Genomic DNA, 115343 nt, shown 5'->3' with positions numbered 1-115343 from the left:
TGCTCGCCGACCAGATCGCGCTGTCGCCGGCGCTCGCCGCGCGCCTCGCGCTCGGCGCCGGGCGCACGCTCCACCGCTTCAGCCGGGAGGAAGAGGCGGCCGCCGCGCTCGAGCGCGCGGCGGCGGCCGCCGCCACGCTCGGCGACGAGGGCTACGAGACGCTCGTCATCTCGCTGCTCATGCTCGGCTTCGTCCTCCAGGGGCTCGGCCGGCTCGACGACGCCGAGGACGCGCTCGGCCGGGCGATCGTGCTCTGCGAGGCCCACCACGACACGCTCCACCTCTGCTCCGTGACGAACAACCGCGCGCTCCTCTGGGCGTGCCGCGGCGACAAGGCCCGGATGATCGCCGACCTCGAGCGGGTGCTCGCGCTCGCGCGCGACCTCGGCCAGAGCGCGGTGGAGCGGGTCGGCGAGTACAACCTCGGCGAGTACCTCTACCTCATGGACGACCTCGCGGCGGCGAGGCCGCACATCGATCGCGCGCTCGACATCGAGCGGCACCGGCTCTGCGGGACGTGCCGGCCGGTCGCGTTGCTCCTCAAGGCCCGGTTCGTCTTCTTTTGCGGCGAGCAGGCCGAGGCGCGCGCGCTGTTCGAGCAGATGCGCGAGATGCAGGAGCGAGCCCGCGAGGACGGCCAGGCCGACGCGCTGATGGTCCCCTCGGAGGAGGTGCTCTGCGCCATGATCGATCTGGCCACGCAGGACAGGGGCGCCGCGGACGACGCCGCGTGGGACGCCCTCGTGGACCGCTCGGCGCAGAGCTCCGTGGGCCAGGAGCACATCGAGGTCCTCGAGATCCGCGCGGTGACCGCGCTGCGCCGCGGCCGGCTCGCCGCCGCGCGCGGCGCGCTATCGGCCGCGCTCGAGGCGGCGAAGCGCATCCCGAACGTGATGGGCGACCGGCTGCGCCGCCACGCCGCCGCCCTCGCCGAGCGCGAAGCGGCGGAGGACGCCCTGGATCAGCCGACGCAGCCGGCGTAGACGAACCGCCCCGGCGCCGCCGCCCCGTGACGTGTCACCCGGCGGCAGCGAGCGCGAGGGTCCTCGCGTTGTCGGGCACGCACGTCAAGAACCGCTCCCGAAAGGCCGCGTCGCTGATCTTCGCCGCGCGCTCGAGCAGGTGCTGGCGCGCGACGGCGAGCGCCTCGGCTGCCTCGCGCGCGGCGCCCGCCGCCGCGAGCGCCTCGGCGTAGGCGAGCCGCACAAGCGACTCGCCCTCCTCGAGCGAGCCCGCCTCCTCGAGCTGCACGAACGCCTCGCGCGCTGCCGGCAGCGCCTCCTCCGGGCGGCCCTGCGCGAGCAGCGCGCGCGAGAGCACCGCCACGGCGGCGGCGCGGAGCGGGGGCGCCACCGCCAGCGTCTCGACCGCGGCGCGCGCCTCGCGCTCGGCGGCCACGGGATCGCCCGACAGGAGCATGATCTTCGCCATGTACGTCAGCGTCACGCCCTCCATGCGCCGGTCGCCCTGCTGCTGGAACGCCGCGGCGGCGCGCTGCTCGAGGAGCTTCGCCTCCTCGAGCTGCCCCAGGTGGGCGATGACGTAGCCGAGGTTCTGGCTCGCGGCCGTCTCCAGATCGTCGAGGCCCATGCGCTGCGCCGCGGCGAGCGCCGTCCGGAGCGCCGACTCGGCCACCTCGAAGTCGCCGAGCTCGCCGTACAGGAAGCCCAGGTTCGAGCGTATCGTGCAGGCGTTCCGGCGGTCGCCGGCCTGCTCGAACGCCGCGAGCGCCGCCGTGAACCCGCTCAGCGCGGCCCCGATGTCGCCCCTCGTGTTCGCCCGGACCGCGCGCGCCTGCTGGTAGAGCCCCGCCGCCTGCGGCTCGAGCCCGGCGGGCTCGCTCGCGACCACCTCGAGCATCTGGATCAGCGCGTCGGCCGCCGCGTAGCGGCCGCCGAAGCTCAGGAACGTCGCGGCGTCGCACAGGCACATGATCCGCGCGCTGATCGCGCCCGCCGCCTCGGCCGCCCGCGTCGCCCACGCCTCGACGCGATCGAAGTGACCGAGCTTCCCCTCGGCGATGATCACCTGCCCGATGGCGCGGAACCACGGCGAGCTGCCGGTCCGGACGAGGCTCGCCGCCTCGGTGCCGCGCTGCACGGCGAGCACAACCTCTCCCTGCCACAGCCCGATCTCGGCCTCCACGAGCCGCAGCCGCCCGAGCTCCTCGTCGGCCGCCCCGCACTGGACGCCCATCTCGGCGCGCGCCAGCGCGCTCGCCAGATCGTTCGCCTCGAGCGCCTGCTCCGCGGCCCTCCGGTACCACCGCACCGCGCGCCCCGGCTCGCCGCCGCGCCGGAAGTGCTCCGCGAGCGCCATCGCGTCGGTGTGCCCGCTGCGCTCGAGCCACTCGCCGGCCAGCTTGTGGCCGAGGGCGCGGTCCGGCTCCGTGAGCATCGCGTACGCGGCCTCGCGCACGATCGCGTGGCGGAACACGTAGTCCGTCGGGATGAGCCACCCCGGCGTCGAGACCGGGGCGATGAGCTCCCGCGCCGCGAGCGCGTCGAGCCACGTCTCGGTCTCCTTCACCCGCGTCGCGCCGCCGAGCAGCGCCGCCACCGCGAGCTTCGAGAAGCGGTCGCCGAAGATGCTCGCCGCCCGCAGCACGCGCTTCGCCTCGTGGCCCTCGGCGTCGAGCCGCGCCTCGACCGTGCCCAGCACCGAGTCGGGCAGCACGTCCCCCTTGCCCGTCGCGACCGCGCGGATGAGCTCCTCCAGGTAGAACGGGTTGCCGTCGGCCCGGTCCACGACCCGGGCCACCGTCTCGGCGGGCGTCTCCTCGCCGAGCGCGCTCCGCACCATGCGCTCGCTCGCCTTGGCGGGCAGCGGCCCGAGCTTGATCGTCTGCACCTCCCGGTCGGTCCACAGCCCGGGGAACTGCTTGCTCACCTCGGGCCGGGCGAGAGCGAGCAGCATGAGCGGCAGGTCCCGGAGGTTCCGGAGCGTCTGATCGATGAGGCGCACGGTCGCCGGATCGCCGAAGTGCAGATCCTCGAGCACGAGCAGCACCGGCTGCGCCGCGCACTCGGCTGCGAGCCAGTCCTCCCACGCCGCGCGCGTCGCGTCGGCCATGAGCATCGCGTTGTCGCGCGCCGCGCGCAGCCCGCTCGTCTCGCCGTCGGGGAACGGCGTCCGCGAGAGCTCGCCCAGGAAGGCCGAGATCCGGCTCAGCGCCTCGCCGCTCAGGTGGCGCCCCAGCCGGCGCGTCAGCTTGCGCCGCCGGGCCTCCACCGGCTCGCCCTCGCGCATCCCCGCCGCCTTCTGGATCGCGTCGGCGATGAGGCCGAACGGAGACCCCGCGGCCATCGACTCGGCCCGCCCGGAGAGGATCTCCACCGACCCGAACTGGCGCCGCACCCGGGTGAGGAACTCCAGGCGGAGCCGCGACTTCCCGGACCCCGCCGCGCCGATCACGAGCACCGCGCTCGCCAGCGACTCGCTCACGCAGCCGGAGAACACGCCCTCCAGCATGGACAGCTCGCGGATGCGGCCGACCCAGACGCTCGGCTTGCCGAGCAGGACGGGGACGCTCTCGTCGGCCGCCGTCTCGGTCGCGAGGAACGGCCCGTTCTCGTCGCTCTCCACCTTGAGGCGGCCGCCGACGACGCTGGCGGTCACGTCGTCGAGCCGGACCGCCCCGGCGTGCGCGGCCCGCAGGGCGCGCACCCCCCGGTCGATGACGTCGCCCTCGATGAGCTTCGCCGACGACACCCCGCGCCCCGTGGCGACGGCGAGCGGGATGCCAGGGAACCGCGCGCGCAGCGCGAGCGCGCACCGCGCCGCCCGCTCGGCCCGGTCCACGGCGCTCCCGGCGCCGGCGAGGATCGCGATGAGCGAGCCTCGCGAGATCTCCGTGATGTGCGCGCCGTAGGGCTCCACCGCGGCCCGCACCTCCGAGCGCGGCACCGCGGAGCCCGGGCCCTCGCTCGAGAGCTCCTGCAGCACGCTCGAGACGTCCGAGGCGCTCGGCACGCCGCCGGCCGCCGCGACGCTCATCTGCACGTCGTCCGGCTCGCCGGCGAGCACGAGGGACACGAGCCGCTGCTCGCTGCGCGTGAGGAACCCGTCGACCCGCGCCGAGCGCATGGTCGCGTCGCGCGGCGAGGCGAGCGTGGCGGGCCGCGGCGTCGCCCAGGCGTCGAGCGCCTCCGCGATCTGCGCGAGCTCGACCCCGACGTCGCCGCAGTCGCGCGGCCGGTCCTCGGGGTTCTTCGCCATCATCCGGTCCATGAGGCGCTCCAGCGGCTCCGGGACGTCCGCGCGGACGTCGCGCAGCCGGGGCGTCTGCTGGAACAGGAGCTTGGCGAGCGCCGCCATGACGTGCGCCCCCTCGAAGGCCGGGCGTCCCGCGACGCACTCGTAGAAGACGCACGCGAGCGAGAACACGTCCGCCCGCGCGTCGAGGGCGCCCCCGCCCTCGATCTGCTCGGGCGCGATGTACCCCGGGGTTCCGAGGATCCCGCCCGTGTAGGTGAGCCGCCGCGACTCCCCGTCGGGGCGCGCGATCCCGAAGTCGACGAGCCTGAGCTGGCCGACATCGCCGGCGACGAGGAAGATGTTGCTCGGCTTGACGTCGCGGTGGATGATCCCGCGCGAGTGCGCGAAGGCGAGCGCGTCCGCCGTCCTGCGCAGCACCGCGAGGCTCTCTCCGAGCGCGAGCTGCCGGCGCGCGAGGCACGCCGCCAGGTCCTCCCCCTCCAGCCACTCCATGGCGAGGTAGTGGTCCCCGGCGGTGGTCCGCCCGTGCGCGACATACCGCACGATCCCCGGGTGGCTCAGCTCGGCGAGGATCTGCGCCTCGCGCTCGAACCGCTCGACGTCGAACGCCTCGCGGCTGTGGAGGACCTTGAGGGCGACCGGGCGGGCGTCGAGGCGGTCGTGCGCGCGATAGACCGTCCCCATCCCCCCGGCCGCGACCTGCTGCTCGACGACGAAGCGGCTCGCGAGGACTGCGCCGGAATCCACGCGGCTCGATGCTACTCGAGGAAGACGGACACTGAAGCCTTGTAGCGATCGGTGCCGCGCGGAAAGACGTGGTCGCCGCACGGCAGCTTGAGCGGCTCGCGGTCGTGGCAGTCCGAGAAGCTGCCGTCCTGCTTCGGCCCATCGCACACGTCCTCACATTTGCCCACGACATCGATCGGGCAGTTGTCGAGCGAGGGCCCGCAGACGCGCGGGATCGACCTCTTGCCCGGCGCGAGGCAGGCGAAGAGGCTCTGCGGCTTGTGGAAGACGTTGCCGAAGTACGTCGCCTCCGGGGTGTCGTACCTCGCCCGCTCCCACTTCGTGGACGAGAGCGCCGGGTTCTTTCCGCGGAGCGAGATCATGACGTGCTCGCCCCGGTAGTTCACGCGCGCCAGCAGGCACGCGGAGACCCACTCCTGGCAGTTTTCATCACACGAGCCGCGCTTCTTGCCCCACTCGGGCGCGAGCCCGAGATCCCCGTCAAAGCTGTAGGACACCCCATCGACCTTGACCTCGATGCTGTCCTCCTCGGGGAGAGCGCAGCTCACAATGAAGCTGAGGAGCTCCCTCGACACGGGATCACGGAGCGCGCCTCTCGTCAGCGAGTTGGCGGTCAGCGCGTTGGCCGTCAGCGCGTTGGCCGTCAGCGCGTTGGCCGTCAGCGCATTGGCCGTCAGCGCGTTGGCCGTCAACGCGTTGGCCGTCAGCGCGTTGTGAATCGTGACCTCCTGCTCGGCCTCCGCCACCGCCTCGTCATCCCCTTCGAGCTCGGCAGACGCCACGCAGGCAGCCTGCGAGAACGACACAGCCACGCAAGCGAGGAGAGCGAACTGGCGTGCAGATTCCATAGTACCAATCAGATCTACACCACTCCATCTATCAAGTTCAAATATTTTATGGAGATTTTGCTGGACATCTTTCTGCACACCGCCTCCACACCGCCACGACACACGTCACGTAGTCAGGTGCCGGGAGTGGGATAACGCAGAGCGCAGCACTCGGGCGCACCCCGCGTCGGGGAGGAAGGGAAACAGCGCGTGGGTGGGAGATTTACGCCAGCTTCCTGGCCAGCAGCGTATTGACCAGGTCCGGGTTCGCCTTGCCGCCGGAGGCCTTCATGACCTGACCGACGAAGAACCCGATCAGCTTCGAATTCCCCGCGCGGAAGCGGGAAACCTCGCCTGGATGACCGGCGATGATCTGGTCGACGATCCGCTCCAGGGCGCCTTCGTCGGCGACCTGCCGGAGCCCTCTCTGCGCGACGATCGCCTTCGGGCTACCGCCGTGCTGCATTATCTCAGCGAGGACATCTTTTGCGATCTTCCCGGAAATCGTCCCGTCATCGATCAGCGCCAGGAGCTCGCCGAGCTGCGCCCCCGAGACGGGGAGGTCGCCTGTCTTCCTGTCCTTCAGCTCACGGGCCAGCGAGTGGATGACCCAGTTGGCGGCGCCCCGGGGGTTGTCGTGCACGGCGACCGTCTCCTCGAAGAGCCGGAGGAGGCCGTCGTCGTCGGCCAGGACCACCGCGTCGTCGCCCGGTATCCCACGTGTTTCGATGAGGTGTCTGGCCTTCTCGGCCCGCGCCGGGTCGAGCCGCGCGAGGCGCTCCTCGAAGGGCGCGCGCTCGCGCCGAGGCTCCGGCGGCGGCGCCTTGGCGGCGGGGCCCGCGGGCGCGGGCTCGGCGGCCCGAGCGGGCCTCTCGGCCGAGAGCCTCGACCATGAGTCCTTGAGCGCCACCGTGCGGTTGAAGACGGGCGCGCCGGGCCCGGAATCGACGGGATCCACGAAGAAGAACCCCTGGCGCTCGAACTGAACATGGCTCCCCTTCTCGACCGTGGACAGGCTCGGTTCCACCTGACACCCGCTCAGGACAACCAGCGAACCAGGGTTCAAGTTCTCCAGAAAATCCTTTCCCTCCTCGACCGCGTCGGGCCGCTCGACCGCGAAGAGCCGGTCGTAGAGCCGGACCTCGGCGGTGAGCGCGTGGGCGGCCGAGACCCAGTGCAAGGTTCCCTTCGGCTTGCGCCCGTCGGGCGCCTCACCGCTCTTCGTGGGGCGATCGTACGTGCACCGGAGCTCGACGACCTCTCCTGTAGCCTCGTCTCTCACCACCTCGCGGCAGGTGATGAACCCGGCGTAGCGGAGCCGCACCTGCTGCCCGGGCGCGAGCCGGAACCACTTCTTGGGGGGGTCCTCGAGGAAGTCGTCGCGCTCGATGTAGAGCACCCGGGACAGGGGGACCTTGCGGGAGCCTTCCCTCGGCACGTCCTCGGGCCAGTAGGGCGCGTCGATCTCCTCGACCTGCCCCTCGGGGTAGTTCTCGAGGACGACCCGGAGGGGGCGCAGCACCGCCATGACGCGCGGGGCGCGGAGGTTCAGGTCGTCTCGGACGCACGACTCGAACTTGGCGATGTCCACCATGCTGTTCGTCTTGGCGACGCCGATCTCCTCGCAGAACGAGCGGATGGCCTCGGGCGTCACCCCGCGGCGCCGGAGGCCGGCGATGGTGGGCATGCGCGGGTCGTCCCAGCCCTTCACGAGCCCGCCCTTCACGAGCGCGAGCAGCTTTCGCTTGCTCATCACCGTGTAGCTCAGGTTGAGCCGAGCGAACTCGTACTGGCGAGGGCGGGACGGGACGTCGAGGTGCTCGATGATCCAGTCGTACAGCTCCCGGTTGTTCTCGAACTCCAGCGTGCAGATCGAGTGGGTGATCCCCTCGATCGCATCGGAGAGGCTGTGAGCGAAGTCGTAGAGCGGGTAGACGCACCACGCGTCGCCCGTCCGGTAGTGGCGCGCGCGCTTGATGCGGTAAATCGGCGGATCGCGCATCTTCATGTTGGGAGCGGCCATGTCGATCTTGGCCCTGAGCACGTGCGCGCCCTCCGGGAACTCCCCTGCTCTCATCCGGGCGAAGAGATCCAGGCTCTCCGCGGCGGACCTGTTCCTGTAGGGGCTCTCCCGACCGGGCTCCGTGACGGTGCCGCGGAGCTCGCGGGTCTCTGCCTCGCTCAGGCTGCACACGTAGGCTCTGCCCTTCTGGATGAGCTCCACCGCGAAGGCGTAAAGCCGCTCGAAGTAGTCCGACGCGAAGAAGAGCTTGTCGCCCCAGTCGCCGCCGAGCCAGCGCACGTCCCGCAGGATCGACTCCACGTACTCCATGTCCTCGGCGGCCGGGTTCGTGTCGTCGAAGCGCATGTGGCACGCGCCCCCGAAGTCCGCCGCCAGCCCGAAATTCAGCAGGATCGACTTCGCATGTCCGATGTGCAGGTAGCCGTTCGGCTCGGGCGGGAACCGGGTCACGACCCGCGTGTGCCTGCCGGCGGCGAGGTCCTCGGCGATGATGTTGCGGATGAAGTTGGACGCGGCGACGCTGCTGTCAGCGTCGCTCGCTCTGGGGCTCTGCGTTGTCACAGCTCTTTTCACCTCGGCTCGGGCGGCGCCGCCCGCGCCGAGCCTACTCAAACGGCACCCGCCGGGCCACCGCGGAGACGGCGCCCGCCCGGCGCGCCCGGCGCCGCGCTCCCGCGAGGACGGGCGCCTCGCGAAGCGCGGGGGAAGACGCGGCGGAGGGGGGGACGGCGGGGGCCTCCCCTTGAATCTTGCGGAAAATTCACAGGGAGACGGGGAGACACGCCGCGCGGGCGAGGGCGGCGGGGGGCGCCGCGGCGGACAGACGCGGGCGTGCGCGACGGACGGCGCACGCCCGCGCGGGCGCTCAGAACTGGGCGGCCTCGGTGGACTCGTGGAGGGCCAGCGTGGACGCAGCGCCGCCCGAGATCACCTGGGCGACCTCGTCGAAGTAGCCCGTCCCGACCTCGCGCTGGTGGCGGGTCGCGCTGTAGCCGAACTGCTCGCCGGCGAACTCGGCCTGCTGCAGCTCGGAGTACGCCGCCATCCCGCGGCGCTGGTACTGGCGGGCGAGCTCGAACATGCTGTGATTCAGCGAGTGGAACCCGGCGAGGGTCACGAACTGGAACTTGTACCCCATCGCCCCGAGCTCGCGCTGGAACCGCGCGATCGTCGCGTCGTCGAGGTGCTTCTTCCAGTTGAACGAAGGCGAGCAGTTGTAGGCGAGCAGCTTGCCCGGGAACTGCTTGTGGATCCCCTCCGCGAAGCGCTTCGCCTGATCGAGGTCCGGCGTCGAGGTCTCGCACCAGACGAGGTCCGCGTAGGGCGCATACGCGAGCCCGCGCGCGATGGCCGCCTCGAGGCCGCCCTTCAGCACGAAGAAGCCCTCCGGCGTGCGCTCCCCCGTGACGAACGGCTTGTCGCGCGGGTCGACGTCGGACGTGATCAGCTTGGCGCTGTCGGCGTCCGTGCGGGCCACGAGGACGGTCGGCACGCCCATGACGTCGCTGGCGAGCCGGGCCGCGATCAGGGTGCGGATGAACTGGCTGGTCGGGACGAGGACCTTGCCGCCCATGTGCCCGCACTTCTTCTCGGAGGCGAGCTGGTCCTCGAAGTGAACGCCCGAGGCGCCCGCCTCGATCATCGCCTTCATCAGCTCGAACGCGTTGAGCGGCCCGCCGAAGCCCGCCTCCGCGTCGGCCATGATGGGCGCGAGCCAGTAGCGCCCCGCCTTGCCCTCGGCGTTCTCGATCTGGTCGGCGCGGAGGAGCGCCTGGTTGATGCGGCGCACGAGCGTCGGGACGCTGTTCGCCGGGTACAGGCTCTGGTCGGGGTACATCGTCCCGGCCTCGTTGTTGTCGGCCGCCACCTGCCACCCGCTCAGGTAGATGGCCTTGAGCCCGGCCCGGACCTGCTGCATCGCCTGGTTGCCGGTGAGGGCGCCGAGCGCCGCGACGTAGGGCTCGGAGTGCATCAGGTTCCAGAGCCGCTTGGCGCCGAGGGTCGCGAGCGTGTAGTCGATACGGACGGTGCCGCGGAGGCGCGCGACGTCCGCCTCGGAGTACGGGCGGACGATGCCGCTCCACCTGCCAGGGACGGTGTCGCTCGGCGGCGCGTGCAGCGAGTCGGCGGAGATCGGCGTGTTCAGCGGGAAAGCAGCGGACATGACTGGGCTCCTAGTGCGTTGGGGTTGGGGGCGGCAGCGGCCGCTGTGTCGACGTCAAACGAAGCGCGCCGGGCGTCACGAGCGCTGCTCTCCGGCGCTGGAGATCAAGAGCTCGTAAGCAGGCAGCGTCAGGAACTCCTCGAAGGTCTCTCCGATCGACAGCCGCTCGAAGAGCGCGCGCGCCTCGGCGAAGCGGCCGCCGTCGAAGCGCGCCGGGCCGAGCGCGCCGCGGAGGGCGGCCATCTCGCTGTCCACCGCCGCGCGAAAGCGCTCCACGGTGAGCGGCTGGCCATCGTCGAGCGTCGCCCTGTGGCGGATCCATTGCCACACCTGGGTGCGGGAGATCTCCGCGGTGGCCGCGTCCTCCATCAGGTTGTAGAGCGGGACGCAGCCGAGGCCGCTGATCCACGCTTCGAGGTACTGGACGCCGACCCGGATGTTATGGCGCAGGCCCGCCTCGGTGCGCGCGCCCGCCGGGACGCGCAGCAGGTCGGCCGCCGAGACGCGGACGTCCTCGCGCTTCCGCTCGATCTGGTTCGCAGCGGGCATGTGCGCGTCGAACACCTCGCGCGCGAGCGGCACGAGCCCCGGGTGCGCGACCCAGGTGCCGTCGTGTCCGTCCTTCACCTCGCGCAGCTTGTCGGCGCGCACCTTCTCGAGCGCCGCGCGGTTCGCCTCCGGGTCGCTCTTGATCGGGATCTGCGCCGCCATGCCGCCCATCGCGTGCACGCCCCGGCGGTGGCAGGTCTTCACGAGCAGCTGCGTGTACGAGCGCAGGAAGTGCTGCTCCATCGTCACCTGCGAGCGATCCGGCATCACGCAGGCCGGGTCGTTCCGGAGCTTCTTGATGAAGCTGAAGATGTAGTCCCAGCGACCGCAGTTGAGGCCGGCCGAGTGCTGCCGGAGCTCGTGGAGGATCTCGTCCATCTCGAACGCCGCGGGCAGCGTCTCGATGAGGACCGTGGCCTTGATCGTGCCGACGGGCAGGCCCAGCGCCTCTTGCGCGAACACGAAGACGTCGTTCCAGAGGCGCGCCTCCAGGTGACTCTCCATCTTCGGCAGATAGAAGTAAGGCCCGGTCCCGCGGCGGACGAGCTCACGCGCATTGTGGAAGAAATAGAGTCCGAAATCGAAGAGCCCGCCTGGCAGCGGCTTGCCGTCGAGCTCGACGTGCTTCTCGGGGAGGTGCCAGCCGCGCGGGCGCACGAGCAGGGTCGCCAGCCTGTCTCCGAGGGCGTAACGCTTCCCGGTCGCCGGGTCCTCGTGGCGGAGCTCGCGCCGCACCGCGAGCCTCAGCGCCGCTTGCCCCTCGATGAGATTCTTCCACGTGGGCGACGTGGCGTCCTCGAAATCGGCCATGAACACGCTCGCGCCCGAGTTCAGCGCGTTGATGATCATCTTGGGATCAACCGGACCCGTGATCTCCACGCGCCGGTCGAGGAGGTCCTCGGGCAGCGGCGCAACGGTCCAGTCGCCCTCGCGCACATCCCGCGTCTCGGGGAGAAAATCGAACCGCTCGCCCGCGTCCAGCCGCGCTTGCACGGCGCGCCGCCGGGCGAGCAGGGCCGGTACCCGGTCAGCGAACTTGCGCCCAAGACCGGAAAGGAAACGGAGGGCCTCTGGCGTGAGGACGGACTCGTCGCCCCCGACCCGAGGAGCGAGCAAGCGGACGCTTGCGATCTCATGATTCTGGCTCATCCACATCTCCTGCAACGCTGCGCGTCGTTACAAGCAACCTATGTTTGTCGACGAGGTTTCAGCGTCAACTTCGCTCTGAAATGCAGGCGGATAACGATGTAGACGAAAGGGCTTTACAGCGTGTTAACGTGTAAACTATTGTAAATTTCCACCAGGCGAGCTGCGCCTACATCTCATCCAGGTTGTCCCAGTTACGTCGGGAGGGTCCCCATGGCCGATGCACCTCTTCTCGGAGCCAAGGTCCGCGCGCTCCGGCGTCGCGAGCACATGACGCAGGTCGATCTGGCGGAGCGCCTCGGTGTCTCGGCGAGCTATCTGAACTTGATAGAGAACAACCGGCGTCCGCTGACTGCGCCGCTGCTCATCCGGCTCGCCCAGATATTCCAGCTCGACCTCCAGAACTTCGCGTCGGAAGAGGACGTCCGGCTCACGGCCGATCTCCACGAGGTGTTCGGCGATCCCATCTTCGAGAGCCACGGGCTGACGAACGCGGATCTGCGCGAGCTCGTCGCGGCGTCGCCGAACGTCGCGCGCGCGGTGCTCACGCTCTACCGGACCTACGCGACGACGCGTGAATCGCTGGATACGCTGGGAGAGCGGCTGGCGGGGGACGGGTTCGTCGGGGTCGACAACTCGCGGCTACCGTCCGAGGAGGTCAGCGATCTCATCCAGCGCCGGATGAACCATTTCGCGGAGCTCGAGGAGGGCGCCGAGGCGCTCTGGCGCGAGGCGGAGCTCGACGCGGACGACGTCTACCGCGGCCTCGTCCGGTACCTCCGCGCGACGCGCGGCATCGAGGTGCGCATCGTCCGGGTCGCGGACGAGCGCCAGGCGATGCGGCGATACGACCCCGACAGGCGCGTGCTGAGCATCTCCGAGGTGCTGCCGCCCCGCAGCCGCAGGTTCCAGCTCGCGCACCAGCTCGGCCTCTTGACGCAATCGACGGCGATCGACCGCATCCTGCGCGACGAGAACCTCACGACCCCGGAGTCCCGCGCGCTCGCCCGCGTCGCGCTGGCCAACTACTTCGCGGCCGCGATCCTCATGCCGTACCAGCCGTTCCTGGAGGCGGCGCGCGCCGAGCGCTACGACATCGAGCTCCTCGCGCACCGGTTCGGCACGAGCTTCGAGCAGGTGTGCCATCGGCTGACGACGCTCCGCCGCCCGGGCGCCGAGGGGGTGCCGATGCACATGGTCCGCATCGACATCGCGGGCAACATCTCGAAGCGCTTCAGCGGCTCCGGCATCCGGTTCGCGCGGTTCAGCGGCGCGTGTCCCCGCTGGAACGTCCACGCCGCCCTGATGACGCCCGGCATGATCCGGATCCAGCTCTCGCAGATGCCCGACGGCGCCGTCTACTTCTGCATCGCGCGCACCGTGCGCAGCGACCGCGGCGGCTACCACGTCCCCCACACGGTGCAGTCGATCGGCATGGGCTGCGACGTCCGCTACGCCCGCGAGCTCGTCTATGCCGACGGGATCGACCTGGACAACATCGGCGCGGCCGTGCCCGTCGGCGTCACGTGCCGGACCTGCGAGCGCCTCGACTGCGCCCAGCGCGCGCTGCCGGCGCTGCAGCACCCGCTCCGCCTCGACGAGAACCGGCGGGGCGTCTCGTTCTACGCGTCGGTCGACAAGCGAGGCGACACGTGAGGCGAGCCCGCGACCGGCGTGCTCCGCGCGCCTGGGCGGCCAGCGCGCGGCGCGGGCTCGCGGGCGGCCCGCTCAGCTGGGCCGCCCGAGCAGCTCGTTGAGCGTGGCCACGAGCCGGGCCACATTGATGGGCTTGACCATGTGCGCATGAGCGCCGGCCGTCCGGCTCTTCTCGCGATCGTCATCCCCGCCGAACCCGCTCACCACGATCACCGCCCTCGGCCTGGCCGCGAGCGACGCGACCAGCTCGACGCCGCTGCCATCGGGGAGCGACACGTCCGTCACCAGGGCATCGACCGCGCTCGCGGCGAGCAGCGAGCGCCCTTCCTCGCACGAGCGCGCCACGAGCACGCGGAAGCCGCGGCGGCGGAGCGCCATGCCGAGCAGCGCCGCCGTGTCGTCGTCGTCGTCGATCACCAGCACCTGCGGTAGCTCCGCGCTCATCAGGCCCCCGCCTTGCGATCGGCCACGTTCAGCGGCCACTCCAGGGTGATCCGCGTCTCCGAGCCCACGCGGTCGGCCCGCGCCTCGCCGCCGTGCGCCTTGAGCACGCCGTCGATCACCCGGACGGGCAGCGCGCCGTCGGCGAGAGGATCCGCGTCCGGCGAGAGCGCGGCCTCGAAGAGCTTCTCCACCGAGGCCGTGCTCGAGTCGGTCGTCAGCACCACCCGCGCGCGATCGGCATGGGCCGCGAGCGCCACGACGACCCGCGCGCGGGCGACGTTCAGGGCGAGCATGAGCGCGTCCGAGAGCGCCGCGGTCAGCGAGACGGCGTGCGCGAAGCCGCGCACGGGGGCGAGATCGAGCGCCACGGTGACGTCGCGCCGCCCGTAGACGAACGACGCCTCCGCGACGGCCTTCTGGACGAGCGCCTCGAGGTCGAGCGGCTGCGTCGGGGCGTCGAGCTGCCGCGGCAGCTCGGACGCGGCGGTGTAGCGGTCGGCGAGGCGCAGCAGGCGGCGCACGCCCCGCCGCGCCATGGTGAAGTACGCCGCGTTCTGGGCGGTGGCCTCCCCCCCGAGGGCGCTCTCCAGCTCGTTGAGCGCCGTGGCCACGACCCCCGCGGGCCCGCGGACGTCGTGCCCCGCGCGCGCGAACAGCTTGTAGATCGAGTCGGACAGCGCCTTTTCGCTCATGATTCGTTACGCCTCGCCTCGCGCCCCGTCTCAGCTCAACGAGGAGCTTGCCGAGCCCGGCGAAGAGGCCGCCTTGTCCTTGTCTGGGCCCTCGTCCCCGCCCGAGCCGTCCTGCTCCCCGTAGCGCTCCAGCTTGCGGTAGAGCGTCCGCCGGTCGAACCCGAGCATCTGGGCGGCGCGCGACTTGTTGCCGCCGACGAGCGCGAGCACGCGCTTGATGTAGCGCTTCTCGAGCTCGTCCATCGTCATGATCTCCGCCGGCTCGTCGACGGCGACGACGAAGCGGTCGGGCCGGTAGGCCTGGACCTTCTCCGGCAGGTCCTCGACCGTGATCTGCTCGAAGCGAGCCAGCGCCACCGCGCGCTCGATGCTGTTCTCGAGCTCGCGCACGTTGCCCGGCCAGTTGTACGCCGTGAGCTTCTCCGCGGCCGCGGTCGAGAGCGAGAGCACGCCCTTGCTGCTGCGGGACGAGAACTTCTCGAGGAAGTGCATCGCGAGGTGGAGCACGTCGGTGCCGCGCTCGCGCAGGGGCGGCAGGTCGATCTTCACGACGTTGACCCGGTAGTAGAGGTCCTCGCGGAACCGCTTCTCGTACACCTCGGTCTCGAGGTCGCGGTTCGTCGCCGTCACGATGCGCGCGTCGAAGGGGATCTCGGCGTTCGAGCCCACCGGCCGCACCTTGCGCTCCTGCAGCGCGCGGAGCAGCTTCGGCTGGACCTCGAGCGGCATCTCGCCGATCTCGTCGAGGAAGATGGTGCCGCCGCTGGCCTCGAGGAACAGGCCGGTCCGCTGGGTCTTGGCGTCGGTGAAGGCGCCGCGCGCGTGGCCGAAGAGCTCGCTCTCGAGGAGCGCCTGGGGCACCGCGGCGCAGTTGACGGCCACGAAGGGGCCGGACCGGCCGCTGGCCTCGTGGATCGCCCGCGCGATGAGCTCCTTGCCGGTGCCCGTCTCGCCGTGCACGAGGACCGAGGCGTCGCTCCGCGCGACGCGCCCGATCAGATCGTAGACGCGCTTCATCGCAGGGCTGCGCCCGACGAGGCCCTTCGTCTGCTGGACGTCGTGGGCCGCCTCGCGCAGGCGCTTCACCTCCGAGCGGAGGCGCCGATGCTGGACGGCGCGCGAGACCGTCAGGCCGAGGAGGTTCGCGTCGAGCGGCTTCGTGACGAAGTCGAACGCCCCGGCGCGCATGGAGGAGATGGCGGTCTCCATGCTCCCGAGCGCCGTCATGACGATGACGAGCATGTCGGGCCGGGCGCCGAGGATGCGCTCGCAGAGCTCCAGGCCGCTCATCTCGCTCATGCCGACGTCGGTCAACACGACGTCGAAATCGTCCTCGCTCACCAGCTCGAGCGCGCTCTTGGCCGAGGTGCGCGCTGCGACGGAGAACTCCTGCCTCTTAAGGAGGGCTTCGACCAGATCACACGTCGCTTCGTCGTCGTCGACGACGAGTATCCTGCCGCTCATCGCGTGTCCTTCCCCGGCAGCTCTTCTAAAGGTCGACCGCTGCCTGCAGTTGCAGGGAACGTGCCACGGAGAGTCCGCGCCATCAAGCCCAGTCCGCTCCTCGCCGACGTCCTTCCGACGTGACGTTTCGCCACAGGTGCGCGTTCTTGCCTCATCCTGGATGGCGCCGGCCGCGCGCAGGGGCCGAGCGCTCCGCCGCCGACGGGGCCAGCGACCGCCGCTGCGCCCGAGGCGCCGTCGCCGGTAGGGGACTTACTGACCCCGCCGTTCCTCCGCGGATCGGCGGGGGCCGGCAGCGCGCCTCTTCGCGGTGCATGTGGCGCCCCTCCGGCGGACCACACGGGCCAGGCGCCGCCACGGAGGCGCCGTCGCGGTCTCACGCGGGCGCCGTGCGCCTCTCTCGATGAGACGGCTGCGCCTCCCGGGAGCAGCCGAGTCCGCCCGGGCCCCGAGGGCCATGGCAAGAGGCGAAATTCCACATCGATATTCCCTGTCCAGCCTCCAGCGTCTCTTCGCATCCGGAATAAACCTAATCGGCACGGTGATTGCTTGAGTGCGCCTCATGCAGAGGAGGGGGGTGGGGGCTCGCGCGCTCGCGGGCCTTGCCACCGATGCTGCGCGCGCTGCGCGACGGCGCGAATTCGCATCGCTGAAGGCTCGGCGCGCCGCCTCGAGCCCTCGGCCGAGGCCGTTGCGTGAGCTGGTCGCGAGCGAGCGAGGGCGACTAGCGCTCTTTTCACCTCGATTTTCACCTCGATGAACGACGACCCATCCACCTCGATGAACAACGACCTGACGTCCCGTCCTTGAGAGGAGAATGCATGAAGGCGACACAGCTCTTGAAGGGGCAACACCGCGAAGCCGAGAGGCTCTTCGATCTGGCCCTCTCGACCACAGGCGATGTCCGGCGAGCGACGGACGAGCTGACCAAGCACCTCCTCGCCCACATGCTCGCCGAGCAGGTGGTGCTCTTTCCGGAGCTGCTCGCCGTCGAGCCGGACCTCATCAGCGGGGCCTGCGAGGAGCACACGGTCACGCGGTTCGAGATCCGGCGCGTCGTCGGCACGGCGCCGGAGGACCCGAGCTTCAAGGCCAGGCTCGCCACCCTGAGGGACCTCGTCACGCACCACGCCGAGGAGGAGGAGCGGGACCTCTTGCCGAGGATCGAAGCAGAGCTGACCGAGGACACGAACGAGCGCCTCGGCCGGCAGATGCTGGAGCTCTTCGAGGCGCTCATCGCCCACTCCCGCCGCCCCCACGCCTCGAGCCACGCCCCGCTCCGCACAGCGAGGGCGGCCTGACGGCCGGCGCCCTGCCTCCGGCGGGCGGCGCCAACGTTGCCCGGAAACGATCACAGGGAGACGGGGAGACAGGGAGATCACTGAGTTTTTTCTCCCTGCCTCCCCGTCTCTCTGTTCCAATTTGACCAGCACCCTCCGGCGTCCCGTCGTTCGTCCGCGCTCTCCCGCGGCCACCACAGGCGCTCTGCGAGAGCACCCGCGGCGCCCTGCGCGAAGCGCGGGGCGAGCTCGGTGGATCAGGGGCCGGTCGCGGGCGCGTCGCCGGGGCCGGTCGGGCCGCCGTGCGCGGGTCCGTATCCGTGGGACTCGCCGTAGCCGAGATCCTCGGGGACCATGGTGTCCGCCGGGCTCGACGGAGCGGGCGAGGCGGCGCTCCGCGCGTCGTTCGCGACGAGCTCGTAAACGCCGCGCTCGAGCTCCACCTCGTCGAGGGCCGAGCCGCAGGCCCGGCAGGGCGTGGCCGCCGTCGACACGAAGACGTACCGGCGGCCACAGGCTTTGCATCGAAGCTCGCGGATCATGGCTGCTCACCCGGCTCAGCTGGGTTGACCTCGCCGGGCCGCCTCCTCGGCTTCGCGCAGCTCGTCGGCCTCGGGGCCGTCGAGCGCGCGGGCCGCCTCCTCGGCGTGCTCCTTGATCTTGCCGGCCTTCACCGACTTCTCCACCCCTTCTCGGTAACGCCGATCGGCCGTGCGGTTGCCCTCTCCCTCGATGTCCGCCGACGGGGTGTGCTGGGTCGCCTTCTGATTCGCCATCCTATCCTCCTCGTGTCGAGCTTTGCTGGGCCCGGGCCAACGGGCTTGCATCAGACGCGCCGCTTCGCCGCCTGGATCGCGCGATCCAGCTCGTCCACGCGCTGGTAGACGCCTTGTTTCACCTGGTCGAGGGTCTCGCTGGTCGCCGCGTCGAGGTCGCGCAGGCTCCTGCGGACCGCCTCCGACTTGTCCTCCACATCCTTCATCAGCCTGCCGACCTCGTCCTTGGGCAGCTTCTTCTCGGCCTTTTCGCGGAGCTCGACGGCATCCTTCTCGAGGCCCTCGATCCTGCGCGACGTGGACGCGCGCACGTCCTCGCGCGCCTTCGCCAGCTCCGCCTGGGCCTCTGCCGTCTTCTCCTGGGCCTCGACGGCGGCGTTGTTGAGCTTCTCCGCGGCCTCCCGGAGCGCGTCGTCGGTCGCCCGCTCGGCCCGCCGGTCGATCTCGGCGACCTTCTTGTCGAGCTCGGTGGCGACCTCCGCCGCCTTCTGCTGCGCCTCGCGCTGCGCGCGCTCGGCCTTGGTTTGCGCGTCCGCCGTGGGAGACTCGCAGCCCACGACGGCGCTCATGACGATGGCGATAGGCAGGAATGTTCGGACGGTCAGCATGATGATCTCCTCTGGTCTGCGGTCGACGCGCGACCTTGCGTCCGGGCGCGAGCCCAGCGCGACGCGGACGCCCCGTCGACGCCGCCCGGGATGGGCCTCATGGCGCGATAGATGGGTCGACCCGCGGTATTGCGTATTGCGACAGACGTGCCATGCGGAACCATGGATACCGCCCGGCCTGGCGAGGCATGTCGCCCCGATCGTGGCCTCCGGGCACGTGCGGTGCGCATGGCGTCAGGTCGGGGCGCGTCGGCCGAGCGCGAGGGAGACGACCGCCAGGACGAGGAAGATGACGAAGAGCAGCTTCGCCACCGAGGCGGCGCTCGCCGCGAGGCCGCCGAAGCCGAGGATCGCAGCGAGGATCGCCACGATGAAGAACGCGACACTCCAACTGAGCATGATAACCTCCTCATTGGGTGAATGACTGGGTGAATCGATGTTCCAGCGCTTCGATGCTGCGTTGTTGCAGCGATTGCAGCGGTTACGTCGTTACGTCGTTACGTCGTTGCAGCCGACGTGCCGCGACATCGCGAGTTCGCCGGAGCCGCGGAGCGTCCGGGCGCCCCGGCGGCTCGCGGCAGGTGCCGCCGCACGACACGGGCGGGCGGCGTAGCTGCGGCAAATTGCCTCACTCGTGACGTCGCGCACCGAGCATCACGTCGTTCATCGGCTGGCCTGTCTCGGCACAACGCTTGCTCGCGCCTGGGCTTGTGCGGGTGAGGTGGAAATCAGGCGCAGCTCAAGGCCGGTGTCGAGATCGATGTCGACGGAGAGCCGGCCGCGGCTATCTCAAGAGAGCGGCGGTCGGCCGTCCAAGGCCGCGCGGGCCGCGCTGTCAGCGCGCCTTGTGGCGGCCGGTCAGCTCTCCGAAGATACCGTGCTCGCCGATGCCACCCGCGCCGCTGATCGCCCACCGTCGCTCGCCGCTCGCCGCGCAGGCGCCCTGACGGCGACGTCTGCCGAGGTCGGGCTCCCGCCGCGAACGATCCGATCATGACGATCCCGCTCCCCACGCTCATCAGGACCCGCCGCGAGGCCATCATCGAACGGTTCGTGGGCGAGCTGCGCAAGCGAAGCGCGGCGGTGCGCAACATGCCGAAGCCGCTCATCATCAACTCGCTGCCGACCTTCCTCGACGAGGTGGCCGCCAGCCTGGAGCAGCGCGCATCGACGGCCGGCAGCCAGGAAGCCGCGCGCGAGCACGGCGAGATGCGCTGGGAGCACGGGCTCGACCTTCACGTGATGGTCCGCGAGTACGGCGTCCTCCGGCAATCCATCCTCCGCGAGCTGGAGGAGGCCGGGATCACGCCGGATGTGCGGCAGATCGAGGCGCTCTCCGAGCGCGTGGACGCGGGCATCGCCCAGGCGGTAAGCGAGCACACCCGACTCCAGCTGGAGGCGATCGAGACCGAGCGCCGGCGCACCGAGATCGAGCGGAGCAGGAGCGGCTCGCTGCTCGCTCAGGCGCCCGCGCCGATCTGCTTCCTCAAGGGCGCATCGCTCGTGTTCGAGCTCGCGAACCCGCTCTTCTGCCGCATGGTCGGCCGCGACGATCTCCTCGGCAAGCCGCTCGTCGAGGCGGTCCCGGAGCTCCGCGGGCAGCCGCTGCACGCGCAGCTCGAGGCCGTCCTGGCGAGCGGCGAGCCGAGCGTGGCGAGCGAGATCCCGGTGCGGATCACGCGCTGGACCGGCGAGACGGTCGAGCGGCTGTACAACGTCCTGTGCAAGCCGGTGCACGACGTGAGCGGCGCCGTGGAGGGCGTCATGGCGACGGCGTTCGACGTGACCGAGCAGATCGGCGCGCGCCGGAAGGCGGAGCGGCTCGCGCTCGAGCTCCAGCAGAGCGTGGCCCAGCGCCTGCGCGCGGAGCAGGCGCTCCGCGTGAACGAGGAGCGCTTCCGCAAGGCGCTCCGTGGATCGCCGGTCATGGTGTTCACCCAGGACCGGGACCTGCGCTACACGTGGATGCACAACTCGTTCGGCAAGTCCGAGCGCGAGGTGCTCGGGAAGACCGACGGGGAGGTGCTGGAGGACCCGGAGGCCGCGAGGTCGCTCGATAGGACGAAGCGCGACGTGCTCGCCAGCGGCGTCGGCCAGCGGCGCGAGCTCGCGGTGCGCGCCGGCGGCCGCACCCAGCACATCGACGTCTCGATCGAGCCGCTGAGCGATGACACGGGCGAGATCATCGGCATCACCTGCACCGCGACGGACATCACGGAGCGGAAGTCGATCGAGCAGGCGCTGCGGGCGAGCGAGGCGAGGTTCCGCACCGTGCAGGAGGCGTCGCCCGACGGGTTCATGATGCTGCGCAGCGTGCGCGACGCGTCCGGGGCGATCTCCGACTTCGAGTGGGTCTACGTGAACCCGGCCACGGGGCCGATCGTCGGGGGTCGCGGCAAGGATCTGGAGGGCAAGCGGCTCTCGGTCGAGGTCCCTGGCAGCGCGCTCGCGAGCGCGTTCGACGCGTACGCGCGCGTCGTGGAGACCGGGGAGCCCGCGAGGGTCGAGCTCTTCTGCGCGCACGAGGGCGCTCCGCGGACGTTCCGCGCCATCGCCGTGGCGCTGGGCGACGGCGTCGGCATCTCGTTCCACGACATCACGGAGCAGAAGCGCACCGACGCCGAGCGCGCCCAGCTCCTCGAGCAGGAGCAGCGCGCGCGCCAGCACGCCGAGCAGCTGAACCGGCTCAAGGACGAGTTCCTCGCGACGGTGTCGCACGAGCTCAGGACGCCGCTCCAGTCGATCCTGGGCTGGGCGCGGATCCTCCGCACGGGCGAGGTGGACGCCGAGTCGCTCGAGCGGGGGCTCGCCACGATCGAGCGCAACGCGAAGGCGCAGTCGCAGCTCATCGAGGACGTCCTCGACGCCTCGACGATCATCGCGGGGAAGCTGCAGCTCCGGACCGATCCGGTCGACGTGCGGCAGGTGCTCGCCGCGGCGCTCGACCTCGTGCGCCCGGCGGCGCTGGCGAAGGGCGTCGCGGTCGACATCTCCGTCGCCGACGACGTGGGCGTCTTCCTCGGCGACGCGGAGAGGCTCCAGCAGGTCGTGTGGAACCTGCTCACGAACGCGGTGAAGTTCACGCCGTCCGGGGGCCACGTGCGGGCCCTCGCCCGGCGCGTCGAGGCGACGCTCGAGGTCGAGGTGGAGGACAACGGCGAGGGCATCCCGAAGAGCTTCCTCCCGTTCCTTTTCGAGCGGTTCCGGCAGGCGGACGGGGGGATGACCCGGGCCCACGGCGGGCTCGGGCTCGGCCTTGCCATCGTGCGGCACCTGGCGGAGGCGCAGGGCGGCAGCGTGCACGCCGAGAGCGACGGAGAGGGCAAGGGCGCGCGCTTCCAGGTGCGGCTGCCGATCCGCGCGGAGGCGCTCGCGGCGCCGCCGTCCCCGCAGCGCCGGGGAGGCGAGGCGCAGGGGGGCGCGGCGCGGCGCGTCCTCGAGGGCATCCGGGTCCTCGTGGTCGACGACGAGACCGACGCCCGCGAGCTGCTCGGCATCATCTTCGTGCGCGCCGGCGCGACGGTGAGCGAGGCGGCCTCAGCCGGAGCGGCGCTCGAGGCCCTCCACATGGGCGAGTTCGACGTGCTCGTGAGCGACATCGGCATGCCGGGCGAGGACGGTTACGCGATGATGCGGCGGCTGCGCGCGCTGGGGGCCGACGTCCCCGCGAGCGGCATACCGGCGCTGGCGCTCACCGCCTACACGCGCATGGAGGACCGCCGCCAGGCGATCGCCGCCGGCTTCCAGATGCACCTGGCCAAGCCCATCGAGCCGAACAGCCTGGTGACCGCGGTGGCGCACCTCGTGGGCCGCGCGGGCAAGCGTGGTAGCTGGCCGTAGCGCCGTAGCCCCTGCGCGCGGGCTGCGTATGATGCTATCAACGGGCCGGCGCTTGCCCCTCCATGAGGACGAGGATGGACGGTAAAATCCTGAATATTATCCTGGTCGAGGACGACACCGTCGATGTGATGAACGTCCGGAGGGCGTTCGAGAGGGGCAAGATCACGAACCCGCTCTGGGTGGCGGGCGACGGCGTGGAGGGGCTCGATCTGCTGCGCGGCAACCAGGTGCCCAGGGATCGGCGCCTCGTCCTGCTCGACCTGAACATGCCCAGGATGAACGGCATCGAGTTCCTCCGCGAGCTCCGGGCCGACGTCTCGCTGCGGGCGACGCCCGTCGTCGTGCTGACGACCTCGAACGACGATCGGGACAAGGTGGACGCGTACGATCTGAACGTCGCGGGCTACCTGCTCAAGCCGGTGACGTTCCTGAGCTTCGTCGAGCTCATGACGGCGCTGAACCGGTACTGGACGCTCGTGGAGATGCCTTGAGCCCGAGGTCGGTTCGCCTCCTCGTCGTCGACGACGACACGGTCGATCGGATCGCGATCTTGCGCGCGCTGCGGAGCGGCCGCGTCGACGCCGAGATCAGGGAGGCCGATTCCGTCGATTCGGCGCTCGCGGTGCTGTACGAGCAGCAGATCGACTGCGTGCTGCTCGACTATTACCTCCCCGGGGGCGACGGGCTCGCGGTGATCGAGGCGGCGCGCAACGCGAAGCTCACGGCGCCGTTCATCATGCTGACCGGGCAGGGCGACGAGTCGCTCGCGGTCGATCTGATGAAGCGGGGCGCGGCGGACTACGTGCCGAAGAACCTGCTGACGCCCGAGCGGCTGGTGCAGAGCCTGCGCCACGTCCTGCGGCTGAGCGAGGCGGAGCGCCGCGAGGAGGAGGCGCGCAGGGCGCTCGCCCGCCACGCGAACCAGCTCGCGCAGCTCACCGAGGCGACGCTGCGCATCCACCGGTCGCTCTCGCTGAACGAGCTGATCCAGCGCACCACCGACGAGGCGCGCGCGCTGCTCGACGCCGGCGTCGCGGCCTCGCGGCTGGCGGCGCGGGGCGTGGAGCAGCGGCCCTTGACGGGCGTCTCGCTGTCGGAGGAGTACGCCGCGCGGGAGGACCGCGACGGCATCCGCGAGGTCGCGTTCGGCCTGATCGAGCGGAGGAGCACCAGCGTCCGGCTGACGGGCGACGAGATCGCGAGCGATCCGACGTGCGCCGACGTGCTCTCGCGCTCGCCGGCGGAGCTCCACCCGCGCTCGCTCCTCGCGGCGCCGCTGCGCGGCCGGGACGGCCAGTGCATCGGGAGCATCCAGCTGCTCGATCGGCGCGACGGCCCGTTCGTGGAGAGCGACGAGGTGCTGCTCACCCAGCTCGCGCAGTCGGCCTCCGTCGCCCTGGAGAACGCGCGGCTCTACAACGAGGCGCAGGCCGCGACGCGCGCCCGGGACGACCTCCTGGCGATCGTGTCGCACGATCTCCGGAACCCGCTCAACACGATCGCGATCACGGCGTCGCTGCTGCGGAGCGATCTGCTCCTGCGGAAGGACGGCGACGACGACGACGCCGTCCAGCTCGTCGACCGCATGGACCGCGGCATCCAGAGCATGACGCGGCTCATCGAGGATCTGCTCGACGCGTCGCGCATCGAGGCGGGGCGGCTCGTGGTGTCGCCGAGGGTGGAGCGGGGCGGGACGCTCGTCCGCGAGGCGCTCGACGCCGCCGCGTCGCTCGCAGAGGCGAAGGGCTGCCGGGTGATGCAGGGGCCGCTCGACGCGGGCCTGGAGGTCCTCGCCGACCGAGATCGCGTGCTCCAGGTCTTCTCGAACCTGCTCGGCAACGCGCTGAAGTTCACGCCGAGGGGCGGCGTCGTGAGCGTGTCGCTCCGCCGGGTCGCCGACAGCGCGCGCTTCTCGGTGGCCGATACGGGCCCGGGCATCCCGCCCGAGCACCAGCCGCACCTCTTCGATCGCTACTGGAAGGCCTCGCAGGAGTCACGCACGGGGGCGGGGCTCGGCCTCTACATCGCGCGGGGCATCGTCGAGGCGCACCACGGGACCATGGCGGTCGAGAGCGCCCCGGGCCAGGGGACGACGATTCACTTCTCGCTGCCCCTGGCGAGCTGAAGGGCGTCAGGGCGACGGCGGCGAGCCCCCTCGGCCGATCCCGGGCAGGAAGCGGCCGACCTCCGCGCAGTAGGCCGCGTACGCGCCGCCGTGGGTGCGCAGGAGGTACGGCTCCTCGACCAGGCGCACCTGCAGCTCGATCGCGATGACCAGCGCGACGAGCGAGGCGAGCGCGGCCGTGTTCGGGAGGATCAGCAGCAGCCCGAGCGCGGCCAGCATCATGAAGCTGAAGACGGGGTTCCGCACCACCGCGAACGGGCCTCCGGTCACGAGGCCCGTTCGCTCCGCCTCGCTGACGCCGATGCGCCAGGACGCGCCCATCGCGCCCTGTGACCAGAGCGTGCCGAGCGTCCCCGAGATCGTCATGGCCGCGCCGAGGCCGACGAGGGGCAGGCCTGGATCGGCGAGGGGAGCGATCCAGGCCGCGAGCTCCGCGACGGGGGCCAGCGCTCCCAGGACGAGCGCGATCACGAAGAGCACGCCGCCGAGCCACGGCAGCGACCCGGGTGGCCCCGAGATGCCGCGGAAGCCCGCCGATCCTGTCGCGCTGCGCTGCCTGAGCGAGCGCCATCCGAACGCGAGCGCAAGGTAGATCCCGTAGAGAACGAGGGCGAGCCAGGGTCGATTCATGCCGAGCTTTCCTGTCGATGGGTCAGCCGGCAGAGGACCGGCAGGACGGTGCACTCTGGAACATGCGGAGTGGACCCTCCACGAACGGCATGGATCCTCGTTCGAAGCCCCTTGCCGCGGACACCTGGCGCGCACAACCGATGGATCGATTGGCGTCGACTCCAGCGCGATAGGGACATGGCCCATCGTCCGTATCGAGCGAGTCTGCGCGGATTGCCTGGGCCGGACAGCCAGCGAGAAGCCTCGGGGGCAGCCGCCGAAACGACGCGTCGGCCCAACCGATCGGAGGAGCCCTGAGGCCTCTCCAGCGCGCTCTCATGTGCATCCCCCGCGCGAACTCGCGTGACATCCGCCCCGAACAGGCGGTCTGTCGCACGCCTCCCCCGGAGCGCCACGCTCCACGCGGCATGCGCTGCCCGCATGCATCGCCCCGCGTCCAGCTGGCGCAGACGAGCGCTCAGCGGTGCCAGGGCGAGCCGTCGAGGTTCAGACGCGAGCTCCGAAACCGGGCGGCCCCGTCAAGACACAGGGGCGGCGCCACCGGTACCGCACACGCGCTGAGGGAAACCACTCAGCCAGGTGTGCACAAGGATTGGAGAACGATGCGTCGAGAGAGAGACAGGGAGTGCGAAGGGGGGGACTTGAACCCCCACGGTGTTACCCGCTAGCACCTCAAGCTAGTGCGTCTGCCAATTCCGCCACCTTCGCGAGTGCGGTTGCGGGACGGAACCTACCCAGCTGGCCGGGGAAGTCAAGCTAATCCTCACAACGTCGTCACACGGCGCAGCGCCCGCGCTGCTCAGCCGTGGCGGCCTCGCGGCCTTGGCCGATCGCCCGCTGCCCAGGCTGCGGCCGCGCGACCGGGGCGCGCACCAGAAGGGCACGCCCGCACCGCACCGCACCGAGCGCTGCGCGCACCCTCCCGCGGGCCCTTCAGCGGACGAGCGCCTCGACGATCTCGCGGATCTCGAACGGCTTGCGCACCCAGGACACACCGGAGTTCGCGGGGAGAGGATCGGCGCCGGCGCTGCCGGACATGACCACGAGCCGAACGTCCGGGTTGGCCCTGCGCACGGCGGAGACGGTGCCGAGGACGTCCTGCTGGATCGGCGAGATGTCGAGCAGCGCAGCCTGGAACGGCCCGGAGGCGAGGGCCCCCGGGAGCTCGAGCGCGCTCTGCACGCTGACGATGCTCGCGCCACGCGCGGTGAGCGCCGTGTCGAGCAGATCCACCACCGCGTCGTCGTCCTCGACCACCAGGATCCTGACGCCATCCAGGACCGTCCCCGGCTGCGACGGCGACGCCATGCTCCGCGGCACCGGCACGGGCGGCCCTTCCTCGGCGCCTGCTTCGCGGGGCGGGGCGTCGGCAGGCGGAGTGTCCTCGACGGGCCAGCGCAGCTCGAAGCGAGCGCCTTCCTCCGAAGGCACGAGCGCGAGCCCGCCGCCGGCAGCGCTCGCCAGCGCTGCGGAGTGGCGGAGACCGATGCCCGCTCCGCCAGGCCGCGTCGAGACGCCCGAGCTCAGCAGCGTCGCGCGGCGCGACGGCGGGACGCCGGGCCCCTGGTCCGCGACGCCGATGACGACCGCGGCGCCCTCGAGCCTGGCATCGACACGGACGGACGAGCCGCGGGGCGACAGCGCCACCGCGTTGAGCAGCAGGTTCGTCAAGATCTGCACGACCGCAGCGCCGTTGCTCACGCCGGTCCGCGCGATCGCGGGCTCGATCACCGCGCGGAGCGCGATCGCGGAGCGCCGCGCCTCGGGCTCGAGCCCCGTCACGGCGTCGTCGATGACGTCGGCGATCAGGCGCGCCGGCTCGCCCAGCGGCCTCGACGCCACCTCGCCGTCGCCCGCCGGACGCCCCTCGCCCTCGGCGCCGATGGCTCGCCGGATCAGGCGGCGAGCGTCGCGCGCGCGGGAGGCAGCGACGCCGAGCGCACGGCCCAGCTCGGGGCCTTGCTCGCCCTGCGCGCGCTCGATGCAACCCACGATGACGGTGAGCGCGTTGGAGACCTCGTGCAGCGCGATCGCGAGCTCCTGCGCAGACGGAAGCGAGGTCCCGGTCGCGCGCTCCTCGTCGGCGCGCTGGCCCAGGTCGCCGCGTAGAGGAGGCGCGAGGGTCAGGCCATCCTCGGTTGAAGGCTCCGATGTCCCACCGCGCGTCGGCTGCGCCACGGGCGTTAGCCTATCTCGCTCCGCGCTGAGCTGGTACCGCCCTTTTTCGCTCCGACTTCACCGGGACATCGATGGGGGGAGCGGCAGCACATAGGAGCCATCGGCCGCCGACCGGGTCTCGCCGATCTGGATGCCCCTCGCGGCCGTATCCCGCGCGGTCGTGCTCTGGACGGGCAGCCAGGCCACGACCGCGGCGTCGCCGAGACGGGCGCCCGACGCGTCGCGGACGACGCCCTGGAGCACGGCCGGGTACGACATGGCGAGCTCGAGGTCCGTGACCGCGGCATCCATCGCGGAGACCGCAAGACGCGGCCGGACGAGCCAGGGGTAGGCGGAGCCGGGCATCGGGCGGACCGAGAAGTCGAACTCCCCTGGGTCGATGCCGATCGAGAAGGTGCCGTCACGGAGGACCCCGGACGCCTGCCGGGGCAGCAGCGGCTCGGGCGTCAGCACCTGGCCGATGTACGCCGTGACCTGGCCACGGGACGGGACCGCGAACACGCTGGCGCCGTCCATCAGCTCGCCCATGGGCCCCTGGACGCGGCCGGTCAGCGTCCCGGCCTCGGGGATGATGACCGACTGACCGCAGTAGCAGTCGTCGCTGGCGGCGAACTTGAGCGTCTGCTTGGCGGCCGCCTTGGTGGTGTCGTTGATCGGCTGCGCGAAGAGGACGTACTCGCCTGGCGGGAGGTCGGCACGGAAGAGGCCGTTCGCGTCCGTCTCGGTGTCCAGCTTGTAGGCGGCGGTGGGCGCCCTGTCGATGACGGCGCTCTGGATGCGGACGGCGGAGAGCACCGGGTTGCCTGCCGCATCGAGCGTCTGACCTTCCACGCGGCGCGCCGCCGCGTCGAGCTGGAGGAGCGACAGGTCCAGGTTCCCCGTGGAACCCTGGAGCGCGAGCGCAGCGAGATCCCAGTAGACCGTGGGCCTCGGCTCGCCGTCCTTCGGGCGCAGCCGGATGAGCGGGCTCCTGTCCTTGTCCTTGTCGGCCCAGTAGAACTTCAGGCTGAACTTGACCTGCGTCGCGGTCGCCTGCGGGTCGGGCTCGGCCTGTTGGAGGAGGCCTACCTGGGAGAGGACGCTGCCGGTCACCGGGTCGACGAGATCGAGCTTCCACCCGTCGACGCGCACGCCCTCAGGCACCTGCAAGCTCCCCTGGAGCACGGAGGGCGCCTCGGCGTTGATGCCGAGCGTCCACTGCTCGGGGACCACCTGGTTCGGCAGGAAGATCGGCGGAGGGATGTCGTCGCGGCAATCGGCGCGCGCCTGCGGCGTCAGCGAGATGTGGTAGTCGCCTGCAGGGATCTCGATCTGGAACCTCTGGCCGCCTTCGCCGTTCGGCTCCGAGAGCGTCGAGTAGGTCTGGGTGGGCAGGCCCAGGATGGGCGCGATGCGCCGGAACTCGACCTTCAAAGGGAACTGCCCGCCGGTCACGGGGAGCTGCCCGCCGGTGAGGCCTTCGCAGTAGGAGCCGCCGAGGCGCACCGTGGCCTCCACGCGCGCGGGCATGGGGATCGTGAGATCGACGGAATGCACCTGCCCGCCAGGGTCGTGAGGAGGGAAGCCGCTCGCTGCATCGATGGCGAGGAGATGGGAGACCTCCGCGCCCAGCTCGGGCGAGGCGCGCGGCCGGATCTCGAGGATGAGCCCGTCGAGGTTCGCGCTGGTCGAGACGCACGCGCGTTGCCCGCTGACATCGGCGCAGGTCGCCCCAGGGCCGCACTCGACCGACCTGTCGCAGGCGTTCATGGGGGCGGAGTCCGCCATCTCGAGGGGAATGCCGCAGGCCACCGAGGTTAGGCAGGCGAGCAGGGCGGCGCACACGACGGATCGCGAGCTCACCGTGCCCTCCTCGCCGAGGACGCGGCGCGCGCAGCGCGGAGCAGGAGCCGCCCCCGGCGCGATGCGGCGGGACAGCGCCGCGGGTCCGCAGAGACGCTGGCGACCGATGGCCGCCGAGCTGATGAGAGCGACGCGCGGAGCCCGAACGGGTCCGCACCCGAGCAGGCGCAGGGGAAAATCACACCTGCGCGAGAAGGCGATGTTCGTGCCAACCGACAGACGGCGTTCCGGGCAGCGTGGGGCGTGCATCCGCTCGACAGGGCGCCGCGCAACCAGCGGCGGCGCTGTGACAGCGCTGTCGCGTCGAGACGGATGCGCCGATGCGGCCACCCCGCAATCATCGCACCCGGGCGAAGTACGGACATGCACACGGGGAAGCTCGGTTGGGACGGGATACGATCGGGCTCCGGTCGGCTCTGCGGGGGCGCGAGGTCTGCAAGGAACATGACGCCACCGACGTCCGCGCGGTGGGTGCCGCGACGCCTACGTGCCTGCACGGAAGCGCGAGCTTCCCGTGTCGACCCGCCGGAGTGAAGGCACCGTACCTGGCTGCCATCGCGCTTCGGCGTACTCCATCCGCGTCGCGAGGCGTACGAGATCGGCGATCTCGGGGACCGACGCGCAGGCCGCGGCGAGCCCTTCGGGGTCGGAGAGCGGGACCGCCAGCTCCAGGCCGCGCTCCTTGATGGTCGCGCGCACGGCCGTGGCGACGTTGCCCGCGGCGAAGAGGCCAGCGCGGCGCATCGCGGTGCGGGTCGTCTTGACGGCCCCCTCGTAGGTGATCTTGTCGGCGCTGTCGCAGATCTCGCGGAGTCGACGCTCTGCGCGCGGCGGGATGAGCTGCCAGAGGTTCTGCTCGAGCCGCACCACCGCCGGGTTGCCGCGGGCGCTGTGCGCGGTGGCCTCCAGAGGACCGAACGCGGCGACGATGGCAGAGAGCAGCGTGCGGAGCTCATCCTCCGAGCTGGTGTTCACCAGGACATGGTCGGGCATGGCGCCAGCGAGCTGAGCGCCGAGCAGGTAACGCAGCTCGGGGGTGTCCTCGCGGACCTCGCCACGCAGCAGCACGGCCGGCGGGTTGACCCGGATGACCTGCCCCTCCGGCGACGACGGAGCAGGCAAGGGAGCGCGCTGGTGGAAGAGCGCGGTGCGCAAGAGGCCGAGGTGAGCGGCCATGACGCCGTAGATCTCCCCGAGGAGGGTGGGCGATGTCGGCTGGATCCGCTCGGAGGGGACGAGCCCGGACTGGCCTGCGTCGCGGCGATAGAGGCCCGTCTCCCAGACGATCGCGAGCGCTTCGTTGACCGGCGAGTCCAGATCGCGGAAGAGCAGCGCGCTCACGAGCTCCGGCGCGTCGCGCTGCGCGGCGAGGGGCGGCGGCGTGACGACGCCCTCGCCGGGCCGATCGGACGGCTCGTCACCGTCGAAGGCGCGCAGCACGTGCTCGATGGCGCGGGCGTAGGTCATGTTCTTGTCGGCGATCGCGGCCGCCTGGAGGCGCTCCAGGGTGCTCCGGTCGCCGAGGCGCAGGTGGGCCTGCATCCGTCGGACCGCCAGCGCCTCCCGAGAGCGATCGTCGCGCGGAGCGAAGCTCTTGATGAGCCGCTCGCCAGCGTCGAACGAGCCCGCGGCGAGCTCGCGGAAGAGCGCGGCTTCCTCGAAGCTCTCGGCGGCGGACGGCGACCACGCGGCCACGAGCCGCGTCGCGGAGGAGGGCGGCTGGATCGACGCCGGGGCGGAGACCGGGGGCCCGGCGTGCGGCGCGCCGACGCTGGAGCGGCCCGACGCGGCGCCGCCGCGCGCGGCGTTGCTCTCCGCGGGACCTGGCGCAGCGCTCGGTGGCGGCCCCGGCGAGGCCGCGGTGCTCGCCGTCCCATCGAGCAGATCGTCGTCCGAAAGCTCGGCAGAGGTGGATTGAGACGGGTCGTCGGCGATCAACCCCTCGTCGAGCGGGTCGTTGAGCTCGACGAGATCGATGTGCGGGTTACTCGAGGCCGGCGCGCCGCTGGACGGCGCGCGGCTGCTCGCAGGCCCGACGCCGCTCGACGGCGCGCGGCTGCTCGCGGGCCCAGCGCTGCTCGACGGCGCCCGGCTGCTCGCGGGCCCGACGCCGCTCGACGGTGCCCGGCTGCTCGCGGGCCCAGCGCCGCTCGACGGTGCCCGGCTGCTCGCAGGCCCAGCGCCGCTCGACGGTGCCCGGCTGCTCGCGGGCCCGACGCCGCTCGACGGCGCCCGGCTGCTCGCGGGCCCGACGCCGCTCGATGGCGCCCGGCTGCTCGCAGGCCCAGCGCCGCTCGCTGCCGACGCAACGCTGGGCGGCGCTTCTGGTGCCGCCTGGGCCGGCTCCGCGGCGCCTGCGCGGAGGGTCGTGGCCTGGGGCACTTCCTCGGGAGGTAGGGTCGCCCGCTCGCTGGCCAGCTCGGCGTTCAGCTCGGCGATCTTCAGCCCCAGCGAGCGATCCGTGCCCGCGAGCACCGTGGCCTGCAAGAGGATCTTCGCCGCGCGATCCGGGTCGCTCGACGCGTGCAGACGCGCGAGCTGCATCAGCGCGCGCGCGCGATCGATCCCCGAGCTCTGCGCGGCGAGCTCCTCGAGCGCCTTCCGGGCGGCCTCGGGCTCGCCTCGCGCAGCCGTGAGCTCCAGCTGGCGGCGCAGCGCGAGCGTGCGCGTCTCCGGCTCCGCCGCGGCCTCCTCGAGCAGGCGCGCGGCCGCCTCGAGATCGCCGGCGTTCTGAGCGTTCTCGGCGGCGGCTAGCGCGACCCGACCGCGCGCGCGCATGCCCTGGAGATCGCCGCCGAGCGCGCGATCGAACAGCGGGAGGGCGGCAGAGAAGTTCCGCTTCAGGGCCAGGCGCTCCGCCATGCCGAGCGCGACCAGCGTGCTCGGGCCGACCTCGGCGTGGCGCCGGGTCAGCTCCCGCATGCCGGCGCCGTGGCCCTGGATGACGTCGAGCGTCTCGGCGAGCAGGAACGCGTGCAGGTCGACGTGCGCCGGGCGCAGGCGCGGCGCGATGCGGCCGAGCTCCTCCACCGCGGCCTGCGCGTCGCGCGGCGTCCCGGTCCCGCGCAGGCGATACTCGATGCGGCGCGCCTCGAGGACGGCGTCGGGCGACTCCGGGGCGAGCTTCACGGCGCGGCGAGCGCGCTCGAGCGCCGTCGCGTCGTCCCCGAGCGTCGAGGTGGCGCGCGCCGCCTCGACCAGCAGCTGCGCGCGCCGCTCCGGCGCGTCGCGCGACGCGCTGGCGAGCTGATCGAGCGCCGCGGCGAGCGCGTGGCCGTCCCCCTCCCGGCGGGCGATCTCGACGCGGAGCTCGATCACGGCCTCCCGCGGCGCGATGCGAGCGACGCTCTCCAGCGTGTCCTTCGCCGACTCGACATCCCCGCCGCCGAGGTAGCTGCTGCACGCGCGGAGGCTGTACTCGGCCCGCTCGTCGGTGGTCGTCGCGAGATCGCCCAGCCTGCACCAGAGCGGGGCGGCGCGGAGCGGCGTCCCGAGCCGCTCGTGGATGTCCGCGAGGAACCTCAGCGCGCTCACGTCGTCGGGCGACGCCGCGAGCAGGGCCTCCAGCTCGGCGCACGCCTCGTCGAGCAGGCCGAGGCGCTGCTCGAGCAGGGCGGCCCGCCGGAGCCGCAGCGCGCGCCGCGTGTCCGGCAGCGGAGCCACCTCGATGCGCCGCGCGAGGAGGGCGGCGACCGCGGCGTGATCGCCGCGGTCGCTCGCGTCCTGCTCGACGATCTCGACGGCGTGCATGTCGGTGAGATCCAGCCGGGCGATCGCCTCGTAGAGCGCCACCGCGGCGCCGCGATCGCCGAGCTCCTGGGCCAGCGGCGCGAGCTCGCGAAGCACGAGCAGCCGCTCCTCGTCGCCGGTCAGGATGCCCTGGAGGCGCGTGAGCACGTCGAAGAGCCGCTGGCTATCGTCGGTGCTCCGCGCGAGCTGGATGAGCTCGTCGATGTGCGCCTCGTCGAACGGCGTCTTCTGCGCGGCTTCGAGGAGGAGCTCCACCGCGCCATCGAGATCGCCGCCGGCGGCGAGGATGCCGGCGAGCTCGCGCGTCAACCCGAGGCGGACGTCATCCGGCAGGTCGATGCGCGCGAGCTCGGACTGGACGAGCGCCTCGAGATCGGCGCCGCGACGCTCGGCCGCGTACAGCCGGCGCAGCCGGGTGACGACCTCGGTGCGCACCTCGCCCAGGAGCTGGCCGCCGGCGAGCGCCCGCTCCAGGGCGACGGTGGCCTCGGCGCGCTGGCCCTCGCGCTCGTGCTTGTCGGCGAGGTGCAGCAGCGCCTCGAGGCGCCGCGCGACCGGCAAGGCATCGTCCAGCGAGCGCTTCAGCGCCTCGTCCCCGCTGGCCTCGACGGCCGCCTCCGCCTCGTACGCGAGCGCGTCGTCCTCCGGCGCGCGCCGGGCCGCCTCCACGAGCAGCGCCGCCGCGACCGGCGGCACGTTCAAGGCGCCCGCGAGCTTGCTCGCCCACCTGAGCAGGCTGGGACCGACGCTCGAGTGCGGCCTCATCGCTGCGGCGTACACCGCCGCGACGAGGTGCGACGCCGGCTCGGTCTGCTGCGCGAGCTCGCCGACGATGTCGAGGAGCGTCTGGAACTCGTCGACGTCGCCGTCGGCGAGCATCGCGCGCTCGATCGCGGCGAGCGCGAGCGCGGGCGAGTCGAGGACGGCGACGGCGATGCGCGCCATGGCGAGCCCCGCGCGGGCCCCCTCGGGGCCGTCGAGCTTCGCGATGCTCGCCTTGACCGCGCGGTCGAAGCGGATGGTCTCGACCTCCGGCTGCCCCGTGCACGCGACGAGATCGCGGATGGCCGCGCCGACGTCCTCGACGAGCGCCGGATCCGGGCGCACGACCATCGCGCGGAGCAGGATGTCGAGGCGCAGCCGGAGGCCCTCCTCCGTGCGGCCCGTGAGGGCCGCGGCGCGCTTCAACCAGGCATTGCGCGTCGCCGGATCGGCCGTCGCCGCCACCCGCTCGAGCGCGCGCACGGCGTCCGACGGCTCGCCGACGTGCTCGGCGAGCCGAGCGAGCAGCACGTACGAGGTGCCCTCGGTGGGGACCGCCTCGAAGCTGGCCACGGCGTGCGCGAGCGCGAGCTCGAACGCGCCGCGCCGCTCCAGCTGCCGCGCCGCCCGGTAATGGGCGGCGCGGCGCCCGTAGCAGCCGAGGGCCGCGTCGGCGAGCAGCCGGTAGGTCTTGTCGAGGACGACGATGCCGCCGTCGGCGTCCGCCGATTTCTCGACCAGCGCGACGGCGTCGGCGCGGAGGGGATCGAGCTCGATCGCGCTCGCCGCCGCGGAGAGAGCGCGCTCGGGCAGGCCGTGCTCGTGCGCGAGGTTGGCGGCCTCGATCAGCAGGTTGGCGCGCCTGCGTCGCTCGGGCCCGACGTCGCCCGACCAACCGTTCTCGTCCGCGGCGGGCTGCGCTCCCCCCTCGCCCCGGGCCTCCGCGGAGCGCGCGACGAGCGCGTCGATCGCCGCCTCGACACCCGCGAACTCGCACATGTCCCGCGCGTAACGCTCGGTCCCGCCGCTCGGCGCGAGCTCGCTCGCGCGGAAGAACGCCTCCTCGGCGCCCCGGTGATCCTCCGCCAGGTCCCAGCGCAGGCTGCCGAGCTCACGCCACGCTGCCGCGGCCTCTCCCGCCGTGTCGGCGCCCCGCGCGGCGAACGCCCGGGCCTTCGCCTCGGCCAGCGCGATGGCGCCGTCGGAGCTGAGCCCCTTCGCGTCGAGCAGCGACGACTCGAGGCGCTGGACCCGCGTGAGGACCTCGTGAGGATCCGCCTGCACGGCGGCTGCGCGCGCGAGCTCCTGCGCCGCCCCGTCCGGATCGCCGCCGTCGAGCCGGCAATCGGCGAGCATGAACATCAGCTCGGGGGCGTGCGACGCCGTCATCTCGACGGCCAGCCACCGCTCGAGCACGGTCACGGCGAGGTGAGGGTCGCCCGCCCGGCGCGCGAGCTCCAGCAGCCGCTCGCGCAAGAGCGGGTTCTGCGGTCCGAAGACGTCGAGCGAGCGCCTCGCGAGCGCCGTGCCGCGCTCGGGATCGAGGTCGTAGAGGGCGTGCAGCGCGCTCGCCAGCGCGGCCGCCATCTCGCCGAGCGGCTTGGGCTGCGCCAGGATCCACGCGAGCGCGTCCGAGAGCCGGGCCGCGTCGCCGGCGGCCGCGGCGCGGCGGATGAGCTCCGCGGTCGCCTGGGGGCACCCTGGCCGCAGCGCGAGCCAGCGCTGGGTCCACGCGAGCGCGAGCGGCAGCTCGCCCAGCGCCTCCAGCGCCCTCGCGAGGCCGTCGCAGAGCGCGCCGCGCGGGAACACCGTGGTGATGGAGCGCTCGATCGCGGCCGCCACCGCCCTGTCGACCTCGAACGGAGGCGCCTCGCCGGCCTCCGCGGCGGCGGCGAGATCTGCCGTGAGGATGGAGGCGAGCGTGGCCACGGCGCGCGCGGACGACGGATCGGCCTCGCAGGCGAGCAGCGCGACCTCGCGCGAGAGCGCCCGCTGCGTCCGCTGGTAGAGCGCCGCCGCGATCGAGAGCAGCACCGCGCGCAGCGCCGGCCAGACCGGCGCGGCGAGCTGCACGAGCGCATCGGCGCGCTCCCGCAGGCGCCCGGTCCGCGTGGCCAGCACGAGCGCAGCGCTCGCCGCGCCGCGGTGCCCCGGGGCCTCGCCGAGCAGCGGCAACACCTCGTCGAGGGCGCGGGCGTCCTGGCCTTGCCGCCGCGCGATCGCCGACAGGAGGAGCCTGGCGCGCACCAGCTCGACCCGCGTCAGCAAGGACGCGCGGATCGCCTCGGACCTCGCGGAGCGCGCGCCCTCGGCCTCGGAGGGCGCCCGCATCGCCTCGGCCAGCCGCGCGCGGAGCAGGGCGTCGAGCGCGGCGCCGCCCCCGGTTCGCCGGCTCAGCCGATCGAGCGCCAGCAGGCAGCCGCGGTCGGCCGGCAGCGCCCGCGAGAGCCCCACGAGCGCCTCCTCGTAGGCCGCGCGCTCCTTCGGGCGGCCGCGGTAGATCACGACGAGCCGGCGGAGCGCGTCGATCCGCCCCTCGGCGGTGTCCGCGCCGCGGAGCGCGCGCTGCGCCGCCGAGAGCGCCTCGTCCTGCCCCTTGAGCCGATCGGCGATCCGCTGGAGCCCTGCCTCGGCGTGCTTCGGGTCGCCGCCGACGTCTCTCAGCGTCTCGAGCGCCCAGCGCGCGAGGCCGGGGTCGCCGATCTTCTCTTCCGCGAGGCGCGCGAGCTCCGAGAGCGCGTCGATCCGCCCCGCTGCGTCCTCCGTCGCCCTCGCGTCCGAGCCCTCGCCGATGCGGATGAGCGCCTCGACGAGGGGCGCCATGTCGTGCAGGGTCGCCGCGTGGTCGCGCAGCGCGGAGCGCGCGGCGGCGCTGCCGGAGTCGCTCGCCGCGGCCTCGATCCAGGCCTCCACGGCGCGATCGGGGCTCGCGAGCGGGCCAGCATGGAGCCGCGCGAGCGCCACGTACGCCTCGGACCTCGACGCCCCGACCCGCTGCTCCGCCCTGAGCTCGATCCGCGCGGCCACGAGCTCGTAGAGCCCCGCCTGCTCGAGCACCTCGTCGATCGCGCGGGCGGCGTCGCCGTCGATCGCCCCGTCGAGGCCCGCGTCGAGCACGCACCCGACCGCGCGCGCCCAGTCGCCCTCGTTCGTCGCGCCCTGGAGCCGGTGGCCGTGCACCTCCATCGCGCGTCGCAGGGCGGCGGGGCCAGAGGCCTCGCCCTCGCCGCGAGCCGCCCGCGCCGCGAGCGCGTCGGCGTGCGTCCGGAGCACCTCGTCGGCCGCGCCCTGCCGGCTGCGCAAGAACAGCGCGGCCGCCATGGCTTTGGCCGCCATGTCGTCGTGAGGCGCGATCTCGAAGGCGCGCAGGCGATCCTCGAACGCCGCCTCCCGCTCCCGCGCGGCTTCGCGCCGCTTGGCCGCCTCCAGGTACGCCTTCGCCGCGGCCGCGGGGAACACCTCGTCCGACGCCCAGGCCGCGATCGTGCCGAGCAGCTCGCTCGCCATCGCGTCGTCCGGGGCGAGCTCGCTCGCCTCTTCGAGCGCGTCGACAGCGCCCGCGACGTCGCTGGCGCGCGCGAGGAGCACGGCGATCTTCACCAGCATCCGCGCCGTCGCGGCGGGCGGCTGCGCGTCGTCGCGGAGGCCGCGCAGCGCCGCCGCGGCGAGGGCTGGCTCGCCCAGCCCGGCCAGCCAGCCGGCGAGCTCGCTCCTCATCGCCGGATCGTCGCCCAGCGAGAGCGCCCGGCGGGCGAGCACCGCCGCCTGGTCCAGCTCGACGCCGCGCGCGGCGAGGGTCCTCGCGAGGGCGAGGGCTGCCTCGCGCTCCCCTTGCACGTCGCCGGCCGCGCGGCGCTCGTCCACCCGCGCGCGCCAGTAGGCCTCTTCAGCCCGCGGGCCGCGGTGGCGCGACACCGGCGCGATCACGCGGGCCCCTGCGAGGACCAGCTGCCCCGCAGAGGCGGGCCCGGCAGGCTCCATCAGCTCCGGTGAATGCAGCGACCTCCTCGCGCCCGACGCTGATGCTGCCCGATCCGGAGGTGAAGAGCTCATTTCGGCGACCCGCTTCGGGTGTGCTGAACCCGCTCAGCCTACCAGAACGACCGAGGTACAAGGCCAATCTTCAGGTGCAATCTCGCGCTTTACCGGAGCGTCACCGCGAACGGTAACACCGTGAGCGCCCTCTCTCCGGCCAGGAGAGGCGCCATGGAGGCGGCGAATGTCCCCACCTCCGGCGCGACGCCGAGCCACTCCGGCAGGAGGACGGAAGCCATCGCCTCCCGCGCGCGCTCCCTGAGCGCTGCGCGGTCGGGAGCCCGCGCGCTGCCCTCGCTGGCTTCGTCGCCGGTCGCCAGGAGCTCCAGCAGCCCGCCCTCGTCCTGCTCGATCTCGACCGGCGCATCCGCCGGCAGCTCCGCCAGCTCGCGCGCGAGCGCGATCGCGCGCTCCAGGCCGCCGAGCTCATCGACGAGCGAGCGCCCTGCGGCCTCGACCCCGCCGAAGATGCGCCCCTCCGCCGACGGCGCGATCGTCTCCAGCGGGAGGTTCCGTCCGGCCGTGATGCGCTTCAGGAACAGATCGTAAACCGCCTCCATGGAGGCGAGCACGCGGGCGCGTGTGGGCTCGTCCCAGGGTGTGAGCGCCGACATGTACGCGGCGCGCGCTGCCCGCTGAGGATCCGGGTTGGCGGCGACCGTCTCTGCGTTGATCCCGATGTCCGCAAGCGCCTTCCCGACGGCGAACTTGCCGCCCACGACGCCTATCGAGCCGATGATGCTCGTCCGCTCGGCGACGATCTTGGTGCCAGCGCAGGCGAGGTAGTAGCCGCCGCTCGCGGCCATCCCGCCGATCGAGACGACCAGCGGCTTCTTCTGCCGCAGCCGCATCAGCTTCTGCCAGAGCAGATCCGAGGCCAGCGCCGATCCGCCGGGCGAGTCGATCCGGAGCACGACCGCCTTCACGCTCGGATCCTCGGTGAGGCGCGTGATCGTTTGCCCGAGCTCGCGCTCGCCGATCCCGTCCGACGAGCCGATGGGCATCCCCTTTGCGCTCATGGTGATGCCGCCGATCGCCGGGACGACCGTCACGTGCGGCGTCCCCAGCGAGCTCGCCCCGGAGACCGACCGGAACACGTCCACGAGGCTCCTGGAGAGGCTCGTATCGCGCGGGGCGCCGCCGAACCGCGGCACGGAGCGCTCGGTGCCGGCGAGCTTCTTCGCGTCCTCGGTCGCGGACTCGAAATCGCCGATCTCGTCCACGAGCGCCCTCGCCTTCGCCTCCTCAGGAGCGAACGGGCCGTCCTCGAGGGCCTCCCGGAGCTCCTCCTTGCCGCGCCCCTCCACGATGGCCGAGAGCCACGCCTCACGGACCCCGCCGAGCGCGGACTCGAGCGATCGGCGCGCCTCGGGGCTCGCCCCTTCCCGCGTGAACGGCTCGCTCGCGCCCTTGAACTTCCCCACCTGGAGGAAGTCGACGTCCACGTTGAGCTTGTCGAGGAGCCCCTTCGCGAACACCAGCTGCGCCGCGATCCCCACCGTGTCGACCTGCCCCGCAGGGCTGAGCCAGAGCTTGCTGCACGCGATGGACGCCAGCAGCATGGTCGCGTTGTTGTACTCGTCCGCGTGGCACACGACCGGTCGCCCCGACGCGCGGACATCGCCGAGGATCCGGCCGATCTCGTGGGCCCGCGCGAACGCGAGGCGCGCGCTCCCGAGCCGCACGAGGAACCCCTTCGCGCTCGGGGCCCCGGAGAGCGCTCGCAACGACTGCACGAGCTGCACGTGGGTCCTGCCGCTCGGCGGGCCGAACAGCGACGCTGACGCGCTCTCGGGGAGCCCGCGCGAGAGATCGATCTCGATGACCGCCGGCTCGTCGAGGCCCGCCGCGGGCGGCGCCGGCAGCGCCGCTCGCTCTCTCCCGCTGCACCCTGCCATCGATGCCGCCACGGCGAGGGCGCCGACGCCGGTCCATCGCACCCCTCGAGCTCGGCGCTTACTCATGCTTCATTCCAGGCAGATCCGAGGTGTCGACCGGCGGCGTCGTCGCCCCGGGCGTGGCGGTCGGCGGCGGATGCACGCCGGGGAGATCGCTCGTATCGATGGCGCCGCCCGGGGCGACGTAGTCGTCGGGCACGCGGCCATCGTCCGGCTCCGGCTCCGGCCCGCGCCGAACGCGCCCCGGCGGGCTCGGCGGAGGAGCGCTCGCCGCGGTCGATGGGCTCGGCGGAGGAGCGCCCGCGCGCGGGCTCTCCGCGCGCGCGCTCGACGCCGGCTCGGCGACGCTGCCTGGCTCCCCCTGCGCCTTCTCGAGCCGGTCGATGAAGGCCCGGAGCGGGCGCGCGAGCAGGTGCGGCCGGCTCGTCGCCAGCAGGCGCTCGTTCTCGGCGCGCGCGGCCGCGAGATCGCCGGACCTCGCGAGCGCATAGACGAGCAGCGCCCGCGCTCGCCCGGGGCTCTGCTCGATGCTCGCCGCCGTCCGGAGCCGCTCGACGACGGCGGCCCAGCTCGGATGAGCCTCCGCGAGATCGAGCGCGGCCAGCGTCAGCGCGCTCTCCGGCTGCGCGCTCTCGGCCGAGATCGCGCCGACGAGCTTCCGTGCGGAGGCGAGATCGCCCTGCATGCGGAGCAGATCGATCGCCGCGCGCGTCACCTCGGCGTTCGCCGGCGCGACGCGCCGCGCGTGCTCGACCTCCTTGCGGGCGCGCTCGATCGCGACGTCGAGATCGTGCCGCACCGTGTCCAGATCCGCGTCCCCTGCGGCGAGCAGCTGCAGCCGCAGCCACCGCACGTCCGCGTTCACCGTCTCGACCCGGGCCAGCGCCGCCGCGACGCGCGGGTCGTCCTCGGCGAGCGCGCTCGCCTTGACGAGCTTGTCCCTCGCCGTCTCCGGATCCCCCTCGGCCAGGCTCCGCTCGCCCTCGGCGAGCAGCGCCGAGACGCGATCGTCGCTCGGCGCAGGCCGGGTCTGGACGGCCGCCGGCTTGAGGTACTTCGGCCCGAGGGTCGCCGCGCTCACCACCATGAGGCCGACGACGATGAGGCCGACGACCCACCGCGCGATCCCCGTCCTCCTCGAGGGCAGCGACGTGATCCCGGCATCGCCGTCCCCCTCGTCGACGTAGGAGGGACGCCCCTCGGGCTCCACGGCTGCGGTCGGCGACCCCGACGTCGCTGCCCTCCGCGCCGCGTGGTCCTCGCTCGCCCCGCGCGGCGACCCGCGCCGCGCCACGGGGGCTTCTTCTCCCGGGCTGTCGGCGGACGCGACGGCGCGCTCGAGGCGTGCCGGGGAAACGCTGTTCGGGATCCGCAGCGGCACAGCCCCGGCGGCGCGCCCCTGCCCTTCGCCGCCGGCGTCCGCGGGCCCGGGCCTGACGCTGCCCTGGCGCACCTCGGCGACCCCCGCGCCGCGAAGGGTCCGCGGCTCCTGCCGGCGCGCGGGGTGCCCGTCCGGCAGCGGCGGCGCCTCTTCCGGCGGCACCACGACCCCGGGCAGCGCGCTCGGCTTCGTCATCACCCGCGCGGGGGCGCTGGCCTCGGAATCGTAGGCCGCGGTCTGCGCCCCGCGGCGAGGCGACGGGCGCTCCTTGCCCGACTGGACCTCCCGCACGTCCCGAACGATCGTCTCGGCGTCGTGGATGGACTCGGGGGCGGCGTCCGCGTCGCTCTCCGCCCGCGGGAGCGGGATCGCGACCGAGCCCTCGGTCTGCGCCGGCGCCGGACCGCCGAGCCCTGGAGGCGTCAGCGACCTCGAGCGGCCAGGGAACGGCGAGGGCCCGCCGATGCCCAGCGCGGTCCCGGCCATCACGATGCCGCCCGGCCCCTTGAAGAACGGCTCCAGCTCCGCGATCGACCCGAGCCGCCGCGGCCTCGCGTTGCCGCGCGAGATCACATCGTCGCGGGTGATCTGGCCCTGGGTGATCGCCGCCTGGAGCTCCCGGAGCATCTTGAACTCGAGCTCCCGGCCGCCGAGCGTGCGCACCACCCACTTCTCGGGGAGCGCGCCGTCGGTGCGGCGGACCTTGAACTGGAAGCCGCAGTTCGTGCACTTGACCGTCGTGCCGCGCTCCGACACGAGCGCGTCGTCGAACTCGTACTCGGTGCTGCAACGCTCGCAGGTGACATCCATCTGCTCGACCGGTCCCCGTGTCCTCGCGAACGGCTGGCCCCCCAGGCGCGAGCCTGCCGGGGTTCCTCGTTCGGAGGTAGCCGCCCGGAACTCGGCGGAACGGTAGCACGGGTTCCCCTGTGCGCCCCAAAGGGTCGCGCTGCGCCGCGCCATCCTCCGCTTTCCCCCGCGGTTCAGGGTTCACGGTCGTCTGCGGCCCCCCTGTCCCCCCGACGCAGCGGCCGCCGCGGCGTGACCCTCCGCGAGGCGCGGCACCTCGGGGCCAGGCCGCGCCTCGGGGCCAGGCCGCGCCTCGCCTCGCCGCGCGCGTCGCCGCGCGCGGAGGCCACATGCCGACGTGAACGCGGCTTCACGGCGAGCGCGCGATCGGCCGAAATACGCCGCGACTCGCCAGGCTTGTGTGGGGCATGTCGCTTGCTACGCTCGTCCGGTCGCGACCGTCACGCGCGAGGGCGCGGCTCCTCGACGCCGGGCGGCCGAATGCTTTCGGGAGACGGTGAATGAAGCGACTTACTCTGCTGGGTCTCGCGAGCGTGCTGGCGCCCCTCCTCGCGGGTTGCCCCATCTACGACGACAACGCCGACAGCCACTTCTGTGATGCAGAGGACTGCGGGCCCAGCATCCCGAGCGGCTGTAACGAGCCAGCCGACTGCGGGATCAACGAGACCTGCGGCAAGGACAACGAATGCCACATCGGCGACTGCACGACCTGGGGGTGTAGCCGGGGCTTCGAGTGCGTCATCGCCGACGACCACACCGCCGCCTGCGTCGCGAGCGGCACCTCCGGGGAGGGGGGCAGCGGCGGGGCCCCGGGCGACGTCGTGTACTGCGGCAACCCGGACGACTGCGCCGATGGCGAGACCTGCGCGCCGGATGGCACGTGTCAGCCCGGCAGCTGCGATCAGGTCCTTCCGAGCGGCGAGCCGCTCGGGTGCATCCACGGCTATATCTGCGAGGGCGACGACGCCGATGCGACCTGCGTGCCGGCGACCCCGGCCGCGTGCGGCGCCGACGCCGACTGCGCCCGCCTCGGCCCTGACTACCTCTGCGTCAGCGGCATCTGCACCGCGCCTCAGGACCAGTGCTTCGATCAGACGCAGTGTCCGGTCAACGACAAGTGCGTCGAGGGCAAATGCACGCCGGCCTGCAGCGAGGATGCGGACTGCCCCAGCAGCTACCGTTGCGACGCGACGCTCGGCATCTGCTCCCACCCTGCGCAGCCCTGCGTCATCACGGACGACTGCGGCGGCCCCTCTGCCGTCTGCGTCGACGGCGCCTGTGTTCCGAGGAGCGACGGCGCCAGCTGCCCCGAGGGCGACGTCTGGGTCGAGAACGGCTGCATCCCGAATCAGTCGAGCAACTTCGTGTGCGGCGAGGATGGAGCGCGGGACGTCTGCGCGCCGGGATCGATCTGTCTGCACCACAGCTGCTACATCTCGTGCGACCAGCCGAACCCGAACGCCTGCGAGAACCAGTCGCCCTCGCTGAGCGAGTGCAGGACCGTGGCGACGTTCTCCGGCGAGCACCAGGTCTGCGGGTCGAGCGACAACCTCGGCGGCGACTGCGATCCCGAGACGCCCTGCAGCGAAGGCAAGATCTGCATCGACGGCTTCTGCCGGTAACGCCGCGGCGCTCCTCCGCCGCGCTCGCATCTCGGGGCAGGCAAGCCCCCTGCCCTGCCCCCTCCGTGCGCAATATGCCCTTGGCATGCGCGCTGCCTCACGTCCCGCCGGTCACTGTTCCAGCCACGTGAATCCACGCTGAGGGCTACGCGTTACGCGCCCCCACGCGATGCGAACCGACGGAGCCACAATGAAGGCAGACGATCTCGTCAATTACATGGCCGATATGTTCCCCTACAAGAGAAGGAGCTCACTCGACTGGATCGTTCCGGTGTCGGTCGGGCTCGGCCTCGGCGTCGCCCTCGGCGTCGGGGTCGGCGTCCTGGTCGCGCCGACGTCGGGTGACGAGGCTCGCCGCCGGCTGCGCGACAGCACGAGCCGGCTGCGCGAGCGCGCGGAGAGAGCCAAGGATCGCGCCCTGGGCGCTGCGCAGCGGACCCAGCACGAGATCCAGGAGAAGGTCCAGGAGAGCGCCGGCTCGTACTCCAACGAGCTCGGCGCCCGCTGAGCGAGCTCCAGGGGGGCGCGAAGGCGCCGCACCGCCACGCGCGGAGCGGCGCCTTCCATCATTTCCCGGGATGTGCTCCAGCAGCCGAGCGACATCTGCGCAGCCGGAGCGGCACAAGCGATGCTTTTCCGAGAGCAGATGGATTGAACGAGACACCTCGCGAACCGCGGCACAGGGGCACTCGTCGAATGATGTATTACCGGACGCTCACTGCATTCTTCCCAGGTCGCACGGAAGCCGCGGGCGCACTTGGCCGCCTCCTCGCCCTGGGCGTCGCGGCCGAAGACATCAGCATGGTGCCAAGGCAGCACTCCCGTCTGGACGAGATCGAGCTCACGATCCACAGCAAGGCGTCCGAAGGAGCCGCCCTGGGCGCTGTGATTGGAGGGCTCGTCGGGGGTACGCTCGCCGCGATCACGGCTGGAGGCGCGCTGATCATTCCGCGGCTCGACGCGTTCCTGGCGGGGCCCATCGTCGCGTGCCTCGCAGGAGCGGGCGCCGCTGGCGCGGCCGGCACCCTGCTCGGCGCCGTCCTCGGTGCGCGCCTGCCCGAGTACGAGGCGCGCCGGCTCGACGACGGCAGCGGCGCCGGCGGCGGCGCGTTGCTCTCCGTGCGGTGCTTGCCCGACGTTTCCCGCAGCGTCGAAGAGGTGCTGAGCGAGAGCGGCGGTCGCCGCATCCGCAAGACCTACAGCCGCAGGACCTGAAGGACGCGCGCCCGGCGTGGCGTGGCCCGGCGACCTCGCGAACTCGCGACAGGCGAGCCGCGCCCCGTGGAGAGCGCGTGCACCACGTGCGAACGCGGCCAGGACGCGCCCATGATGGAACCGCCAAGCCGCCGAGGACGCCAAGAGAACCTCAAAGATCTTGGCGTGTTTGGCGTCCTTGACGTCCTTGGCCGTTCAAACGACCCACCTTCAGCCAGAGTACCGCGCCGCAGGTCGCTGCTGGATCAGGGCGACGAGCCGAGATGGCTCTGGGATCGCGTCTGCTCATCGAAGACGAGCTCGACCGCCTGAGCCAAGGCGCTCTTGGCGTAGCTGCGCGTCGCGAGCGACCCGAGCCTGCTGAGCATGCGCGGCGTCAGGCCCCCGCCGAGCAGGAACCCCAGCCCAGCCGCCGCCGCGAGCGCCACGTGCGGGTTGTCGCGCGCGAACGCCGAGACCGCCCGCGTGACCTCCGCCGCGTCGAGTCGGCTGAGCGCGTCGTTCACCATCTCCCGAGCGTCGCGCTCCCGTTCGGCCTCGACATCGCGTGCTGTCATGATGACCTCCTCAACTCAGCCGTGTAACGACCCGTCCGATCAGGTAGCCCACGGCCGCCACCGCGAGGAGCGTGGCCACAGGGCGCTCTTGCACGAGCGAGACGAGCCGCTCGTCGGCGCGGCGGACCTCGCCGAAGAGGCGAGGGACGGCGGCGGGAACGTTCGCGCGCCGCTCCCGGCGTCCGGACTCTTGTTCGATGTCTGCATCGTTGGCGATCATCGTGAACCGGTCTCCAGCAATGCCCGAACCACCGCGCAACGTGCATCGGCTGCACGATCCGGAGACCGACCCAGCGGCGCGGGGCAGCGGGGCAAGGAGAGCCAGGAGAGAAGCGCGCGCGACGAGCGCGGGGCGGAGCGCCTTCCGGGACGTTCGTGCTCACGGACGGAAGGGCGAGTGGGCGACGCGCGTGTGAACCTCGCGACCTCGCGACCTCGCGCGCCAGCGCCGCGCTTGCGGGCCGCGCTCGCCAGGGTGACGGCCCGTGGAGATCGCGCTGGCCGCACGACGGCGCGCGGCGCAGCGCACGCGCTAGAAGCGGAAGCCGAACGCCCGGAGCGCGCCGCGCAGCGCCTCCGCGCCGTCGCACACCGCCACCCGCTCGGCCTGGGGCACCTCCGCAGCCCTCGTCGGCTTCCCCTTGAACCAGACGGCCCGCATCCCTGCCGCGAGAGCGCCGCCGACGTCGGCGGCGAAGGAATCGCCGACGTGGACCACCGCGGCGAGCGGCGCGCCGAGGCGCTCGGCCGTCCACGCGAAGATCTCCCTGCCCGGCTTCTCGAACCCGAGCCGCCCCGAGTCCGCCACCGCCACGAAGTGCGCCGACCAGCCGAGCTCTTCGATCAGCTCCTCGAGCCGGCCCTCCGAGTTCGACAGCACCGCGACCGGCACGCCGGCCTGCCGGAGCTCGATCACGACGTCGATCATCCCCGCGATCGGCCGGCGCCAGAGGTTCTTCCGGGGCTGCTCCGTCCAGAGCCAGTCGACCGCCGCGTCGAGCGCGCTGGCCTCGACGCCGCCCGCCTCGAGCAGGCGGCGCATCATGATCTTCCACGGGTGGCCGCCGAGCCCGCGCTGGATCGCCTCGTTGTACGCGCGCCAGCCCTCGTCCACCGCCCCGTCCAGCCGCTCCCGAGGCGCGCCGATGCCCCGCTCGGCGAGGCGGGCGGAGAGCAGCCCGGTGTCGAGCTCCACCAGGGTCTGGCCGAAGTCGAAAGAGACGGCTGTAGCAGGCTCGTTGCGCATGATTACTCGGCGTACATCGCCTCGATCTCGCGCGCAAAATTCTGGCTCACATTGCGCCGCTTGATCTTGAGCGTCGGCGTCAGCTCGCCGTCCTCGATGGTGAAGCCGCGCGGCAGGATCGAGAACTTCTTGATCGTCTCGACCTGCCCGAGCTCGCCGTTCACCTCGTCGACGGCCCGCTGCACGGCCTCCCTGATCTCCGGCGACGCGCGCGAGAGATCGCGGCCGAGCCCGCGCTCCGCCGAGAAGCGCTTCACCGCGTCGGGGGCCAGCACGAGCAGGGCCGTGAGGAACTTGCGCCCATCGCCGACGACCACCGCCTCGGCGATGAGGTCGTGGCGCTTGAGCGCCTCCTCGATGTTCTTGGGCGAGATGTTCTTCCCGCCGGCCGTGATGAGGATCTCCTTCTTCCGCCCGGTGATGTGGAGGAACCCCTCCTCGTCGAATCGGCCGAGATCCCCCGAGTGGAGCCAGCCGTCGACCAGGGCCTGCGCGGTCGCCTCTGGCTCCTTGTAGTAGCCGAGGAACACGGTCGGCCCCTTCACGAGGATCTCGCCGTCGTCCGCGATCTTCACGTCCATGCCTGGCACCGACGGCCCCACGGAGCCGAGCTTCGTCCTGCCCGGCACGTTGTAGCTCGTCGCGCCGGTCACCTCGGACTGGCCGTAGACCTCGGTGATCAGGATGTCGAGCGACGCGAAGAACTCGAGGACCTCCTTCGCGATGGGGGCCGCGCCGCTGCTGAACGCGTGCGTCCGGCCGAGCCCCACGGCCTCCTTCACCTTCGCGTAGACCAGCTTGTCGAAGGCGCGGTGCTGGAGCGCGAGCAGCGGCCCCGGCTGCTCGCCTCGGGCGCGGAGCTCGCTGTGCTGGAGCCCGACGCGCCTCGCCTGCTCGAGCGTGATCTTCTGCAACCCCTTCGCGCCGGAGAGCTTCGCGTCGATCCCGGCCCTCAGCTTCTCCCAGACGCGCGGGACCCCGAAGAAGACGGTAGGCCGCACCTCCTTGAGGTTGTCGGCGAGCGCCGCCATCGACTCGGCGAAGTACACGGCCGCGCCGATCGAGGCCGGGATGTGGATCGTGAACATCTGCTCGGCGACGTGCGAAAGAGGCAGGTAGGACAGCCCGATGTCCCGGGACGAGAACGGGACGATGCGCGCCGCCATGTCCGCCGAGCGCGTGAGGTTCTCATGGCTCAGCATGACCCCCTTCGGCGGCCCCACCGTCCCGGAGGTGTAGAGCAGCGTCGCGAGGCCCCTCGGCTCCAGCGCGTCGAGCCGCTGCTCGAGCAGCTCGTCGGGGACGCGGTCGCCCCGCGCGAGGAGCTCCTCCCAGGTCAGGATCCGCGGATCACCCGTGGGCTCCGCGCCCCGCATCAGCACCACCCACGAGAGCCGCGGCAGCCGATCCCACTGGCTCAGCACCTTCTCCAGCTGGGCCCTGTCCTCGACCAGCACCACCTGCGACCCCGCATGGTGCACGACGTGGCGCACCTCCTCGGGCGAGCACGTCGTGTAGATGCCCGCGGGAGCGCCCCCGATCGCCATGCAGGCCACGTGGAGCACCGCCCACTCGGGCCGGTTGAAGCCGAGGAGGCCGACCGTGGCGCCGGGCTCGAGGCCGAGCGCGAGCAGCGCCTTGCCGGCGCGCCGCACCTCGCCCGCGTACTCCCGGAAGCTGGTCATCCTCCAGAAGCCCCCCTCCTTGACGTAGTGGGCAGGAGCCTCGGGGCGCCCCTTCGCCTGGCCTAGCAGGCGCCGCGGAATCGAGTCACAGGGCATCGAGCTACCTCGTTCACGGGCAAGAATGCGCAGTCACAGGCGAATTTTCCTGCACCCTCCCGAGGTCCTGGACCGCCTGGGGGAGTGACGCCCCGCACCGTAGCAGCAGACGCCGCGGCGTTCTGAGCGTGAAACGTTCCCGCCGGGCGCTTCTGTCCGGCGGCGCTCCGAGCGCGCGCTCGGCGGATCGCGCGCTCGATCGCGCGCTGGTGCAGGCCGAGCGCGCGGCGGTCCTCGCTGCGGTTACGGGCGGGACGCCGGCTCGCCGTCATGGGCGAGCCGCTCGTCATCCGCCCGCTGCCGCGCAAACGCCGGCCCGCGCTGTCGTCAGCTTGACTGCACGTCTTCGGATCAGGACCATTCGGCGGTGGGCGAGCGCAAAGGGACGATCGAGGAGGCTGACTGGGCGGCGGACTCCGCCCGCAGCAACGAGCTCGCCGCCTCGGGCCCGCCGGAGCGCGTGCGGGCAGCGCTCGACGGCGGGACCCTGGTCTCCAGGCAGGGGCTCGTCCCCGCGCCCGAGCCCCCGCCCACCGTCCAGGTGCGGCGCCCGGACCGCGACGCGCCGACCACGGTCGGCCGGGATGCGCCGCCGGACGCGCCGCCGTCGCCCTCGGATCGGCACGCGCGGAGCTTCGGGAAATACAGGTTCATCGCGACGCTCGGTCACGGAGGCATGGCGGACGTGCACCTGGCGGTCGCGGTGGGGCCGGCGGGCTTCAGCAAGCTGCAGGTCATCAAGCGCCTCCGGCCCAACATCGCCGACGAGCCCGAGTTCCGGGACATGCTGCTCGACGAGGCCCGCCTCGCCGCTCGCCTGAACCACCGCAACGTGGTGCAGACCAACGAGGTCGGCCTCGCGGACGGCGAGTACTTCATCGCGATGGAGTACCTCGACGGGCAGCCGCTGAGCCGGGTGATCTCCCGCGCGCGAGAGCAAGCGCGGGCGATCCCGTTCGCCGTCCAGTTCTGGATCCTCAGCGAGGTGCTGGCCGGCCTCCACTACGCCCACGAGCTCGTCGACTACGACGGGACGCCGCTCAACGTCGTTCACCGCGACATCAGCCCCCACAACATCTTCGTCACCTACGACGGGCAGGTGAAGATCGTCGATTTCGGGATCGCGCTCGCCGCGCACCGCCTCGTCGAGACGCAGACCGGCACGATGAAGGGCAAGGTCGCGTACATGGCGCCGGAGCAAGCGTTCTCGCACTCTTCCCAGATCGATCGGCGCGCGGATGTCTTCTCGGCCGGCGTCATCCTCTGGGAGATGCTCGCCGGCCGCCGCCTCTGGCGTGGGCTGTCGGATCCGCAGATCATCTCGCGCCTGATGCGGGACATCCCGGACCTGCGGTCCGCGCGCCCTGAGGTGCCCGTCGAGCTCGCGCGCATCTGCGCCAAGGCGCTCGCGCATTCACCCGGCGAGCGCTATTCGACGGCCGCAGCCTTCCGCGCGGAGCTCGATCGCTACGCGGAACGCCTGGAAGGGCAGGTGACGGCCGAGCAGCTCGGCGCGCTCATGCGCGAGCTGTTCGCCAGCGAGCGGTCCGAGATCCGGGCGATCATCGATCGCCAGCTCAAGCAGCTGCAGGAGCACGGCGCGGACGCGGGGAGCGCGGGGCTCGCCGGCCGCGCGCCGAGGCTGCCGTCGCTGCCAGGGCGCGATCCGCTCGACTCGGATCCTCCTGCGCAGGAGGAGGGGGCGACCACGGGCTCCTCGCCGTCGGCGCCCACACGTCCCCTCCACCGCTCGAGCGCTCCGCAAGCGACGCTCCACGCCGTCGTGCGGACCGAGCCGGCCACGGCGGTTCAGCCCGCGCCGGCGCCGCGGCGCTCCCGGTTGCCGCTCGTCGCGTTCGCAGCGGTCATCGCGCTGGTCGGCGCCGCGACGCTGTACCTGAAGCTGCGCGATCCCGTCCAGCAGAGCCTGCGCGCGACCGCGCCGCCGGCCCAGAGCGCGCCGCCCGCGCCGGAGCCCTCCCCGCCCCGCGCCGAGGCCTCGCCGCCGTCCGCCGCGAGCAGCGCTCCACGCGAGGAGACCGACGCGTCGCTCCTCCGCGCCTCGATCAAGGCGAGCCCTGCCAGCGCGAAGATCTTCGTCGACGGGGTGGAGCTCCCCTCGAACCCGTTCGACGGCAAGCTCATCAAGGACGGCGCGGCGCACCGGATCGAGGTCTCCGCGCCGGGCCACGCCGCGCAGCGACGGATGCTCGTGTTCGATCGGGACATCGAGCTCGAGGTGACGCTCTCGCACGCGCAGAGAGGACCGGCCCCCGCGACCACGGCGACCTCGAAGGTCGTCAAGCCCCCCGTCGAGGTGGATCCGACCGTCCCGCCGCCGAAGCCCGATCCCTACTGACGCGCGGGGCCCGCGGGCGAACGTTACAGATCTCGGTAACCGATCGGCGGCTCGACGAGCTTCGCCGCCTTGGCGATGCCGCGGAACACGTAGTCGGAGTAGCTGTAAGGCCCGTCCGACCACACGAGGAAGTCGTCCGCGAGCACCCCGTTGGGCGCTCCCTCGCAGAGCTCCGGCGCCGCCATGACGGGACCTTCGTTGTAGATCGGGGCCGACGCGTTGACCGCCTCCTCGGCCTCTTCCATGGCCGCCAGCGCGCCGGCGTGCCGGTCGGCGTCGAGCTCGTCGACGGGGTACAGCTCCCAGTCGAGCAGCACGAGCTCCGGGTGCGGGGGCTCGTTCGGGGCCGACGCGAAGGGGGCGTGCGTGGCCTCGGGGAGGCCCGTCCGCGCGAGCGCCTCGAGCAGGCGGCTGCGGTAGCGCAGCGCCGCGTCATCCGGGGTCCAGAACGCCGTGAGGACCGCGATCACGTCCTCGGTCTTCGCCTCTCGCCACAGCGAAGGGTCGCGCGAGCCGAGCTCGAGCGCGCGCTCTTTCTGGAGGCGCGCCTGGAAGGCCGCCGCGTGCGGCGCGAACTCCGGCAGCTCGGCCAGGGCGTGATCGACGGACCAGTGGAGCCGATGATCGACCTCGCGCACGTACCGGTGCTTGCCGAGGGCGCGGAGGAGTCGGGCGATTTCGTCGGGTGTGCGCGCTGCGAACGACCAGGCAAGCATCATGGGGCAAGGCTCATCGATCCGTGCAGGGGATGGCACGCCGAGCTGGCTCGCCGATGCCGATCGGGCGGCAGGCACCTCGGCACGGGGTGAATTCCCATCGCTCGGCCGCGGTGTCGATCACTTCTTGCCGGGGAGGTGCCACACGCCGGCGAACCACACCAGGGATCCGTCTGAGCGGCGCACGGTGGTGGCAGGCGCGAAGTACGCGCCCGGCGGGGCGGCCTCCCATCGTCCCTGCTGCCACGCCCAGCGGCGGCTCCGCCACTGCCACTCGCCGTCGATCCACACATCGCCCGGCCGCTCGGACGGCGAGATGATCTCGACCCGCGCAGGCGGCGGAGGGTACGGCACGACCACCGTCGTCTCGCTCGGCAGGTGAGGGCCGGTCGGAGGCAGCGGGAGCGAGCTGCCGCAGCCCGCGAGCACCAGGAGCGACGCGAGCGGGATCCGGAGCGCGCGGCGCAGAGCGGCGTTCATCCTGCGTCGATCCAGGAGAGGTACGCGTCCAGGACGTCGCGGCCGACGAGCAGGCACTCCAGCGTGGCGAGCGCGAGGAACGGGCCGAACGCCATGCGGGCCTGGCCGAACCCTTCGCGAGGCTCCTCCGCGAGCGGATCTTGCGCCAGCTCTTCCTCGGCGGCGGCCCGCTCCTCGGGGGACATGGCCGCGAGCTCGGCGCGGATCTGCTCCCGCTCGAGGCGCACCGCCTCGGGCTCCTCGATGCTCCCGCGCAGGAGCAGCATGGCGATCGCCATGATCGAGCCCTGGATGGCGCCGGCGCCGAGCACGAACAGGGCGCCCCCCCAGCCGAACCACGCGCCCGCCAGCATGAGGAGCTTGGCGTCACCGAGGCCCATGCCGACGCGGCCGCCGCGGATCCGCGGGTAGAGCACGACGAACGGCAGCCAGACGATGCCGAAGCCGACCGCCGCGCCGACGAGGGCGTCGACGAAGCCCATCGACCGCAGCGACGCGGTCGCGACGCCGAGCACCGCGCCGCCGAGGGTGATCGAGTCGGGGATGAACATGTGCTCGAGGTCGATGAACGTCGCCGCGAGCAGCCCGAGCGCGAGCGCCAGGTCGGCGGTGTACGTGGCGAGCGCGTGGAGGGCCGGCGTCGTCCCGGGGAGCCGGAGGATGATGACCTCGATGATCGCGAGCGAGAGCAAACCGCCCGCCGCCTCCACCAGGGGATACCGCGGCGACACGGGCGCACCGCAGCAGCGCGCGCGGCCGCGCAGCAGCAGGTAGCTGAGGACGGGGATGTTGTCGTAGGCGCGGATCGGCGCGCCGCACGCCGGGCAGCACGAACCCGGACGGACGACGCTGAGCTCGCGCGGGACGCGGTGGATGACGACGTTGAGGAAGCTCCCCCACAGCAGGCCGAAGCAGAGCCCGAAGGCGCGCAGGAACCACGGAGGGAAATCGGCGAGCATCACCTGGGGCTCATGTCCTCGGGCTCGACGCGGCGAGCCGGAGCATCATCGTGAGCGCCTGCTCCAGCTCCGCGATCGTGGGTTGCACGGGGTTCTCGGCGAGCGCCGCCTTGAGGTCGACGAGGCGGCCGCCGAGCTCCTGGTAGTGCCGGCGCACGCCCTCGGTCGGCGCCTCGGCGACCCACCGCCTCACGATCTCGCGCAGCTCGTCGAGATCGCTGCCAGCGAGGAGCTGCGCCATCTGCGAGGCCATCGGATCCGGTGCGCCGCTCACGCCCTGCCCCATCCGGGCCAGCATAGCGCGGGCACTTTGACGGGCGAGGGGTCCTGCGACATAAGGCGAGGCGCTTTCGAGGAACCGTGCCGACGAGGACGCCTGCCGTTGCCCTGATCCTGCTCGCCGCCGGCATCGCCGGAGGGGCCGGCTGCAGCCGCGCCGAGCAGCGAGAGCCCGGGGAGAATCGCGCGGACGGAGGCGCCCCGCAGGCGCCCGCGCCGCAAGGGAAGGTGCTCGAGGCGGCCGAGAACGAGTCGCCCGCTGCGAGCGCGACGCCGCGGGCCGGCGCCGCGGCGGCCGGGCCCGCGCGGATCGAGATTCCCGCCGGAAAGCTCGTCGCGGGCAGCACGCCCGGCGACAAGGGGCGCGATCCGACGCTCGAGCCGGCGTTGCTCGACGTCGAGCTGGGCGGCTTCACCGTCGATCGCACCCCGTACCCGAACGATCCTGCGCAGGCTCCGCTCACCGGGGTGACGCGGGCGCGCGCCTCGGAGCTCTGCCAGCAGGCCGGCGGGAGGCTGTGCACCGAGCTCGAGTGGGAGCGCGCGTGCAAGGGCCCCGAGGGGACGCCCTACGCGGGCGGCGCGGCGTGGGACCCGGCGTGCGCCAAGGCGCCCGCGTCGTGCGCATCCGGGTTCGGCGTCGTCGGCATGGGCGCCGCGCTGCGCGAGTGGACCGCGAGCGACATCGCGCCGATCGAGAACCTCCAGCCCAAGGCCGCCGCCGTGCGCGGGGCCACCGCGAGCGCGAGCGCCGTGGATCACCGGTGCGCGCGCCGCGCGGCGGTCGATCCGGCGGTGTCGGGCGACGACATCGGCTTCCGGTGCTGCCACGGCGCGCCGAACGCGGCGTCGATCCCGTCGCCGCAGTGGCAGCAGACGTTCCGGCGCGCGGAGATCGGGCCGCAGCAGGTCGCAGAGCTGCTCGCGTCGGTGCCGCAGCTGCGCGACCTCGGCGGGAAGATCTCCTTCTTCAAGGAGCCCGACGACGCGAACGCCGTGCTCAGCCGGGGCCGGACGCGGCTCTCGCCGAGCGGCGCTCCGGCGAGCCAGCCCGAGGCGGGCCTGCCCCCGAACACAACGCTCACGACGTCTCCGCTGCTCTGGAACCCGGTCCCGGGCGAGGAGGTGCTCGTCGTGACGGGAAAGGCCGACGACGACGCGTTCATCGTCGCGTTCCTGAAGCTCCCTGGAGACCGCTACCGCATCGCGTCGTCGCTGCTGCTCAAGGACGACCCGGGGCCGCTCGCGCTCGGGTTCAACGGCTACGTGCGGCGACGGCTCACGTGGGCGACCTGCTGGGACTGCCGCGGCGAATCCGGCAACATCACCTACCGGGACGACAACCGCGTGGTGATCACGCAGAAGTGACCTCGCGGCGGCGCGGACCGGACACCGACACGCCCCGGCGCCTCAGGTGTCGGCGCCGAGCAGCGTGTGCCGGTAGGTCGTACCGTATTCGATGATCCGCTCGACGGCGTCGACGAACTCCGAGCGATCGAGCGACTCGGTGGGCAGCTCGGCGCACAGCAGGATCTCGTTCCGATCATCGAGGGCGAACTTGGCGACGCGCATGTCGCGGTTGGCCTCGAGCAGGTGACGGAGCAACCCGAGCACCTGGCCGGTGTCCTCGGCCAGGGTGGGCACCACAGCGCCGTCGTGCTGCGTGTCGAGCAGATCGAGCACGCCGAACATCGAGAGCACGACCCAGTTCTCGGTGCACTGGACGTAGAACGGAGGGAGCTCGAGGACCCCTTCCTCGTGTGGACGGATGCGCAGGGTCGACGGCTTCGTCAGCTCGGCGCTGTAGCCGATCTCCTCCGTCCAGCGCTGCAGGGTCGCGACGTCGATCACGGGGTGATGTAATCGCCCTGCCGCCGCCGGAGATCAAGATGCGGCGCGCGGGAAGCCCTCTCGCAGGGACGAGCGCTGGAGGCGGGGAGCGCTAGAGGCTGAGCACGGCGTCCTCTCCCCGGTCGGCGAGCTTCGCCGCGATCAGGCTGAGCAGCGCTTGCCTCCGCTCCTCCAGCTCGACGAGCGCGCGCGGCGGCACCAGCTCCTCCTCGATGCCGCCGGGGCGCAGCGCCGCGGCGGCCTCCTCGGGGCCGAAGCGCGCGAGCGCATCGCGAAGGGCCCGGGGGAACCGCACCGCCTCCACGAGGCGCTCGAGCTGCCGGTCGAGCTCGTGCGCCTTCACGTGCAGCGGGAAGGCGCTCGCGTTGGCCTCCAGGCTGAGCGCTCCCGCGTGCACGTCGATGACGATCTCCTTTCGAAGCCCGTTGCCCGCCAGGTAATCGAGCACCAGCACCTCCAGGTAGTCGCGGAGGATGGCCGCGCGCTCGCCGCGCACAGGCGACGGCGATCGAGCCCAGCGCGCCCACACATCGAGCTCGGGCGCGTCGTCGAAGCGCACGGACCGCCGGCGAGGCGAGGCCCAGCGCGGGCCGGGCGGACCGGGAGCGGGCGCGAGGACCAGCGCGTCGACCGTCCCGTCGTTCATGACGGCGAAGCGGCGCAGCAGCTTGCGAGCGTTCGGCTCCCGGCCGAGGAGGGCCGCGAGCTCACCGATGCCGATGCGCCGCGCCGCTGCCGCGGGCACGACATGCGCGCCGAGCGCCTTCGCCATGCGGTAGAACGCGAGCGGGCGCCGGAACGCGAGCGGGGCCTTCTTCTGCGCCGGCGCGAGCTTCACCTTCACCTCGCGCGGGGCCGCTCCTTCCACGGGTGCGCTTAGCGCGAGCGTCGCCTCGAACCGGCCGTCCGCCACCTTGCCCGTGAGCCGCAGCGCGCGCAGGGGCGAACGCTGGAGGGCGCGCGCGACGCGCACGTCCCCCGCGGCCCAGGCGCTCGACGCGGGAGGCGAGCGCAGCTCGACCGGCGCGCGCGGCTCGACCGGCGCGCGCGGCTCGGCTGGCTGGCGTGTCGGCGGCGCGCCGATCGCGGGCGCGCTCTCATCGTCGACGAGCGGGGCGATCGCGCCGACGGACCCGTCGCTGCGCTCGGACGATGGTCGCGCGCACGAGACCGCGAGCAGCGCCGCCGCGATGAGCATGCGCTGCGCCCCAACGCCGCCGAGGCGACGCAGAAGTCCGCGCGCCGATCCGGGGGCGCGCAGGTCGCGCGCGCACCGGCTCATCCGTCCTTCGAGAGCCCGCGCGGATGGTCCGGCGAGGACCCCCCCTCGGCGAGGCGCTGCGACGACGCCTCCTCGGCCAGCGACCGCGAGCGCCCGTCCTCGGTCGGAGCCTGAAAGCCTGACGCCCGCGCGCTCGCCCCGAGCGATGCGCCGCCGATGACGCGCTCGAGGAGGAACTGCTCCACGCGCTCGATGACCATCTTCTTGCGCTCCAGCGGGACGACGTGCGTTCCGCCGCTCACCATCATCAGCTCTCCGCGCGGCAGCGCCGCCGCCATCTCCTCTGCGAGCCGAGGCGGGGTGAACGTGTCGCGATCGCCCGCGATCACGAGCGCGGGCACGTCGATCTGCGGGAGCAGATCGAGCGTCGAGTGCTCGCCGGCGCTGCGCAGCATGTGGAGGAACATCGAAAAATCGATGTCGACCATGTGCCGCATGTACGGCAGCAGATCCGCCGGGGTGACCGCGCTCGCGTCGACCTCCCGCGTGAGCAGCGCGATCCGCAGCGCCATCGGCGCCGGCACGCGGCTCCAGATCGCGCGAGCGATGTGCGGGTACGCGTCGACCTGCTCGATCAGGCGCGGCAAGAGCTGCGCGAGCACGTCCGTGCCCTTGAAGTGGTGCGTGATCCTGCCGGACGAGCCGCAGATCAGCACGAGCCCGCGCACCCCTTCGCGGTGGGTCCGCAGGTGCTCCAGGACGACCTGGCAACCCATCGAGTGCCCGAAGAGCACCACGGGGCCGTCGCCGATCGACGCGCGCACTGCAGCGAGATCGCTGGCGTGATCGCTCAGCTCGACCGCCTGCGGATCACCAGGCAAGCTGCTCCGACCGTGGCCGCGATAGTTCCAGTGGGCGACGTTGACCGTACGGGCCAGGTCGTCCCAGAGGTACTTCCAGATGAAGCCGTCGCACGCGATGCCGTCGCAGAGCACCGCGGTGAGGCGTCCCGAGCCCGCCCCGACCCCGCTGGCAAAGCTTCCGCTGCCGCCGGGACCTTCTCGGTAGCGGACGTAAATCCGCGTACCGTCCTTCCCGGCGGCGAAAAGCTCTCGACCCATCGATCCCCGAGCGACGCGGCTTACGCGAGGCTCGCGGCGATGTTAGTCGCCGCTGTCCTCGTCGTCAGCCACGTCATTGACACTCGGAAGCTTTTTGATGTCTATCCGCGCCAGCTTCCACGCGCGCTGCACAACCCAAGAAAGCGAGCGATCGAGCCGCGCCGCTTCCTCCTTGATTTCCTGCAGCATCGACTCCGGAAAGTAGAGGCTCTGCTTCCGCTTGTCCGTCTTCGAGGCTTCGTTGTTTTTCGCCAGCGTGTCCTTGTCGGTCATACGCTCTTGGGGCTCCTCCCGATCCGCCACAGAAGAGCACCTTAGCGTACGGTGCACTTCCGTGGAAAGCATTCGTTTTTCCATGATGCCGATTGCGGCCACTATGTGTGTATTACCGCGATAGGCGCTCTGCGTCATGATTCCGGGAATGCGATCTTCCCCGCAATCGCGCTCGCCGCGACGATGAGGGGACTGGCCAGGTAGACCTGGCCGGGTCCGCTTCGTCCCGGGAAGTTCCGGTTGATGGCCGAGACCGTGACCTGTTCCTTGCGGTCGGATACACCGGGGCCGGCCTTGATGCACGCGCCGCAGGAGGGGTCGACGAGCTCGGCGCCGGCTTTCTCGAAGATCTCGAGGTAGCCCTTGGCCTCGGCGTAGCGGCGGATGTCCTGCGAGCCGAACTGGATGTAGAGGTGCACGCCGTCAGCGACGCGCTTGCCCCGCTCGACCGCCTGGCGCAGCACGGACGCGTACATGTCCATGTCGGCCTTCTTGCCGCCCGTGCACGAGCCTCCGTACGCGATGTCGATCTTCACCGGCCCGCCGGCGACCTCGTCGAGCGACCGCAGCGGCACGCCGTTCCGCGGATCGCCCGGCGTCGCGACCATCGGCTCGACCGACGCGAGATCGACGTCGAACGTCGCCATGTACTCCGCGCCTGGATCGGCGCGCACGATGCGCGCGCGCACGTCCTCCGCGGCGAGCCCGCGCTGCTCGACGAGGTAGCGCACGATCTCCTCGTCGGCCTCGATGATCCCCGTGAAGCCGCCCGCCTCGACCGCCATGTTGGTGAGCGTCGCCCGCTCGTCGAGGCCCATCGCGCGGACGCCATCGCCGGCGAACTCGAGCACCTTGCCGATGCCCTGGCCCGTCTTCCAGAACGGCTGCGAGAGCAGGAACAGCATCACGTCCTTCGCCGTGACCCCCGGCCTGAGCCGCCCGGTCAGGTTGAAGCGCACCGACTGCGGCACCGCGACGCGGACGTCGCGCGTGAGCCACGCGTTCGCCATGTCCGTCGAGCCGACGCCGAACGCGAAGCACCCGAGCGCCCCCGCCATGCAGGTGTGCGAGTCGGTCCCGGCGACGATCTGCCCTGGCAGCGCGAGCTCCTCGATCACCTTGTTGTGGCAGATGGCCTCCGAGCCCACGGTCCTGCCGTCGCGCTCGACCTCGCCGTACAGCTTGATCCCGTGCCGCTCGGTGAATGCCTGCTGCACCGTCGCGAGCGAGGCCGCCTGCTCCCGCAGGCCGAGCCTGATGTGAGCCTCCGGCATCACGCGATCGAGGAACGTCAGGTGATCCCGGAAGGCGAAGACGCTCTCCGGCTCGGTCACGACCGCGTCCGGCCCGACGCCCGCCCGGAAGAGCGACTCGGCCATCGGCGTGACGTACTCGTGCGAGAAGCGCACGTCGATGCGGGCGAAGAGCGCGTCTCCAGGCTTCACCGCGGGGACGCCGATCTTCCCTGCCCGGGCGTCCACGATCGCGTGCGCCGCGATGATCTTCTCGCACAGCGTCATCGGCCGCGGCGGCGTGGCCAGGGTGGGCGGCGAGACCTCGCCGGCCATCCGCGCCTTGTTGTAGGTGAAGAGGCCACCGTACTCGACGACGTCGGCGCTGATCGGGTCGAGCCCGCGGGTGAACTCGCCGATCGGGATCTCGTCGCCCCGCGCGATCCGGTCGAGGAGCGAGAAATCGGTCGTCGTGAGCAGCCCGATGTTCTGGCAGTTCTGGCCGTAGATCTTCTCGATGCTGCGCGCGACGACGATCTGGATCCCCGCCTCACGCTCCGAGTACGGCGCCGTCTCGCGCGAGCTGCCGCACCCCTTCGAGCGCCCGCTGACGATGACGCCGAAGCCGCCGTTCTTGATGGCGTCGCGCTCGATGTGCCCGCCGCGCAGCCCGACCAGGCAGTAACGGGCGAGCGTCTCGTCGTAGTAGTAACAGACCCAGCCCGGCGTGAGCTCGTCGGTCGAGATGTTGTCGATCAACGCGTGCTGCTCGGGATCGAAGCGAAGCTCGCCGCCCGCCAGCTGCTGTTTCAGGAGCGCCGGGTCCTCGGTCAGGTAGAGGGTCCTCCCGGTGACTTGAACGGACTTCCGGCGGGGGATCGGCATCTGCACCTCGGACGCCCTGGGACGCGCGGCGCGCGCTGGGACCTCTCCACACCTAGTCGCTCTGGGCGGAGGCGCCAACGGCGGTCTTTGCGCGGCGCGCGTGGAGCTCCGCGCGCCTTACGTCGAAGGCGGGAAATCCAGCATGCGCCGAGGAGCGCCGGGACGGCAGCGTGCCTTGACGACGCACCAGGGAGATGGTGTCTTCCCGGCCGCGGCCGGGCCGCGAGCGATGACCCGACCCACGATCTCCAGCGTTCCCGTCGCGATCCTCGGCGCCGGCCTGACGGGCATGGCAGCGGCGTACCACCTGGGGCGGGCCGGCGTGCCGCACCGGGTGTTCGAGCGCCTGCCGCGCCCGGGCGGCCACGCGATCACGCTCGAGGACGCCGGCTTCCGCTTCGATCGGACAGGGCATCTCCTCCACCTGCGCGACCCGGCGACCCGTGAGCTCGCGCTGGGGTGGCTGGGCCCTGACCCGCTCGAGATCGAGCGGCGTTCGATGATCTGGTCGAACGGCACGTACACCCGCTATCCGTTCCAGGCGAACACCTTCGGCCTGCCGCCCGCGGTGGCCTACGACTGCCTCCGCGGTTTCGTCGAGGCGCACTTCGCCAAGGACAGACCTCAGCCAAGGAACTTCGAGGAGTTCTGTCTGGCGCACTTCGGCGAGGGGATCAGCCGCCACTTCATGATCCCCTACAACAGCCGCCTCTGGGGGGTGCACCCGTGCGAGATCACCGCCGACTGGTGCTCCCGCTTCGTCCCGATACCGAAGCTGGAGGACGTCCTCGCCGGAGCGGTCGGGCTGAACGATCGGGAGCTCGGCTACAATGCGAGGTTCCTCTACCCGCGGCTCGGCATCGGACAGCTGACGCACGGGCTCGCGCGGGCGCTCGCCGAGCAGCGGCCGCGGGACGCGGGAACGCCGGCGATCGAGCTCAGCCGCGCTCCCAGGTCGATCGACTGGCGCGCGCGCGAGCTCGTGTTCGACGACGAGGTCGTCCGGTACGACGTGCTCGTCTCGTCCGCGCCGCTGCCCGCGCTCGTCAGGCTCCTCTCGGACGCGCCTCGCGCCGTGGGCGAGGCGGCTTCCCGGCTGCGCTGCACGCACCTCTACTACCTCGATGTGGCGCTCGACACACCGTGCGGGCAGCCGCTGCACTGGGTGTACGTCCCGGAGGCGAAGTACCCGTTCTACCGCGTGGGCTGCTACTCCCACTTCTCCGCCGCCATGGCCCCGCCGGGCAAGGCCGGCCTCTACGTCGAGCTCGCCGATCGCGCCGAGCCCGATCTCGCGGCGCTGCTCCCCCGCGTCGCCGAAGGCCTCGTCGAGATGGGCCTCATCCCCGCCCCGAGCGCCATCCGCTTCGCCCGCCTGCGCCGCATCGACCACGCGTACGTCGTGTTCGATCACAGCTACTTCGGCTCGCTGGAGGCGGTGCGGCCGTTCCTCGAGGGCCAGCGCATCCTGTCGTGCGGGCGCTACGGCGGCTGGAACTACTCCTCGATGGAGGACGCTCTCCACTTCGGGCGCGACGCGGCGCACCGCGCGCAGGCGCTCCTCGGGGGCGCGCCGTGAGCACAGCCGAGCCTGACCGCGCGGATGCGGGCGGATCGCCGGAGATCTCCATCGTCATCCCCGTTTACAACGAGGAGGCGATCCTCCACGCCGCCGTCGTGGATCTGCGCGAGCGGCTCTCGCCGTTCGGCTGGCGCTGGGAGCTCGTGCTCGCCGAGAACGGCTCGTGCGACGGGACCCTCGGCATCGCCGGCGAGCTCGAGCGCAAGTACCCGGAGGTGAGGCACTTCTCGATCGGCGAGCCGAACTACGGGGCCGCGCTCCGCGCGGGCATCGAGCGGGCGCGCGGGCGCTTCGTGCTCTGCGACGAGATCGACCTCTGCGACGTCGATTTCCACCGCCGCGCCATCGCGATGCTGCGGGCAGGCGGCGTCGACATGGTGATCGGGTCCAAGCTCATCCAGGGGGCGCGCGACGATCGCCCCTGGGCGCGGCACGCGGCGAGCCAGCTGTACAACGGGCTCCTCCGCGCAACGCTCGGCTTCCGTGGGACGGACACGCACGGGCTCAAGGCGTTCCTGCGCGAGCCGCTCCTCGCGGTCGCGCGCGACTGCGTCGTGGACAAGGACGTCTTCGCCAGCGAGCTCGTCATCCGCGCCTACCGCGCTGGCCTGCGGATCGAGGAGATCCCCGTCCGCGTGCTGGAGAAGCGGCGCCCCTCGATCAACCTCACCCGCCGCGTCCCGAACGTGCTGCGCAGCCTCGCGAAGCTGACCTGGGCCATCCGGGTCCGCGGCTGACGGCCGGCTCCTCGAGCATTCGCAGCGCCGCGCGCGAGGCCGGGCCCGCTCGTGGAAAAATTCTGGCATGCTATACGCCGCAGGTGACGATCCTCCTTTCGAGCGCCGCAAGACCGGCTCGCCGAGCGGACACCGACGTGGACGTCGTGGTCATCGGCGGCGGCGTGAACGGCGTGGGGGTCGCGCGTGACGCTTCGCAGCGGGGCCTGAGGGTCGCCCTGTTCGAGCGCAACGATCTCGCGTTCGGCGCGAGCGGCAACTCGAGCGGCATGATCCACGGCGGGCTCAGGTACCTGACCAGCGATCCGCAGGTGACCGAGAAATCATGCCGCGACTCGGGCCACATCCAGGCGATCGCGCCGCACCTGCTCTTCCGGATCCCCTTCCTCGTCCCGTTCGAGAACGCGCGGCACGGGCGCCTCCTCTACCCGCTCGCGGACGCCTTCTTCGAGGCGTATGACAACTACCAGCCGCTCAAGCGCGGCAAGCCGCACGCGCGCCTGTCGCCCGACGAGCTCCGCCGGCTCGAGCCGGGGCTGCACGGCGACCTGGTGGGCGGCTTCAGCTTCGACGAGTGGGGGATCGACGGCGCGCGGCTCTGCGTCGCCAACGCGGTCGACGCGATCGAGCGCGGGGCCAAGGTGTACGTGGGGCACACGGTCGAGCGGATCGAGCGCCGCGAGGACACCGGCGAGGTCGTCGCGGTCCGCTACCGGGACCGCACGACGGGGGAAGGCGGGCGGCTCCGCACGAGCACGGTCGTGAACGCGACGGGCGCGTGGTCGCCGATCACCGCGTCCCTCGCCGGCCTCCCCGCCGCGAGCTCGCGCGTGCGGCCCGGCAAGGGCGTGCACGTCGTGTTCGACCGGCGCCTCACCAATTACGCGATCATGGCGAGGACGATCGACGGCCGTCAGATCTTCCTCGAGCCGTGGGAGAACATGAGCGTCATCGGCACGACCGACGACGACTTCTACGGCGATCTCGATCAGGTCCGCGCGACGAGCGAGGAGGTCAGGTACCTGGTCCAGGGCATCGCCCGCGTGTTCCCGCAGATCCACGAGGCGCGCGCGATCGGCACGTTCGCGGGCGTGCGGCCCACGCTCTACGCGTTCGGGCCCACCGAGGACGCCCTCTCGCGCGAGCACCAGATCGTCGATCACGCGGCGCACGGCGCGCCGGGCATCTACTCGATGATCGGCGGCAAGCTGGCCAGCTTCCGGCTCTTCGCCGAGGAGATGACCGACGTCCTCTCGCGGCGCTTCGACCTCGGCGCCCGCTGCGTGACGCACACGACCGCGCTGCCCGGCGGCGATCGCGCGGTGGACGCGCTCGCGCTCTCGCGGCGGATGGAGATCGACGCGGTGGCCGCCCGGCGGCTCGTGTACAGGCACGGCTCGCGCGCGCTCCGGATCGAGGAGCGCGTGCGAGAGCGGCCGCGCGAGGCCGCGACGGTGTGCCCCTGCGAGCCCGTGATCGAGGCCGAGGTGCGTTATGTCCTCCGGCACGAGCTCGCCCGGAGCGTCGCCGACGTGGCGCGCCGCACGCGCCTCGGCCTGGGCGCGTGCGGGGGCATGCGCTGCGCGGCTCGGTGCGGTCAGATCGTGGCGCAGGAGCTCTCGCTCCCGCCGCGCGACGGGATGCGGCAGGCGGTGGCGTTCCTCTCGCGGCAGGCGGTGACCCGCGCCGTCGCGCTCGGCCCGGAGCAGGCGCGGCAGGAGGCCCTCGCGATCGCCAGCGTCCGGTCGGAGCTCGGCGCGCCCGCGGACGACGAGGCGACGGCGGCGTGCGAGGACGCCGATCGTCGCGCGCCGCGCGCCGCGCGGGAGCCGGAGGAGAGGGCGTGGCGCGATCGATCCTCGTGATCGGCGCCGGCGTCGCCGGGCTCGCCGCCGCGTGGAGCGCGCGGCGGCGCGGGGCCCGGGTCGCGGTGATCTCCGCGGGCGTCGGCGAGACGGCGCTCGCGGGCGGCGCGGTGGACGACGTGCCGTGGGAGCAGATCGAGCGGGCGTCACGGTTGCTCGGCGGCGACCTGCCCGCGAGCGATCTCGCGCCGGCGGTGAGGCAGTTCGCGGCGGAGCTCGGCCTGTGGGAGCTGCCGCAGGCGGCGGGCGTGCGCCTCGCGACCGTCGCGGGGCGGATCCGACCCGCCCGCGGCAGGGATCGCGCGCTGCTCGATCTCGGCCCGCTCCGCCGCACGCGCGTCCTCGTCCCGCGCGCGGCGCGCGCCGGGTGGGACGCGGACGCGCTCGCGGAGGCGCTCACGGACGAGCCGTTCGCCCGGGCGCGGGGGCTCCGCTTCCTGCCCGTCGACGCGCCGGTCCTGCGCTTCGACGACGAGCGGCACATCGCCGACGGCGATCTCGCGGCCCGGCACGACGACCCGGCGCGGCTCTCCTGGCTCCTCGATCGGCTCCGCCAGGCGCTCGACGGCGCGGGCCGCGCGGGGGCGATCCTGCTCGGCCCGTGGCTCGGCGCGGGCGCTCCGCGCGCCGAGGCGCTCGCGGCCCGCCTCGGCGTCCCGGTGGGCGAGGCGCTGATCGGCGCCGGCTCGCCGGCGGGGCTCCGCTTCGAGGCGGCGCGCGACGCGCTGCTCGCCGCGATCGCGGCGCCTCAGCGCCACGGCCGCGTGCGCGCGGTGGGCAGCGGGCCCCCGGGGCCGGGGGCGCCGGACGAAGGCGTGACGATCCACGTCGAGGGGGAGGACGCGCCGCTCGCGGCGGACGGGGTGGTCCTGGCGATCGGCGGCCTCGCCGGCGGCGGGATCGCGTACACGCCGCCCGAGAGCGGCGCCGGCGCCGATTTCCCGGCGCGCGGCGCCGCGCCGTTCGCGCTCTCGATCGCCGCGCCCGTCACGATGGGCGACGATCGCGGCGCGTTCGGCGTGGTGAGCTCCATGCAGGGCCCGGAGCTCGACGTCGTCGCGTGGCCCCGCGGAGAGCGCCTGGGCGCGCTGGAGGCGGTGGGGGTGCGGTGCGAGGGCGTCCGCGCCGCACCCGGGATCCTGGCGGCCGGGGCGACCATCGCGGGGAGGGCGCGCACCGTGCTCGACGCGGTGACGACCGGGCTCCGCGCCGGCGCCGAGGCCTGACGCGCGTCGCGCGGCGTCCGGCGCTGGTCGCTCGACGCGCGATCCTCAGCGCTGGCGGACCGCCGGGATGGCGCGGAGGAGCTGCTGGTACCCGACGGCGAGCGCGAAGTCGCTCCCGCGGGTGGGATCGGAGGGCATGTCGCCCTCGGGGCCGATCGCCGCGGCCGTCTCGGCGCGCTTCTCCACGAGCACGGCCCTCGGCGAGCGGTCGCCGATCGTCCCTTCGGCGGGGAGGTGTCCCTCGAGATCCTGCTCGCGGAGGATGGCGGCCGGGACCTGCTGCGCCGCGCTCTCGATGACGACGTCGGGCCGGATGCCCTGCGCCTGGATCGAGCGCCCGTTCGGCGTGTAGTAGCGCATCGTCGTGAGCCTCACCCCGGCGCCGCCGGGCAGCTCGTAGATGGTCTGCACCGACCCCTTGCCGAAGGTCGTCGCGCCGACGAGCACGGCGCGCCCGCTGTCCTGCAGGGCGCCCGCGACGAGCTCGGCGGCGCTCGCGGAGTACTCGTTCACGAGCGCGACGACGGGCAGCGAGGCGAACGCGCCGCCGTCGTGCGCCTTCGCCTCGTCGACGACCTTGTTGCGCTGGCGCGTCGAGTAGATCGTCCCCGAGGAGAGGAACTCGTCGGCCACGGCCTCGGCCTCGTTGACGAGGCCTCCGGGGTTGTTGCGCAGGTCCAGGATCACGCCGGCCAGCGGCGCCTTCGATGCGGCGCGCAGCTTCGCCGCGGCGCGGAGCATCTCTTCGTGGGTGCCGTCCTGGAACTGCTTCACGCGGACGTACGCGACGTCCCGGTCGAGGCGCTTCGCCGCGATGCTCGTCACGTGGATCTGCTCCCGCGTGAGGTCGAACGAGAGGGGCTCGGGCACGCCCTGCCGGCGGATCGTGAGCTTCACCCGGGAGCCGGGCGCCCCGCGCATGATCTTCACGAGCTTGTCGAGGCGCTCGCCGCGCACGGGGCGACCGTCGATCGCGATGATCTGATCGCCGGAGCGGATGCCGGCCCGCGCCGCTGGCGAGCCCTCGATCGGCGCGATGACGGTGATGTTGTCGTCCTTGGCGTCGACCTCGATCCCGACGCCGCCGAACGTCCCCCCCGTCTCTTCCTGGAACTGGGCGAACTCCGAGGAGTTCATGTACGCCGAGTGCGGGTCGAGCTCCGCGACCATCCCCTTGATCGCGCCGTCGAGGATCTTGCTGCGCTGCGCCGGCTCGACGTAGTTGTTCTCCACGAGCACGAGCACGCGCGCGAGCTGCTCGAGCGGAGCGTAGGGGCTCTGCGCCTGTGTGCTCGCGCCCGCGAGGTGGGAAGTCGCCGCCCCTCCCGCGAAGGCCGCAGCGACGAGCCCCAGGGTGCGCATCCAGCTCGAGTAGCGTTGCATCCGCCGACCATAGCAGCGGCGCGGGCGGCGGCGCTGTTCGCCGGCGACGGCCGCGCTCGTTCACACGCCTGCGCGGTGGGCCGGGCGCCGGGGCGCCGCGGCGGCTTTCGGTGTGCCAGCGCGGGCGTATCGCCCGCCGGTCGACGAGGGCACCATGGCGCCCAAGCTCCGGGCGCATGGTTTGTCCTAAGAGGAGTGTTCGGCTATCTTCGCGCGCCTGAACGTGAAACTTGCCTCCTCATCGCCCGGCTTCGCCTTCGCGAAGCGGGGCTCGCCGCGAGGGGCTTCTCTCGCCGAGACGGTCGGGGGCCGTCGCGAGGAGGTGTCCGCGGCTGCGCTGTCGTCCGTGCGCGGGAGACAACTCGCACCCCGAGGCGGCTAGGATGGCCAAACCCACCGATCGTGAGCTCGTCGATCAAGCCCGGAGCGGAGATGCCCAGGCGTTCGGGGTGCTGGTTCGTCGATATCAGAAGCGCATCTTCCGGCTGGCGTTCCACCTTGTCCGCTCGGGCGCGGAGGCAGAGGACGTGACGCAAGAGACCTTCGTCCGGGCCTACCAGGCGCTCGACCGGTTCGATGGCCGGAGCGAGCCCTTCACCTGGCTCTACCGGATCGCCGTGAACCTCTCGCTCAACATGATCCGGGCCCGCAAGCCGAGCAAGAACTCGACCCCCGCGGACGATCCGCGGATCGAGGCGCTGCTGCTCGAGACGCGCCCGAGCCACGGCGTCGATCCGGCCGCGTCGACCCAGCGACGCGAGCTCGCGGCCGCGCTCTGCGACGGCATCGACACGCTCTCGGACACGCTTCGAACGACGCTCATCCTCGTGTGCATCGACGGCGTGCCCCACGAGGACGCCTCCAGGATCCTGGGTTGTCCGGAAGGAACAGTCGCCTGGCGCGTCCACGAGGCGCGCCGCAAGCTCCGTGCTTACCTCGCGGAGCGCGGTTTCGGAGGGGACGCCGAATGAACGTCACCGACAAGCTCGACCTCGACGGGATGCTCAACGATTGGCCTGCCCCCGCGCCCTCGACGAACGACGAGGAGGCATGGGAGACGCGGGCAGCCCACATCGTCGAGGTCGCCATCTCCAGGCGATCGGAGGACACCGCGGCGGCGGCCGACCTCCTCGCCCCCCCCGACCTCACCGCGGCGCCCGGCGAGGAGCAGACGGAGGACCCTTCGCGCGAAGCTCGCGCATCAGGAGAACGCAGCACCATGGGGGACGGATCACAAGCAGCCAGGGCCTCGAGGCCTGAAGCGAGCCTGTCGGGCGGCACCTTGTCGCGGCCGCCCGAGAAGAGGCGCCAGTCGCTGAAGGAGATCGCCGAGCGGGTCAGCCAGGCGCCGGGTCGCGCGAGCGGTATGCCCGCGATGAGCGGCTCTGCGCTCTCGACGCCGCTGCCGGCTTCGGGACGCAGCTCGGCGCCGCCAGGGCGTGTGTCCCCGCTGCCGGGGCGCGGCTCGCTCTCCGGCAATGCCCGCACGTCGTCGCCGTCCATGCGGCCGGTGGAGGGGGTGCCCGAGGACTCCGGTGTCATCGATCTGAACCGGCTCAACGCGTCGGCGCCCTCGGAGGTGGAGGCCTCCGAGAAGGCGCAGCCCGGCGCGGCGGCTCGGTTCGAGGACGCGAAGGCGGCAGCGGTGGTGCCCGTGGCGGCGCGCCGCGCCCCGTCCGCGCCCGTGGCCGCGGCTCCAGCGAGGAAGCGATCCGGCGGGATGATCGCCGGCGCCGCTGTCGCGGCCCTGGGGCTGGCCGCGGCGGTCACGGTCCTGGTGAAGACGACGGCTCCGCCGCAGCAGGAGATCGCGGCCACCGCGTCGCCCGCGACAACCACCATCGCGGCGCCGGCCGAGCCGCGCGGCGACACGCGGGTGGAGCCGGCTGCTCCGGTCGCCAAGGCGCCGGAGGAGCGCGCCGTTGTCGAGCAGCCCGTGCAAGCGGAGGAGAAGCTTGCCGCGGCGCCCAAGGCGCAAGCCGCCCCCGTCGGCGGCGGCGCTCCTGCGTCGACGGCCGTCGAGGCGCCGGCCACGCCAGCCGCATCGCCGAAGCCCGAGCACGGAAAGACGGCGGCCGCGCCGGCGGCGGCTGGCAAGCCGGGGGACCTCCCCTCGGCCATGCAGGCGGCCGTGGGCGACAACGGGGAGCGACAGCCGTCGGTCGTCTCGGAGGCGCCGGTGCCGGCGTCGGGTCCGCTCCGGCAGCAGGACATCCCCGAGCAGCCGTCGCAGGGCTCGGTCCAGGCCGCGCTCGGCTCGGTCATGGGCAGCGCCAAGGCGTGCGTCGCGGGCGCGAATGACGTGTCGCGCGCGCAGATCACGTTCTCGTCGACAGGCCAGGTGAGCAAGGTCAGCGTCAGCGGGTGGGCGGCGTCGAACGGCCAGTCGAGCTGCGTGCAGTCCGCGCTCAAGGGCGCGAACGTGGGTCCTTTCTCCAAGCCGTCCTTCTCGGTCAGCGCGACGATCCGACCCTAGCCCTGACCACGCGCCGACGCGCCCTCGCGCCCTCGCGCCCTCGCGGAGAGCAGCAAACCTCCCGGTTGACACGGGGCCCCCCGTAGGTAGAATGCGCGCCCCCATGGTTTCCGCGACTCAGCAAACCCAGCGCATCCGCCGGCGCAAGGCGCGCACGGCGGGCACCCGCCGCAAGCGCTTCGAGCGCGCACACGGCACCCCCGCGTTCCCGATCCATCCGGCGGGTTACGACCAGAACGCGCCGGACGCCCTGCGCGCTGCCACGCCCGCCGAGGCGCAGGCGAAGAAGTAGGAGAGCTTTTCTCATGGCCAATCACGCATCTGCCGACAAGCGCAACCGCCAGCGCATCACGAGGACCGCGCGCAATCGCGCCATCAAGTCGGATCTCCGCACGACCGTCAAGAAGGCGCGCACCGCGCTGAAGGGCGTTCCGCAAGAGTCCGCTGCGCCGGTGACCGCCGCGGTGAGCGCGCTCGATCGCGCCGCGTCGAAGGGGACGATCCCCGCCAAGCGCGCGTCGCGCGTGAAGAGCCGCCTCGCCCTCGCCCTTCACAAGGCGAGCGTCGCCGCCAAGACCGCCGCGAGCTGAGAACACCCTTTCCGCACGTACGCCCCGCTCACCGCAAGGTGCAGCGGGCGTCGTCGTTTTGTCCCCCCGCAATCCCGTAGCCCCCCGTTGCCGTAGACCCTCGCTGTCGTTCCGCCGCCGCCGTCCCGGCCACGGAGAGCGCGGCTCTTCTCCGCCCCTCTCCAACCCATGACGCCAGCGGCGGGCACCCGCACAGGAGACGGGTCCAGATCGGCGTTTTCGGCGCGGAAGCGTACTCCGGTACGCTGAGCACCGAAAACGCCGAGATGGGCCCGTATCCGAAGCGGGTGCCCGCCCCTTCAATGGGCGTCGGCCCAGGTGGGGCCGTGACCGACGTCGACGACGAGCGGGACGTCGAGCGGGAAGACCGACTCCATGGCCTCCCGCACCTTCGCCTTGGCCTCGTCCACGGCCTCGACCGGCACCTCGAACGCGAGCTCGTCGTGCACCGTGAGCACCATGCGCGCGCCGGGGACGACGGGGCGCGGGATGCGCACCATCGCGAGCTTCAGGAGATCCGCCGCCGTCCCCTGGATGGGGGTGTTCTGCGCGATGCGCTCGGCCTGAGCGCGGCGCATGCGGTCGCTGCTGCGCAGATCCGGGAGCAAGCGGCGCCGGCCGAGCAGCGTGCGCACCGACTCGGAGCGCTTCGCCTCGGCCATCGTCCCCTCCATGAACTCGTGCACGCCCCGGTAGCGCGCGAAGTAGGCGTCGATGAAGCGCGCCGCCTCCGCCCGCGAGATGTCGAGGCGCTTGGCGAGCGCAGACTCGCCCATGCCGTAGATCACGCCGAAGTTGATCGTCTTGCTCCGGCGGCGCATCTCGGCGGTGACCCCTGCCTGGTCCACGCCGAAGATCTCCATGGCCGTGCGCACGTGCACGTCCTGCCCGGTGCGGAAGGCGTCGACGAGCACCGGGTCCTTCGAGAGGTGCGCGAGGACGCGCAGCTCGATCTGGGAGTAGTCGGCGCTCACGATCACGCTCCCGGGCGGCGCGACGAACGCGCGCCGGATCATCCGGCCGAGCTCCGTGCGGATCGGGATGTTCTGCAGGTTCGGGTCCTGCGACGAGAGCCGCCCGGTCGCGGCCACGGCCTGGCCCCAGCGCGTGTGGAGCCGGCCCGTGCCCGGGTGCACGAGGCGCGGCAGCGCGTCGACGTACGTGCCCTTGAGCTTGGCGATGGCGCGGTGCTCGAGGACCACCCCGGGGAACGGGTGCTCCTCCGAGAGCGCCTCGAGCACGTCGGCGTCGGTCGAGCGGCCGGTCTTCGTCTTGCGCTGGGAGCGCAGCTTGAGCTCGTCGAACAGGACCGCCTCGAGCTGCTTCGGCGACGCCAGGTTGATGTCGTGCCCCACGAGCTCGCGCGCCTTCTGCTCCAGCGCGGCGAGCTCGGTCGTCATCTGCGCGCCGAGCTGCGCGAGCGCGTTCGGGTCGACGAGGACGCCCGTGAGCTCCATCTCCGCGAGCACGGCGGAGAGGGGGAGCTCGATCTGCACGAGCAGGTCCTCGAGCTTCTCGGCGCGGAGCCGCGGGCGCAGCCGATCGGTGAGCGTGAGCGCGACGTCGGCGAACGCGGCCCCGTAGCTCGACGCCTCGCCGAGCTCGATCTCGTCGAGGCCGCGCTGCGCCTGCCCGCGGCGCTTCGGGACCACCTCGTCGAGGGTCTGCATCTTGGCGCCGAGCTCGCGCTCGGCGAGCTCGTGGAGCTGGTTCTTCCCCTCGGGATCGAGCAGGTAGCTCGCCAGCATCGTGTCGAAGGAGACGCCCACGAGCCCGATGCGGTGCCGCAGGAGGATCACCTCGCAGAACTTAACGTCGTGGCCGACCTTCGGGAGCTCGGGGTCGGCGAACAGCGGGCCCATCACCGAGTCGATGTCGCTCATCGAGAGCTGGGCCGGCGCGCCGAGGTAACGGTGCCCCAGCGGGACGTACACGGCTTGCCCCGGCTCGCAGGCGAGCGCGACGCCGCAGACGTGGGCGCTCATCGGCTCGCGGCTCGTCGCGAGCACGTCGAGGGCGAGGCGGCCGGCCGCGCGCGCCGATCTGGCGAAGCCCTCGAGCTCCTCGCGCGTCGTCAGGACCCTGTAGGTCGCCGCGCGCGCGGTCGGCTCGGGCGCGCGGACCGCCTTGAGGAAGCGCGAGAAGCCGAGCTCGGTGAAGAGCTCGCGGAGCCTGCCGGTGTCCGCGCCGCCGTAGCGCAGCGTCTCGAGGTCGAGCGACACGGGCGCGCCGCCGTCGAGCGTCACGAGCTTCTGCGAGAGGCGCGCGTCGGCCTCGTTCTGCTGGAGCGACTCCCGGATGCGAGGCTTCTTGACCTCGCCGATGCGCTCGTAGATCGCCGAGAGCGAGCCGAACTGCGCGAGCAGCTCGGCGGCCGTCTTCAGGCCCACGCCGGGGACGCCGGGGACGTTGTCCGAGGTGTCGCCGACGAGCGCGAGCAGGTCGCGCACCTGCTCTGGCGGCACCCCGAACTTCGCGACGACCTCGGGGTGCCCGTAGACCTTGTCGCGCATCGCGTCCCAGAGCATCACCTGCTCGCCGTCGACGAGCTGCATCAGATCCTTGTCGCTCGACGCGATGACGACGCGCAGCCCCCGCTCCTTGGCCCGCGCGACGGCGACGGCGACGAGATCGTCCGCCTCGAGCCCCTCCTGGATGAAGATCGGGATGCGGTACGCCTCGACGATCTCGCGGCACCGGCTCATCTGCACCCCGAGATCGGGCGGCGGCGGGGGCCGGTGCGCCTTGTAGCGGGGGTCGAGCTCGTCGCGGAACGTCTTGCCCGGCGAGTCCATCGCCACGCCCAGGTACGCGGGCTTCCGCTCCTCGACGAGCTTCGTGAGCATCGCGACGGTGCCGTACGTCGCGTGGGTCGGCTCGCCGCTCGGGCTCGAGAGCGGGCTGATCGCGTGGTAGGCGCGGAAGACGTAGCCCGACAGGTCGACGAGGTAGAGGACGTCCGGAGCTCCGGCCGGGGGAAGCGCGGTAGGGCGCGTGGACATGGACCGACCCTTAGCACCTCGGCGCGCGGCCGTTCACCGAACCACGACGTCGCGCCGTATCGTCACGTCGAGGGTGCGCCCTTCCCTCTCCACGCCGACGGTGACGACCGTCCCCGCCGGGCCGCGGAGGCGCTGGATGCAGTCGGTGAGCTCCAGGTCCGTCGTGGGCCGGCCGTCGATGCGGGCGATGACGTCGCCAGCCATGAGCCCGGCGGACGCCGCGGGCCCCCCCTCGACGACGCCTGCGATGATCACGCGGCCCGAGGAGAGCGAGAGCATCGCGCCGATGCCCGTGAGCTCCTCGCGCGCCCCGCCGTCGTCCAGCTGGCGGAGCTCGACGTCGACCCGCGTCGACTGCGCGCCGCGCGCGTCGAGGCCGGACACGATCTTGGCCATGTACTGCTGGTGGCGCACGCGCACCGAGAACGGGCCGCTAGCCGGCACCCCTTCGAGCTCGTAGTCGCCGTTCCCGTCGGTGAGCGCGAGCGAGATCGCGTTCGCGCCCGACGAGGTCGCGGAGTCGAGCTCGACCTGGGCCTCGACGACCGGCGCGCGCGACGCGGCGTCGACGACCCTGCCCCTCAGCGTCGCGCCCTGCGGCAGCACGATCCGCACGCGTTGGGCACCGCGGCCTGCCTCGACGTCGACAGGCCGGCTCCGCGCAGGCGGGCGTCCGGCCGAGCTCGCCGTCAGCACGTAGCGGCCCGGGGCGAGCGCGTCCCACCGGAACGCGCCGCCCGGATCCGACACCTTGCGCGCGCGGCCGTTCACGTTCGAGTTCGCGCCGGACCCGGCCGGCGTGAACGACTCGATCGCCAGGAGGTACGCCTCGACGGGCCTGCCCGATGGATCCACGACCTCGCCCGCGATCGAGCCCGCGGCGAGCAGGCGAAGGACGTTGTCGCGGCCCGCTGTGACGCGCGTGGGCTCGGCGTCGCCGTACGGAGGCTGCGCGGCGGTGGCGGTGCAGCCGTCGGCCTCGGCCGGCAGCTCGAAGCGCCCCTCGCCGTCGGCGTTGGCCGATGCGCCCGGCGGTTCGCGGCAGCTGACCACGGCGCCGGCGCTGGGATGGCCCTCCGGATCCAGCACCACGCCGCGGACCGGCCCCACGCTCGCGGCCGTGACCTCGCGCGGCGGCGGCGCTGGAGGTGGTGGCGGCGCCGGTGGCGCCTCGACCTCGCGCGGCGCCGTGAGCTCCGGCTGCGGTGGAAGGAGCAGCGCTGCGGCCGGCTCGCGCCGGGCCGGCATCACGGGGCCGGGCCGCGGCAGGAGCAGCCAGACGAGGAGCGGTATGACCAGCAGCGCGACGGAGAGCAGCGCAGCGGAGAGCCAGGCCCTCCGCTGCGCGCCTGCCGTCCCGCTGTCCGCCATGCCATCCTCCGCCGCCGGTTCACCGGCCGGCGTCGGCCTCGTCCGCCGAGCCTTCGCGCGCGCCTTGAGGGGCCGCGTTCGAGTCGGCCGGCCCTTCCGGCGATGCCTCGTCCGTGGGGCCGAGCGCGGGGCCCCGTGGCTCGGCGGGCCACGGCGTCTCGCTGGAGGAGCCGCCGCACGCCCCGAGGAGCAGGAGGAAAGGTACGAGCAAGGTGCCGGACCGCATCGCCGGCATCCTAGTACTACAGTTGCAGTTTGCTGCCTGGCGAACTGGCGCAACCATCTAAGCCTCGGGATGCTCGACGTCGGGCTCGGCGGGACGGTGGGCACCCGGGCTCTGCAGCTCGCACCAGGTTTGCGCGGAACCGCATTGGAACCGCATTGACGAGTCGTCCGGCCCGGAGCATGTGCAACTGTAGTACTAGCTCGTTTTTGCAGGGTGGTCATGACGGCCGGGCGCACCGCCCGACCCTGGAGCGAGCGCGGCAGGAGCCGGCTCAGCGCGTGGACAGGTTCGTCCGGGCGATCCAGAGGCAGGCCGCGGCGTTGACCGCGCACCACACGACGAGGGCCATCCGGCCGAGGGGACCGGCGACCTCGCCGAGCAGGACGACCGATGTGAGGTAGGCTGCCGTGCCGACGGCGAAGCCCGCGATCACTGGCCGGAGCCTCTTCACGCCGAAGAAGAGCGCCGTGAGGCCGAGCGGGACGAGCGCGTTGGCGAGCGGCAGCCAGCGGTGGACCGACGCGCCGAGCAGCATGTCGAGGTCGGCGATCGGCCGGGCCAGCACGTCGACGGCGAGATCCACGCGCGGCAAGAGCCACGGCGCGAAGAAGAACAGCCCCGGCCCTGCGGCGAGCGCCGGGATGAGGAAGCTCGCCCGCCACGGGCTCGTGGCGGTCGCGTCCTTCTTGCGGGCGCGGCGCGCGACCCACGTCGCGAGCGCCAGCAGCGCGAGCAGCCGCACGACGATGTGGCTCTGCGTCACGCGCACGACGGAGCTCGCGGCGTCGAGGATGCCGGCCCCGTAGAGGAGCTTGCCGCCGTCGGAGTCGTCGACGACGCGCGCGCCTGCGCGGAGCGCGTCCTCGACCGCGCGCGGATCCGTCACGCCGAGGCTCACGACCAGCGCCGCCGCGCCTGCCACGTGGGGCGCGGCCATCGAGGTGCCGCTGTACGCGTAGTAGTTCTGGCACTTGTCGCGCCCGCGGTTGCAGATGGTCTGCTGAGTGACGTTCACCCCGGGCGCGGCGACATCGACGCCCTGGCCGCGCGAGGAGAACCGCGCGATCTTGTCGTTCGCGTCGGTGGCGCTCACGCCGATGACGCCATCGGAGGCGCCTGGGAACTGCACGCGCCCGCCGGTGTTGCCGGCCGCCGCGACGACGACTGCGCCATGCGCGATCGCGTCGTCGATCGCGCTCTGGAGCACCTTGGAGTTGCGCGGACCGCCGAGGCTCAGGTTGATGACCTGGGCGCCGTGCTCGGCTGCCCACCGGATCCCGTCGGCCACGTCGGCGGTCGTGCCCCAGCCGCTCTCGTTCAGCACCTTGACCGGCATGAGCCGCGCGTGGAACGCGAGCCCCGCGGCGCCGAGGCCGTTGTTGGTCGACTGCGCGATCGTTCCGGCGACGTGCGTGCCGTGGCCCTGGTCGTCGTTCGCGTGGTTCGTCTTGGTGACGAAGTTCCATCCCTCCACGCACTCGGTCGAGGCCAGGTCGGTCCCCTTGGTGAAGGGCCCGTGGTCCTCGCACGCGATGCCCGTGTCGACAACGGCGACGGTGACGCCGCGACCGGTGGCGAAGTCCCACGCGCGCTCGGCGCCCACGCGCGCCATGTGCCACTGGTCCTTCAGCAGCGGGTCGTTCGCGACGAACGAGGCGCGCACCCACGCGAGCGGCTCCGCCGCCTCCACGCGCGGATCCCGCGCGAGCCGCTCCAGCGTCGCGCTGACCGGCCCGTCCACCGTGGCGATCTGGATCCGGGTCTGTGACGTGAGCGCCGTCGGCATCACGCGCAGCGAGAAGTCGCGCACGAGGTCCGCGAGCGAGGCGTCGTCGAGGTCGTCGCGCGCGTCGACCACGATCTGCCCGGGGATGTCGTAGCTGGTCTCGTCGAGCTCGGAGGCCATGCCGTGCAGCGGCTCACCCGCTGTCGCGACCGGTTCGATCAGGAGGTCCGGCCCGCGCAGTGACGGGCCGACGTCGACGGGCAGCGCAGGGTTGACGTACCCGGGAAGGCGAGGCTCGAGCATCCCGGGCGAGCGCGCCGCGAGGACGGCGCCGGCGCCTCGGCCGTCCGTCCCATCCTCGGCCCTGGCCGCGCCCGCCGCTGCGACCACCGCTGCCGCGGCGAGCAGCGACGTCGCGAGCGCGCGTCCGGTTCGGAGATTTGCGGTCCCTGGCCAACGCAGAAGGCGAGACGTGTGCATGCGGGTCTCCTCATCGGCAGGGTAGCGCCGCCGCCCGCGAGCAGCCATCGCTCCAGCATCCTCGCGCCCGCCGTTGCGTCCGTGCGCCAGCCCCCCCCAAGCCCCTCGCCGTGTCCTGACGGCATCAACCGCCCTCCACAACCACGGACTTCCTGGAACCACCAGACACCACCCCACCGCCCCTCAAGCCCGAGCTCCCGACCACCGCTCCCCCCGGCAGAGCCGCCGGTGGCGGGTGGAGCCGCGCGGGAGGGCGGCGGGGGTGGGCCCCACAAACCCGAGCGCCGGCCCGCACCGAAGCGAGTCGCCCCCAGCCCCACCCCACCCTCCTGTGTGGCAACAGCCCCCCAAAAGGCGCGAGTTTGTGGGGGGACCCCCGCCGCCCTCCCGCGCGGCTCCACCCGCCACCGGCGGCCCCCGCGTCTAGGTGCGCCCTCCGACTCGCTCGCGTGGCCCGTTCCGTTCCCCGCCCGCCGTTCAGTTCACTTCGGCGTGGCCCAGAGTCCCGCCATCCACGCTTCCACGTCGCTCACCGACCTCGGGATATCGCTCGACAGGTTCCGATACCCCGTCTCCGTGACGAGGATGTCGTCCTCGATGCGCACCCCGATGCCGCGGTACCTGGCCGGCACGGTCTCGTCATCGAGCTGGAAATACAGCCCTGGCTCGACCGTGAGCACCATGCCCGGCTTGAACTTGCCGAACTTGTAGACCTGCTGCCGCGCCTGCGCGCAGTCGTGCACGTCGAGGCCCAGCATGTGGCTGACGTTGTGGAGCGAATACCGCCGGTAGAGCTGCCTGTCGTCCTTGAGCGCCTCCTCGGCGGAGACGTGGAGGATGCCGAGCCGCTCGAGCCCTCGGGCGAGCACCCGCATCGCCGCCCGGTTCGGCTCCATGAAGTCGTTGCCCGGCTTCACCTCGCGGATCGCCGCCTCCTGCGCCTCGAGCACGAGCTCGTAGATCTCGCGCTGCTCCCTGGAGAACTTCCCGTTGATCGGCAGGGTCCGCGTGATGTCGGCCGTGTAGAGCGCGTTGCCCTCGACGCCGGCGTCGACCAGGAGGAGCTTGCCCGGCTCCAGCGCGCCGTCGTTCCTCGTCCAGTGCAGGATGCACGCGTGGTGGCCCGACGCGGCGATGGTCCCGTAACCGACGTCGTTGCCCTCGACCCGGGCGCGCAGGTTGAACGTGCCCTCGACCTCTCGCTCGCTCCGCGCGCGGGGGAGCGCGCGGATGACGTCCTCGAAGCCCCGCTTCGTCGACGCGACGACCGCCTCGAGCTCCTGCACCTCGAGGGCGTCCTTGAGGAGGCGCATCTCCGAGAGCGCCTCGCCGAGCTGCTTGTCGCGATCGTGCCGGGCGAGGAGCTTGTCGACGCGCTCGGACATGCCACGGAGCACCCGGTGGGGGCGCGTCACCGTGCCGACGAGGCCGCTCAGGTACGCGTCCAGCTCGGGGAGCCCGCGGCACTCGTCGACGCCGAAGTGCGCGCGGCTCTGCTCGACGCCGAGGCGGGGGCCGACCCAGAGCTCGCCCTTGGCGCGATCGGTGAAGAACGTCTTGTCGCTGCGCCCGGGGTTCGGCTCGACGAAGAGGATGTCCCGGTGCCCGCCGCCCTCCTGCGGCTGCAGCACGAGCACGCAGTCAGGCTCGAGGTTGCCCGTCAGGTAGAAGAAGTCCGAGCCCGGGCGGAAGCGGTAGTGCGTGTCGTTGGAGCGCACCTTCTCGTGCCCGGTCGGGATGATGAGCGTCTCCGCCGGGAAGAGCTTCGACAGGGCGCGGCGGCGGGCAGCGAACACCTCTGCGTGCGCGATCGCCTGCGGGAGCTCGCCGGACGCCGGCGCCCAGCGCTCCAGCATGAACGCGATCAGCGCCTCGGGCAGCGTCGAGTCGTGGCTCGCCGGCTTGGCCTCGGCGCCGGGAGCCGCAGCCGCGGGCGCCTCGGCCGGGCCGCCCTCGGCGGGCGCGCTGTGGGCAGGATCTGCCTGGAGGGGGGCGGCGCTGGTCTCGGGCGGTTGGCTCATCAGGCCCGAACTATGGGTCGATCAGGTGAGGTCGTTCAAGCCAAAGCGCGCGCCCGTTCACGCTGGGGCGGATCTACCCGCGCGCCGAGGCGGCGCGTCACCCGACCGAGGCGCCGCCGTCGACCGCGAGGATCTGGCCGGTGATGAAGTCGTTTTCAGCAAGGAACACCACGGCGCGGGCGACGTCTTCCGCCTCGCCGATGCGCTGGAGCGGGATGCGCTCGCGGAGGCGAGCGAGCGTGGCCTCGTCGTAGGAGGACGGCGGCAGCACCGTCCCGGGTGCCACGCCGTTCACGCGCACCTCCGGCGCCAGCCCCACGGCGAGGCCGCGGACCAGGTGCGCGAGCGCGGCCTTCGACACCGAATACGGGATGTAATTCTTCCAGGGCCGCTCGGCGCTGATACAGACCATCGCGACGACGCTGCCGCGGCAGGCGCGGAGCGCGGGGGCGAGCTCGAGCGTGAGCAGGTACGGCGCGGTCGCGTTGAGCGCCATGGCCCGATCCCACGCCTCGGCGGAGAGCTCGGCCGGCGGGACCCGATCGAAGTTCGCCGCGTTGTGGACAAGGAGGTCGAGCCGGCCAGACGACCAGCCGAGCACGGCGCGGGCGAGCGCGGCGAGCGCCCCCCGGTCGTGGAGGTCCGCCTGGAATGCGGCGGCGCGGCGGCCGAGGGAGCGCGCCTCGTCGACGATGACGTCCGCGCCGGCGCCGCTCGTGGCGTAGTGGACGGCCAGGTCGGCGCCGGCGGCCGCGAGCGCGCGGGCCGTCGCGGCGCCGAGGCGGGTGCCGGCGCCGGTCACGAAGGCGATACGGCCGGTCAGGGGGGCATGGGGCATGGGGAGCTGTGTAGTCGATGCGGGGCCCCGCGCGTCGAGAGGGCCGACGTCACGCGCCGCCGTTTTTTTCGTCCGCGCCGCGCGCCGTGGCACGCTGCTCCGGCTTTGCCGACGCCTCCGACACGCCGAGCTGCCGCACAGGAACGGTCCCTGGAGCCGCCGCGCCGCCTGCGCGCCCTCGCCGCGGCGCTGCTGTGCGCGACCGGATGTACGGAGCGGCTCGAGTCCATCGATCTGCCGAGCATCGGCCTGCCGGGCCTCGATCCGCCCGCCACGAGCGCCCCCGCGGCGCCGGCGAGCGCCGCGCCGCGGGCCCCGAGCGCGCCGCGCGCCGCCGGGACAGCGAGCGCCGCGCCGCGCGCCGCCGCGCCGGCGACCCGACCCGAGTGCGACGAGCTGCCGACGGAGGAAGAGGAGCGGCGCGCGCAGCTGCCGCCCCTGACGGCGCTCGGGAAGGCCGTGCCCACGGAGCCGTGGTCCCCGCCGCCGTACGAGGTGCTCCCGGGCGTGACGCTCCCGGCGAAGATCGCCGCCAAGGTCGAGCAGATCGACCAGGGCTACGCGCGACGCACGCGCGAGCACCTCGTGATCACGAGCGGCACACGCGACGCGAACCGCCAGGCCAGGGCGATGTTCACGAAGCTCAGGCTCGGCGAGGACCTCCTCCAGCTCTACCGCAACAAGGCGGCGGTCCAGGAGATCAAGAAGGCTTATCAGGCGAACTCCCGCAAGCCGCCGGAGCAGGTGGTGGCCGCCATGGAGGCCGTCATCCAGGACCAGATCGACCGGGGGATCTACGTCTCCGCGCACCTGCGGAGAGGCGCCGTCGACGTGCGCAACAGGACCATGTCGCCCAAGGAAAAGCGCGCGTTCCTCGAGAGCGCCGCGGAGGTCGGGGGTGTCCTGGTGCTCGAGGAGACGACGCCCGCGCACTACCACCTGCAGATCGATTGACGGGCTCGCTCCGCTCCGTGGCGCGCCGTCTACATGGCGCGCCGCCGGGCGTCACGGCATGCGCATCGGCGCGACCACGCTCGCCACGCGGCGCAGGCGCAGCGAGTGCCCGAGGAGCATCGCTCCCTCGACGATCGCGAACGCTCCGATGAACCAGACGAGCGCCAGCACGCCTGCCGCCGGGAGCGCCACCATGAGCACGCCGAAGATCACGAAGACGGCGCCGCTCAGCCCGAGCCAGACCTCGTTGGTGATCACGTGCCGGAGCTTCACCGCGCTGACGATCTTGAAGATGCCCAGCACGATGGCCCACGCAGCGATCACGCCGTAGAGCGTGAGCGCGGTGATCATGGGCCGCCAGAACGTCAGGACCGCGATCCCGACGCCGAAGATGCCCTCGACCACGGAATACACGCCGCCGCGGCCGCTGAGCGCGGACGCGAACGCGGCGCAGCCGTCGAAGAACGCCCACACGCCGAACAGCAGCACGAGCGTGGCGAGCGATGGGAGCGGCCACAGGAAGAACAAGAACCCGAAGAGGATCCCGACCACGCCCCTCAGGGCCAGCAGCCACCAATACCGTCCCAGCGATTCCATGCCTCACCCCTCCTCTGGCATCCACGTCGCTCACATCCGGCGGACGCGCGCGGCCTGAGCGCACGGCGCGTCCGCCGCTCACGCGCGGAGAGCTGTGCCGCTCATGCCCGCGCGGCGTCACATGGCCCGGGCTGGATGCACGTCCCCTGCCCGACCGTGGCGGGCGAGCTGCTCAGCAGCCTCGAGCAGGCGAGCCCATCGAAGGTCGATCGCTGGTAGGTGTCACGCGCAGGCCTGGCGGCGCGCGAGGCTCACAGGCCGGCGATAGGCCCGCTCGCCGGGTCGCCGTACTCCGACAGCTCGACGCCGAAGTAGTTGATGATGGAGCAATGGAGCGCGCCGGTCGGCGGCTTGTTGGCCTTGACGGCGCGGCCTGTCTGGAACCCCCCCACGTGCCCGGCGAGCAGGATGGGCATGTTGGTCCGACCGTGGGAGTCCCCGTCGCCGTTCTCTGACGTGTAGAGCACGAGCGACTCGTCGAGCAGGTTGCCCGTCGCCGTCTGGGCGGCCTTCATCGCGTTGAGCAGGTAGGCGAAGCGGCGCACCTTGAACCGCGACGTCTGGACGACGCGGGCGTTCGCGATGCGCATCGCCTCCGCCTGCGGCAGCCCGTCGAGATCGGTCGCGCGGTCGCGATCGCCGAGCTTGTGCGAGATGAAGTGATCGCTCCAGTCCCCCACGCCGTCGGGCAGATCGTACCCGGCGAAGTCGAGGCCCCAGCTGTTCGAGTACTGCAGGACGAGCACCCGCGTCAGGTCGCAGGTGAGGGCGAGGAGCCCGAGATCGATCATCTGCTTGAACTTGCCGTGCAAGTTCTGCCCCTTCGTGGGCGCGCCGGGGACGGTGCAGCCCGACTGCGTCGTGGACTGGATCTGCTTCTCCAGCTCGAACACCGACTCGAGGTGCTGCTCCACGCGCGCCCGATCCGCCGCGCCGAGGCGCAGGTTCAGGCGCCTCGCGTCCTCTCGCACCCAGTCGAGGACGCTGGCGCGGCGCCGCCGGATGTCGTCCATCTCCTCGCTGGGGTTGCCCAGGTTGCTGAAGAGCGTGTCGAACACCTTCGCCGGATCGCGGAACGCATCCTCCACCTGACCGCCGTCCCTGAACGAGATGAAGCCCTGCGTGACCGCCGTGTCGCCCGTGGGGGACAGGTTGAGGTTGCGGAACGGGGTCTCGGCCGCGATGTGGTTGGCGAGGTACTGGTCGAGCGTGGCCTTGCGCGGGACGGCCGTCCCGCCGCCGTCGGTGTGGGCGCACAGCGCCATGGCGGGGCTGTGGATGTCGGAGCAGATCCCCTGGTGGTCGACGCCGGACACCATCGTGACGTCGCGCCAGATCGCGTCTCCCGCCGGCCACTCGCGCTCGGCGTCAAAGCCGTTCATGTCCACGAGACAGGGCGGCAGCCCCTCCGCCGAGAGCGGCCCCTCCGTCTTCGGGTGCCACGCCCCGGGATCCGTGCCGTTCGGGACGAAGAACGCCACGAAGCGCTTCGGATCCGCCGGCGCGGCGCTGGCGCGCTGGGGCCGCATCACGTCGAGGAACGGCAGGGCGACCGCGACACCCGCCCCGCGGAGCAGAGCTCTTCTCGAGATCTTCACTGGCGACACTCCTCTTCCGTCGGTCGAACCGTGTGCGAGCACATCACTCTGGCGCCCTCCGCAGCCGGAACTCCGGCGAGCGCACGATGGCGGTCAGGAAGGAGCGGAACCTATTGCCGTCCTGGGTGAAGCTCCCCGCGGAGGCGTCGATCGCGCAGCGGTCCTCGGCCGCCGGCTCGCGCCCCTGGGTGTAGATGAACAGCTTCTCCGCGACGCAGGCGGCCAGATCGGGGCTCCGCCGCAGCTCCGCCGCCAGGGCAGCGAGCGAGTCGAACGACTCGTTGGCAGCGCCCTCCAGGCGCGGCTCCAGCCCGAACTCGTCGATACCGATGCTCCCATCGTACTTCCCCAGCTTGTCGTACTGGGCGAAGCCGACGCCGATGGGATCAATGAGCGAATGGCAGCCAGCGCACCCTTCCTGGGTGTTGCGCTTCTGGAGGACCTCGAGATACGTCAGGCCGGAGAGCTCGCTCTCCAGCTGCTCGAGGAGCCCCGCGGGGATCGAGATCTTCTCGCAGAGGAAGGCCGCCCGGAGCCACTGGCCGCGCACGGCGATGAGATCGCCGTCGTTCTTGGCGCTGATGAGGCTCGCGTGCGTGAGAAGCCCCGTGTTCGCCCGGTGGTGGCCGGCCGGGAACTCCACGCGGCTCACGCCGTCCCCCGATACCTCGAGGCCGTAGAACTTGCCGAGCGCCGGGGTGACATACGTGTGGTTCGCGGTGAGCGCGTCGAAGAAGTCGACGTCAGGCGTGAACGCGTGCTCGCCGAGGACGAGCTCGCTCTCGGCGATCATGTCCTCGAGCAGCGCGGGCGTGAACGACGCGTCCGGGTTGACCGGCGCGCGGAGCTGCTCGAAGGTCAGCCACTGCTTGAAGAAGGCGTTGAAGAAGACCTGAGTCCGCTCGTCCTCGACCATCTCCTCCGCGACCGCGCGGAGGCCCGCTTCGCTGTCGAGCTCGCCGGATTCGGCCCGTTCGAGCAGCGCTGCGCTCGGGGACCGGCCCCACAGCGTGAACGACAGCCGCGACGCGAGCTCGAGCGGCGTCAAGGTCGACGTCTGCGAGCCGGCCGAGCCGACCTCGATCCTGAACAGGAAGCTGGGCGAGGTCAGCAGCGCCTCGATGACGAAGCGGAACGCGTCCTCCCTGTCCCGCGCGACCTCGCTCGCCCGCGCCACCAGATCGCTCGCCTCCTCGGCCGAGAGCGGCCTTCGATACGCCAGCTTGCCGAAGCGCTGCACGAAGCGCTCGAGGCAATCGTCGGCCTCCGGCTCGCAGCCGAGCACCGATGTCCGGCGCGCCTCGTCCGCCATGAGCTCCTGCCCGAGCGTCTCCGCGATGGCCAGGTAGGCGCGCAGGTGCTGATCCGACACGTTCTGGAGGGCGGCGATCGTCCGGAAGCCACCCTGGCCTGTGTCTTCCGGGATGCTGTCCACGGTGGGCGGCTCGTCGAGCTGGAACAGATCCTGAAGGGTCAGCTGGACCTCGACCTTGGACAGACGGCGCAGCACGCTGGGGCTCGTCCGGGCCTCGCTGCAGTCGTAGGCGGCCGGCTTCCCGGTGGTCGGGTCGATGGGCCTGTCGTCGTCCGTAGAGCTGCCCGGGCTCCCATCGCCGAGCTGCCCGGTGCAGGCAGCCGCCGTCAGGCCGACGAGCCCCATCGCGAACATGCCCGCCGCGATGGAACGGCGGAGGAACGGTACCGATCGATCGGTGTCGGGCGGCGCTGTCTTGCTCATGGAGTGACCAGCCGTTCGGGTGGAATTCACCTGGCGCATCCCGAGACGTGTCCCGGTGATGAGCCGCATCGTGGCTAAGGAGAATATTTGAAGCAGAGCGGTACGTGCGCCCCGGCGTCACCTCGGGGCTCGGTCTACATTCCCGACGATCGCTCTTCTGATCAACGCTTACCCTACTTACGCTTGCCGACCAACCCCGTTCGTCGGTCGCCCGGAGACGCTCCTGCAGAAGCATTCCGTCGAATTTTCCGTGGGGAATTGAACAGGAGGCGGGGATAAAGAGGACCCAAATCCGACCGAATCTCCCCGTCGCTTCACCTCCCTGTTCAATTTTCCGCCAAGTGCCAATCAATGAGAGGAATTGTCGGATTAGGCGGGCCCATCTGCTCCAGCGCGCCGAATTCGCTCTCTGGCCGTCGGGCTCGACACCGATGCTCGTGGCGCTCTGGGAGCCTCCAGGAAATCCGGTGTGAAGATCGCCTCTGACGACTGCGTCGCCGGCTGCCTGTGCGAGCCGGGGGACGGCGTGGACTGCCGCGCTCGATCGCGCGGCGCTGCGAACCAGCTCTTGCGAGTCCCGGAAATCCCGTTCTTCGAGCCTGTGCGCGCTTGATTTCCACCGGAGCCGCGCTGTACCTCGGGGTTCTCGTGTAGGCTCCGGCGCGGGCGCAGACGCGGGAGCAGAGGAGCAGGGCGGTGAAGATCACATGCGTGGGCGGCGGGCCGTCGGGCCTCTATTTCGCCCTCCTGGCGAAGCAGGCAGACCCCCGGCGAGAGGTCGTCGTGGTGGAGCGGAATCGGCCCGATGACACCTTCGGCTTCGGGGTCGTGTTCTCGGACGCGACGCTCGACGGCCTCGCCGACGCGGATCGCCCGAGCTACGACGCGATCCGGAGCAGCCTGGCCCACTGGGACGAGCTCCACGCGCACTTCGGCGGGCGTGTCCTCGTCTCGAGGGGGCACGGGTTCAGCGGCCTCTCGCGCCGGAAGCTGCTCGCGATCCTGGGGGACCGGGCGCGGGAGCTCGGCGTCGTCCTGCGCTTCGAGGAGGAGGTGACGGACCCGGCAGAGGCCGTCGCCGAGAGCGACCTCGTTGTCGCGGCCGACGGGGTGAACAGCCAGATCCGGGAGCGATTCGCCGAGCGGTTCGGGCCGCGCATCGACGTCCGCCCGAACCGGTTCGTGTGGCTCGGCACGACGTTCCCGTTCGACGCGTTCACCTTCTACTTCGAGGAGAACCGCCACGGCCTCTTCCGGGTCCACGCGTACCGCTACGAGCCGGAGCGCTCGACCTTCATCGTCGAGTGCCGGGAGGAGACCTTCCGACGCGCGGGCCTCGATCGCGCCAGCGAGGACGAGACGATCGCGTACTTCGAGGAGCTCTTCGCCGAGAAGCTCCAGGGACACCGGCTGCTGAAGAACCGGAGCGTCTGGCGGAGCTTCCCCACGGTGCACAACGAGCGGTGGAGCGCAGGCAACGTGGTGCTGCTCGGGGACGCCGCGCACACGGCGCACTTCTCGATCGGCTCGGGGACGAAGCTCGCGCTCGAGGACGCGATCGCGCTCGTCGACAGCCTCCAGCGGCACCGGGGCGTGCCGGAGGCGCTCGCCGCCTACGAAACGGAGCGCAAGCCCAAGGTGCTGGCGCTCCAGCGGGCTGCGCAGGTGAGCCTCCTGTGGTTCGAGAACACCGAGCGCTACATGGCGCTCGACCCGGTGGAGTTCATGTTCAGCCTGCTGACGCGGAGCCTGCGGGTGACGCACGAGGGCCTGAAGGCGCGCGACCCGGCGTTCGTGCGCGAGATCGACGCGCACGTGGCGCGCAAGGCGGAAGCGCAGGCGGGGGCGCGCCTCCTCGACGGAAATGGGGCGCCGCCGCCGCCGATGTTCACGCCGTTCCGCCTGCGATCGCTCGTGCTGGAGAACCGGGTCGTCGTGTCGCCCATGTGCCAGTACTCGGCCGCGGACGGGCGGATCGACGACTGGCACCTCGTCCACCTCGGCAGCCGGGCGCTCGGAGGGGCAGGGCTCGTCATCACGGAGATGACCGATGTCAGCGCCGAAGCGCGCATCACGCCGGGCTGCGCGGGGCTCTATCGCGCCGACCATGTCGAGGGGTGGCGGCGCGTCGTCGATTTCGTCCACGCGCGCTCCCGGGCCAAGATCGGCGTCCAGCTGGCCCACGCCGGGCGCAAGGGCGCGACGAAGCTGCTCTGGGAGGGCATGGATGTGCCGCTCGAGCGCGGCGCCTGGCCGCTGCTCAGCGCCTCCGCCATCCCCTACCTCGCGGAGAGCCAGGTCCCGAAGGCGATGGATCGCGGGGACATGGACCAGGTGACCTCGGACTTCGTGCAGGCGGCGAGGCGGGCGGACGAGGCCGGGTTCGACCTTATCGAGCTGCACTGCGCGCACGGCTACCTGCTCGCGAGCTTCATCTCGCCGCTCACGAACAGGCGCGACGACGCGTACGGCGGTCCCATCGAGAACCGGATGCGCTACCCGCTGGAGGTGTTCGACGCGGTGCGGGCCGCGTGGCCGGCGGACAAGCCCATGAGCGTGCGCATCTCCGCCACCGACTGGGCGCCGGGCGGGCTCACGACCGACGATCTGATCGCGCTCTCGACGATGCTGCGAGAGCACGGCGCCGACATCATCCACGTCTCGGCGGGACAGACGGACCCGTGCAGCAAACCGGAGCACGGCAGGCTGTTCCAGACGCCGCTCTCGGAGCTCGTGCGGCTTTCGGCCGACGTGCCGACGATCGCGGTGGGCAACATCCAGAGCTACGCGGACGTGAACAGCATCATCGCGGCCGGGAGAGCCGACCTGTGCGCGCTCGCGCGGGCGCACCTCTACGACCCGTACTGGACCCGGCACGCCGCCGCGGAGCAGGGCTTCGACATCGACTGGCCACCTCAGTACAGGTCGGTCGAGAGATACACGCTCCGCATGCGGTGACCTGGCCAGGGCGGCGGCAGCGATGCCGCGCCGACCGGTCGGAGCGCAGCACCCCGCGCCGGCGGCCCTCCGGACCCGCCGCAGCGCTTGCGCTCCACGTCTCCGTCTCGCAAAGTCACGAGACCTGGATGACGTCAGAGGACGTCCGCTACCGCGAGCATGCGCCACACCCGCTTTTGCGCGGTGCGGTGCAGAGTTATTCCTCTTACGAGGAGCTACATACGGTGAGCACGGAGGAGCACTTCCTCCTGCCGGACGCCAACATCGACCTCGTCTTCAACTGCGGCGATGCGCACCTCGAGGGGCGCGATGGACGCCTGCGTCCCTTGCCGCCCGTCTTCGTCATCGGCGCGCGGGACGAATCCACCCGGATGGTGTCCCGGGGCCTGTCGCGCGTGCTCGGCGTCCGGTTTCACCCGTGGCACGCCCTCTCCTTGCTCGAGCACGAGGCCGACGTGCGCGGATGCTGCACGATCGTGGGATCGGGTCTGCATGCGCTCTCCCGGCGTGTCGGCCCGCTCCTCGAGAGCGGCGACCACGACGCCGCGCTCCGGCTGGTCGAGGGGTGGCTGCTCGCGCGGCGCCGCATGGCCCGCCGGGCCGAGGCCACGGTGGAGGCGGCGGGCCTCGAGCTGTACGCGAGCAACGGGGGCGCGCGCGTCGGCGCGCTCGCCGAGCGGCTCGGGCTGTCGGTCCGACAGCTCGAGCGGCAGTTCAAGCGCGCCGCTGGGCTGTCCCCCAAGGTGCTCGCGCGGCTCATCCGTTTCTCCCGGGCCACCGAGCGCCTCGAGCTCGACCCGGGCGTGAGCCTCACGGCGCTCGCCTTCGAGCTCGGCTATGCGGATCAGGCGCACTTCATCCGGGAGTTCCGCGCCTTCACGAGCATGAGCCCCGGCGCATACGCTAGCGAGGTGCGGCGCCGCTGGCCGCGCGACGGCGGCGGGCGAGGCGCCCCTCGAGGGGAAGACACGCGCGCTTGACCTGACCTGCGCGCCACCAGCGCGCAGCGCGCCATGTCGCGTTTGTTCAATCGGAGGCGGCGCGGGGTCGTCACGGTGGCCGCATGACGAGCACCGTCCACCGCCATCCCGGCGCGGGTCTGCGCCCCGGGGCGCTCTTCTTCCTTCAAGCCACGGCTTTCCTGAGCGCGGTCGGCACCGGGCTGATCGCCCCGGTGATCCCCTTCCTTGCTGCGCGGTTCGACGGCGATCCTGCCCATGTGGCTTCGACGGTTGGCCTGCTGAGCGCGTCCTATTCGCTCTGCGCCTTCTTCTCCGCGCCGGCGCTCGGGGCGCTGAGCGACGCGATCGGCCGCCGCCCGGTGCTCCTGCTCAGCCTCGTGGGCTCCGCGGCCGGCCATGCGTTGTTCGGCTTCGCCGACGCCCTTCCGCTCCTGTTCCTCGGGCGTGTGATCGACGGCATCACGGCGGGCAACGTGGCCACGCTGTTCGCGTACCTGGGCGACGCGTCGCCGGTCGAGCAGCGCGCGCGGTACTTCGGGCGGGTGGGCGCGATGTTCGGCGCGGGATTGATCGCCGGCCCGGCGCTCGGCGGTCTGGCCCTGAAGCTCGGCCTGAGCGCGCCGTTCTTCCTTGCGGCCATTCTCACCGCCTTGAACGCCGCAGGGAGCTACGTGTTCCTCACGGAGAGCCTCGACCCTGAGCACCGGGCCCGCGCGGTGCCGTGGCGAAGGCTCAACCCCTTCTCTCAGCTCGCCGGTCTGCTCCGCCTGGAGCACCTCCGTCCGCTTCTGGCCGTGGGCGTGCTCTGCACAGCGGCCTTCGTCGCCCTCCAGGCGACGTTCGCGCTCCTGGCCAAGGACCGGCTCGGATGGGGCGCCGACGCGGTGAGCTTCACCGTCATCGCGGTCGGCGTCACGGACGTGTGCGTCCAGGGGATCTTGCTGGAGCGCCTCGCAAAGCGCCTCGGGGATTCACGCGTGCTGGCGCTGGGCCTCGCCCTCGTCGGCCTTGCCCTCGTGACCATGGCGCTCGTCGCCACCCTGCCCGCGGAGCCGGCGTTCATCGCGGCCATCGTGGCCTTCGCGGGCGGCGAGGGCCTGATCACCACGTCCTTCTCTGCTCTCCTGTCGCGCCTCGCCGGGCCTGCCGCGCAGGGGCAGGCGCAGGGTGGCAACCAGGCGCTCCAGGAGCTTGCCTACGTGTTCGTTCCGCTCGTCGCCACCCAGCTTTACGCGCGGGCCGGCGCGGGCGCGCCGTTCTGGGCAGCGGCGGTCGCCGCGGCGCTCGCTGGCATGCTCCTCCGGACGCGCGTCGTCGAGGCCCCCACCGCCGGCGGCGAGGAGTGACCTGTCCGGGGCGCGCGTGAGCAATGGAAAAAGTTGAGGCCAGACCTTGATCCTCACGCTACGTGAGGACCTAGCCTCCGGGGCATGGACGTCCTCACCCGCCCTGGAAACAGGGGTAGCGCCATGCGTTCAGCACCGTTGAAAGTCGGCGATCTCGCCCGGCAGACCGGCCTCTCCGTTCGCACGCTCCACTATTACGAGGAGATCGGCCTGCTCGCCCCGTCGCATCGCACCGCGTCGGGGCACCGGATGTACTCGGCGGGCGACGTCGCCCGGCTCCAGCAGATCAAGTCGTTGCGCGAGCTCGGCTTCAGCCTGGAGCAGATCGCCGCGTGCCTGGACCAGCCGGGGTTCTCTCCGCTCCAAACCGTCGAGCTCCACCTGTCGCGGCTGCGCGAGCAGATCGCGCTGGAGCAGCGGCTCTGCGCGCGGCTCGAGGGCCTGGCCCACGTCCTGCGGTCGGGAGAGGACGTCTCTGTGGAGCAGCTCCTTCAAACCATCGAGGTGATGACCATGATCGAGAAATACTACACCCCAGAGCAGCTCGAGGAGCTCAAGCAGCGCGCGGACGCGATGGGCCCCGAGAAGATGCGTGAGGCCGAGTCGGCGTGGAAGCAGATCTACGACGACATGCGGGCGGAGATGCAGAAGGGCTCCGACCCGAAGAGCGAGCCGGTGCAGCAGATCGTGAAGCGCATGCGGGAGCTCATCGACGCGTTCACGGGGAAGAACCCCGGGATCGAGCGATCGCTCAACACGATGTACCGGCAGGAGCCCTCGGTGAGGACGCAGCACGGGATGGATCCGGAGCTGCACGAGTTCATCGGCAAGGCGATGAGCTAGCTCGCGGCGCAGGCCGCCGGCGGAGCGCCCGGCCGCACGGGGCGGAGCGCCGGCGCCGCCGGCGCCGGAGGCCACGCGCGAGCGCCCGGCCAGGTGGCCTCGGGCGCTCGCGCCGTGGCCGTTCTGCCGTGTGGGGCAATTCGCGCCATGCGCAGCGATGGAGCCGCCGCTGCGCTCGGCCGGGGTCCAGCGCGGGAGGTCGCCGACCCCTCCGGCCAGCTGCGACCGCGACTGGCCTGGCACTCGCGTTGCTTTTATTTCATGGAGAGCGGACGGCGCCCCCGGCGCGGGCCGCCCCAGGCCAATCCAGCAGCGCTCCATGCACCCCAGCGAGGGCCCATCATGCACCTGCCCGGAAGAGAGATCCCCTGGAAGGTTTTCCTGCACGAGATCTCGCAGGAGTTCGTCAAGGACAAGATCGACACCGTCGCTGCTGGACTGGCGTTCTTCGGTGTCCTCTCGATGTTCCCGTTCCTGCTCTTCGCGGTCGCCCTCGCCGGCCTGGTCATCGACCCTGCCGATTCCGCGAAGCTGATGAGCGAATTGTACCAGGTGGCCCCGCCTGCCGTGGCCACCATCCTGGGCGAGCGCCTTCAGGCGCTCACCGGAGGCCAGAGCCCGGCGCTCCTGACCGTCGGCGCCCTCGGCGCGGTCTGGGCCGCCTCGGGAGGCGTCACCGCGCTGATGGACGCGCTTAACTCCGCCTACGGCGTCGAGGACAGCCGCTCGTACCTCAAGCGCCGCGGCATCGCCCTGCTTGTCACCATCGGCGGCGCCGTCCTGCTGACGGTCGCCTCGGCGATCGCGGTCGCCACGCCAGCGCTCGCCGCGCACCTCGGCCCCTTCGCGACGCTCGTCCTCTGGCTGCGCATCCCGGTGTCGGCGCTCATCGTGATGGCGGTCCTGGCGACCCTTTATTACTTGCTCCCCGACGTCGAGCAGAAGTTCAAGTTCATCACCCCGGGGTCGGTCGTGGCGGTCGTCATCTGGGTCATCGCTTCGCTCGGCTTCTCCTTTTACGTCAGCCGCTTCGGCAGCTACGAGGTGAGCTACGGCGCGCTGGGCGGCGTCATCATCCTCCTCCTGTGGATGTGGATCTCGTCGATGGCGGTGCTCCTCGGGGCCGAGATCAATGCCATCATCGAGCACCGCTCGCCTGAGGGGAAGCGCACGGGCGCCAAGGACGCCAGCGATACGGGGGCGGATCTGCCCAAGACCGCGAAGGAAGAGGCGCAGAACGCCGCGGTCACGACGGGCGCCGCGCACGCCCCGCGCGACGAGAGCTCGGGCGGCGACGCGGCGCTCCCCCACCCCGTCGGCTCGCGCCGCTCGGAGCTCCATCGAGGGAGGGCCTAGGCGACGCCCCTTGACCGCCGAGCCCCGCGCAGCGGGCCTGTCTCTGCCACCGGAGCCACCTTCATGCCGACTCGACACCTCCTCTCCTCGTCATCGTTGCTCGTGCTGATCGGCTCGCTCGCCACGGGTTGCCACGGCGCCCCGAGCGGCGCGCCCGCGGCAGCTCCGCCGGCCGACAGCCCGAGGGGCGCGGAGACGGGGAGCGTGCGGGGCCTGGAGGGCGAGCCGACCGGCGCCGGCGGCGCGCCGGGCGCGAGCAGCCCGCAAGGCTGCGGGACCGACAGCCCGATGCTCAAGTACGTCGGGCAGAGCCACGACGAGTGCGCCCGGATCCGCTTCGTGTGCGAGCCCGGCTGGAGCTACTTCAGCGACGACTGCGGCTGCGGCTGCACGAAGCAGTGAGACCGCCGCCGAGCGCGCCGAGGCGTCGGCCCGCGGGGCTCGCGACAAAAACACCTCGCCCTGGGCGGCCTGCGGCATCTAGCATCGGTGCCCGCATGCGCCCCCTCCTCATCGTGAATCCCCGGTCCAGCGGCGGAAAGACGGGCAGGCTCTTCGACGAGATGCTGACGCCCATCCGCCGTATCCTCGGCGACGTCGACATCGTGCGCACGGATCGCCCGCGCCACGCCGCCGATCTCTCGCGCGAAGCCGCGCTCGGCGGGCGCGAGACCGTCGTGGCGGTCGGCGGGGACGGCAGCATCAGCGAGGTGGTGAACGGCCTCATGCAGGCGAGGGACCGGGGCGCCAGCGGCACGCGGCTCGGGATCATCGGCGCGGGCACCGGCAGCGATCTCTGCAAGACGCTGAAGCTCACCCGCCGGCTCGACAGCTTTTGCACCGCGATCGCGAGCGGCCACACGCGTCGGCTCGACGTGGGCCGCCTCTCGTACGAGACGCGCGACGGCCAGCGGGCCGATGCGTTCTTCGTCAACGTCCTCTCCGCGGGCATGAGCGGCGTCGTCGTCTCGCTGGTCAACGAGTCGTCGCGGGTGCTCGGTAACACGCTCGCCTACACGATGGCCTCGCTCCAGGGCCTCGTCCGCAGCCGCGTCGGCCGGGTGCGCTGCGTGACGACGCTGCGCGGGGAGCGTCGCGAAGAGGAGATCTCGACGCGCATGGTGGGCATCTGCAACGGCCGCTTCTTCGGCGCGGGCATGCAGCTCGCGCCGATGGCGAAGCTCGACGACGGCGTGTTCGACGTCATCGACCTGGGCGCCGCGCCCCACCTCCGCTTCGCGGCCGTGTCGACCGGCATGTACACGGGCTCGCACATCCGCCACCGGGACGTGCGCCACTTCCAGTGCGATAGCATCGAGCTGACGCTCCTGAACCGCGACGTCGAGCAGTCGTTCTTCCTCGACGTGGACGGCGAGCCGCTCGGGAAGCTGCCGATCACGGTCACGCTGGAGCCGAAGGCGATCGAGGTGCTGGCGCCGGGCGATTGAGGGGGATCGCGAGGGGAGGCGCTGCGGTCGAGCCGGCAGGGCTAGCCGGAATGGGGCAGGCGCGTAGACTGGCCTCCGTATGAGGATCCTGACCTTCGAGTTTCAGAGCGCTGGGCGTGGCTGGACGCTCGAGCCGATGGCGCTCGATGCGTTCAACCTGCTGGTCGGCGTGTCCGGGGCGGGCAAGACGCGGATCGTACGGGCGATCGAGCAGGTCCGCGCTGTGGCGCTCGGAGAGAAGGAAGAAGATGAGCTGATCGATGCGATCCGCGGAGCCAGCTTCGCGATCGGCTTCGAGCACGAAGGGCTCACGTACCGCTGGGAAGCCGAGCTGGAGCCGCGCGTCGGGCGAGGGGCAGAAGAGCACGGCGCGCTGCACGCTGAGGAGCCGCCCCTCATCCGGACCGAGCGCATCCTCCAGGGGGACCAGGCCATCGTGGAGCGCTCGCCTGAGCGCTTCCTTCTGAATGGCCATGCACTCCCGAAGCTGGACCGGGCGCAGAGTGCGATTGGCGTCCTCAAGGAAGACCCGCAGATGGCTCCGCTTTACAAGGCCTTTTCGCGCTGCATTCCTCGATCAGCGCTCGAAACATTGCCGAGCCACGGACTTACGACGGAGACTCACTTCGAGAAGCGGCGGGGCAACTACCAATCCGCCGCTGATATTGGTGCGGACTTCACACTGCCGCTACACCACAAGGCCGAGCTTCTCCAGGAGGTGTTTCCGGAGGCGTTCGCCGAGATAGAGGAGGCGTTCCGGGAAGCGTTTCCCACCGTCGAGAAGCTGAAGGTCCAGCGCTATTACCCTTTGGGCCCTACGGCGAGCAAGGAGTCAGGGGGTAGCTACAACCTCGCGCTCACGGCAGCCGAGTCGGGCGTCGCCAGCTGGATCTTCTTTTACGACATGTCCTCTGGCATGCAGCGTTACCTCTCCTTCCTTATCCACCTCTCGTTCGCTCCGCCAGGCACGGTGGTGCTCATCGACGAGCTGGAGTCGAGCCTCGGCGTCAACTGCCTGCCCGCAGTAACGCGCTTCCTCCTGAGCCGGGCGCCGTACCTCCAGCTCGTCCTGACCAGCCACCACCCCTACATCATCGAGCAAATCCCGCCAAGACACTGGAAGATCGTCACCCGAAAGGGCAGCCGCGTCCGGGTGCTCGACGCCGACAAGATCCCGGCGATGGCGCAGGATCGCTCGCACCTCGACCGCTTCACGCGACTCATCAACCTCCCGGAGTACGAGCACGGAGTCCAGGGATGAACCTCGTCCTCCTCGTGGAGGGTGCCGAGACCGAGCCGAGGGTCTACGAGGCATGGCTGCGACACCGGCTCCCCGCGCTGCATCGCGTGCCCAACGTGGCCGACCTGATCGCCGACGGCTACGTCCTCGTGAGCGGCAAGGGCTACCCCTCGTGCTATCGCAGGATCGCCGGCCTCCTCCAGGACATCGAAGCCAACCCCGGTCGCGTGCAGGAATTCTGGATCTGCATCGACTCGGACGAGGACACGTACGAAGCCCGCTACGCCGAGGTCCACCGCACCGTGCAGGCCGAGCTCCAGGGCGCCCGCATGGCGAGGACCAATCCGTCTCTAGAGATTCGCATCATCATCCAGCACTGCTGCATCGAGACCTGGTTCCTGGGGCACGACGGCTTCCTCCGCGCCGGCCCGCAGTCACCCCAGCTGGTCGATTTCAAGCGCTTCTACGACGTGAGCGCGGACGATCCCGAGCGGATGGGGACCTATCCCGGCTACGCCACGCGCGCCAGCTTCCACCTGGCGTATCTCAAGGCCATGCTCATCGAGCGCAGCCATCGGTACACGAAGCAGCGCCCGGGCGTGGTGATCGACCCGTCGTACTTCGAGGCGCTGCGGGCGCGGTGCGCGCGCACGGGGCACCTCCAGAGCTTCCGGCAACTGCTATCCGCCTTCGAGGCAGCTGGGGACGTGGCGCTGTAACGCCCACGCGGGCCCCCCGCGAGCCACGGCCGCATCGCCCGCTGCTCACACATGACGCGCTGCGGAAGCCACCGTGGTTTCCGATACCCCTGTCCCCTTGTGCCGCTCCCCCTCGAGCCCGTCGAGCCCGCGCCGCAGCGGTGGTAAGGGATCTCTCATGAGCTTCATCGATTCACCTGCCGAGCTTGCCCCGGGCACCTCCGTGGCCCCCGCTTCCTCCGCCCCCCGGCTGCTCGTCGTCGGTTGCGGCGGGATCGGCGGCATCATCGCCGCGTACCTGTTCGAGCAGGGCCACGACGTCACCGCCTTCACGACGAACCCGCTCATCGCGGACGCCATTAACGCCGGCGGCTTCCGGGTGCGCGGCGAGGCGAGCCCTGGCACGGTCGGCGGCCGCGCGGTGCGGGAGCTCGGCCCGGATACCCGCCCGTTCGACTACATCCTCCTGGCGACGCAGCCGCCGCAGGTCGAGGAGGCCGCGCGGAACGCGGTCGCGCACCTCGCCCCGACGGGCGCCATGATCTGCCTCCAGAACGGCCTCTGCGAGGAGCGCATCGCCCGCATCGCCGGCCCGGAGCGCACCTTCGGGGCGATCGTCGCGTGGGGCGCCTCGATGGTGGAGCCCGGCGTGTACGACCGCACCTCGAGCGGCGGCTTCGTCCTCGGGCGGCTCGACGGCGCGAGCGATCCGCGTCTCGACGAGCTCGCGCGCATCCTCGAGGCGATCGGACCGACGACCGTGACGGACAACCTCGCCGGCGCGCGCTGGTCGAAGCTCGCCATCAACTGCGCCATCTCGTCGCTCGGCACCGTGGGCGGCGATCGCCTCGGCGCGCTGCTCAGGCACCGCTTCGTCCGCCGCCTCGCGCTGGAGATCATGACCGAGACCGTGCAGGTCTCGCGCGCGATCGGCGTGCGCCTCGAGAAGGTCGCAGGGACGCTCGACCTCGACTGGATCGCGCTCACGGACGCGGAGCGCTCCGCCGTGGGCTCGCCGGGGCTCTTCGCGAAGCACGCGCTGCTCCTCGCGGTGGGCGCGCGCTTCCGCCGCATGCGCTCCTCGATGCTCGCCGCCATCGAGCGAGGCCGCCCGCCGGCGGTCGACTTCCTGAACGGCGAGGTCATCGAGCGCGGCGCGGCGCTCGGCATCGCGACGCCGATCAACGCAGCGATCCGCGAGGAGGTGCTCGCGATCGCGGCGGGCAAGCGCAAGCCGAGCCTCACGCAGCTGCGCGCGTTCTTCGACCGGACGCGCGAGCTCGTGGGCGCGCCGTCGTCCATCCGGCCCCCGCCGCCGGCGACGCCGGCCGAGCCGCCCGTGGCCGCGCCGCCCGCCGCCCCGCCGGTTGAGCCGCCCGTGGGCCCAGCGCATGAGCCGCCCGTGACCGCGACGAGCGCCCAGGCGGGCGCGTCGGGCGAGCCGTCCATGCCAGCAGCGAACGTCCAGAGCGATCTCGGAAGCGCGTAGACTGCGCGCGCGCCGGGCAGCTCGGCGACAGAAGACCGACAAGCAACCGACAAGCAGGCGAGCGGACGAAGGACACCGACACGTGTCCTGGCCTTCCCGGCGTGGTCGTGGATCGAGCTCGCGGCGCCGTCGCAGCACGAACTCTTTGTCGCGCCGTGGCGTCGAAGTTCGGTAGCATCGGGCGTCTCTTCCTGCGGATCCTGAGAGATCCCTCGACGAGGAACCCTCGCATGACGCACTTCTCGCTCGCCCTCTCCTCCCGGCGCGGTGCCTCGCTCCGCGGCGCTTCCCTCGTCCTGCTCGCCGCGCTCGCCGCGTGCGGCGACGACGGAGGCGGCGGCGGCAGCGGGGCCGCGGGCGGCGGGGGAAGCGGCGGCGAGGGCGGCGGGGGCGGCGGCGCGGTCATCGCAGAACCGAACAGGTTCCGCCTGCGCATCGACGACGCCGAGGTCCCGTCGGTCGTGCTGGAGCTCGACAAGCAGAAGGCGCTCCAGGTCTTCGGCGAGGACGGCGCCAAACAGATCACGATCCTCGACGTGGACACCACCGGACTGCTCCGGAACGCGCTCGAGCAGATCCAGAACGCGTGTGGGACCTCGTGGCAGAACGACAGCGCGAACCCCGGCCACAACTGCTCGCTCACCGAGCTCGGCCGCAGCTTCGGGCCAGAGTGGCGGACCTCCCCGGAGTTCGCGCTCGTCCGGCTGCTCAGCATGACGCCCGCCAACGCGGTTGTGACGGGGACGCGGCTCGAGGATCTGAGGAATTTCTTCGAGGAGAACCCCGGCTCCTTCGTGTTCGACTTCGCCGATGTCCTCGCCGACACCGTCAATGTCGATCTGAGCGTCGAGCCGCCCCCCTCGACCGCGCGCAACCGGACGGCGCCGCTCGTGCCGATGGACAAGCTCATCAGCGCTCTCCAGCGGCAGCTGCTCGGCACGCACCCTGCCATCCCCGCGGCGGACGGCGTAAGGATGCCTGTCACCCTCTACGAAGCCCTGTTCGATCTTCAGCCGCTCTCCCAGAAGCTCGGCCCGTCCGGAGACCACCCTGGCGTGCTCGTCCTCGATGACGAGGAATTCACCACCAGGAGCGATGTCCTGCTACCCGATTTCCAGATGCGTGTCGTCGCCGAGTCGGGTTTGCGCAGGGTCGCCGGGGTCGACCTCTCGAAGGGGGGCGGCGACATGTTCCTGCGCGACGGCGACGCGCCGCTGCAGTTCGACTTCAATGATCCCGACAAGCTCCAGATCAGCGGCATCGCACCGGCGCCGATTGTGGACTTGCGGATCTCGCTCCGCGAGTTCCCGTCCGCAGTGCCGCCTTGCGACGGCGACATTAACCCGGACTGCAAGACCAACTCCCCGGATACCCCCGTCGGCACCGATCATATTTGGTCCGTCCCTCCCTACCTGCTCGAGTCGATCGTCGGCACGGCGGGTTACCTCACGCACCGCGATCGCGTCCCTTATTCGGGGTGTTACTGGAGGGCCGGCGGGACGTGCCGGCTCGGCGTGAACATCGGCCAGGGAGGCAATCCGCCCGGCTGGTCTGTCTTCCTCGGCAACATCTCATTTCCGCCCGATCCACCGCCCGAGGTACCAGGTCCGCAGTTCTTCTGGGAGCTGCTCGCCGATGTAGCGCAGGTCGCCATCCACGACCCGACCGGCGACGGCAACCCCGAGATCCCCGAAGGCGCCGCCCAGCCGGTCTTCGCGCTCCACAACGTCGGCATCGGCCTGACCGCCGACGAGATCGTGGCCGAGCTCCGCCCGACCCTGCAGAGCCAGGCCAGCGAGATCGCCGAGATCATCCTGGGCCGTTACTGGGTCAACAACGACGGGCTCGACTTCTTCTACGGCCGCGGCGCGCCCGACGGCGCGCCCACCTTGTTCTTCGTCGCCGAGGACGACCTCCGGCCTTCGGATCAAAGCTCGGAGGCCCCTCGCGCCTACACCTACGAAAGTCCCGGCTTCTTCACGAGCCCGGATCTCAGCGAGGCGAGCAAGGTCTCCAGCAAGGAGCTCGACGGCGTCGACGACACGACGCACGAGAAATACAGGCTGCCGCCCGGCGAGACCACGCTGTACATGAAGGACGACGAGGGCGCCGTCTACGAGGTCCGCTTCTACGTGCCCAAGAGCGACGATCCGGTGGAGATCACCGCCGACGTGGAGAAGCTCTGATCATGGAAGCGCGACACCGCACCCGCCCCGCCGCACTTGCCGCTCGCCGGCTCTCCCGGCTCGGTCCCCTGCTCGCCGCGCTCTCCTCTGCGCTGCCCGGCTGCGTCGAGGCCGTCACGGTGGAGCAGCCGCCGCCCCCGCCGGCGCTCGGCGTGCGCGAGAGCCGCACCCTCACGCTCGAGTTCCTGCGGTTCGACGCGAGGCGCTTCGCCAAGACGCTCACGCTCGACGAGCTCAAGGCCATCCCGCGGCCCACCCTCGAAGGGATATGGCTGCTCGATCTCGACATCTCGACGCTCATCGAGAACGCGCTGCTCAAGGTCATGTACATGCCCCCCGCGGAGGTCGCGGCGCTCTCGCCCGCGTCGCGGAACCTCGTCGGGCTCCTGAACATGACGCCGGAGAACGCCGACCTCAGCGGCACGAGCCTCGAGGGCCTGCTCGGGGTCGGCAACGCCGTCGGGCTCTCGACGTCGAAGATCCTCTCGGACCTCACGGGCGCGGCCGGCAACGAGCGGCTCATCCCCGTCCAGATCACCTCGCAGGCCGTCCTGGAGAACCTCGTCAGCACCCACCCGAACACCCAGCACAGGAGAGGGCCGACGAACGACGAGCACCCGGACGGCATCTACCCCGTCGCGCCGCACTCCATCCCCGTCACGCTGTACGACGTCGTCACCGATTTCGCGGGCCTCGCCGCGCAGTTCGGCCCGACGCCGCTCGACCCGGACGACCCGGACGGCGCGAAGCACCCCGGCTTCATCAAGGCCGCGTCCGGGGTGAAGGCGGCCCTCGACGACTTCACGATGACGGTCCGCGTCGACGTCAACGCCCTGCCGTACAAGGGGGTCGACGCCACGATGGCCGATGTCGCGAGCGTCAACAGCACGCCGGGCCAGATAGACACCCTGTTCGATTTCAGCCAGGAGGACTGGCTCGTTCTGGACAACCTCGCCAAGAACCTGAGCATCGGCGAGCTGACGCTGGCCATCCCCGAGAGCGCGATGCTCCTGCCGGGCGGCACGAGCCGGGAGCCCGCGCCGCGCGGCAACTCGCCCGTGTGGGAACAGCCGCTCTGGGAGTTCGAGCACATCCTCGCCCGCGCGGGTGAGCTCAGGGCAGCCAAGATCAAGGATCACTGCTCGAGCTACGGGCCCGCGGGCACCTCGATGAGCGACTTCGAGGCCGTGAAGGTCTGCATCGACGAGAGCGGATGGACCGAGATCAGCGTCGACGAGAGCGTCGTCCTGGAAGACCCGCCTCCGGCGCCGTCCTACTTCTGGGACATCCTCCTGGACGTGGCCCAGGCGCGGCTCCATGACGGCGGGCTCGCCGAGGGGGAGGCCGACCTCGAGGTGACCCTGCGCGACGTGCCGGTCGGCGTGAAGACCGAGGATCTCGTCGCGAGCATCAAGAAAAACCTCGCGAGCGATCCAGCGGTCCTCAAGGACATGGCGCTCGAGCTCAACGACAACGCCGCCGGCGACGCGGACTTCTATCTCTACCAGCCGAGCACCGAGAGCGGCGTCGCCGGCCAGCGGGATTACCTCTACTTCGTCGCGCCCGACGACATCCGCAAGGACGCGGACGGCGTGCGCGTGCGCGACTATGCCTACGAGACCCCTGGCTTCTTCTCCGACCCCGCGCTCGAGAAGAAGGTGTCGACGACCGAGGAGATCGACGGCGACGCGCTCCACGAGAAGGTGGAGGTCAAGGCAGGAGATACGCTGTACTTCGCGGACGACGAGGGGCACCGCTACGAGATCGGGATCGGCGACAAGCCGAGCCCCCATCGCCTCTCGCTCACCCTCACCCGGATCCAGTGATCGGCCCCCCCACCGTGAGGACCCGTCTCATGCAAGGAGCTCTGCCGCCCTCGCGGCCCCGCGCCCGTGCGCGTCAACGAACACGACGTGAACTCGCCGCGCTCTCGCTCGCGACAGGCCTCGTCTGCCTGACGGCGCAGGATGCGCACGCCTCGGGCATCGACGCGCCCTGGGTGACGAGCGGCCTCTCGGGCCCCACGACGTCCGACGCCGCGGCCGTCTACTGGAACCCGGCCGAGCTCGCGGGGGTCCAGCGGCCGGAGCTCGTCCTGGGCGCCGGCCTCATCGTCGGCCACGCCACCTACCAGCGCGAGCGGCGCGGCACGTACCAGACGCCGGACACCCTCCAGTTCAAGCTCCCGCTCGATCCGGCGAACGTCGACGCGAGCAAGCGCGGCCGCGCCGAGGAGGTGTCGACGACGCCGATCGCGCCGACGGGCAACGCCTTCCTGGCGATCCCGGTCCTGCCGAACCGCCTCACGGTGGGCGTCGGCCTGTATGTCCCCTATGCCGCGGCGCTCAGCTTCCCGGACGGCGCGCAGCGCTGGCAGCTTCGGCAGGCGTTCATCGTGTCGACGTCGCTCACGGCGGCCGCGGGGCTCAAGCTGACCGACCAGGTCTCGCTCGGCGCCGGCGTGTCCTACGTCAGCGGCCTGGCCGAGCTCTCGAAGGTGCAGGACTTCGGGAGCCTCAAGGAGTTCCACGACGGGCTCGACTACCTCAAGCAGGACAACGACTTCGGCCCGAGCACGCCGTCCGAGCTGCGCGAGCTCGACGTCCTCGCGCGCTCCATCTCGATCAAGGAGGCCCTGTCGCACGGCGCCTCGTTCCACCTCGGGCTCGCCTTCAATCCCAACAAGGATCTCCGCTTCGGCCTCACGTACCAGCACAGCGCCGCGATGCGGTACAAGGGCAAGTTCGCCATCGACATGAACCACCCGTTCTTCACGCAGGACCTCGCCGAGCAGGGCCTGCGTTACAAGCCGCTTGTCGAGGGCGACGCGGAGCTCTCGTTCACGCTCCCCAAGCGGCTCACCGTCGGCGTCGGCTACCGGGTGAACGACAAGCTCAGCCTCGATGGGCTCCTCTCGTACGTGCTCTATTCGGACATCGAGGCGTTCGTCGTCGAGGCCTCGTCTCCGGATCTCGCCCAGCCGAAGCTCGGGATCACCGATCGCGTCACCGTGACGCTGCCGCGCAGGTGGAACGACACGGTGTGGGCGGAGATCGGCGCCAAGTACAAGCTGAGCGAGGCGTTTCTGGCGACGGCGTCGGTCGGGTACCAGTCGGCGGCCTCGCCGGACAGCACGATCGACGTGGCCTCGCCCGACAACCACCGGTTGATCGGGGATGTCGGGGGTGTCTTGAAGCTCAGCGATCGCGTGTCGCTCTCGGGCGACGTCCGCGTGCAGGGGATCCTGCCGCGCACGGTGACCGGCTCGGACTACGACCTCGGCAACGGGAAGTACTCGCTGGTGCTCGCGACGGTGGGCGGGCACCTCAAGTTCGTGTTCTGACGGCGATTCGCTGACTGCCGGGGCACGAGGTGCTGTTCACGCGCGACGGTCCCGCGCCTGCTCGCTCGCCCCGCATCGCCCAAGGTTATCCCCGGCGGGCGTGAGGTCTTGCCGAATTGCGCGGAAGCGCAGAACCAGCCGATGGGATGAGCGTCGCGTGGGCTCTTGGGTGGGATCGTTTGATCAAACAGATTGATGCGTTCGATCGATCGCCAGGGCTGCCTCACCGTCCCGATGTCGACACGGCTTTGCGCAGTCCTGCCGACGCCGACGCTCGAAACCCTCGTCCCGCAAGTTATCTCAGTTCGGGGTCGCAGCTTCGCGACGCGCGCCCTCAGCGTCACCTCGATGGCCGTACGCGTAATCGCCTTCCCCGGGGCCCTCCGCTTCGGCGGCGTACTCCACATGGGCGTGCGCCCCGGCCGCGTGGTGGTCCTCCGCCTCACTCGCTGGATCTGCTCAGCTGTGTCCGCTCGACGTGAGAGAACCCGTCGGCGTGGTCTCGGGCCGTGAAGTAGCAAACGGACGGGAGGACGCTGCCTCCTCGCGACGACGGCACGACCGCAGGTCCGTGAGAACGGCTCGCCTTCAGCTCGTCCGGGCGGTTCAGGCTTGACATTTTCGGGTCGCATCGGGAGAGTTGCCGAGAAGGCAGGGGTACTGCGCTTCGGATGGGACGACGCGACTCGGGGAGCCTCGCGCGTCGATAGTCAACAGTTCATCGCCGAAGACGGGTGCTCAGCGCTTCGCTCGCAGTTGGCCTTCGTCCGGGGTCGCCTGCAGGCTGCAGACGGGGGGATGGGGAGGAAGCCCGTTCCATCTGCAAGCTGTCGCTATTGCTCGCTTGACAGTCCGGACGAGGTACGGCAGCGATGCCTCATGTACCTGAAAAAGGTCGGCCTGCGGAACCTCCGATCCATCGCCAAAATCAACTGGGAGATCGATGAAGCCGCGGCGGCAGGATGGCACGTGATTCTCGGCGACAACGGCGCGGGTAAGAGCGGGCTGCTCCGGGCGATCGCGCTCACGCTCGTTGGTCCGCAAGAGGCAATCGCTCTTCGTCAGGACTGGAACGATTGGCTCCGGTGGGGCCAATCATCCGGTTGGATCGCCGCCGCGTTGGACTGGGACAACGAATTTGACGAGTTCGCAGGCGGTGGCAGACGACCGAAGAACTATTATTTACCGGTCTCGCTCAAGTTCATCCGCTCAGAGGACGAACCAGACCGCGTGACGCTCGAGCCGGGACAGCGAACACCCAAATTTGACCCGAAACGTCACGTCTGGGGCGGGGCCGGCGGATGGTTCTCCGCCTCCTACGGCCCCTTCCGACGATTTTCTGGTGGTGACAAGGATCAGGAGAAGCTCTTTTACTCCAATCCGAAGCTCGCACGCCATTTATCGGTGTTCGGAGAGTCAGTCGCGCTCAGCGAGTGCCTCGAGTGGCTCAAGCTGCTTCACTATAAGACACTCGAGAAGGATCCAGAGGGCAGCCTCCTCAAGCCGGTCCGAGAATTCATCAACCAGGCCGGCTTCCTTCCGCACGAGGCTCGCCTCCATTCGATCACCTCCAGGGGCGTGCGCTTCATCGACGGGAACGGGTGCGAGGTGCCCGTCGAGAACCTGAGCGACGGTTACCGATCGATACTGAGCATGACGTTCGAACTCATCCGGCAGCTCGCGATCACGTATGGCCCGAGGCGCATCTTCGCTCCGAGGGATCCGACGAAGATCGTGGTGCCAGGTGTGGTCCTCATCGACGAGATCGACGCCCACCTGCACCCGACATGGCAGCGGCGAGTAGGCCGCTGGTTCCGCGATCACTTCCCCAAGATCCAGTTCATCGTCAGCACGCACAGCCCCTTGATCTGCCAAGCGGCAGACGTCGGCAGCGTCTTTCGCCTCGCGAGGCCTGGGGTCGATGAGGAGGCTGGGATGGTGACAGGGATCGCGCTCGATCGGCTGCTCTATGGCAATGTCCTGGATGCGTACGGAACCGGTGCGTTCGGCGAGGTCACGATGCGATCACCGGAGGCGCTCGCACGTCTCGCACGTCTCGCCGAGCTGAACCAGAAGGAACTTGCTGACGGACTCTCGGCGGAAGAGCGCAAAGAGCAGAGGAGACTGAAGAGCGCGATGCCCACGGCAGCGAGCGAGGTACCGGGGGACAGCCGATGATCCGACTCCCCGATCGGCAGCTCCCCGATGCGGCGCAGGCGAAGCTCGACACGTACCAGAAGGAAATCGACGGGATCGACGACTATCCGACGCGCGTCGAGCGCGCGACGATGAGCTGGAAGTCGCGCAACCGCAAGGGAGATCCAACGTTCGACGCGGTAAAAGAAACGCTCACGGAGATGTGTTCCGGCGCGCGCAGATGTGTTTACTGCGAGGACTCGGCGGCTGATGAGATCGAGCATTTCCGACCCAAGGTTCTCTACCCTGGTGCGGTGTTCGCGTGGCCGAACTATCTGTACGCGTGCGGACCGTGCAATGGCCCGAAGAACAACCAATTTGCCGTCTTCGCGCACGGCTCGGGCGAGTTCACAGAAGTCGCCCGAGGTCGTGGAGCTCCCGTCGTGCTCCCTATAGCAGGCGACATTGTTCTGATCGATCCGCGCGCGGAAGACCCGTGCGAGTACATGGCGCTCGACCTGCAGGACACTTTCTGGTTCGTGCCGCGGGCTAGGCGTGAGACCAGCGCATATCGGCGGGCGGAGTACACCATCCGCGTGCTCCGGCTGAACGAGAATGAGTTCCTTCCGAAGGCTCGGCAGCAAGCATACAAAGATTACAAGGCGCACCTTTCACAGTATCGGCTCAAGCAGGAGCAAGGCGCACCTCGGAGGCACTTGAAGCAGCTGGAAAGAGAGGTGCAGTGCAGGCAGCACCCGACAGTCTGGTCGGAGATGAAGCGGCAGCACGGAAGAATCCCGGAGCTTTCGACCTTATTCAAGGCTGTCCCGCAGGCGCTCAGCTGGTGATATGAGGCACAGAATCTCCCGTACCGAATCGTGGCTTCGTGCTGCATACGAAGAACGGTGCCTCAACGAACCACGCCCTCGACGAAGACGGCCGCCGCCGCTTGCTAACCGCGACCAGATCCGAAGGCACGCTCCCATCGGGCGGTGGTCGCTATGCAGCGCGGGCGCGCCCGCGCTGAGGCCGCCGTGCGACGAGCCATCGCAGCCGAGCAAGTAGTGGGGGACGTACCCCTTGGCGTGGCCGACCGACCTCGCATCGCGCAGCTGCCGGGGCGCTACATCTCGGCGCCTCGGCCGGACGGGTTCATCGGTGACACGAAGTTTCTGTCTCTCATAAACGCATACGACAAGACAGGATCGTCGTACTCCCAGCCACTCCCGACGAGCACGATCATGGACAGCCGCTCGCCCGCCTTGTCCGCCGTCGACTTCTTGTTGCGCCAGTCGGTGGCCCACCACCGGAACGCGCTGGAGGCCGAGTGGACGTGGGTCGACTGGCAGGCAAGCCACGCCGGCCCCGGGCGCGGATCGTCAGACGTCATGTGCTGGTAGCCGATCGGAACCTCGTCCGCGCCATAACCGAAGTCGCCCGTGTGCATCGTCTGCTTGAGGCTGCCGTTCGCGTCCGGCAGGACCATGGAGACATCGACGGCGTAGCCGAAGTGCTCGCGGAGCATGCGCACCATCCAGTAGTGCTCGCCGCACTCGTGCGCGCAGACGTTCCAGTCGCCCATGATGATCGCGCGGTTCTGGTGGTGGAGAGGGCTCGGCTTGTGCTCGTCGGTCTCGGCGGCGCCGTTGAACGCGAGGTGGTCCGCCTCGAGCAGCCTGTCCATGATCTTCAAGAGCGACCTGATCTCGCCCACACGGGGCGCGAAGTCCTTCGGCCCCTTCGAGGCCTCCATGTGCACGTTGAACATGGCGATCAGGCGAGCGTCGGCGCCCCCGCGCCATTCAGCGACCTTCGCCGTGGTGGCGTAGTTGTAGGTGTCGCCGTCGCCCATGCCCTGCTTGCTCAGGTGGCACTCGTTATAATAGGGGTGGCCATCCCTGTCGTAGCAGTCGGCGCGCTTCTTCGCGGCTGAGCTGAAGTACGCGCTGGCGGGCAGCTCGGTGGGGAAGAAGTTGCTGTTCACGAACGTCGGGTTCATCCCTGGTCCGTCGGAGCAGCCGCCCACGACCACGCAGTCCCATGTCTCGCCGCACCCTTGCGCGAAGGTCCAGTCGAGCGGGCCCCGAAGCTTCAGCTCGTCGAGCATGACGGCGGTGTACTTGTCGTCCGGCGCATTGTCGTCGTGCTCCTTGATGACCTCCTGCATTCCGATGACGTCGCTCTCCCACTGAAATGGCGCTTGATCGCGCCGCTCCTCGATCCGATGGTGCAACGGGTCGAGCGAGCCCCGCGTCCCGAGCAGGTTCGCGATGTTCGCGTACTTGCTCGCGTCGAACGACTCGGAGTTAAAGAGCGTGTTGTACGTTGCCACCTTGAGCACGGTGGCCTCGGGGTTACGCTCATGACGCCAGTCCTCGAACAGCGAGACGCCCGCGGCCGGCACGGCGATGACGCGGAAGGTGCCTGCGTGCTGCACGTCGAGATCCAGCGCGAATTTGTTGAAGCCGCCGGTCGCGGGATCCGCGCCGTACGCGCCGCCCGGGATGTTTCGGGAGCGGATGGTCCGCCAGACGGCGCCGCTCAGGATCTGGACTGCATCGTCATCGCCATGTCGTTCGGCTGACCACGGAACCAAGTGGAGTCACCATAGCCGTCACGGTCGTCGTTCGGGCCCCTTCGGCGCCGAGGACCGGCATGTCCCTAGAGAGGTGGTGCGTGCTGGGGTCCGCGGTGAACGCGCCGACCGGCATGTCGGTCGTCGCGAACACATGGAGGAGATAACGGCCGGGCGACAGGACGGCGCCGCACGAGCCGCCGCGCGCGGTCAGGGAGGCCGAGCCGAGCACCGACAGCGGCCCGTGGACCAGATCGACGCGTGTCTCGATTCCGCCGTTCCAGTCCGCGTTGCTCGTCATCTTTCCCAGGAGGACATAGTTACTCGGCGACGCCCAGTCGTCGGTCGTGATCACGATACGTGGATCCCGGACCTCGCCCGATTGGTCCCAGCTCTTCGTGGGCGGTTTCAGGCTGGTGTTGTCGGCGCTCCACGGCACCATGTCCGTATCCTCGTCGTACGCGCCATTCGAGCGCGTCTCGACCTTCAGCGTATCGCCCTTGTGCAATGAGCCGACACCGACCAGGGTGCCGCCAACCTTGATGAACTGCTCGCCTTCCTTGCCGTCCGGCACGCGCGTCCACGTGACGCCGGCGTTCAGGCTATAGTGGACGAAGGTGCGCGATGTCGCGCGCATCTGGCTGAAGACCTTGAGGTTATAGGTCGTCGCCGCCGGCTGCGCCGGCGGGTCGACGAAGCTCCCCTGGGTGCCCGTACCGTGCAGCCCCGGGTTCGGGTCATCGTTGTTGTATAGCGTGGAGGTGCCGCCGCCGCTGTCATAGGAGACGAGGACGCCCGTGTCTCAGCGCCCCTCGTCGCTGTCCTTCCACGCGCACACACTGCGGAACATGACGTCGTGGGCGCCGGAGAGCATCAGGGAGAGATCAGCGCACGAGCTGACCGGCACCTTCGTGAGGCGACCGGTCATGAGTTCGTGCTCGGCGTTCGGGTTCAGAGGAGGCGACCCGTCGAGCTCGCCGAGCAGCGGGCTCGACGCGGTGCCGGTCGCGGGCATTTGACGGGGTCTGCTGGGATGTCAGTGGCACAAGCGGCTGCCGTCGGGCCGATGGCCGCCTGGAAGGATAGACGAGTTTTCAAGGCGTTTCTCTCCAGATGGAGGAAGTGGAGCTCAGGGCGCTCCCATCGGTTGTTGGTTCTGCGTGCGTGCGCGAGAAGGCGACGTCTACTGGACCCCGTTCGAGCAATACGGGCTATCGACGTTCTTGCAGGAGTAACACCAGAGCTTGTAGGTCACGAGCGACACGTCGGCCGTCGCGCCCGCGGATTGGGTCGATGTCCATCCGGTGGAGTTCCCCAGGTTGAAGACCTCGGCGTTGCACGCCACGCGGTCCACGGTGACCGAGCCGACATGGTCGTCCGGATTGCAGATCGGCCCCCAGCACTCGTCGTCCTCGACCACGGACTTCTGCTTGGCGGTGAGGATCGGAGCGGGGTAGCCGCCGGTGACCGAGATGCACTGCTTGCCGTAGGCGTAAGGCGTGCCGGCAGCGCCGAAGTTCACGGAGAGCCCGCTTGGCGCGGAGTCGAAGTACTCCCACTGCGGTCGTGACGACTCACCCGTCACCTGCAGCGGTCCGCCGAAGTTCGAGGCCCACGCGATCGCCGCATGCGTGGTCGTGCCACCGCCGCTGCCGCTCGATGTGTTCACGTCGTGGCTGTTCGCCCCGAGCCAGCGCGCTGTTCTCCGCGAGGAACAGGTGTCTCCTTCAGCGAGGCAGGGGGCTCGGCAGCCTCGTGCTCGGCGCCGGAGATCCGGGCAGCGATAAGCCTCGTTTTCGGCGTAAACGCGGGAGCTCGCCGACGGACGCCCGGCCCGCTCGCCGTGGCATGGCATCTGCAAAACCATTCGCCGGACGCTTCGTTTCTCGCCGACAACGCCGGATCAACGCCGTTTCACCCACCGCGCCATGCACGTTGCGCGCGGGTCGACGCGCGGAGGGCGGCTCGCCGGCGTCGAGACGACCAGCAACCCGAAGGAGTCGACCATGAAGCACCTGTTCTTCGCTGCGTTCTTGCTGCCGCTCGCGCACGTCGGTGATGCCGACCCCGCCACGCCCGGATCGAGCGAAGGCGCGGTGGTCGAGGCCGCCAACGAGAGCCACGCCGAGCCGATGCCGCTGGCCGCGCCCATCTGCCTGCCCGGTGAGAAGCTCGTGTGCACCCTGGGGCCGCCGCCTCGCTGCCGTTGCGAATGATCGCCGCGAAGGGCCGTCGCACGGCCTGCGCCGGCCCTCTGGCAAGCACGTAGCTCGCAGAGAGCAAGGGCCGCTCGCCGTGGGCTCCTGCCGAGTTCAACGACATCGCTGTTCCACCTGTCCGGTCACCATCGAGGAGAGTCGAATGTTCACTCGCGTCACCCAACGATCCATGTCCATCCTTCTCGCGTCGCTGCTGGCGAGCTTCGCCCTGTTCGGCTGTCAGGTCGAGGTCGCCGAGGAGCCGTCGCCCGACGGCGAGGTGGGCGAGGCGGGCCAGGAATTGCTCAACTGCAAGGGCCGGTGCGCCAAGTTCTTCATGCTCTGCGTCCAGTGGGACGAAGACTACGAGTCGTGCGCCGCCGAGCGCGATGCCTGCATGGCGGAGTGCGACGAGCAGACCTGCGAGCCCGGGGAGCCCGGTTGCTGCCAGGGTCAGCCGACCTGCTGGTAGCCGCCTCTCCCCCACCCTGCCGGGATGATGGAACCTCCAAGGCGCCATAAGACGCCAAGATTATTGAGATTTTCTTGGCGTCCCTGGCGCATTGGCGGTTCAGAAGACCGCGCCTTCAGTCAAACTACCCCACCACCCTGGAGCGGGTGACGCAGGCGACCACAGGCCGCGACGCGGCATGCTACACAGCGTCCTGTGAGCCTGGGCGAGAGCGTGATCATCTGCCCGGGGTGCAGCGCGGAGAACTCTCCGTTCAACCCGCGTTGCACCCGCTGCGACGCGCTGCTCTCGGAGGAGCCGCGGTCGCGCTCCGCGACCACCGAGGAGCCCCCGTCGAGGCAATCGACCTCCCGCGACGAGCACGCGTCCTCGAGCGTCACCATCGATCCGCTGGCAAGCACGATTGTCGTCCCGGACGGGGGAGCGTCCGAGCCTCCGGGGCCGCCCGGGGCCGATGCATCGCTCGATCTGCGCCCGGGAACGAAGCTCGGCCGGTTCGAGGTGCTCGATCGCCTGGGCGAGGGCGGCATGGGCGTGGTGGTGCGGGCGCGCGATCACGTGCTCGGCCGCGACGTGGCGATCAAGGTGCTGCGGCCCGAGGTGCTGGGGCGCTCGGGCGCGGCGACGGCGCTCGCGCGGCTCGTCCGCGAGGCGCAGGCCATGGCGAGGATCAAGCACCCCAACGTCGTCACGGTGCACGAGGTCGACGCCTCGGGCGGTCAGGTGCGCGTGGTGATGGAGCACGTCGACGGCCGGACGCTGCGCGCGTTCTGCGTGGAGAAGCGGCGGCCCGCGTCAGGGGTCGTGGCGGCCTTCCTCCAGGCGGGCAAAGGGCTGTCGCAGGTGCACCACGCGGGCCTCGTGCACCGCGATTTCAAGCCCGACAACGTCCTTGTCGGCGCCGACGGCCGCGTGCGCGTCACCGATTTCGGGCTCGCGGGGCTCGCGGGGCTCGCGGAGGGCGAGGCCGTCAGCGGCCCCGCGGAGGCGGGGATAGAGGCCGCGCTCACGCGTTCGGGCTCGTTCCTGGGGACGCCGGTCTACATGGCGCCGGAGCAGCACCGGCGAGAGGCCGCAGATGCGCGCGCCGATCAGTATGCGTTCTGCGTGTCGCTCTGGGAGGCGCTCGCGGGCGAGCGTCCGTTCGCCGGCACGACCTACGACGAGCTGCGCGAGAACGTGACGCTCGGGCGGGTGCGAGAGCCGCCGCGAGGGGCCGAGATGCCGGCGCGGATCCGCCGCTGTCTCGAGCGCGGCCTCTCCGTCGATCGGGAAGCTCGATATCCCGACATGGACGCGCTGCTCGCCGATCTCGCGAAGGATCCGGCGGCGGCGTGGAGGCGCGGGCTCGTTGCGGCGTCGGGGCTCGCGCTCGCGGGCCTCCTCGTGTTCGCGTTCGCGCGGCAGCCTGCGGACAGGCTCTGCAAGGGCGGCGAGGCGAGGCTCGCGGGCGTCTGGGACGAGGCGACGATGGCGAAGGTGCGGGCGGCGTTCGCCGGCACCGGGCGGCCGTACGCGGAGGACACGTACCGGCGCGTGGAGAAGGCGCTGGGCGAGCGGGCGCGCGCGTGGGTCGCGATGTACGCCGACTCGTGCGAGGCCACGCACGTGCGGGGCGATCAGTCGGCCGGGCTCCTCGATCTCCGGACGATGTGCCTGGAGCGCCGCCGCCAGGAGATGAGGGCGCTCACGGCGCTCTTCGCGCACGGCGCGGACGCCGAGGTGCTCGATCGGTCGATCGAGGCATCGCTCGCGCTCCCCGGCCTCGAGCGCTGCGCGGACGCGGGCGCGCTGACGGCGGCGGTCCCGCCACCTGCGGACGCCGCGGCGCGGGCCCGCATCGACGCGCTGCGGGGTCGCCTTGCCGACGTCAGGGCCCTCGACGAGGCCGGCAAGTTCGGCGACGCGCTCGCGCTCGCGCGGCCGCTCGCCGACGAGGCCCGCGCGGCGGACCATGCCCCGATCGAGGCGGAGGCGCTCCTGATGCTCGGGCGCGCGGCGCGGGACGCGCACGACGCCCCGGCCGCGGAGGCGGCGCTCCGCGAGGCGCTGCGCGCGGCAGCGCGGGCCAGGGACGACGCCCTCGCGGCGGAGGCATGGACCCAGCTCATCTACGTGGTCGGCTACCTCGAGGGCCGGCACGCCGACGCGCTCGCGCTGCAGCTGGCCGCCGAGGGCGCCGTCGAGCGGACGGGGGGCGACACGCTGGCGAGCGCGCGGCTGCTCAGCACGCTGGGCAGCGTCCTCGACGAGCAGGGGAAGTACGGCGAGGCAGCGCAGCATGTGGAGCGCGCCCTGGCCGGGCTCGAGAAGGCCCTTGGCCCGAACCATCCCGAGGTCGCGGCGACGTGGAGCCGCCTGGGCACCGTCCTCCTCCACCTCGAGAGGTTCGACGACGCGGAGCGCGCCACCATGCGAGCGCTCGCCATCCGAGAGGAGACGCTGGGCGCCTCTCATCCGAGCGTCGCGCTCACGCTCAACAGCCTGGGTCGCCTCTTCAACACCCAGGGCAAATACCGAGATGCCTTGCCCCGGATCGAGCGCGCCATCTCCATCCAGGAGAAGGCGCTCGGCGCCGATCACCCGTTCCTTGCGGCCTCCGTCAACAACCTCGGCAATGCGCTCGTGATGCTCGGCGAGACCGACGCGGCCAGGCGTGCTCACGAGCGGGTGCTCGCCATCCGGGAGAAGGCGCTCGGCCCCGATCACCCCGACGTGGCGGCATCCCTCAACAACATCGGGGCTGTCCTTGAGATGCAGCAAAAGTTCGCCGAGGCGACGCCCTATTACGAGCGGTCGCTCGCGATCCGGGAGAAGGCGCTCGGCCCCGATCATGCGAGCGTAGCGTCCTCGCTCGCCAACCTGGGGAGCGCGCTCGTCGCGCAGAAGAGGTACGCCGAGGGTCTGGTGCGCCTCGAGCGCGCCGCGGCGATCCAGGAGAAGGCCGTGGGCCCGAGCTCGCATGCGGTCGCATCGCTGCTCACCGGGATCGCCAGCGCCTACAACGACATGGGCGAGCCGGGAAAGGCGCGTCCATTCGCCGAGCGGGCGCTCGCCATCTATGCGGCGAAGGGCGAGGGCGTCTCTCCGATCGAGCTCGCGGATACGCGCTTCCACGCGGCCCGGGCGCTCTGGAGCGCAGCGCAGGACCGGGCGCGGGCGATGAAGCTCGCGACCCAGGCGCGCGACGCCTATGCCGCCGAAGAGGGGGAGTACGCGAAGCGCGCGCTCACGGCGGCGAAGGAGTGGCTTGCGGCGCACGGCGGCGCGCGGTGAAGCGGGGGCCGCGCTCGGGGGGAGCTCCCGAGCGGGTGGCAGGGAACTCCCCCACCCAGCCGGAACGAGGGAACCGCCCAGGCGCCATAAGACGCCAAGATGATTAAGATTTTTTGGCGTCCTTGGCGGCTTGGCGGTTCAAAGGCCGGCGGCGTCCGTCAGCCATCGAAGGCAGGGCGCCGGCCGCCTGCGCCGGCGACCCGGTGCTTCGCCAGGAGCTTCTGCAGGTAGGTCCGGTTGAACCCGGACTCCCGCGCCGCCTGCGACACGTTCCCCCCGTGCCGATCCATCAGCGCCACGAGGAACGCACGCTCCAGCTCGGCCACGCCCGCCTCGCGCGCCGCCTCGAGCTCGTCGGCGGAGAGCCGCGAGAAGCGCGGCGCCAGGGGCCCGGGGCCTGCTGGCTGCGCCACATCGGGCGGGAGCAGATCCACGTCGAGCTCCGGCCCCGTCGCCAGGATGCACGCGCGCTCCACCACGTGGGCGAGCTCGCGCACGTTGCCCGGATACGCATGCTCGCGGAGCGCCCGCGCGGCGCGCTCCGTGAAGCGGGGCCGCTCGCCGGGGCGCTTCCAGCAGGTGCGGAGGAAATGTTCGACGAGGAGCGGGACATCGCTCGCGCGCTCGCGCAGCGGCGGAATCTCGATCTCGATCACCTTGAGCCGGAAGTACAGATCTCGCCGGAACTTCCCTGATTCGACGAGCGCCGGCAGATCCTGGTGCGTCGCCGCGATCACGCGGACATCGACCTTGTCGGTCCGGTCGGAGCCCACGCGCTGGATCTCTCCGAACTGCAGGAAGCGCAGGAGCTTCGCCTGCACCTCGGGCGCGATCTCCGCGACCTCGTCGAGGAAGAGCGTGCCTCCCTGCGCCGACGCGACCCGCCCGACGCGGTCCCGGTCGGCCCCGGTGAACGCGCCTTTGACGTGGCCGAAGAGCTCCGACTCGAGGATGGTGCCCGGCAGCGCCGAGGTGTGCAGCGTGACGCAGGCCTTGCTGCGCCGCGGGCTGTTCACGTGGAGCGCGCGGGCGATGAGCTCCTTGCCGGTGCCCGTCTCCCCGCGGACGAGCACTGTCGCGTCCGAGTCGGCCACCTGGGCGACCGTCTTGAGGAGCGCGAGCATCCTGGCGTCCTGCGTGACGATGCCCTCGAAATCGTAGCGGGCGAAGAGATCGCGCTCGAGGCGCTGGCTCCGGCGGCGCAGCGCCTCGCGCTCGCTGGCCCGCTTGAGGAAGAGCCCTGCGAGCTCGGCGAACTCGGCGACGAAGCGGAGCGCCTCGTCGCTGGCGGCCCGCGACTTGTACTCCACGTAGACCGCGCCGTAGACGTCGGCGCCGTGGGCGAGGGGTGCGACGAGCGCGGCGGACGCGCCCGACTCCTCGAGGCTCTTGAGGAGCGAGGAGCGCGGCTCGTCGGCGTCCCTGGAGAGGTGGACGATCTGCCGAGTCTCGATGGCCTGCCGCACGAGGCCGCGGCTGAACTTGCGCTCCTTGTCGGAGATCTTCGCCTTGTCGAAGTGGACGGCGAACTTCTGCTCGTAGGAGCCGTCCTCCCGGACGACGATGAAGCCGCGGTCGGCGCCCGTGGCCTCGAGGACGCGGCGGAGGACGAGCTCGGGGGCCTTCGCGTCGTCGTCCTCGGAGAGGAGGATCCTTACGATCTGAAGGAGCGAGGGGTAGAGATCCATGGCCGCGGCGGCTAGGGTACGATGAGGGGGGAAGGGTGCACAGAGCGATTCCCCGTGGCGTCGGCGGTTCCGCCGTGGTGTCGCCGGGGAGCGTCGCGACAAATGTCTGGTCGCCCGCGCGCACTGGCCTGACGCGGGTTGCTCGCCGGAGGCGTGGTGCGGGTCGGGGAGGGGTCGCCCGCACTGCCCCGGAAGCGTCAGAGAATCATCCGGCCAACCAGCGATCGCGGGGTTAGCGCCCGCCATCGGCAGGTTGACGTCGGACTCGACCCCTCAACCCCGCGCAAACCTGCCCCGATCCCATCATCCCGCTCCCCCTGGAAAAACAACGCTAACTCAACAACTTATCTATGCATCGAAGGCTCCTGACCATGCTCAACACGATGCTACCCGACCAGCGCCCGCGGAGCCCACCGCTCCTCGCCCGGCCGGCAGAAACGGCTTGATGGGAGAAACACCTGCTACCGCCGCCGGAGGTCGCCTTCGTGGCTCCGCGCCGCGCGGCTGCGGAGCAGGCGCCATCCACCCGTGAGCCCGTCGAGGCGCGCGACCTGCTGAGCGGTACCCGCCACACCGTACCGCCACATCGCCTACACCACCGCCTCGACCTCGAGCCCACATCGCGTCTGGCATTCTCCTCGTGCCCGCCCATGCCTGTTGCCCCTGTCAGTGCCCCCGCCGCCCGATCCGTCGCACCGCCTCGGCCACCAGCCGACTCCCGAGCTCGCACGCGACCGTGCCCGGCCCCGGCCAGGTCGTGTCGCGGGCCAGCCAGCAGCCGCAACGGCACGCTGGTGAACGGCGTCGCGCTCGCGTGGGCGGCACAGCAGATCTCATGGACGGGGATGCCGTCGCGTTCGGCGATGCGCCCTTGCGCTCCATTCTCACGGACGGGCCCGCGCCGAGCGCTCTCGCGCGCAGGCCCGGCTAGGGCGAGATCCGTCGGTGGCGGACGGCATGGTCGTGCTGCCCTTCGAGGACGAGCCCGCCGCATACATCCTCGAACGCGAGGACGAGAGGTGGGTGGTGGAGATCGAGGGCGAGGCCCCGGGAGGCGCGGGACGGCGAGATCCTCG

General features: G+C 71.4%; 84 protein-coding genes and 1 tRNA gene (1 of these 85 cut by a window edge). 38 read left to right on the top strand and 47 right to left on the bottom strand.

All coding sequences use genetic code 11. The features are described from left to right. Positions 1-983: the end of a serine/threonine-protein kinase gene (locus tag WMF19_RS49440; RefSeq protein ID WP_437896729.1), read on the top strand. It extends 3322 nt beyond the left edge of the window; only the last 983 of its 4305 coding nucleotides appear in the window; its start codon lies off the left edge, out of view; its stop codon occupies positions 981-983. 34 nt (positions 984-1017) lie between these two features. Here the strand turns inward: WMF19_RS49440 and WMF19_RS49435 are convergent, their stop codons facing one another. From WMF19_RS49435 to aceB, 5 genes are all read right to left on the bottom strand, one after another. After that, positions 1018-4965: a serine/threonine-protein kinase gene (locus tag WMF19_RS49435; protein WP_437896728.1), complete on the bottom strand. Its 3948-nt coding sequence runs from the start codon at positions 4963-4965 to the stop codon at positions 1018-1020. A gap of 11 nt (positions 4966-4976) precedes the next feature. Continuing rightward, positions 4977-5747, bottom strand: a complete 771-nt coding sequence (locus WMF19_RS49430) for a hypothetical protein (RefSeq protein ID WP_437896727.1) — start codon at positions 5745-5747, stop codon at positions 4977-4979. A 268-nt stretch (positions 5748-6015) separates the two neighbouring features. Next, positions 6016-8376, bottom strand: coding sequence for a glutamine--tRNA ligase/YqeY domain fusion protein (locus tag WMF19_RS49425; RefSeq protein WP_437896726.1), 2361 nt, complete (start codon positions 8374-8376; stop codon positions 6016-6018). Between the two features lie 304 nt (positions 8377-8680). Then, entirely contained in the window at positions 8681-9979 is a 1299-nt protein-coding gene (aceA, locus tag WMF19_RS49420; protein WP_272096448.1) for an isocitrate lyase, read from the bottom strand. Positions 9980-10054: 75 nt separating this feature from the next. Continuing rightward, the gene (gene aceB, locus WMF19_RS49415) at positions 10055-11677 is read right to left on the bottom strand and encodes a malate synthase A (RefSeq protein WP_437896725.1); all 1623 of its coding nucleotides are present in this window, start codon (positions 11675-11677) and stop codon (positions 10055-10057) included. Positions 11678-11887: 210 nt separating this feature from the next. Here aceB and WMF19_RS49410 point away from each other — a divergent pair, with 210 nt between their 5' ends. Beyond that, on the top strand, positions 11888-13330 hold the full coding sequence (locus WMF19_RS49410; RefSeq protein ID WP_437896724.1) for a helix-turn-helix domain-containing protein: 1443 nt from the start codon (positions 11888-11890) through the stop codon (positions 13328-13330). A gap of 72 nt (positions 13331-13402) precedes the next feature. Here the strand turns inward: WMF19_RS49410 and WMF19_RS49405 are convergent, their stop codons facing one another. From WMF19_RS49405 to WMF19_RS49395, 3 genes are read right to left on the bottom strand one after another with little or no spacing between them, the layout of a single operon-like run. After that, positions 13403-13774, bottom strand: coding sequence for a response regulator transcription factor (locus tag WMF19_RS49405; RefSeq protein WP_437896723.1), 372 nt, complete (start codon positions 13772-13774; stop codon positions 13403-13405). Further along, entirely contained in the window at positions 13774-14466 is a 693-nt protein-coding gene (locus WMF19_RS49400) for a histidine kinase (RefSeq protein WP_437896722.1), read from the bottom strand. Before WMF19_RS49400 ends, WMF19_RS49405 begins: the two co-directional genes overlap by 1 nt. A 30-nt stretch (positions 14467-14496) precedes the next feature. After that, the gene (locus WMF19_RS49395) at positions 14497-15930 is read right to left on the bottom strand and encodes a sigma-54-dependent transcriptional regulator (protein ID WP_272096441.1); all 1434 of its coding nucleotides are present in this window, start codon (positions 15928-15930) and stop codon (positions 14497-14499) included. A gap of 821 nt (positions 15931-16751) precedes the next feature. On the opposite strand from WMF19_RS49395, the gene WMF19_RS49390 reads away from it, so the two are divergent. Next, complete coding sequence (locus tag WMF19_RS49390) at positions 16752-17231, top strand: hemerythrin domain-containing protein (protein WP_437896721.1); 480 nt, start codon at positions 16752-16754, stop codon at positions 17229-17231. 236 nt (positions 17232-17467) lie between these two features. Here the strand turns inward: WMF19_RS49390 and WMF19_RS49385 are convergent, their stop codons facing one another. From WMF19_RS49385 to WMF19_RS49370, 4 genes are all read right to left on the bottom strand, one after another. Then, positions 17468-17752, bottom strand: coding sequence for a hypothetical protein (locus WMF19_RS49385; protein ID WP_272096439.1), 285 nt, complete (start codon positions 17750-17752; stop codon positions 17468-17470). 15 nt (positions 17753-17767) lie between these two features. Beyond that, positions 17768-17986, bottom strand: coding sequence for a hypothetical protein (locus WMF19_RS49380; RefSeq protein ID WP_437896720.1), 219 nt, complete (start codon positions 17984-17986; stop codon positions 17768-17770). Between the two features lie 50 nt (positions 17987-18036). Beyond that, entirely contained in the window at positions 18037-18594 is a 558-nt protein-coding gene (locus WMF19_RS49375) for a hypothetical protein (protein ID WP_437326361.1), read from the bottom strand. Between the two features lie 234 nt (positions 18595-18828). Beyond that, positions 18829-18993 carry a DUF1328 domain-containing protein gene (locus WMF19_RS49370; RefSeq protein WP_272096436.1) on the bottom strand — a complete coding sequence of 55 codons (165 nt, stop codon included), beginning with the start codon at positions 18991-18993 and terminating at the stop codon, positions 18829-18831. A gap of 594 nt (positions 18994-19587) precedes the next feature. Here WMF19_RS49370 and WMF19_RS49365 point away from each other — a divergent pair. From WMF19_RS49365 to WMF19_RS49355, 3 genes are all read left to right on the top strand, one after another. Further along, positions 19588-22434: a PAS domain-containing hybrid sensor histidine kinase/response regulator gene (locus WMF19_RS49365; RefSeq protein WP_437896719.1), complete on the top strand. Its 2847-nt coding sequence runs from the start codon at positions 19588-19590 to the stop codon at positions 22432-22434. Positions 22435-22508: 74 nt separating this feature from the next. Then, positions 22509-22925, top strand: a complete 417-nt coding sequence (locus tag WMF19_RS49360; RefSeq protein ID WP_272096434.1) for a response regulator — start codon at positions 22509-22511, stop codon at positions 22923-22925. Next, a complete protein-coding gene (locus WMF19_RS49355) occupies positions 22922-24559 on the top strand; it encodes an ATP-binding protein (RefSeq protein WP_437896718.1) in 1638 nt (545 codons plus the stop codon). The genes WMF19_RS49360 and WMF19_RS49355 overlap by 4 nt, the downstream gene beginning before the upstream one ends. A gap of 6 nt (positions 24560-24565) precedes the next feature. Here the strand turns inward: WMF19_RS49355 and WMF19_RS49350 are convergent, their stop codons facing one another. The 7 genes from WMF19_RS49350 to WMF19_RS49320 form a co-directional block, all read right to left on the bottom strand. Further along, positions 24566-25189, bottom strand: coding sequence for a methyltransferase family protein (locus WMF19_RS49350; protein ID WP_437896717.1), 624 nt, complete (start codon positions 25187-25189; stop codon positions 24566-24568). A 626-nt stretch (positions 25190-25815) separates the two neighbouring features. Continuing rightward, positions 25816-25897: transfer RNA gene (locus tag WMF19_RS49345), tRNA-Leu, on the bottom strand. 225 nt (positions 25898-26122) lie between these two features. After that, the gene (locus WMF19_RS49340; RefSeq protein ID WP_437896716.1) at positions 26123-27367 is read right to left on the bottom strand and encodes an ATP-binding protein; all 1245 of its coding nucleotides are present in this window, start codon (positions 27365-27367) and stop codon (positions 26123-26125) included. Between the two features lie 57 nt (positions 27368-27424). Then, on the bottom strand, positions 27425-29209 hold the full coding sequence (locus tag WMF19_RS49335) for a carboxypeptidase-like regulatory domain-containing protein (RefSeq protein ID WP_437896715.1): 1785 nt from the start codon (positions 29207-29209) through the stop codon (positions 27425-27427). A 483-nt stretch (positions 29210-29692) separates the two neighbouring features. After that, entirely contained in the window at positions 29693-37702 is an 8010-nt protein-coding gene (locus WMF19_RS49330; protein ID WP_437896714.1) for a hypothetical protein, read from the bottom strand. 161 nt (positions 37703-37863) lie between these two features. Next, positions 37864-39720, bottom strand: a complete 1857-nt coding sequence (locus WMF19_RS49325) for a S49 family peptidase (RefSeq protein WP_437896713.1) — start codon at positions 39718-39720, stop codon at positions 37864-37866. Then, positions 39713-41845, bottom strand: a complete 2133-nt coding sequence (locus WMF19_RS49320; RefSeq protein WP_437896712.1) for a zinc-ribbon domain-containing protein — start codon at positions 41843-41845, stop codon at positions 39713-39715. Before WMF19_RS49320 ends, WMF19_RS49325 begins: the two co-directional genes overlap by 8 nt. A gap of 500 nt (positions 41846-42345) precedes the next feature. Here WMF19_RS49320 and WMF19_RS49315 point away from each other — a divergent pair, with 500 nt between their 5' ends. From WMF19_RS49315 to WMF19_RS49305, 3 genes are all read left to right on the top strand, one after another. Continuing rightward, the gene (locus WMF19_RS49315) at positions 42346-43467 is read left to right on the top strand and encodes a hypothetical protein (protein ID WP_437896711.1); all 1122 of its coding nucleotides are present in this window, start codon (positions 42346-42348) and stop codon (positions 43465-43467) included. A 190-nt stretch (positions 43468-43657) separates the two neighbouring features. Next, positions 43658-43975: a YtxH domain-containing protein gene (locus WMF19_RS49310; protein ID WP_437326350.1), complete on the top strand. Its 318-nt coding sequence runs from the start codon at positions 43658-43660 to the stop codon at positions 43973-43975. 293 nt (positions 43976-44268) lie between these two features. Beyond that, positions 44269-44682 (top strand): hypothetical protein, encoded by a 414-nt coding sequence (locus tag WMF19_RS49305; RefSeq protein WP_437896710.1) that lies wholly within the window; start codon positions 44269-44271, stop codon positions 44680-44682. Between the two features lie 245 nt (positions 44683-44927). Here WMF19_RS49305 and WMF19_RS49300 read toward each other — a convergent pair whose 3' ends face one another. The 4 genes from WMF19_RS49300 to WMF19_RS49285 form a co-directional block, all read right to left on the bottom strand. After that, positions 44928-45239: a hypothetical protein gene (locus WMF19_RS49300; protein ID WP_437326348.1), complete on the bottom strand. Its 312-nt coding sequence runs from the start codon at positions 45237-45239 to the stop codon at positions 44928-44930. A gap of 10 nt (positions 45240-45249) precedes the next feature. After that, positions 45250-45459: a hypothetical protein gene (locus WMF19_RS49295; protein WP_012241308.1), complete on the bottom strand. Its 210-nt coding sequence runs from the start codon at positions 45457-45459 to the stop codon at positions 45250-45252. A gap of 312 nt (positions 45460-45771) precedes the next feature. After that, entirely contained in the window at positions 45772-46485 is a 714-nt protein-coding gene (locus WMF19_RS49290; RefSeq protein ID WP_437896709.1) for an HAD family hydrolase, read from the bottom strand. 2 nt (positions 46486-46487) lie between these two features. Then, positions 46488-48266, bottom strand: a complete 1779-nt coding sequence (locus WMF19_RS49285) for an AMP-dependent synthetase/ligase (RefSeq protein ID WP_437896708.1) — start codon at positions 48264-48266, stop codon at positions 46488-46490. Between the two features lie 367 nt (positions 48267-48633). Here WMF19_RS49285 and WMF19_RS49280 point away from each other — a divergent pair, with 367 nt between their 5' ends. Then, positions 48634-50625: a serine/threonine protein kinase gene (locus WMF19_RS49280; protein ID WP_437896706.1), complete on the top strand. Its 1992-nt coding sequence runs from the start codon at positions 48634-48636 to the stop codon at positions 50623-50625. A 23-nt stretch (positions 50626-50648) separates the two neighbouring features. Here the strand turns inward: WMF19_RS49280 and WMF19_RS49275 are convergent, their stop codons facing one another. From WMF19_RS49275 to WMF19_RS49260, 4 genes are all read right to left on the bottom strand, one after another. Next, entirely contained in the window at positions 50649-51344 is a 696-nt protein-coding gene (locus tag WMF19_RS49275) for a hypothetical protein (RefSeq protein ID WP_437896702.1), read from the bottom strand. A 117-nt stretch (positions 51345-51461) separates the two neighbouring features. Continuing rightward, on the bottom strand, positions 51462-51821 hold the full coding sequence (locus tag WMF19_RS49270; protein ID WP_437326342.1) for a YXWGXW repeat-containing protein: 360 nt from the start codon (positions 51819-51821) through the stop codon (positions 51462-51464). Then, positions 51818-52780, bottom strand: a complete 963-nt coding sequence (locus tag WMF19_RS49265) for a prepilin peptidase (RefSeq protein ID WP_437901763.1) — start codon at positions 52778-52780, stop codon at positions 51818-51820. Before WMF19_RS49265 ends, WMF19_RS49270 begins: the two co-directional genes overlap by 4 nt. A 10-nt stretch (positions 52781-52790) precedes the next feature. After that, entirely contained in the window at positions 52791-53078 is a 288-nt protein-coding gene (locus tag WMF19_RS49260) for a hypothetical protein (RefSeq protein WP_437529123.1), read from the bottom strand. A gap of 62 nt (positions 53079-53140) precedes the next feature. Here WMF19_RS49260 and WMF19_RS49255 point away from each other — a divergent pair, with 62 nt between their 5' ends. After that, a complete protein-coding gene (locus tag WMF19_RS49255; RefSeq protein ID WP_437896700.1) occupies positions 53141-54427 on the top strand; it encodes a formylglycine-generating enzyme family protein in 1287 nt (428 codons plus the stop codon). A 42-nt stretch (positions 54428-54469) separates the two neighbouring features. On the opposite strand, the gene WMF19_RS49250 is transcribed toward WMF19_RS49255, so the two are convergent. From WMF19_RS49250 to WMF19_RS49230, 5 genes are all read right to left on the bottom strand, one after another. Then, positions 54470-54910 (bottom strand): YbjN domain-containing protein, encoded by a 441-nt coding sequence (locus tag WMF19_RS49250; protein ID WP_437797242.1) that lies wholly within the window; start codon positions 54908-54910, stop codon positions 54470-54472. Between the two features lie 91 nt (positions 54911-55001). Next, positions 55002-56192 (bottom strand): hypothetical protein, encoded by a 1191-nt coding sequence (locus WMF19_RS49245; RefSeq protein ID WP_437896698.1) that lies wholly within the window; start codon positions 56190-56192, stop codon positions 55002-55004. After that, positions 56189-57253 (bottom strand): alpha/beta fold hydrolase, encoded by a 1065-nt coding sequence (locus WMF19_RS49240; RefSeq protein WP_437896696.1) that lies wholly within the window; start codon positions 57251-57253, stop codon positions 56189-56191. The genes WMF19_RS49245 and WMF19_RS49240 overlap by 4 nt, the downstream gene beginning before the upstream one ends. Positions 57254-57295: 42 nt before the next feature. Further along, positions 57296-57526, bottom strand: coding sequence for a TIGR04563 family protein (locus WMF19_RS49235; RefSeq protein WP_012241296.1), 231 nt, complete (start codon positions 57524-57526; stop codon positions 57296-57298). 134 nt (positions 57527-57660) lie between these two features. Continuing rightward, positions 57661-59643: an aconitase family protein gene (locus WMF19_RS49230; protein WP_437896694.1), complete on the bottom strand. Its 1983-nt coding sequence runs from the start codon at positions 59641-59643 to the stop codon at positions 57661-57663. Between the two features lie 229 nt (positions 59644-59872). Between WMF19_RS49230 and WMF19_RS49225 the strand changes: the two genes are divergently transcribed. From WMF19_RS49225 to WMF19_RS49210, 4 genes are all read left to right on the top strand, one after another. Then, the gene (locus WMF19_RS49225) at positions 59873-61222 is read left to right on the top strand and encodes a protoporphyrinogen/coproporphyrinogen oxidase (RefSeq protein WP_437896692.1); all 1350 of its coding nucleotides are present in this window, start codon (positions 59873-59875) and stop codon (positions 61220-61222) included. Beyond that, positions 61219-61962 (top strand): glycosyltransferase, encoded by a 744-nt coding sequence (locus tag WMF19_RS49220; RefSeq protein WP_437896690.1) that lies wholly within the window; start codon positions 61219-61221, stop codon positions 61960-61962. Before WMF19_RS49225 ends, WMF19_RS49220 begins: the two co-directional genes overlap by 4 nt. 137 nt (positions 61963-62099) lie before the next feature. Continuing rightward, a complete protein-coding gene (locus tag WMF19_RS49215) occupies positions 62100-63827 on the top strand; it encodes a glycerol-3-phosphate dehydrogenase/oxidase (protein WP_437896688.1) in 1728 nt (575 codons plus the stop codon). Beyond that, positions 63806-65053 carry an FAD-binding protein gene (locus WMF19_RS49210; RefSeq protein ID WP_437896686.1) on the top strand — a complete coding sequence of 416 codons (1248 nt, stop codon included), beginning with the start codon at positions 63806-63808 and terminating at the stop codon, positions 65051-65053. Before WMF19_RS49215 ends, WMF19_RS49210 begins: the two co-directional genes overlap by 22 nt. A gap of 45 nt (positions 65054-65098) precedes the next feature. On the opposite strand, the gene WMF19_RS49205 is transcribed toward WMF19_RS49210, so the two are convergent. Further along, positions 65099-66436: a S41 family peptidase gene (locus WMF19_RS49205; protein ID WP_437896684.1), complete on the bottom strand. Its 1338-nt coding sequence runs from the start codon at positions 66434-66436 to the stop codon at positions 65099-65101. 383 nt (positions 66437-66819) lie between these two features. On the opposite strand from WMF19_RS49205, the gene WMF19_RS49200 reads away from it, so the two are divergent. The 4 genes from WMF19_RS49200 (at position 66820) to rpsT (ending at position 69502) form a co-directional block, all read left to right on the top strand. Further along, complete coding sequence (locus WMF19_RS49200; RefSeq protein ID WP_272096404.1) at positions 66820-67407, top strand: RNA polymerase sigma factor; 588 nt, start codon at positions 66820-66822, stop codon at positions 67405-67407. After that, on the top strand, positions 67404-68912 hold the full coding sequence (locus WMF19_RS49195; protein WP_437896681.1) for a hypothetical protein: 1509 nt from the start codon (positions 67404-67406) through the stop codon (positions 68910-68912). The genes WMF19_RS49200 and WMF19_RS49195 overlap by 4 nt, the downstream gene beginning before the upstream one ends. Positions 68913-69015: 103 nt before the next feature. Further along, positions 69016-69204, top strand: a complete 189-nt coding sequence (locus tag WMF19_RS49190) for a hypothetical protein (protein WP_044967265.1) — start codon at positions 69016-69018, stop codon at positions 69202-69204. A gap of 13 nt (positions 69205-69217) precedes the next feature. Continuing rightward, positions 69218-69502, top strand: coding sequence for a 30S ribosomal protein S20 (rpsT, locus tag WMF19_RS49185; RefSeq protein ID WP_437326329.1), 285 nt, complete (start codon positions 69218-69220; stop codon positions 69500-69502). A gap of 299 nt (positions 69503-69801) precedes the next feature. Here rpsT and polA read toward each other — a convergent pair whose 3' ends face one another. From polA to WMF19_RS49155, 6 genes are all read right to left on the bottom strand, one after another. Beyond that, complete coding sequence (gene polA / locus WMF19_RS49180; protein WP_437896679.1) at positions 69802-72504, bottom strand: DNA polymerase I; 2703 nt, start codon at positions 72502-72504, stop codon at positions 69802-69804. A gap of 33 nt (positions 72505-72537) precedes the next feature. Continuing rightward, positions 72538-73875: a carboxypeptidase regulatory-like domain-containing protein gene (locus WMF19_RS49175; RefSeq protein ID WP_437896677.1), complete on the bottom strand. Its 1338-nt coding sequence runs from the start codon at positions 73873-73875 to the stop codon at positions 72538-72540. A gap of 19 nt (positions 73876-73894) precedes the next feature. After that, positions 73895-74101 carry a hypothetical protein gene (locus WMF19_RS49170; protein WP_437896675.1) on the bottom strand — a complete coding sequence of 69 codons (207 nt, stop codon included), beginning with the start codon at positions 74099-74101 and terminating at the stop codon, positions 73895-73897. Positions 74102-74372: 271 nt separating this feature from the next. Then, positions 74373-76307 carry a S8 family serine peptidase gene (locus tag WMF19_RS49165; protein ID WP_437896673.1) on the bottom strand — a complete coding sequence of 645 codons (1935 nt, stop codon included), beginning with the start codon at positions 76305-76307 and terminating at the stop codon, positions 74373-74375. A gap of 482 nt (positions 76308-76789) precedes the next feature. Next, the gene (locus tag WMF19_RS49160; RefSeq protein ID WP_437896671.1) at positions 76790-78328 is read right to left on the bottom strand and encodes an aminopeptidase P family protein; all 1539 of its coding nucleotides are present in this window, start codon (positions 78326-78328) and stop codon (positions 76790-76792) included. Positions 78329-78425: 97 nt separating this feature from the next. Then, entirely contained in the window at positions 78426-79166 is a 741-nt protein-coding gene (locus tag WMF19_RS49155) for an SDR family oxidoreductase (protein WP_437896669.1), read from the bottom strand. 105 nt (positions 79167-79271) lie between these two features. Here WMF19_RS49155 and WMF19_RS49150 point away from each other — a divergent pair, with 105 nt between their 5' ends. Then, positions 79272-80120 carry a hypothetical protein gene (locus WMF19_RS49150; RefSeq protein ID WP_437896667.1) on the top strand — a complete coding sequence of 283 codons (849 nt, stop codon included), beginning with the start codon at positions 79272-79274 and terminating at the stop codon, positions 80118-80120. A 51-nt stretch (positions 80121-80171) separates the two neighbouring features. Here WMF19_RS49150 and WMF19_RS49145 read toward each other — a convergent pair whose 3' ends face one another. The 3 genes from WMF19_RS49145 to WMF19_RS49135 all read right to left on the bottom strand — a co-directional run bounded on the left by WMF19_RS49145 (position 80172) and on the right by WMF19_RS49135 (position 84053). Next, positions 80172-80717 carry an HdeD family acid-resistance protein gene (locus WMF19_RS49145; protein ID WP_272096392.1) on the bottom strand — a complete coding sequence of 182 codons (546 nt, stop codon included), beginning with the start codon at positions 80715-80717 and terminating at the stop codon, positions 80172-80174. 251 nt (positions 80718-80968) lie between these two features. After that, positions 80969-82315 carry a DUF1552 domain-containing protein gene (locus WMF19_RS49140; protein ID WP_437326315.1) on the bottom strand — a complete coding sequence of 449 codons (1347 nt, stop codon included), beginning with the start codon at positions 82313-82315 and terminating at the stop codon, positions 80969-80971. Between the two features lie 43 nt (positions 82316-82358). Continuing rightward, a complete protein-coding gene (locus tag WMF19_RS49135; protein ID WP_437896665.1) occupies positions 82359-84053 on the bottom strand; it encodes a DUF1592 domain-containing protein in 1695 nt (564 codons plus the stop codon). Positions 84054-84749: 696 nt separating this feature from the next. Between WMF19_RS49135 and WMF19_RS49130 the strand changes: the two genes are divergently transcribed. From WMF19_RS49130 to WMF19_RS49060, 15 genes are all read left to right on the top strand, one after another. Beyond that, a complete protein-coding gene (locus WMF19_RS49130; RefSeq protein ID WP_437896663.1) occupies positions 84750-87011 on the top strand; it encodes a bifunctional salicylyl-CoA 5-hydroxylase/oxidoreductase in 2262 nt (753 codons plus the stop codon). Between the two features lie 128 nt (positions 87012-87139). Further along, positions 87140-87991, top strand: coding sequence for a helix-turn-helix domain-containing protein (locus tag WMF19_RS49125; protein ID WP_437896661.1), 852 nt, complete (start codon positions 87140-87142; stop codon positions 87989-87991). A gap of 83 nt (positions 87992-88074) precedes the next feature. Further along, on the top strand, positions 88075-89319 hold the full coding sequence (locus WMF19_RS49120) for an MFS transporter (RefSeq protein ID WP_437896660.1): 1245 nt from the start codon (positions 88075-88077) through the stop codon (positions 89317-89319). A 123-nt stretch (positions 89320-89442) separates the two neighbouring features. Then, positions 89443-90162 carry a MerR family transcriptional regulator gene (locus WMF19_RS49115; protein ID WP_437742944.1) on the top strand — a complete coding sequence of 240 codons (720 nt, stop codon included), beginning with the start codon at positions 89443-89445 and terminating at the stop codon, positions 90160-90162. Positions 90163-90504: 342 nt separating this feature from the next. Further along, complete coding sequence (locus WMF19_RS49110; protein WP_437896659.1) at positions 90505-91518, top strand: YihY/virulence factor BrkB family protein; 1014 nt, start codon at positions 90505-90507, stop codon at positions 91516-91518. Positions 91519-91581: 63 nt separating this feature from the next. Further along, positions 91582-91920: a hypothetical protein gene (locus tag WMF19_RS49105; protein WP_437896658.1), complete on the top strand. Its 339-nt coding sequence runs from the start codon at positions 91582-91584 to the stop codon at positions 91918-91920. 95 nt (positions 91921-92015) lie between these two features. Continuing rightward, positions 92016-92966 (top strand): diacylglycerol/lipid kinase family protein, encoded by a 951-nt coding sequence (locus WMF19_RS49100; RefSeq protein ID WP_437896657.1) that lies wholly within the window; start codon positions 92016-92018, stop codon positions 92964-92966. 136 nt (positions 92967-93102) lie between these two features. Then, positions 93103-94227 (top strand): AAA family ATPase, encoded by a 1125-nt coding sequence (locus WMF19_RS49095; RefSeq protein WP_437896656.1) that lies wholly within the window; start codon positions 93103-93105, stop codon positions 94225-94227. After that, positions 94224-94925 (top strand): hypothetical protein, encoded by a 702-nt coding sequence (locus tag WMF19_RS49090; RefSeq protein WP_437896655.1) that lies wholly within the window; start codon positions 94224-94226, stop codon positions 94923-94925. The genes WMF19_RS49095 and WMF19_RS49090 overlap by 4 nt, the downstream gene beginning before the upstream one ends. A gap of 157 nt (positions 94926-95082) precedes the next feature. Continuing rightward, complete coding sequence (locus WMF19_RS49085) at positions 95083-96393, top strand: ketopantoate reductase family protein (protein WP_437896654.1); 1311 nt, start codon at positions 95083-95085, stop codon at positions 96391-96393. A 230-nt stretch (positions 96394-96623) separates the two neighbouring features. After that, on the top strand, positions 96624-98579 hold the full coding sequence (locus WMF19_RS49080) for a hypothetical protein (protein ID WP_437896653.1): 1956 nt from the start codon (positions 96624-96626) through the stop codon (positions 98577-98579). A 2-nt stretch (positions 98580-98581) separates the two neighbouring features. Further along, complete coding sequence (locus WMF19_RS49075; protein WP_437896652.1) at positions 98582-100405, top strand: acetyltransferase; 1824 nt, start codon at positions 98582-98584, stop codon at positions 100403-100405. A 29-nt stretch (positions 100406-100434) separates the two neighbouring features. Next, complete coding sequence (locus WMF19_RS49070; protein WP_437896651.1) at positions 100435-101922, top strand: OmpP1/FadL family transporter; 1488 nt, start codon at positions 100435-100437, stop codon at positions 101920-101922. Positions 101923-102801: 879 nt separating this feature from the next. After that, a complete protein-coding gene (locus WMF19_RS49065; RefSeq protein ID WP_437896650.1) occupies positions 102802-104100 on the top strand; it encodes an AAA family ATPase in 1299 nt (432 codons plus the stop codon). Continuing rightward, the gene (locus WMF19_RS49060; protein WP_437896649.1) at positions 104097-104906 is read left to right on the top strand and encodes a hypothetical protein; all 810 of its coding nucleotides are present in this window, start codon (positions 104097-104099) and stop codon (positions 104904-104906) included. Before WMF19_RS49065 ends, WMF19_RS49060 begins: the two co-directional genes overlap by 4 nt. 275 nt (positions 104907-105181) lie before the next feature. Here WMF19_RS49060 and WMF19_RS49055 read toward each other — a convergent pair whose 3' ends face one another. The 4 genes from WMF19_RS49055 to WMF19_RS49040 all read right to left on the bottom strand — a co-directional run bounded on the left by WMF19_RS49055 (position 105182) and on the right by WMF19_RS49040 (position 108302). Beyond that, entirely contained in the window at positions 105182-106654 is a 1473-nt protein-coding gene (locus tag WMF19_RS49055) for a hypothetical protein (RefSeq protein WP_437896648.1), read from the bottom strand. After that, positions 106620-107270, bottom strand: a complete 651-nt coding sequence (locus WMF19_RS49050; protein ID WP_437896647.1) for a hypothetical protein — start codon at positions 107268-107270, stop codon at positions 106620-106622. The genes WMF19_RS49055 and WMF19_RS49050 overlap by 35 nt, the downstream gene beginning before the upstream one ends. 165 nt (positions 107271-107435) lie before the next feature. Next, positions 107436-107648 carry a hypothetical protein gene (locus WMF19_RS49045; protein ID WP_437896646.1) on the bottom strand — a complete coding sequence of 71 codons (213 nt, stop codon included), beginning with the start codon at positions 107646-107648 and terminating at the stop codon, positions 107436-107438. A 168-nt stretch (positions 107649-107816) separates the two neighbouring features. Further along, positions 107817-108302 carry a hypothetical protein gene (locus tag WMF19_RS49040; RefSeq protein ID WP_437896645.1) on the bottom strand — a complete coding sequence of 162 codons (486 nt, stop codon included), beginning with the start codon at positions 108300-108302 and terminating at the stop codon, positions 107817-107819. 259 nt (positions 108303-108561) lie between these two features. Here WMF19_RS49040 and WMF19_RS49035 point away from each other — a divergent pair, with 259 nt between their 5' ends. The 3 genes from WMF19_RS49035 to WMF19_RS49025 all read left to right on the top strand — a co-directional run bounded on the left by WMF19_RS49035 (position 108562) and on the right by WMF19_RS49025 (position 112579). After that, positions 108562-108849, top strand: a complete 288-nt coding sequence (locus WMF19_RS49035; protein ID WP_437896644.1) for a hypothetical protein — start codon at positions 108562-108564, stop codon at positions 108847-108849. A gap of 172 nt (positions 108850-109021) precedes the next feature. Continuing rightward, complete coding sequence (locus WMF19_RS49030) at positions 109022-109303, top strand: hypothetical protein (protein WP_437896643.1); 282 nt, start codon at positions 109022-109024, stop codon at positions 109301-109303. Between the two features lie 195 nt (positions 109304-109498). Next, a complete protein-coding gene (locus WMF19_RS49025; protein WP_437896642.1) occupies positions 109499-112579 on the top strand; it encodes a tetratricopeptide repeat protein in 3081 nt (1026 codons plus the stop codon). Between the two features lie 158 nt (positions 112580-112737). Here WMF19_RS49025 and WMF19_RS49020 read toward each other — a convergent pair whose 3' ends face one another. Then, complete coding sequence (locus WMF19_RS49020; protein ID WP_437896641.1) at positions 112738-114267, bottom strand: sigma-54-dependent Fis family transcriptional regulator; 1530 nt, start codon at positions 114265-114267, stop codon at positions 112738-112740. Positions 114268-115343 lie beyond the last annotated feature (1076 nt).

Origin of the sequence: Sorangium sp. So ce124, from assembly GCF_051525235.1 — a bacterium.
Classification (GTDB): domain Bacteria; phylum Myxococcota_A; class Polyangia; order Polyangiales; family Polyangiaceae; genus Sorangium; species Sorangium atrum.
This window is presented reverse-complemented; position numbering and strand designations above follow the sequence as displayed.

Bases quoted from the DNA above. Each gene is read 5' to 3' on its own strand.
- aceA (WP_272096448.1), bottom strand. From the start codon at position 9,979: ATGTCCGCTGCTTTCCCGCTGAACACGCCGATCTCCGCCGACTCGCTG.
- aceB (WP_437896725.1), bottom strand. From the start codon at position 11,677: ATGAGCCAGAATCATGAGATCGCAAGCGTCCGCTTGCTCGCTCCTCGG.
- WMF19_RS49410 (WP_437896724.1), top strand. From the start codon at position 11,888: ATGGCCGATGCACCTCTTCTCGGAGCCAAGGTCCGCGCGCTCCGGCGT.
- WMF19_RS49405 (WP_437896723.1), bottom strand. From the start codon at position 13,774: ATGAGCGCGGAGCTACCGCAGGTGCTGGTGATCGACGACGACGACGAC.
- WMF19_RS49400 (WP_437896722.1), bottom strand. From the start codon at position 14,466: ATGAGCGAAAAGGCGCTGTCCGACTCGATCTACAAGCTGTTCGCGCGC.
- WMF19_RS49395 (WP_272096441.1), bottom strand. From the start codon at position 15,930: ATGAGCGGCAGGATACTCGTCGTCGACGACGACGAAGCGACGTGTGAT.
- WMF19_RS49390 (WP_437896721.1), top strand. From the start codon at position 16,752: ATGAAGGCGACACAGCTCTTGAAGGGGCAACACCGCGAAGCCGAGAGG.
- WMF19_RS49385 (WP_272096439.1), bottom strand. From the start codon at position 17,752: ATGATCCGCGAGCTTCGATGCAAAGCCTGTGGCCGCCGGTACGTCTTC.
- WMF19_RS49380 (WP_437896720.1), bottom strand. From the start codon at position 17,986: ATGGCGAATCAGAAGGCGACCCAGCACACCCCGTCGGCGGACATCGAG.
- WMF19_RS49375 (WP_437326361.1), bottom strand. From the start codon at position 18,594: ATGCTGACCGTCCGAACATTCCTGCCTATCGCCATCGTCATGAGCGCC.
- WMF19_RS49370 (WP_272096436.1), bottom strand. From the start codon at position 18,993: ATGCTCAGTTGGAGTGTCGCGTTCTTCATCGTGGCGATCCTCGCTGCG.
- WMF19_RS49365 (WP_437896719.1), top strand. From the start codon at position 19,588: ATGACGATCCCGCTCCCCACGCTCATCAGGACCCGCCGCGAGGCCATC.
- WMF19_RS49360 (WP_272096434.1), top strand. From the start codon at position 22,509: ATGGACGGTAAAATCCTGAATATTATCCTGGTCGAGGACGACACCGTC.
- WMF19_RS49350 (WP_437896717.1), bottom strand. From the start codon at position 25,189: ATGAATCGACCCTGGCTCGCCCTCGTTCTCTACGGGATCTACCTTGCG.
- WMF19_RS49330 (WP_437896714.1), bottom strand. From the start codon at position 37,702: ATGGAGCCTGCCGGGCCCGCCTCTGCGGGGCAGCTGGTCCTCGCAGGG.
- WMF19_RS49325 (WP_437896713.1), bottom strand. From the start codon at position 39,720: ATGAGTAAGCGCCGAGCTCGAGGGGTGCGATGGACCGGCGTCGGCGCC.
- WMF19_RS49320 (WP_437896712.1), bottom strand. From the start codon at position 41,845: ATGGATGTCACCTGCGAGCGTTGCAGCACCGAGTACGAGTTCGACGAC.
- WMF19_RS49315 (WP_437896711.1), top strand. From the start codon at position 42,346: ATGAAGCGACTTACTCTGCTGGGTCTCGCGAGCGTGCTGGCGCCCCTC.
- WMF19_RS49310 (WP_437326350.1), top strand. From the start codon at position 43,658: ATGAAGGCAGACGATCTCGTCAATTACATGGCCGATATGTTCCCCTAC.
- WMF19_RS49305 (WP_437896710.1), top strand. From the start codon at position 44,269: ATGGTGCCAAGGCAGCACTCCCGTCTGGACGAGATCGAGCTCACGATC.
- WMF19_RS49300 (WP_437326348.1), bottom strand. From the start codon at position 45,239: ATGACAGCACGCGATGTCGAGGCCGAACGGGAGCGCGACGCTCGGGAG.
- WMF19_RS49295 (WP_012241308.1), bottom strand. From the start codon at position 45,459: ATGATCGCCAACGATGCAGACATCGAACAAGAGTCCGGACGCCGGGAG.
- WMF19_RS49290 (WP_437896709.1), bottom strand. From the start codon at position 46,485: ATGCGCAACGAGCCTGCTACAGCCGTCTCTTTCGACTTCGGCCAGACC.
- WMF19_RS49285 (WP_437896708.1), bottom strand. From the start codon at position 48,266: ATGCCCTGTGACTCGATTCCGCGGCGCCTGCTAGGCCAGGCGAAGGGG.
- WMF19_RS49275 (WP_437896702.1), bottom strand. From the start codon at position 51,344: ATGATGCTTGCCTGGTCGTTCGCAGCGCGCACACCCGACGAAATCGCC.
- WMF19_RS49270 (WP_437326342.1), bottom strand. From the start codon at position 51,821: ATGAACGCCGCTCTGCGCCGCGCGCTCCGGATCCCGCTCGCGTCGCTC.
- WMF19_RS49265 (WP_437901763.1), bottom strand. From the start codon at position 52,780: ATGCTCGCCGATTTCCCTCCGTGGTTCCTGCGCGCCTTCGGGCTCTGC.
- WMF19_RS49260 (WP_437529123.1), bottom strand. From the start codon at position 53,078: ATGCTGGCCCGGATGGGGCAGGGCGTGAGCGGCGCACCGGATCCGATG.
- WMF19_RS49245 (WP_437896698.1), bottom strand. From the start codon at position 56,192: ATGAGCCGGTGCGCGCGCGACCTGCGCGCCCCCGGATCGGCGCGCGGA.
- WMF19_RS49240 (WP_437896696.1), bottom strand. From the start codon at position 57,253: ATGGGTCGAGAGCTTTTCGCCGCCGGGAAGGACGGTACGCGGATTTAC.
- WMF19_RS49235 (WP_012241296.1), bottom strand. From the start codon at position 57,526: ATGACCGACAAGGACACGCTGGCGAAAAACAACGAAGCCTCGAAGACG.
- WMF19_RS49230 (WP_437896694.1), bottom strand. From the start codon at position 59,643: ATGCCGATCCCCCGCCGGAAGTCCGTTCAAGTCACCGGGAGGACCCTC.
- WMF19_RS49225 (WP_437896692.1), top strand. From the start codon at position 59,873: ATGACCCGACCCACGATCTCCAGCGTTCCCGTCGCGATCCTCGGCGCC.
- WMF19_RS49205 (WP_437896684.1), bottom strand. From the start codon at position 66,436: ATGCAACGCTACTCGAGCTGGATGCGCACCCTGGGGCTCGTCGCTGCG.
- WMF19_RS49200 (WP_272096404.1), top strand. From the start codon at position 66,820: ATGGCCAAACCCACCGATCGTGAGCTCGTCGATCAAGCCCGGAGCGGA.
- WMF19_RS49195 (WP_437896681.1), top strand. From the start codon at position 67,404: ATGAACGTCACCGACAAGCTCGACCTCGACGGGATGCTCAACGATTGG.
- WMF19_RS49190 (WP_044967265.1), top strand. From the start codon at position 69,016: ATGGTTTCCGCGACTCAGCAAACCCAGCGCATCCGCCGGCGCAAGGCG.
- rpsT (WP_437326329.1), top strand. From the start codon at position 69,218: ATGGCCAATCACGCATCTGCCGACAAGCGCAACCGCCAGCGCATCACG.
- polA (WP_437896679.1), bottom strand. From the start codon at position 72,504: ATGTCCACGCGCCCTACCGCGCTTCCCCCGGCCGGAGCTCCGGACGTC.
- WMF19_RS49175 (WP_437896677.1), bottom strand. From the start codon at position 73,875: ATGGCGGACAGCGGGACGGCAGGCGCGCAGCGGAGGGCCTGGCTCTCC.
- WMF19_RS49170 (WP_437896675.1), bottom strand. From the start codon at position 74,101: ATGCGGTCCGGCACCTTGCTCGTACCTTTCCTCCTGCTCCTCGGGGCG.
- WMF19_RS49165 (WP_437896673.1), bottom strand. From the start codon at position 76,307: ATGCACACGTCTCGCCTTCTGCGTTGGCCAGGGACCGCAAATCTCCGA.
- WMF19_RS49160 (WP_437896671.1), bottom strand. From the start codon at position 78,328: ATGAGCCAACCGCCCGAGACCAGCGCCGCCCCCCTCCAGGCAGATCCT.
- WMF19_RS49155 (WP_437896669.1), bottom strand. From the start codon at position 79,166: ATGCCCCATGCCCCCCTGACCGGCCGTATCGCCTTCGTGACCGGCGCC.
- WMF19_RS49145 (WP_272096392.1), bottom strand. From the start codon at position 80,717: ATGGAATCGCTGGGACGGTATTGGTGGCTGCTGGCCCTGAGGGGCGTG.
- WMF19_RS49135 (WP_437896665.1), bottom strand. From the start codon at position 84,053: ATGAGCAAGACAGCGCCGCCCGACACCGATCGATCGGTACCGTTCCTC.
- WMF19_RS49125 (WP_437896661.1), top strand. From the start codon at position 87,140: ATGACGTCAGAGGACGTCCGCTACCGCGAGCATGCGCCACACCCGCTT.
- WMF19_RS49120 (WP_437896660.1), top strand. From the start codon at position 88,075: ATGACGAGCACCGTCCACCGCCATCCCGGCGCGGGTCTGCGCCCCGGG.
- WMF19_RS49115 (WP_437742944.1), top strand. From the start codon at position 89,443: ATGCGTTCAGCACCGTTGAAAGTCGGCGATCTCGCCCGGCAGACCGGC.
- WMF19_RS49110 (WP_437896659.1), top strand. From the start codon at position 90,505: ATGCACCTGCCCGGAAGAGAGATCCCCTGGAAGGTTTTCCTGCACGAG.
- WMF19_RS49105 (WP_437896658.1), top strand. From the start codon at position 91,582: ATGCCGACTCGACACCTCCTCTCCTCGTCATCGTTGCTCGTGCTGATC.
- WMF19_RS49100 (WP_437896657.1), top strand. From the start codon at position 92,016: ATGCGCCCCCTCCTCATCGTGAATCCCCGGTCCAGCGGCGGAAAGACG.
- WMF19_RS49095 (WP_437896656.1), top strand. From the start codon at position 93,103: ATGGCGCTCGATGCGTTCAACCTGCTGGTCGGCGTGTCCGGGGCGGGC.
- WMF19_RS49090 (WP_437896655.1), top strand. From the start codon at position 94,224: ATGAACCTCGTCCTCCTCGTGGAGGGTGCCGAGACCGAGCCGAGGGTC.
- WMF19_RS49085 (WP_437896654.1), top strand. From the start codon at position 95,083: ATGAGCTTCATCGATTCACCTGCCGAGCTTGCCCCGGGCACCTCCGTG.
- WMF19_RS49080 (WP_437896653.1), top strand. From the start codon at position 96,624: ATGACGCACTTCTCGCTCGCCCTCTCCTCCCGGCGCGGTGCCTCGCTC.
- WMF19_RS49075 (WP_437896652.1), top strand. From the start codon at position 98,582: ATGGAAGCGCGACACCGCACCCGCCCCGCCGCACTTGCCGCTCGCCGG.
- WMF19_RS49070 (WP_437896651.1), top strand. From the start codon at position 100,435: ATGCAAGGAGCTCTGCCGCCCTCGCGGCCCCGCGCCCGTGCGCGTCAA.
- WMF19_RS49065 (WP_437896650.1), top strand. From the start codon at position 102,802: ATGTACCTGAAAAAGGTCGGCCTGCGGAACCTCCGATCCATCGCCAAA.
- WMF19_RS49060 (WP_437896649.1), top strand. From the start codon at position 104,097: ATGATCCGACTCCCCGATCGGCAGCTCCCCGATGCGGCGCAGGCGAAG.
- WMF19_RS49050 (WP_437896647.1), bottom strand. From the start codon at position 107,270: ATGCGCGCGACATCGCGCACCTTCGTCCACTATAGCCTGAACGCCGGC.
- WMF19_RS49045 (WP_437896646.1), bottom strand. From the start codon at position 107,648: ATGCCCGCGACCGGCACCGCGTCGAGCCCGCTGCTCGGCGAGCTCGAC.
- WMF19_RS49035 (WP_437896644.1), top strand. From the start codon at position 108,562: ATGCACGTTGCGCGCGGGTCGACGCGCGGAGGGCGGCTCGCCGGCGTC.
- WMF19_RS49030 (WP_437896643.1), top strand. From the start codon at position 109,022: ATGTCCATCCTTCTCGCGTCGCTGCTGGCGAGCTTCGCCCTGTTCGGC.
- WMF19_RS49020 (WP_437896641.1), bottom strand. From the start codon at position 114,267: ATGGATCTCTACCCCTCGCTCCTTCAGATCGTAAGGATCCTCCTCTCC.